This window comes from Snodgrassella sp. B3800 (assembly GCF_026535865.1).
GTDB lineage: Bacteria > Pseudomonadota > Gammaproteobacteria > Burkholderiales > Neisseriaceae > Snodgrassella > Snodgrassella alvi_E.
The window spans coordinates 57,672-173,014 of sequence record NZ_JAFNPH010000001.1 but is presented as its reverse complement, the minus strand read 5'-3'; the positions used below and the strand labels follow the sequence as shown (position 1 = coordinate 173,014).

106 protein-coding genes and 1 tRNA gene are annotated in these 115,343 nt (G+C 42.7%); 40 read left to right on the top strand and 67 right to left on the bottom strand.

The window, feature by feature from the left end; all coding sequences use genetic code 11:
• Positions 1–179: 179 nt before the first annotated feature.
• The 4 genes from J3U64_RS00775 to J3U64_RS00760 form a co-directional block, all read right to left on the bottom strand.
• A complete protein-coding gene (locus tag J3U64_RS00775) occupies positions 180–599 on the bottom strand; it encodes a type VI secretion system amidase immunity protein Tai4 (RefSeq protein WP_267407976.1) in 420 nt (139 codons plus the stop codon).
• Positions 596–1,114: a type VI secretion system amidase effector protein Tae4 gene (locus J3U64_RS00770; RefSeq protein WP_267407975.1), complete on the bottom strand. Its 519-nt coding sequence runs from the start codon at positions 1,112–1,114 to the stop codon at positions 596–598. Before J3U64_RS00770 ends, J3U64_RS00775 begins: the two co-directional genes overlap by 4 nt.
• A 104-nt stretch (positions 1,115–1,218) precedes the next feature.
• On the bottom strand, positions 1,219–1,749 hold the full coding sequence (locus J3U64_RS00765) for an inorganic diphosphatase (RefSeq protein ID WP_100156981.1): 531 nt from the start codon (positions 1,747–1,749) through the stop codon (positions 1,219–1,221).
• 165 nt (positions 1,750–1,914) lie between these two features.
• On the bottom strand, positions 1,915–2,901 hold the full coding sequence (locus tag J3U64_RS00760; protein WP_267407974.1) for an SHOCT domain-containing protein: 987 nt from the start codon (positions 2,899–2,901) through the stop codon (positions 1,915–1,917).
• A 153-nt stretch (positions 2,902–3,054) separates the two neighbouring features.
• Between J3U64_RS00760 and J3U64_RS00755 the strand changes: the two genes are divergently transcribed.
• The 4 genes from J3U64_RS00755 to J3U64_RS00740 all read left to right on the top strand — a co-directional run bounded on the left by J3U64_RS00755 (position 3,055) and on the right by J3U64_RS00740 (position 4,736).
• Entirely contained in the window at positions 3,055–3,291 is a 237-nt protein-coding gene (locus J3U64_RS00755; RefSeq protein ID WP_267407973.1) for a hypothetical protein, read from the top strand.
• Positions 3,284–3,451, top strand: a complete 168-nt coding sequence (locus J3U64_RS00750; RefSeq protein ID WP_267407972.1) for a hypothetical protein — start codon at positions 3,284–3,286, stop codon at positions 3,449–3,451. The genes J3U64_RS00755 and J3U64_RS00750 overlap by 8 nt, the downstream gene beginning before the upstream one ends.
• A 482-nt stretch (positions 3,452–3,933) precedes the next feature.
• A complete protein-coding gene (gene mobC / locus J3U64_RS00745; RefSeq protein ID WP_267407971.1) occupies positions 3,934–4,203 on the top strand; it encodes a plasmid mobilization relaxosome protein MobC in 270 nt (89 codons plus the stop codon).
• Entirely contained in the window at positions 4,200–4,736 is a 537-nt protein-coding gene (locus J3U64_RS00740) for a hypothetical protein (RefSeq protein ID WP_267407970.1), read from the top strand. Before mobC ends, J3U64_RS00740 begins: the two co-directional genes overlap by 4 nt.
• Before the next feature lie 417 nt (positions 4,737–5,153).
• Here J3U64_RS00740 and J3U64_RS00735 read toward each other — a convergent pair whose 3' ends face one another.
• Both J3U64_RS00735 and J3U64_RS00730 read right to left on the bottom strand, forming a co-directional pair.
• Positions 5,154–5,555: a hypothetical protein gene (locus tag J3U64_RS00735; protein WP_267407969.1), complete on the bottom strand. Its 402-nt coding sequence runs from the start codon at positions 5,553–5,555 to the stop codon at positions 5,154–5,156.
• 50 nt (positions 5,556–5,605) lie between these two features.
• Positions 5,606–6,643, bottom strand: coding sequence for a DNA cytosine methyltransferase (locus J3U64_RS00730; protein WP_267407968.1), 1,038 nt, complete (start codon positions 6,641–6,643; stop codon positions 5,606–5,608).
• 561 nt (positions 6,644–7,204) lie between these two features.
• On the opposite strand from J3U64_RS00730, the gene J3U64_RS00725 reads away from it, so the two are divergent.
• Positions 7,205–7,609 (top strand): type II toxin-antitoxin system HicB family antitoxin, encoded by a 405-nt coding sequence (locus J3U64_RS00725; protein ID WP_267407967.1) that lies wholly within the window; start codon positions 7,205–7,207, stop codon positions 7,607–7,609.
• Between the two features lie 714 nt (positions 7,610–8,323).
• Complete coding sequence (locus J3U64_RS09970) at positions 8,324–8,665, top strand: tyrosine-type recombinase/integrase (RefSeq protein WP_416384976.1); 342 nt, start codon at positions 8,324–8,326, stop codon at positions 8,663–8,665.
• Here J3U64_RS09970 and J3U64_RS00720 read toward each other — a convergent pair.
• The 14 genes from J3U64_RS00720 to gatC all read right to left on the bottom strand — a co-directional run bounded on the left by J3U64_RS00720 (position 8,624) and on the right by gatC (position 21,286).
• Positions 8,624–8,699: transfer RNA gene (locus tag J3U64_RS00720), tRNA-Lys, on the bottom strand. The two genes, J3U64_RS09970 and J3U64_RS00720, sit on opposite strands and share 42 nt — an antisense overlap.
• Before the next feature lie 104 nt (positions 8,700–8,803).
• Positions 8,804–10,111, bottom strand: coding sequence for a serine--tRNA ligase (serS, locus tag J3U64_RS00715; protein WP_267407966.1), 1,308 nt, complete (start codon positions 10,109–10,111; stop codon positions 8,804–8,806).
• 91 nt (positions 10,112–10,202) lie between these two features.
• Positions 10,203–11,246, bottom strand: coding sequence for an anthranilate phosphoribosyltransferase (gene trpD, locus J3U64_RS00710; RefSeq protein ID WP_100152601.1), 1,044 nt, complete (start codon positions 11,244–11,246; stop codon positions 10,203–10,205).
• A 46-nt stretch (positions 11,247–11,292) separates the two neighbouring features.
• Complete coding sequence (locus J3U64_RS00705) at positions 11,293–11,862, bottom strand: aminodeoxychorismate/anthranilate synthase component II (RefSeq protein WP_267407965.1); 570 nt, start codon at positions 11,860–11,862, stop codon at positions 11,293–11,295.
• A 57-nt stretch (positions 11,863–11,919) separates the two neighbouring features.
• The gene (locus J3U64_RS00700; RefSeq protein WP_267407964.1) at positions 11,920–13,563 is read right to left on the bottom strand and encodes a phospholipase D family protein; all 1,644 of its coding nucleotides are present in this window, start codon (positions 13,561–13,563) and stop codon (positions 11,920–11,922) included.
• 61 nt (positions 13,564–13,624) lie between these two features.
• Positions 13,625–15,103 (bottom strand): 4-hydroxy-3-polyprenylbenzoate decarboxylase, encoded by a 1,479-nt coding sequence (ubiD, locus tag J3U64_RS00695; RefSeq protein ID WP_267407963.1) that lies wholly within the window; start codon positions 15,101–15,103, stop codon positions 13,625–13,627.
• Between the two features lie 18 nt (positions 15,104–15,121).
• On the bottom strand, positions 15,122–15,697 hold the full coding sequence (gene pth, locus J3U64_RS00690; protein ID WP_267407962.1) for an aminoacyl-tRNA hydrolase: 576 nt from the start codon (positions 15,695–15,697) through the stop codon (positions 15,122–15,124).
• A gap of 55 nt (positions 15,698–15,752) precedes the next feature.
• Entirely contained in the window at positions 15,753–16,037 is a 285-nt protein-coding gene (locus J3U64_RS00685; RefSeq protein ID WP_267390352.1) for an RnfH family protein, read from the bottom strand.
• A complete protein-coding gene (locus tag J3U64_RS00680) occupies positions 16,027–16,461 on the bottom strand; it encodes a type II toxin-antitoxin system RatA family toxin (RefSeq protein WP_100140631.1) in 435 nt (144 codons plus the stop codon). The genes J3U64_RS00685 and J3U64_RS00680 overlap by 11 nt, the downstream gene beginning before the upstream one ends.
• Before the next feature lie 49 nt (positions 16,462–16,510).
• A complete protein-coding gene (holA, locus tag J3U64_RS00675; RefSeq protein ID WP_267407961.1) occupies positions 16,511–17,494 on the bottom strand; it encodes a DNA polymerase III subunit delta in 984 nt (327 codons plus the stop codon).
• On the bottom strand, positions 17,491–17,976 hold the full coding sequence (gene lptE, locus J3U64_RS00670; protein WP_100157000.1) for an LPS assembly lipoprotein LptE: 486 nt from the start codon (positions 17,974–17,976) through the stop codon (positions 17,491–17,493). The genes holA and lptE overlap by 4 nt, the downstream gene beginning before the upstream one ends.
• Before the next feature lie 16 nt (positions 17,977–17,992).
• On the bottom strand, positions 17,993–19,435 hold the full coding sequence (gene gatB / locus J3U64_RS00665; RefSeq protein ID WP_267407960.1) for an Asp-tRNA(Asn)/Glu-tRNA(Gln) amidotransferase subunit GatB: 1,443 nt from the start codon (positions 19,433–19,435) through the stop codon (positions 17,993–17,995).
• Between the two features lie 15 nt (positions 19,436–19,450).
• Positions 19,451–20,908: an Asp-tRNA(Asn)/Glu-tRNA(Gln) amidotransferase subunit GatA gene (gene gatA / locus J3U64_RS00660; protein ID WP_267407959.1), complete on the bottom strand. Its 1,458-nt coding sequence runs from the start codon at positions 20,906–20,908 to the stop codon at positions 19,451–19,453.
• A gap of 90 nt (positions 20,909–20,998) precedes the next feature.
• A complete protein-coding gene (gene gatC, locus J3U64_RS00655; RefSeq protein ID WP_267407958.1) occupies positions 20,999–21,286 on the bottom strand; it encodes an Asp-tRNA(Asn)/Glu-tRNA(Gln) amidotransferase subunit GatC in 288 nt (95 codons plus the stop codon).
• 190 nt (positions 21,287–21,476) lie between these two features.
• On the opposite strand from gatC, the gene J3U64_RS00650 reads away from it, so the two are divergent.
• From J3U64_RS00650 to rodA, 5 genes are read left to right on the top strand one after another with little or no spacing between them, the layout of a single operon-like run.
• The gene (locus J3U64_RS00650) at positions 21,477–22,514 is read left to right on the top strand and encodes a rod shape-determining protein (RefSeq protein WP_037405504.1); all 1,038 of its coding nucleotides are present in this window, start codon (positions 21,477–21,479) and stop codon (positions 22,512–22,514) included.
• A 31-nt stretch (positions 22,515–22,545) separates the two neighbouring features.
• Positions 22,546–23,436: a rod shape-determining protein MreC gene (gene mreC, locus J3U64_RS00645; protein ID WP_100152611.1), complete on the top strand. Its 891-nt coding sequence runs from the start codon at positions 22,546–22,548 to the stop codon at positions 23,434–23,436.
• Positions 23,429–23,926, top strand: a complete 498-nt coding sequence (mreD, locus tag J3U64_RS00640) for a rod shape-determining protein MreD (protein WP_100140624.1) — start codon at positions 23,429–23,431, stop codon at positions 23,924–23,926. Before mreC ends, mreD begins: the two co-directional genes overlap by 8 nt.
• Entirely contained in the window at positions 23,923–25,962 is a 2,040-nt protein-coding gene (gene mrdA / locus J3U64_RS00635; RefSeq protein WP_267407957.1) for a penicillin-binding protein 2, read from the top strand. The genes mreD and mrdA overlap by 4 nt, the downstream gene beginning before the upstream one ends.
• A gap of 11 nt (positions 25,963–25,973) precedes the next feature.
• Positions 25,974–27,080 carry a rod shape-determining protein RodA gene (gene rodA / locus J3U64_RS00630; protein WP_100140622.1) on the top strand — a complete coding sequence of 369 codons (1,107 nt, stop codon included), beginning with the start codon at positions 25,974–25,976 and terminating at the stop codon, positions 27,078–27,080.
• Between the two features lie 122 nt (positions 27,081–27,202).
• Here the strand turns inward: rodA and clpP are convergent, their stop codons facing one another.
• From clpP to J3U64_RS00610, 4 genes are all read right to left on the bottom strand, one after another.
• On the bottom strand, positions 27,203–27,814 hold the full coding sequence (gene clpP, locus J3U64_RS00625; protein WP_267407956.1) for an ATP-dependent Clp endopeptidase proteolytic subunit ClpP: 612 nt from the start codon (positions 27,812–27,814) through the stop codon (positions 27,203–27,205).
• 87 nt (positions 27,815–27,901) lie between these two features.
• Positions 27,902–29,221 carry a trigger factor gene (tig, locus tag J3U64_RS00620; protein ID WP_267407955.1) on the bottom strand — a complete coding sequence of 440 codons (1,320 nt, stop codon included), beginning with the start codon at positions 29,219–29,221 and terminating at the stop codon, positions 27,902–27,904.
• A gap of 162 nt (positions 29,222–29,383) precedes the next feature.
• A complete protein-coding gene (locus J3U64_RS00615) occupies positions 29,384–30,256 on the bottom strand; it encodes a DUF1853 family protein (RefSeq protein ID WP_267407954.1) in 873 nt (290 codons plus the stop codon).
• A gap of 40 nt (positions 30,257–30,296) precedes the next feature.
• Entirely contained in the window at positions 30,297–31,109 is an 813-nt protein-coding gene (locus J3U64_RS00610; RefSeq protein WP_267407953.1) for an RNA methyltransferase, read from the bottom strand.
• Positions 31,110–31,353: 244 nt separating this feature from the next.
• On the opposite strand from J3U64_RS00610, the gene J3U64_RS00605 reads away from it, so the two are divergent.
• The 7 genes from J3U64_RS00605 (at position 31,354) to J3U64_RS00575 (ending at position 39,390) form a co-directional block, all read left to right on the top strand.
• On the top strand, positions 31,354–32,145 hold the full coding sequence (locus J3U64_RS00605; protein WP_267390364.1) for an inositol monophosphatase family protein: 792 nt from the start codon (positions 31,354–31,356) through the stop codon (positions 32,143–32,145).
• Positions 32,146–32,229: 84 nt separating this feature from the next.
• Entirely contained in the window at positions 32,230–32,703 is a 474-nt protein-coding gene (locus J3U64_RS00600; protein WP_267407952.1) for a copper chaperone PCu(A)C, read from the top strand.
• 221 nt (positions 32,704–32,924) lie between these two features.
• Entirely contained in the window at positions 32,925–35,087 is a 2,163-nt protein-coding gene (locus J3U64_RS00595) for an AsmA family protein (protein ID WP_267407951.1), read from the top strand.
• Positions 35,084–36,649 carry an FAD-dependent 5-carboxymethylaminomethyl-2-thiouridine(34) oxidoreductase MnmC gene (mnmC, locus tag J3U64_RS00590; RefSeq protein ID WP_267407950.1) on the top strand — a complete coding sequence of 522 codons (1,566 nt, stop codon included), beginning with the start codon at positions 35,084–35,086 and terminating at the stop codon, positions 36,647–36,649. The genes J3U64_RS00595 and mnmC overlap by 4 nt, the downstream gene beginning before the upstream one ends.
• Before the next feature lie 202 nt (positions 36,650–36,851).
• Positions 36,852–37,580: a metal ABC transporter ATP-binding protein gene (locus J3U64_RS00585; RefSeq protein ID WP_100140614.1), complete on the top strand. Its 729-nt coding sequence runs from the start codon at positions 36,852–36,854 to the stop codon at positions 37,578–37,580.
• Between the two features lie 4 nt (positions 37,581–37,584).
• A complete protein-coding gene (locus J3U64_RS00580) occupies positions 37,585–38,460 on the top strand; it encodes a metal ABC transporter permease (RefSeq protein ID WP_267407949.1) in 876 nt (291 codons plus the stop codon).
• Positions 38,461–38,502: 42 nt separating this feature from the next.
• Positions 38,503–39,390 (top strand): metal ABC transporter substrate-binding protein, encoded by an 888-nt coding sequence (locus J3U64_RS00575; protein ID WP_416384969.1) that lies wholly within the window; start codon positions 38,503–38,505, stop codon positions 39,388–39,390.
• Positions 39,391–39,445: 55 nt separating this feature from the next.
• On the opposite strand, the gene J3U64_RS00570 is transcribed toward J3U64_RS00575, so the two are convergent.
• Positions 39,446–40,303, bottom strand: coding sequence for a ferritin-like domain-containing protein (locus J3U64_RS00570; protein WP_267407948.1), 858 nt, complete (start codon positions 40,301–40,303; stop codon positions 39,446–39,448).
• 148 nt (positions 40,304–40,451) lie between these two features.
• Here J3U64_RS00570 and J3U64_RS00565 point away from each other — a divergent pair, with 148 nt between their 5' ends.
• Both J3U64_RS00565 and lolA read left to right on the top strand, forming a co-directional pair.
• Complete coding sequence (locus tag J3U64_RS00565) at positions 40,452–40,865, top strand: DUF1090 domain-containing protein (protein WP_267407947.1); 414 nt, start codon at positions 40,452–40,454, stop codon at positions 40,863–40,865.
• 188 nt (positions 40,866–41,053) lie between these two features.
• Positions 41,054–41,668 (top strand): outer membrane lipoprotein chaperone LolA, encoded by a 615-nt coding sequence (gene lolA, locus J3U64_RS00560; RefSeq protein ID WP_267390371.1) that lies wholly within the window; start codon positions 41,054–41,056, stop codon positions 41,666–41,668.
• A 53-nt stretch (positions 41,669–41,721) separates the two neighbouring features.
• Here lolA and J3U64_RS00555 read toward each other — a convergent pair whose 3' ends face one another.
• The gene (locus J3U64_RS00555) at positions 41,722–42,150 is read right to left on the bottom strand and encodes a hypothetical protein (protein WP_267407946.1); all 429 of its coding nucleotides are present in this window, start codon (positions 42,148–42,150) and stop codon (positions 41,722–41,724) included.
• A 78-nt stretch (positions 42,151–42,228) separates the two neighbouring features.
• The gene (locus J3U64_RS00550; protein ID WP_267407945.1) at positions 42,229–44,481 is read right to left on the bottom strand and encodes a DNA internalization-related competence protein ComEC/Rec2; all 2,253 of its coding nucleotides are present in this window, start codon (positions 44,479–44,481) and stop codon (positions 42,229–42,231) included.
• A gap of 511 nt (positions 44,482–44,992) precedes the next feature.
• Here J3U64_RS00550 and J3U64_RS00545 point away from each other — a divergent pair.
• Positions 44,993–45,709 (top strand): DUF502 domain-containing protein, encoded by a 717-nt coding sequence (locus J3U64_RS00545; protein WP_267390374.1) that lies wholly within the window; start codon positions 44,993–44,995, stop codon positions 45,707–45,709.
• Positions 45,710–45,779: 70 nt separating this feature from the next.
• Positions 45,780–47,588, top strand: coding sequence for an aspartate--tRNA ligase (aspS, locus tag J3U64_RS00540; protein ID WP_267407944.1), 1,809 nt, complete (start codon positions 45,780–45,782; stop codon positions 47,586–47,588).
• 95 nt (positions 47,589–47,683) lie between these two features.
• Here the strand turns inward: aspS and trmA are convergent, their stop codons facing one another.
• Both trmA and J3U64_RS00530 read right to left on the bottom strand, forming a co-directional pair.
• Positions 47,684–48,775, bottom strand: a complete 1,092-nt coding sequence (gene trmA / locus J3U64_RS00535; protein ID WP_267407943.1) for a tRNA (uridine(54)-C5)-methyltransferase TrmA — start codon at positions 48,773–48,775, stop codon at positions 47,684–47,686.
• 50 nt (positions 48,776–48,825) lie between these two features.
• On the bottom strand, positions 48,826–49,542 hold the full coding sequence (locus J3U64_RS00530; RefSeq protein WP_267390376.1) for an SDR family NAD(P)-dependent oxidoreductase: 717 nt from the start codon (positions 49,540–49,542) through the stop codon (positions 48,826–48,828).
• Positions 49,543–50,012: 470 nt separating this feature from the next.
• Here J3U64_RS00530 and bioB point away from each other — a divergent pair, with 470 nt between their 5' ends.
• Positions 50,013–51,062: a biotin synthase BioB gene (bioB, locus tag J3U64_RS00525; RefSeq protein WP_267407942.1), complete on the top strand. Its 1,050-nt coding sequence runs from the start codon at positions 50,013–50,015 to the stop codon at positions 51,060–51,062.
• Between the two features lie 208 nt (positions 51,063–51,270).
• The gene (gene tadA, locus J3U64_RS00520; RefSeq protein WP_267407941.1) at positions 51,271–52,026 is read left to right on the top strand and encodes a tRNA adenosine(34) deaminase TadA; all 756 of its coding nucleotides are present in this window, start codon (positions 51,271–51,273) and stop codon (positions 52,024–52,026) included.
• A 72-nt stretch (positions 52,027–52,098) separates the two neighbouring features.
• Here tadA and J3U64_RS00515 read toward each other — a convergent pair whose 3' ends face one another.
• From J3U64_RS00515 to lpxK, 6 genes are all read right to left on the bottom strand, one after another.
• Positions 52,099–52,872, bottom strand: coding sequence for a sulfite exporter TauE/SafE family protein (locus tag J3U64_RS00515; protein ID WP_267390379.1), 774 nt, complete (start codon positions 52,870–52,872; stop codon positions 52,099–52,101).
• Between the two features lie 12 nt (positions 52,873–52,884).
• Positions 52,885–53,415, bottom strand: a complete 531-nt coding sequence (locus J3U64_RS00510; RefSeq protein WP_267390380.1) for a CNP1-like family protein — start codon at positions 53,413–53,415, stop codon at positions 52,885–52,887.
• Between the two features lie 122 nt (positions 53,416–53,537).
• Entirely contained in the window at positions 53,538–54,185 is a 648-nt protein-coding gene (gene adk / locus J3U64_RS00505; protein WP_100140600.1) for an adenylate kinase, read from the bottom strand.
• Positions 54,186–54,244: 59 nt separating this feature from the next.
• Positions 54,245–55,003 (bottom strand): 3-deoxy-manno-octulosonate cytidylyltransferase, encoded by a 759-nt coding sequence (gene kdsB, locus J3U64_RS00500; RefSeq protein ID WP_267407940.1) that lies wholly within the window; start codon positions 55,001–55,003, stop codon positions 54,245–54,247.
• Positions 55,000–55,188, bottom strand: a complete 189-nt coding sequence (locus tag J3U64_RS00495; RefSeq protein WP_100140598.1) for a Trm112 family protein — start codon at positions 55,186–55,188, stop codon at positions 55,000–55,002. The genes kdsB and J3U64_RS00495 overlap by 4 nt, the downstream gene beginning before the upstream one ends.
• Before the next feature lie 294 nt (positions 55,189–55,482).
• Complete coding sequence (gene lpxK / locus J3U64_RS00490) at positions 55,483–56,523, bottom strand: tetraacyldisaccharide 4'-kinase (protein ID WP_267407939.1); 1,041 nt, start codon at positions 56,521–56,523, stop codon at positions 55,483–55,485.
• Between the two features lie 120 nt (positions 56,524–56,643).
• Between lpxK and xseA the strand changes: the two genes are divergently transcribed.
• Positions 56,644–57,996 (top strand): exodeoxyribonuclease VII large subunit, encoded by a 1,353-nt coding sequence (gene xseA / locus J3U64_RS00485; protein ID WP_267407938.1) that lies wholly within the window; start codon positions 56,644–56,646, stop codon positions 57,994–57,996.
• A 236-nt stretch (positions 57,997–58,232) separates the two neighbouring features.
• On the opposite strand, the gene J3U64_RS00480 is transcribed toward xseA, so the two are convergent.
• From J3U64_RS00480 to lepA, 6 genes are all read right to left on the bottom strand, one after another.
• Positions 58,233–59,096, bottom strand: coding sequence for an ATP-binding protein (locus J3U64_RS00480; RefSeq protein ID WP_267407937.1), 864 nt, complete (start codon positions 59,094–59,096; stop codon positions 58,233–58,235).
• A gap of 31 nt (positions 59,097–59,127) precedes the next feature.
• Positions 59,128–59,688, bottom strand: a complete 561-nt coding sequence (locus J3U64_RS00475; protein WP_267407936.1) for a class I SAM-dependent methyltransferase — start codon at positions 59,686–59,688, stop codon at positions 59,128–59,130.
• Between the two features lie 155 nt (positions 59,689–59,843).
• On the bottom strand, positions 59,844–60,767 hold the full coding sequence (gene era / locus J3U64_RS00470) for a GTPase Era (protein WP_267407935.1): 924 nt from the start codon (positions 60,765–60,767) through the stop codon (positions 59,844–59,846).
• Positions 60,768–61,263: 496 nt separating this feature from the next.
• Positions 61,264–61,989: a ribonuclease III gene (gene rnc, locus J3U64_RS00465; RefSeq protein WP_267407934.1), complete on the bottom strand. Its 726-nt coding sequence runs from the start codon at positions 61,987–61,989 to the stop codon at positions 61,264–61,266.
• Positions 61,990–62,113: 124 nt separating this feature from the next.
• Positions 62,114–63,100, bottom strand: a complete 987-nt coding sequence (lepB, locus tag J3U64_RS00460) for a signal peptidase I (protein WP_267407933.1) — start codon at positions 63,098–63,100, stop codon at positions 62,114–62,116.
• Between the two features lie 3 nt (positions 63,101–63,103).
• On the bottom strand, positions 63,104–64,894 hold the full coding sequence (gene lepA / locus J3U64_RS00455; protein ID WP_267403485.1) for a translation elongation factor 4: 1,791 nt from the start codon (positions 64,892–64,894) through the stop codon (positions 63,104–63,106).
• A gap of 398 nt (positions 64,895–65,292) precedes the next feature.
• Here lepA and J3U64_RS00450 point away from each other — a divergent pair, with 398 nt between their 5' ends.
• The 5 genes from J3U64_RS00450 to J3U64_RS09965 all read left to right on the top strand — a co-directional run bounded on the left by J3U64_RS00450 (position 65,293) and on the right by J3U64_RS09965 (position 71,052).
• On the top strand, positions 65,293–66,423 hold the full coding sequence (locus J3U64_RS00450) for a M14 family metallopeptidase (protein WP_267407932.1): 1,131 nt from the start codon (positions 65,293–65,295) through the stop codon (positions 66,421–66,423).
• A gap of 157 nt (positions 66,424–66,580) precedes the next feature.
• Complete coding sequence (locus J3U64_RS00445; RefSeq protein WP_267407931.1) at positions 66,581–67,648, top strand: lysozyme inhibitor LprI family protein; 1,068 nt, start codon at positions 66,581–66,583, stop codon at positions 67,646–67,648.
• A gap of 440 nt (positions 67,649–68,088) precedes the next feature.
• Positions 68,089–69,159: a DNA polymerase IV gene (gene dinB / locus J3U64_RS00440; protein WP_267407930.1), complete on the top strand. Its 1,071-nt coding sequence runs from the start codon at positions 68,089–68,091 to the stop codon at positions 69,157–69,159.
• Positions 69,160–69,336: 177 nt separating this feature from the next.
• Positions 69,337–70,575: an NADP-dependent isocitrate dehydrogenase gene (icd, locus tag J3U64_RS00435; protein WP_267407929.1), complete on the top strand. Its 1,239-nt coding sequence runs from the start codon at positions 69,337–69,339 to the stop codon at positions 70,573–70,575.
• Positions 70,576–70,755: 180 nt separating this feature from the next.
• Complete coding sequence (locus J3U64_RS09965; RefSeq protein ID WP_367423161.1) at positions 70,756–71,052, top strand: CHY zinc finger protein; 297 nt, start codon at positions 70,756–70,758, stop codon at positions 71,050–71,052.
• 16 nt (positions 71,053–71,068) lie between these two features.
• Here the strand turns inward: J3U64_RS09965 and J3U64_RS00425 are convergent, their stop codons facing one another.
• The 6 genes from J3U64_RS00425 to ettA all read right to left on the bottom strand — a co-directional run bounded on the left by J3U64_RS00425 (position 71,069) and on the right by ettA (position 79,865).
• Positions 71,069–71,833: a toxin-antitoxin system YwqK family antitoxin gene (locus tag J3U64_RS00425; RefSeq protein ID WP_267407927.1), complete on the bottom strand. Its 765-nt coding sequence runs from the start codon at positions 71,831–71,833 to the stop codon at positions 71,069–71,071.
• A gap of 109 nt (positions 71,834–71,942) precedes the next feature.
• Positions 71,943–73,289 carry an aldehyde dehydrogenase family protein gene (locus J3U64_RS00420; RefSeq protein ID WP_267408360.1) on the bottom strand — a complete coding sequence of 449 codons (1,347 nt, stop codon included), beginning with the start codon at positions 73,287–73,289 and terminating at the stop codon, positions 71,943–71,945.
• A gap of 110 nt (positions 73,290–73,399) precedes the next feature.
• Positions 73,400–74,935: a peptidylprolyl isomerase gene (locus J3U64_RS00415; RefSeq protein ID WP_267407926.1), complete on the bottom strand. Its 1,536-nt coding sequence runs from the start codon at positions 74,933–74,935 to the stop codon at positions 73,400–73,402.
• A gap of 153 nt (positions 74,936–75,088) precedes the next feature.
• Positions 75,089–75,358: an HU family DNA-binding protein gene (locus J3U64_RS00410; RefSeq protein ID WP_100140679.1), complete on the bottom strand. Its 270-nt coding sequence runs from the start codon at positions 75,356–75,358 to the stop codon at positions 75,089–75,091.
• A 193-nt stretch (positions 75,359–75,551) separates the two neighbouring features.
• On the bottom strand, positions 75,552–77,957 hold the full coding sequence (gene lon, locus J3U64_RS00405; protein WP_267408359.1) for an endopeptidase La: 2,406 nt from the start codon (positions 77,955–77,957) through the stop codon (positions 75,552–75,554).
• Between the two features lie 240 nt (positions 77,958–78,197).
• Positions 78,198–79,865 (bottom strand): energy-dependent translational throttle protein EttA, encoded by a 1,668-nt coding sequence (gene ettA / locus J3U64_RS00400; protein ID WP_267407925.1) that lies wholly within the window; start codon positions 79,863–79,865, stop codon positions 78,198–78,200.
• A 148-nt stretch (positions 79,866–80,013) separates the two neighbouring features.
• Here ettA and J3U64_RS00395 point away from each other — a divergent pair, with 148 nt between their 5' ends.
• Together J3U64_RS00395 and mutL are read left to right on the top strand one after the other, a co-directional pair.
• Positions 80,014–80,658 carry a DedA family protein gene (locus J3U64_RS00395; RefSeq protein ID WP_267408358.1) on the top strand — a complete coding sequence of 215 codons (645 nt, stop codon included), beginning with the start codon at positions 80,014–80,016 and terminating at the stop codon, positions 80,656–80,658.
• A gap of 39 nt (positions 80,659–80,697) precedes the next feature.
• Positions 80,698–82,629 carry a DNA mismatch repair endonuclease MutL gene (gene mutL / locus J3U64_RS00390; protein ID WP_267407924.1) on the top strand — a complete coding sequence of 644 codons (1,932 nt, stop codon included), beginning with the start codon at positions 80,698–80,700 and terminating at the stop codon, positions 82,627–82,629.
• A gap of 118 nt (positions 82,630–82,747) precedes the next feature.
• On the opposite strand, the gene J3U64_RS00385 is transcribed toward mutL, so the two are convergent.
• The 12 genes from J3U64_RS00385 to ubiA form a co-directional block, all read right to left on the bottom strand.
• The gene (locus J3U64_RS00385) at positions 82,748–84,331 is read right to left on the bottom strand and encodes a YdgA family protein (protein ID WP_100140581.1); all 1,584 of its coding nucleotides are present in this window, start codon (positions 84,329–84,331) and stop codon (positions 82,748–82,750) included.
• A gap of 144 nt (positions 84,332–84,475) precedes the next feature.
• The gene (locus J3U64_RS00380; protein ID WP_267407923.1) at positions 84,476–85,279 is read right to left on the bottom strand and encodes a TrmH family RNA methyltransferase; all 804 of its coding nucleotides are present in this window, start codon (positions 85,277–85,279) and stop codon (positions 84,476–84,478) included.
• A complete protein-coding gene (locus J3U64_RS00375) occupies positions 85,276–86,298 on the bottom strand; it encodes a tRNA dihydrouridine synthase (protein ID WP_267407922.1) in 1,023 nt (340 codons plus the stop codon). Before J3U64_RS00375 ends, J3U64_RS00380 begins: the two co-directional genes overlap by 4 nt.
• Before the next feature lie 79 nt (positions 86,299–86,377).
• Positions 86,378–87,127 (bottom strand): PhnD/SsuA/transferrin family substrate-binding protein, encoded by a 750-nt coding sequence (locus tag J3U64_RS00370; RefSeq protein ID WP_267407921.1) that lies wholly within the window; start codon positions 87,125–87,127, stop codon positions 86,378–86,380.
• Positions 87,124–87,615, bottom strand: a complete 492-nt coding sequence (locus tag J3U64_RS00365) for a PAS domain-containing protein (protein WP_257378004.1) — start codon at positions 87,613–87,615, stop codon at positions 87,124–87,126. The genes J3U64_RS00370 and J3U64_RS00365 overlap by 4 nt, the downstream gene beginning before the upstream one ends.
• A 239-nt stretch (positions 87,616–87,854) precedes the next feature.
• Positions 87,855–88,895, bottom strand: coding sequence for a pseudouridine synthase (locus tag J3U64_RS00360; protein ID WP_267407920.1), 1,041 nt, complete (start codon positions 88,893–88,895; stop codon positions 87,855–87,857).
• Entirely contained in the window at positions 88,892–89,497 is a 606-nt protein-coding gene (gene scpB, locus J3U64_RS00355; RefSeq protein ID WP_267407919.1) for an SMC-Scp complex subunit ScpB, read from the bottom strand. Before scpB ends, J3U64_RS00360 begins: the two co-directional genes overlap by 4 nt.
• A 53-nt stretch (positions 89,498–89,550) precedes the next feature.
• Complete coding sequence (ylqF, locus tag J3U64_RS00350; protein ID WP_267407918.1) at positions 89,551–90,474, bottom strand: ribosome biogenesis GTPase YlqF; 924 nt, start codon at positions 90,472–90,474, stop codon at positions 89,551–89,553.
• Between the two features lie 85 nt (positions 90,475–90,559).
• The gene (rapZ, locus tag J3U64_RS00345) at positions 90,560–91,420 is read right to left on the bottom strand and encodes an RNase adapter RapZ (protein WP_267407917.1); all 861 of its coding nucleotides are present in this window, start codon (positions 91,418–91,420) and stop codon (positions 90,560–90,562) included.
• Entirely contained in the window at positions 91,401–92,363 is a 963-nt protein-coding gene (gene hprK, locus J3U64_RS00340; protein ID WP_267390412.1) for an HPr(Ser) kinase/phosphatase, read from the bottom strand. Before hprK ends, rapZ begins: the two co-directional genes overlap by 20 nt.
• A 12-nt stretch (positions 92,364–92,375) precedes the next feature.
• Positions 92,376–92,831: a PTS IIA-like nitrogen regulatory protein PtsN gene (gene ptsN / locus J3U64_RS00335; protein WP_267390489.1), complete on the bottom strand. Its 456-nt coding sequence runs from the start codon at positions 92,829–92,831 to the stop codon at positions 92,376–92,378.
• Between the two features lie 136 nt (positions 92,832–92,967).
• Positions 92,968–93,807, bottom strand: a complete 840-nt coding sequence (ubiA, locus tag J3U64_RS00330; protein ID WP_267408357.1) for a 4-hydroxybenzoate octaprenyltransferase — start codon at positions 93,805–93,807, stop codon at positions 92,968–92,970.
• 249 nt (positions 93,808–94,056) lie between these two features.
• On the opposite strand from ubiA, the gene J3U64_RS00325 reads away from it, so the two are divergent.
• Both J3U64_RS00325 and J3U64_RS00320 read left to right on the top strand, forming a co-directional pair.
• A complete protein-coding gene (locus tag J3U64_RS00325; RefSeq protein WP_267407916.1) occupies positions 94,057–94,521 on the top strand; it encodes a SixA phosphatase family protein in 465 nt (154 codons plus the stop codon).
• Positions 94,522–94,547: 26 nt separating this feature from the next.
• Complete coding sequence (locus J3U64_RS00320; RefSeq protein ID WP_267403469.1) at positions 94,548–94,910, top strand: YkvA family protein; 363 nt, start codon at positions 94,548–94,550, stop codon at positions 94,908–94,910.
• 26 nt (positions 94,911–94,936) lie between these two features.
• Here J3U64_RS00320 and J3U64_RS00315 read toward each other — a convergent pair whose 3' ends face one another.
• The 8 genes from J3U64_RS00315 to J3U64_RS00280 all read right to left on the bottom strand — a co-directional run bounded on the left by J3U64_RS00315 (position 94,937) and on the right by J3U64_RS00280 (position 108,207).
• Positions 94,937–95,662 (bottom strand): glutamine amidotransferase-related protein, encoded by a 726-nt coding sequence (locus J3U64_RS00315; protein WP_267407915.1) that lies wholly within the window; start codon positions 95,660–95,662, stop codon positions 94,937–94,939.
• A 156-nt stretch (positions 95,663–95,818) separates the two neighbouring features.
• Positions 95,819–97,411 (bottom strand): bifunctional aspartate transaminase/aspartate 4-decarboxylase, encoded by a 1,593-nt coding sequence (locus J3U64_RS00310; RefSeq protein ID WP_100140570.1) that lies wholly within the window; start codon positions 97,409–97,411, stop codon positions 95,819–95,821.
• A gap of 31 nt (positions 97,412–97,442) precedes the next feature.
• On the bottom strand, positions 97,443–99,143 hold the full coding sequence (gene aspT / locus J3U64_RS00305) for an aspartate-alanine antiporter (RefSeq protein ID WP_100140569.1): 1,701 nt from the start codon (positions 99,141–99,143) through the stop codon (positions 97,443–97,445).
• Positions 99,144–100,058: 915 nt separating this feature from the next.
• The gene (locus J3U64_RS00300; protein WP_267407914.1) at positions 100,059–101,633 is read right to left on the bottom strand and encodes a patatin-like phospholipase family protein; all 1,575 of its coding nucleotides are present in this window, start codon (positions 101,631–101,633) and stop codon (positions 100,059–100,061) included.
• Between the two features lie 140 nt (positions 101,634–101,773).
• Complete coding sequence (locus tag J3U64_RS00295) at positions 101,774–103,252, bottom strand: efflux transporter outer membrane subunit (protein WP_267407913.1); 1,479 nt, start codon at positions 103,250–103,252, stop codon at positions 101,774–101,776.
• Positions 103,253–103,283: 31 nt separating this feature from the next.
• Positions 103,284–104,411 carry an ABC transporter permease gene (locus tag J3U64_RS00290; protein ID WP_100152656.1) on the bottom strand — a complete coding sequence of 376 codons (1,128 nt, stop codon included), beginning with the start codon at positions 104,409–104,411 and terminating at the stop codon, positions 103,284–103,286.
• Complete coding sequence (gene rbbA / locus J3U64_RS00285; RefSeq protein WP_267407912.1) at positions 104,412–107,207, bottom strand: ribosome-associated ATPase/putative transporter RbbA; 2,796 nt, start codon at positions 107,205–107,207, stop codon at positions 104,412–104,414.
• A gap of 1 nt (position 107,208) precedes the next feature.
• Positions 107,209–108,207 (bottom strand): HlyD family secretion protein, encoded by a 999-nt coding sequence (locus J3U64_RS00280; RefSeq protein ID WP_267407911.1) that lies wholly within the window; start codon positions 108,205–108,207, stop codon positions 107,209–107,211.
• A gap of 254 nt (positions 108,208–108,461) precedes the next feature.
• Between J3U64_RS00280 and J3U64_RS00275 the strand changes: the two genes are divergently transcribed.
• The 6 genes from J3U64_RS00275 (at position 108,462) to smpB (ending at position 115,082) form a co-directional block, all read left to right on the top strand.
• On the top strand, positions 108,462–109,319 hold the full coding sequence (locus J3U64_RS00275; protein WP_267407910.1) for a chorismate mutase: 858 nt from the start codon (positions 108,462–108,464) through the stop codon (positions 109,317–109,319).
• Positions 109,320–109,710: 391 nt separating this feature from the next.
• Entirely contained in the window at positions 109,711–111,483 is a 1,773-nt protein-coding gene (gene ilvB, locus J3U64_RS00270) for a biosynthetic-type acetolactate synthase large subunit (protein WP_100152660.1), read from the top strand.
• Positions 111,480–111,971: an acetolactate synthase small subunit gene (gene ilvN, locus J3U64_RS00265; RefSeq protein ID WP_100140561.1), complete on the top strand. Its 492-nt coding sequence runs from the start codon at positions 111,480–111,482 to the stop codon at positions 111,969–111,971. Before ilvB ends, ilvN begins: the two co-directional genes overlap by 4 nt.
• 82 nt (positions 111,972–112,053) lie before the next feature.
• Positions 112,054–113,070 carry a ketol-acid reductoisomerase gene (ilvC, locus tag J3U64_RS00260; protein ID WP_100140560.1) on the top strand — a complete coding sequence of 339 codons (1,017 nt, stop codon included), beginning with the start codon at positions 112,054–112,056 and terminating at the stop codon, positions 113,068–113,070.
• A gap of 93 nt (positions 113,071–113,163) precedes the next feature.
• Positions 113,164–114,504 carry an MFS transporter gene (locus J3U64_RS00255; protein WP_267407909.1) on the top strand — a complete coding sequence of 447 codons (1,341 nt, stop codon included), beginning with the start codon at positions 113,164–113,166 and terminating at the stop codon, positions 114,502–114,504.
• A gap of 131 nt (positions 114,505–114,635) precedes the next feature.
• Entirely contained in the window at positions 114,636–115,082 is a 447-nt protein-coding gene (gene smpB / locus J3U64_RS00250; RefSeq protein ID WP_267407908.1) for an SsrA-binding protein SmpB, read from the top strand.
• Positions 115,083–115,343 lie beyond the last annotated feature (261 nt).

Sequence of the window (115,343 nt, the reverse complement as noted above, 5' to 3'; positions counted from 1 at the left end):
AATTTAAACAATTGGCTTACTGGGTAAAGTATGTTTGCGTAGTTATGAATTCGCAGATATGTAAGTGCTACATGCGATAAATAATAATATTTTATATTGATTTATAATTTGTATATTTCGCATAATATATATTATGTTAAATTTTAGTATTGATTCTGTTTGTGTCTATCTTCTGCTTTTCAATCTTTAGTCACCTTTTCATTCGGATTTGAAATTACTTTTCTGGCAAGTGTCTCTAGGTCTTTGCTATGGTAAAGATCCAAACATTTTAGAAAATCAAATTTTATTCCTTTAACTTCCTGCTCAGCCAGTGGATTAAAATAATTACGGGATAAATAAGAATTAATTAGTACAATTTCTTTATCTATACTTTTATCAATGTCGTAATCAATCCAGTCTTTTAGTGCACTTACACTGCTGCCTGTATCTTTTTCTACATCTTTGTTTCCTTTGTATGCTTTGGTGATACAAGATGCAAAAACCATATCCTTATAATTCTCTATAAAGGTACGGTTCACTGCCTCGGGAGTTGATGCTTGGCTAATCAATGGCAATAATATGGAGCAGCTGGATATTATTTGCAATTTAAATTTTTTCATTTCAGTTCCCAAAAATTGGCTTGAAGTGTTACATATCCCTTTTCAGGCTCATTTTCACTAAAATAACAGTGATCATAACATGAGTTACCATCAAATAGTGTGGCGTGGCCATTTGCATTAGACCATCCTGAAACTTGAAATAATATAATGCCTTTTCTTCCTATTACTGCTGGATATTTAATAGATTCGGGTTTACCCCATTCTGATATAAGAAAGCTAATTAAATTAGTTACTCGATAGTAATACCAGTTTTTATCACTTCCTGAAACTGTAAGCTTGCCGTTAGGTTTTATTTTTAATCCAGAATAATTCAAAATATAACTCATCCGAACTGCACAAGTATTCACCCATTTAGTGGATGAATCTGGATTATTAATATTATCTGCTACACGACCGCCTATGACATTAGCTACTCTGTTTAAACGCTCGGTTTCTGAATCATTTTTATTAAAAATTTTTTGTGACGCAGCCCATGCATTGGCAAAAAGCGGTTTTATTCCATGTGTAACTCTCATATAAAACCCTTTTATATATTTAAACTTATTTAATATAGTTGCTGCAAAATTTTTATAAATATAAAATTTTGCAGCAGATCTTTTGATAGGATTTATTTTTCTGATTATTGATTCTGCCAGCGCTCTTGCGATTCGCGTATGACTGATTTAGCTTCGTCGATGTCACCCCAGTGTGTTACCTGTGTGGTACCTGCCTTTTTCAAATCTTTATAATGGTTGAAATGAAATTCAATCTGTTTGATTAATTGTGCTGGCAAGTCTGCTAATGTTTGAACATTGTTGCCATTATTACGGTCATCAGCCGGAACTACGACAATTTTGTCATCAACTTCTCCATCATCTACGAATTTCATAACACCAATAATTCTTGCTTCCAGATAAATTCCCGTACTCAAAGGCTGATCAGTGATAATTAAGGCATCCAACTCATCACCATCTTCATCGAGAGTTTGCGGAATAAAACCATAATTGGTGGGTTTGGCGAATATCACGGGTTCCACCCGATCAAGTTTCATAGCACCAAGTTTGCGGTCCCACTCTATTTTATGATTTGAACCTGCTGGAATTTCTACAACTACGTTGATAATACCGCCGTCTACATTACCGGCATCGAGAATTTTATTGAAATCTGCCATGATATAAATGTCCTGCAATAGTTTTGAGTGGCGGTATTGTAAACAATGGATTTTTGTTTGCCCATATTTTATTGGATAAAATGTTAGTTTTCATTGATATTTTGTTTTATTTCAGATTAAAGTAAGAAAGCCAGTATTTCTCAAATCTGACTTTCTGTATCATTACTAAATCTTGTAACCATTTAATTCTTTGATTTTATTTTCAGATTTATTGATAATACAATTATCATAATTTATCTGAGTTTCAATGAGGTTTTTAGCTGTCGGTCTGGAAATGCAATATTTATTGATTTCATCTGACCACTGTTCATATGTCTGATTGAGGTTCTGCTGAATATCGTCAGGTATGGTTGACCAAGTAATATTTACTCTTTTAAGTGCATCGGATGCTTTTGCATCCATTTGAGCTGCTTTTTCTTGTTTTATATCTGTCAGATTTGATGCCTGCTCATCCAGCAACTCTTTAGCACGATTATTCAGCATGACGGATTCACAATATTGGTTGGCAACCTGTTGAGCCAGTATTGTATGATAGCCGGTTAGCGAGCACGAAGTGGTTAATGCTGTGTTATCCCAGTCTTTTTGTTCTTGTTGTATAGTCGCTTTAAAATCCGGATCAAGATTCGACCATATATTGCGTAGATTAGCTAATGCTTTTGCACGATCCTGCTGGAATTTATTCAAAAGCTGATTTAATTCTTCCGGCGTCTTGGTATTCAGATTTAGGCCAGTACTATCGGAGTCGTCTTCCAGATTTTTATCCGCAGTATTACTCGTTTGCTGCGCATTTACGGTAATGCTTTCACTTGCTGCGCTTGCAGACAATGTTCCGGAACCATTGTTGGGTTGCAGGTCTTTTTTGTTACCAGCAAAAATGAAATACATAGCTACTATAATAATAAGTCCGATAATGATGATTAAAATTATTTTTACACTATTACTGTGTGCTGGTTCGTTTTGTTTTTGATATGGTTCCTCTATAAATATCGGAACAGATTCCTGATTCTCATCTGCTTCTTCGGAAGGCGAAGTTTTGGCTTTAGATGATAGAAGTATGGCTTTCTGAGCTTCATACTCTTCTTTTGTTATCGCGCCTTTTTCAAATAGTTTAAATAATGCTTCTAGTTCCTCTGTAAGAGAAGATTTATCCATACCCTACCCCTGTAAAAAATTTATGTGATTGTTAATAACATAAAGTAAAGATATATTTGTTGCAAGCTTTTATACTCGTTTTCAGCAAATAAATTTAGCTTAGAGGTTGTTGTTATATTGGATGAAAATACACAATTTTCATTTTGGTAATTTTTGGGTAATACTATTACGTTACTCTGGAAAAATGGCCGAGAACGCACCGTATGGGGCACTGGCCTGGCAGAATCTATCAATCAGGCAGGAGCAAAAATTGGTGACAGCATCAAACTGGAAAGGCAGCGACAGCAAGCGGTTACAATCCAGATTCCTGAACGTGACCAGAATGGCCAGATAATTGGCCAAACTGAAAAACAGGTAAACCGTAAAACGCCATGCAACTTACGTGAATAACTGGGTAAGTGTTCTGGAAAAAGACCCTACAGAAATTCTTCATGCCTGCCGCGATGCTCAGAAAATACAGAAATATGTCCTCAGCTTTCAGCAACAGCAGCAGATCACTCCTGAAACGGTACAAAATAAATTAACGCCGGAAGAAGAACTACTAAACTAAGCCAAAGAAATCTATCTGAGCCAAAACTCCCTACTGTCCAAAACTGAGCATCACCACCGCCAGATACGGTTGTATGCGGTCGAAAAAGTGCTGAAAAAGTTACCAGACAACCTGAAAGCAGAAGCCTTAACTAATTTCTATAAACAGTAAATCAAAGCAGCAGGCATCAATGTCGAATACCCACAGGACAAAGGTATTTTGAAAGAATATGAACGCTAGGAGAACTGACCATGAGCCAGCCTAGAATCTGAGGCTTAACCGAAGATGTAAAGAAAAAACTGAAGGACGTTGCACTGGCTAAACTGGGTAAGCCCAGTATATCCGGACTGGTCAAGCACCTTTTACTGAAAGAACTGGATAACCCATCACCTGTTATCCGTAAGAGCGATGATACCGGCAAACAATGCTAAAAGTACCGGCTGGAATTGCAACTCAACCATCACCAGAACACATATTTACGCACCTCAGCTGAGCAACAATTGATGACAGCCAACGCTTTGGCCGTGGACATCATCAACTATCACATCACAGGCCAACCTGCCCTGTCTAACAGCGAAGTCCAGGCTCTGTATCAGTCCAATTACCAGCTGCTGCGAATTGGCCGAAACCTTAATCAGATTGCCCGCCATCTGAATGCTGGCGAATCAGGTGGTATTATCACAGAGGAAATCCGCCAGCTGCGCACCATTATTGACAAACATACAAAAGTAGTACAGGAAGTGATGCAGGCCAGCAACATGAGGTTTGAATGAACAAGTCAATTGTTGATTGGTTGTTAGCCTATAAAACACGAGCTGACAGAACAAAAGATTCTGGCGGTTTTTTGCTTGTCCGCAAGAAATCCCCACCACTTAGACCAAGCTACGGTTTGGCCAATTTACGCACAGCTGCTCTGAAACAGCCTGAAGTGATAGTAAAGATAACACGACGCAAAAGTAATGCCAGTAACGGCCTGAAAGGCATACGCAATCATCTTGATTACATCAGCCGTAACGGTGAGGTAGAGGTTGAAAATCAGGACGGCGAAAAGCTGAATGGCAAGAAAGCATTGCGTAACCAAACAAAAGACTGGCAAAAACTTGGCATACCAGAAAATGAGAAAAGCTGCGAAGCATTTAATATTGTGCTTTCAATGCCCGCAGGAATGCCGCCACAGGTCGTAAAGAATGCATCAAGTGAGAGGCCGCCGAACAGTTTTAGGGTCACCAGTACGTGTTTGCGTTGCATACAGACAGTGAACGCCCTGATGAATCGACTCACCCACATGTACACCTGTGCGTACTGATACGTGATGAGTTTGGCCAAAGGCTTAATTCCTGTAAAAATGATCTGTTCGAATGGCGGCTGCGATTTGCTGAAAAGATGCGCGAACTAGGCTACCATGCGCAGCTACTCGAAGACAGCATCGTGGTGTAACCAGAAAAGGAGAAAATTTTGTACTGCGTTCCATATAAAAACGTGGTTATGCAGGCAAAGTTCACAAAGAGCAGGCTAAAGCATTAATTGAAGCATTATCTAAAAACAAACGGCCAAAGCATCTTTTTTGAAAGAAGCCATGCAAACCAGAGGGATTATTGTTAAAGAATATGGTCTCATTGCTAAAGAGTTAATAACTGATATTGAACGCTGATCAATTAAAGTGAACACATTGTGTATGTGTTCACCAATCTCTCTTAATTATGTAATCTTATTGTAATACTCTTTATTCTAATTCTTGGTAATTTATATCAGGCTGTCCCTGTCTTGCATAATAAGATGAAAATCTACAAATTATATCTTTCAAAAAAGGGCTAGAAACTTGAATCACAGGCTTCTGAAATTGGGCATCTAACTCCTCTTCAGTATATGTATGAAGCCATTTAAAGTTTACCACCGCTCCATAAGTATAATATTTAGTTTTAGGTAACCAGTGATAGCAATTCTTTTTGTTTCTTCGAATGTTATCCAAATTATTCTTATCTTTTTTTAAAAGTTTATTTTCACAATCAAAGTCAATATTCTGAAATCCTTCAACTTCTTCGATCTTTTGGATCGCAGCTAATAGAACCCTATCAGTGTTACATTTTCCATTTTCTCGTTCTACTAGATCACATTCAGGATTCATTACTATATATAATTTATTTGTGGACTTCTCCGTTAAAATACATCCAGTATTTATATTTTGAAGTATTGGCGAATGCAGATATAGATACATTTCCTCTGGATAACAAAAATTATCAACATGATACAGATAATGGATAGAGAATCTGGCAAACTATTGTATTCCAATCGCTGTTGTTGATTTTCCCATAGATTAGCCGCTATTTTGTAAATTTTAGCATCTAAACTATTTATTGGCCGTGCTATATGCCAAGTTACAGGTATTTCGTCATTTTTAATACCAGATTCGTACAACCACGTTCCTAAATAATTTTGCATTTGGCACATATTGACACTACCTTCACCGGCTTTGATGGTAGGTAAATCTTTAAATATTTCATTGACGAAAACTTTTGCACAATGCCGTTCTAGTTCTGGATAAAAACCAGTTTTATTACCTTTTCTACCAACTAAAATTATACGTTTTCTAGCCTGTAGTGCGCCATAATCGCTCGCATTTAATACACGATATTCAGTTTCATACCCGCAACTTTTAAATAATTTTTGCATCTCATTTAAGTAATATTTTCCTTCTTTATCTTTTGCAGAAAGAAGTCCTGTTACATTTTCAAACACAAAATATTTCGGTTTATAACGTTTTAAAAATTCTGCATAGAATATGTATAGATAATTTCGTTTATCTCCAAGCATTTTATTGGTATCACAAGACCTACCCACCAATGAGTATGCTTGGCAAGGAGGTCCTCCGATAATGAGATCTAAAGTAGTATCTCCCAACAAATAATCAATGTTTGAAAATATATCATTCAAGGATATATCCGAAATTTCTTGGTTAATTATCGATTCTTTAATGTTATTCGGTATTTTTTCATAAAAACTGCAACGATCTATTTTTCCAGTTAGATAATCTATATATAAATCTAGATTTAAACAGCTTTTTAACCAATGATATGCCATTCTTGTCAAAAGAGTGAAACATGCGGCTTTATCAGATTCAACATGAGCCACAGGTTTAAAACCCGCTTGAATAAACCCTTCTGATAACCCTCCCGCTCCTGCAAACAGATCAAGAAAATTTAATTCTTTTACCATTTTATACCTTTGAACTATAAAATACCATAACATATTGATTCATATAAAACAAAGCAATAGATTGATGATGTTGTACATTATACTAGGTATCGATGCAAAAATATGGATAAATATAATCAGCTAAATAAAACATTTAATGATTTATTTCAATTTTAGAATAATTCAATAATGTACTATTTTGTGATTTGAAGTGATATCAATTTAACTACTATGATACTAGTCGGTCCGTTTTCTTAGTATTCTCTCCCATAAATTTTCTCATATCACTAACTGTATTTGAGCAACTTTCAAACCTACTATAAATCACCCTATATGTTACAACATCGTTTACTTTTTATATTTGATGTTTAAAAATACACACACCAAAGAAAGGAAATATGCTTAGCTCAAAACTTATTAAATGCTTAAAGAAAACGGGTAGTATGAAGTTGCAGTTAAAGGTAGCCACTACCAATCAAGCATTTAACAAAAAAAAAGATTTACCGTTTGGGACCGTAAAGAATATTCTGAAACAAGCTGGTCTTTAATAAGGCTAATCTCAAAATCAACTGAAAGGATCAAATGTTTCTATATATCGCAATCCAGAAAGATGGTAACACTAGTTATGGTGTAACCGTGCCAGCCCTACCTGGTTGCTTCTCATATGGTGACACCCTTGAAGCAGCGATTACCAATACTAAAGAAGCCATCGAATTCCATCTTGAAAGTATTTTTGAAGATGGTGAAGAGCCTGTAATTGAGCAGATACCTTTGGATAACCTTATTAATAACTCGGATTATGCCGGAGCACAATGGTTTGGTGTTGAGGTGAATATTGATCATTTAACCCTTAAACCAGAACGCTTTATTGTAAGCTGGCCAAAATATATTCTGGATAAGGTTGAACGATATGTATTATTAACCCATGACAACCGTTCCAATTTTCTAGCCAAAGCGGCACTGGATAGAATTAACCATCTTTTTTAATCATAGTACTGCGATTTTAGTTAGCTTAGTACCACGTTCAAACAGGTATTTCCTGATAATAAGAAGCCAGCAATCAAGCTGGCTTTTTTATTTAGCCGTAGGCGTTTCAGCGTAAGCTGAATCTGGCAAACCGCCCCGCTTTACCGGTGATTGCCTATCCCGCGCCTTTAGTTTAAAAACCGTTTCTTTATTGAAAAACTTTTTGATTTTCAGGGTGGGGCCATATGCTGAAAATAACATTATTGAAATGATATAGAAAATTTATCGAATATTTATAGAATAAATATTTAAAATTTCTTTAGCTTCTCAAGGCTGGAGGATGATTTGAATTACTTGCTTTACAAGGAGAAATTACACGTTTTGATAAAATACAGGAACTTAAACACCGAGTGAAATGGTTGTGGCCAAAGGATGCCAGAAAGTTATTGAGTTGTTTAATACCTTAATATGGCAGACATGGCAGAGTGTGATCTGGAAACTGGTCTTAGGCAGGCAAATGTCTTCGATTTAAGATGACAACAGATAGATTTCCAGAAGCGCACATGTGAATATTATCCTGAGAATATGAAGTCAGGTAAGCCATTGGTGATACCATTAAATGATACAGTTATCAATGTTCTGGCCAGACAACTGGGAAAGTATGAGAAATATGTTTTTTTGCATTCGCGCTATCAACCGATTAAGTCTTTAAATTGCAAGCTATAGAAAGAAGCTCTGGATAAAGCCGGAATTGAGAAAGACTCTCATTGGCATGATTTACGCGATACCTGGGCTAGCTGGTTAGTACAGAATGGAGTATCACTGTATGCTTTAAAAGAAATGGGAGGCTGGCAATCTTTGGAGATGGTACAAAAGTATGCGCATTTGGCTCCAGAGCATTTAGTTAAACATGCAATGAAGATTGACAACATTATGACAAGTGATTACCAAAAATTTGTCACAGCAAATAAATCAGAGGAGGAAGTTGTTACAGTAGAGATGATGCGTAAGATGTTGAAAGAAATGGAAGATAAATGGTGGGTCGTCAGGGGATCGAACCCTGGACAAATGGATTAAGAGTCCACTGCTCTACCAACTGAGCTAACGACCCAACAACGAGGTAATTATACTCGTCTTTACATTAAAGGACAATATATACAGTGGATCAGTTATATTGTCCTTTAAATTTTGATAGAATTATTCAAATTCAATGATTTATAAAGTATCTGTTTGTGCTTTTAATATGCTTTGTCCCCCTAGATACGGTTGTAAAGCGACTGGAATGTTGATACTACCATCTTCATTCTGATGATTTTCTAACACAGCTACTAATGTGCGGCCGACTGCTAAACCGGAACCGTTTAATGTATGCACTAGCTGGTTTTTACCCTCGCTATCTTTGAAGCGCGCTTGCATACGTCGTGCCTGAAAATCTTCACAGTTTGAACAACTGGAAATCTCACGATAGGTATTCTGTGCAGGTACCCACACTTCTAGATCGTATGTTTTGGCTGCACTGAAGCCCATGTCTCCTGTACATAATACGATTACTCGATAGGGTAATTCCAGAAGCTGAAGTATTTTTTCTGCATGACCAACCATTTCTTCAAGTGCGGCATAGGAATTTTCAGGATGCTGAATCTGTACCATTTCTACTTTATCAAACTGGTGCTGTCGTATCAGTCCGCGTGTGTCTTTACCGTATGACCCGGCTTCGGAGCGGAAGCACGGTGAATGTGCGGTTAATTTCTTCGGTAATTCTTCCTTACTCAGAATGCGTTCACGTACGGTATTGGTAAGGGTGATTTCCGCGGTAGAAATCAGATATTGTTCCTGATTGTTTTCTTCTCCGCCGCAAGAAACTTTATACATGTCTTCAGCAAATTTAGGGAGCTGTCCTGTACCTACGAGTATTTCGGGATTAACTATATAAGGGGTGTAATGCTCAACATATCCATGCTTTTGTGTATGAGTATCAAGCATAAATTGTGCTAATGCTCTGTGTAGTCGTGCTATCGGACCTCGCATTAATGCAAAACGGGCACCAGAAAGTTCTGAAGCTGTTTTAAAGTCTAAGCCTAGTGGTTCGCCGAGATCGACATGGTCTTTGATCTGAAAATCGAATTGCCGTGGTGTACCAACACGTCTGATTTCTACGTTTTCGGTTTCGTTTTTTCCTATTGGTACATCGTCATGAGGAAGGTTGGGTATGGTTAGGATTAAATTATCTATCTGGCTTTGTATATTTTGATAATTCTGATCAGTCTGTTCGAGCTCTGTTTTAATTTTGCCTACTTCGGCCATCACTTCGTTGGCTTCATCATGTTTACCCTGGCTTTTCAAGGCGCCAATCTGTTTGGACAGGCTATTGCGTTTAGCTTGCAGTTCTTCAGTACGAATCTGCAATTGTTTGCGTTGCTGTTCTAGTTGGGTGAATGCTGCAATATCCAGCTGGAAACCACGGGTTTGTAATTTTCGGGCAACTGTGTCTATGTCTTGTCGGAGTATTTGAATGTCTAACATGATATTAATGTGTTTGTTGACGGTTTGTAGCGTTTATTGTAAACGATTAATTGCAGTGACGCAGGTTGAACATCTGCAAGCTTACTGCATGTTAAGTTTTCTGTATGGCAGCTAATTGTTGTGTTTTCTGAATAAATTCGGTCTGTTTGGTTTTGGCTTTGCCAGAATCAATGGCAGTAATTGCTAAATCCACTGCTTCTTCCAATGATGTAGTGATATCGGATGCATAAATGGCGGCAGCCGCATTCAAAACGACGATATCACGACAAGGTCCTTTTTCTCCGTTTAATACAGCGTTCATGATATGCAATGATTCTTCGCTGTTGGCTACTTTAAGGGGTTTCAGGTCTTCGATAACCGGCATGTCGAATTGTGCTGGATGAATATCATATTCCATGATAGTACCGTTTTTCAATTCGGCTACGCGGGTTGTACCAGTGAGCGTAATTTCATCTAGGCCATCGCTGCCATGAACCACAAGCACATGTTTGCTGCCTAGCTGTTTCAGTACACGTGATAATATACCCACTAAATCTATGTGGAATACACCTAAAACCTGATTTGATGCTTCTGCCGGATTGGTTAATGGCCCTAAGATGTTAAATACGGTACGTACGCCAAGCGCTCGGCGTACCGGAGCAACATAACGCATGCTGTTGTGGTGATTGGGAGCATACATAAATCCGACACCTAGCTGATCAATACATTCGCCTACATGTTCGGGCGTTAGTTCGAGAGCCGCACCCATGGCTTCGATAATATCGGCAGAACCACTTGAAGAGGATACTGAACGCCCACCATGCTTGGCAACTTTGGCACCTGCAGCGGCTACGACGAACATACTGGTAGTTGAAATATTGAAAGTATGAGCATTGTCGCCTCCGGTACCTACGATATCTACCAAATGATCCCGATGTTGTACGGGTACTTTAGTGGAAAATTCACGCATGACTGTTGCTGCGGCGGCAATTTCAGATACGCTTTCTACTTTGATACGTAAACCAATTAGTATGGCAGCTATGATTTCTGGCGCCACTTCCCCATTCATAATCTGGCGCATTAAGTCGGTCATTTCATCGTAAAATAATTCGTTATTGTCCAGTAGACGGTTTAGAGCCTGTTGCGGCGTAATCATATTTATTCTTTCTGAAGTAGATTTCGTTTTGCAGATGTGATTATGGTTATGAATGTTGCTCTAAAAAATTTTGTAACATCTGATGGCCATATTCTGTGAGTAAGCCTTCAGGATGAAACTGTACCCCTTCTATTCTAAGGGAGCGGTGTCTGATACCCATAATTTCGTTATCATCTGTCCATGCGGTGATTTCAAGACTGTCTGGTAAAGTGTCTTTTTCTATAACCAGACTATGGTAACGGGTGCAATTTACTGGATTAGGCAGGCCAGTGAACAATGAATTGTTGTGATGATAAACAGGAGAAATTTTACCATGCATTACTTTTTTGGCACGGACTATATTGCCTCCATAAGCAAAGCCAATGGCCTGATGCCCAAGACAAATACCCAGAATAGGGATTTTGCCGCCAAAATGCTGGATAGTGGCTACTGATATTCCTGCCTCTTTGGGTGTACAGGGACCTGGGCCAATGACAATTTTATTTGGAGCTAAGGATTCTATATCTTTCAGAGTTATTTCATCATTGTTTTTAACGGTTATTGTTTCGCCTAGCTGACCAAGGTATTGCACGATGTTGTAGGTGAAACTATCGTAATTGTCGATAAATAGCAGCATTAGCTCTACCTTGTATTGTTGGGTGTTGGTCGATATTAGATAATTTTAGTTAAGGTTTTAAAGCAAGCTTTCTAATGGTAGCCATGATAGTATTTTTACCCAAGCTCGCTTCCACACACTGGTATCTGGGTCATGATGATAAACCCTGATTTGATTTTTGTCGTTATTTTTCAACCATTCTAGTTTTCCCTCAGGTGAGAGTTTTACTTGATAAGTCACGTCTGGTAATGCCTCATTGATGGCCTGATTCATATATTGTGCCATTTCGGGTGATTGAATAACAACACCCATTTCGGTGTTGAGTCTGGCGGAACGTGGGTCAAAGTTCAGGGAACCGATATAAAGCTGTTGTCCATCTATAGTAAATGTTTTGGCATGAAGACTGGATTCAGAATTACCTGTAAATGCCCTGTCTCGGTGACCTTTGATAAAACCCTGATTTTTCAGTTCGTATATTTCAACACCTTCTTTTAATAAAGGAATACGGTAGCGGGAATAGCCGGAATGAACTACTGGTACATCTGTTGCAGCCAGTGAGTTGGTAAGAATTCTGATTTTTACCCCTTCTTTTCTGAGCTTTTGCAGATATTCTAGACCTGTTTGAGTTGGTACAAAATAAGGAGTTATAACCAGTAAATCTTTTTGTGGTTCAACAACTGATGCGGCAAGTGCATTCAGAGTTAAACTGGCTTTTTCATATTTTATGACAGGTTGATGATTGGTATCTTTTGTATCTGAAGCAATTACAAGACCTGTCTCGATATTTTGCTTAGCTGTTTCCTGTTTACTTTTAGGTAATGCTTTTTCTGGATTGTCACTTACTAAAATTAAATGTGCCCACTGGTAATCAAGTGAGCCATCTAGTAAGCGATTGACAAAATTGTCACGATTATAGGCATTGTCGTAGCTATCTGCACGCAAACGGTTGAAACTACGCCGCTTAAATACTGTCATACTAGGTTGAAGTTTGTTGCGTCTGTGAACTATGCTGCTAAAATCATATGCAGATGCACTGTTCCAATAGCGATCGAAATTATTAGATACCTGATTGACGATAGGACCTATGGCGAGAATATCCAAGTCAACAAACAACGTACCTTTTCCCATATCGAAATACTCATCACCGATATTACGCCCACCAAGAATGGTAGCCTGATTATCTGCAGTGATGGATTTGTTGTGCATGCGTCGGTTTAATCGCGCAAAGTCGGTAATGTAACTTAACGCGCGCCAGTGCCGATGGATAAAGGGGTTAAATAACCGGATTTCGATATTAGGCTCGTGATTAAGAGCCGTGAGAACTTTATCCAGCCCTACAGTGTTATTGTCGTCCAACAGTAGACGGACATGTACCCCTCGCTGAGCAGCTAAGACAAGTTCATGGAATAATAGCTGCCCAGATGTGTCATTGCGCCATATGTAATACTGAACATCCAAACTTTTCTCAGCTGCACGTATCAAGGCAACACGTGCTGCAAAGGCTTCATGGCCATCATCAAGTGGGTATATACCCGAAAATCCCGGATGCTGGCTAACAAGAGAAGCATTTGCATAAGCTAATGAAGTTGGGATATCGGCTGCAACATGAGTTTCTGTTGTTCGTCCCTGAAGTGACGGTAATGTCTGACAGGCAGTTAATATAAAAAGTGTGCACAGTTTGAAACAGATAGTACAGATTTGATTAAATATCTTACTATTCATGTGCATACCATATGTTGATTATGCTGCTAAATTTTTTAAACTGCATGGAGCCAATAGCAATTTATAAACCTAAATCTTGCCATATGGAATCGATTTTGGCTATGGTTGTTGCATCTTTACGTATTACTTTGCCCCACTCACGGTTGGTTTCTCCTTGCCATTTATTGGTGGCATCCAATCCCATCTTACCTCCTAGGCCACTGATGGGGCTGGCAAAATCGAGATAATCAATTGGTGTATGATCGATTAGTGTTGTGTCCCGTACGGGATCCATGCGAGTGGTAATAGCCCAAATGACTTCTTTCCAGTCACGTATGTTGATATCATCATCCACAACAATTATGTATTTGGTATACATAAATTGCCGCAAATAGCTCCAACATCCCATCATGACCCTTTTGGCATGTCCAGCATATTGTTTTTTCATGCTGACAATAGCCATACGATAAGAGCATCCTTCGGGAGGAAGATAAAAATCAATTATTTCAGGAAACTGCTTTTGTAATAGAGGAATAAATACTTCATTTAAGGCAACGCCTAAAACAGCTGGCTCATCTGGCGGTTTGCCAGTGTAGGTGCTGTGGTAGATTGCATTTTCACGCATAGTGATGCGTTCTACGGTGAAAACTGGAAAATAATCCTGTTCATTGTAATAACCCGTGTGATCTCCATATGGGCCTTCCAGCGCTATTTCATCTGGCTGTATCACGCCTTCAAGCACAATTTCTGCTCTGGCTGGTACATGTAAATCGTTACCAATACATTTTACTAGTTCGGTACGTGAACCTCTTAATAATCCGGCAAACTGATATTCGCTCAAGCTGTCTGGTACGGGAGTAACTGCTCCCAGTATGGTGGCCGGATCACAGCCAAGTACAACTGATACAGGATAAGGCTTATGAGGATATTTTTGTTTAAATGCCTGAAAATCAAGTGCTCCACCACGGTGTGCTAGCCAGCGCATAATGAGTTTGTTTCTTCCCATTAATTGCTGTCGGTAAATACCAAGATTCTGACGTTTCTTGTCCGGTCCGCGGGTGACGGTTAATCCCCATGTTATGAGTGGCGCTGCATCTTCTGGCCAGCATTTCTGAATAGGAAGCTGCGTTAAATCGACGGCATCTCCTTCAAAAATGATTTCCTGACAGAGTGCTTTTTTTGTGATATGTGGCGCCATACTCCATAAATCTTTGAGTAAAGGAAGTTTGGCAAAGGCATCTTTGATACCTTTGGGCGGTTCAGGCTCTTTCAAATAAGCTAGAGTTTTGCCTATCTCTCTTAATTGAGCAGTACTTTCTGCGCCCATACCCATGGCCACTCGCTCTGCTGTGCCAAACAAATTGGCTAAAACCGGAAAATTATATGGTTTTCCTGACTGACTGAATGTTTTTTCAAACAGCAAAGCCGGACCTTGTTTGTGTAATACCCGATCTGCTATTTCGGTTATTTCCAAGTAGGGTGATACAGGGATCTGAACCCGTTTTAATAGCTGCTGCTGCTCGAGCATGGCAATGAATTCTCGTAAATCACGGTATTTCATTACTTTAACTTTCAAAATTCATTTACTGTGTAATCGTTGTTGTACGCTACTGTATTCGCCTTCAAGTAGTAAAGGCATAGCTGTCAGTGACTTTTGAATTGCTTCATTGATTAAGTTTTGTTCTTGGGCTTGTGGTTTATGCAATACATAGCTGACAACGAGGTTACGGTCGCCGGGATGGCCGATGCCAAGGCGTAAGCGATAAAAATCTGGGCTGCCAAGCCACGCCTGAATATCTTTTAAGCCGTTGTGACCACCATTGCTACCACCTTGTTTGAATCTTACCCGTCCGCAAGGTATGTCAAGCTCATCATGAACTACTAAAATTTCTGCAGGTGTAATTTTATAAAATTTTGCCAGCGCCAGAACAGAAGTGCCTGATTTATTCATGTATGTAAATGGCTTTAATAGCCAGATTTCTCTATTAGCCTGATTAACTCGTGCGATTTGTCCAAAAAATTTTTTTTCTTCTCTGAAACTGGTTTTCCATAATCTGGCCAGTTCATCGACAAAATCAAAACCGATGTTGTGACGTGTATGTTCATACTCTGTGCCCGGATTGCCCAGACCTACTATGAGCCGTATTTGGGACATAGATTTTCCTTAGAATGTTTTGCAAGTAAGATAATTAAATACAAGAAAATACGGATTACTTTTTTTGTTGTGCTTTACGACGTCTATTTTCTTTTGGGTCGATAAGTAATGGCTGGTAAACTTCTATGCGATCCCAGTTGCACAGGATGTAATCATCTTTAATTTTTTTGCCAAATACACCTATAGGGGCTGTACGAAAATCAATTTGTGGAAATTGTTGTGGCAGATCTGATTCCAATAATGCCTGACGTGCTGTGGTTCCCGCTGCGACTTTACCTTGCCATAGATGCTGACATTCAGATGTTGCGTACACGGCTTCAACCATAATATCAGTCATCATAGCGTCTGTCGGCTTCCTGAATAAATGCATCTACTAGTGTAGTAGCTATATGGTTGAAAACAGGTCCAATTAGTGCTGAAAGTACGGCACTAGAAAATTCATATTCCAAGCGAAAATCAATCTTACAGCCTAAATTATCGATAGGGGTAAACTGCCAGAAACCTTCTAGCCGGCGAAACGGGCCGTTAAGCAAACTCATTTGTATTTTGTGAGGTCTGTGATTGATATTCCGGGTAGCAAAGGATTGGCGTATTTTCATGTAATCCATATGCAACACTGCTTCAAGTGAATGTTCATCTCTTTTTAAAATTTCTGTTCGATTACACCATGGCAAAAACTGAGGATAATCTTCAACGTTATTGACTAGATCAAATATGTGCTCAGCACTATGAAGTACTAAAACGCTTTTTTCAACTGTTTTCATTTTTTGTCACATTTATTGCGATATGGAAGAAAATTAGTTTGCATGGTAATCAAGCTGTCAAAGTTAGAAACAGGTGCTTAACTTCAGACCATGCATCACCCTCTTCCACACCTTTGATTTGTCTGTCGATGTGCGCACATGTCTGCAAAGCGCCTAGTAAACGTTTTACACCAATGCGTTTGGCTGCCACCGGAGCCAGAGTCTGTTTTTCTCCCCATAAGCGCAGGCTTTGGCGTAATTCGCTGAGGGGTTTTCTTTGTTTTTGTGCTGCCAGTAAGCGTAATAAGGTACGGATGTCTTCACTGATTACCCATAAAAGTAATACTGGTTCATTGCTCTCTGCTGCCAGTCCATCAAGCAGTCGTACCATCCTTTCGGAATTGCCACTCATCCATGCAGCTGATAGCTGAAATACATCAAATCGCGCCACGTTTGCCACTGCGGCTTGTGCTTCAGCCAGTGTAACAATATGACCAGCAGGATGGATGAGTGCAATTTTGTCAATTTCCTGTTTTGCAGCTAGAAGATTACCTTCCACTTTTTCGGCAAATAGTGCTAAAGCATCGTTGTCGATGCTAAGCTTTTCTTCAGCTAGGCGTTTTTTTATCCATTGAGGTAAAGCTGTCTGGCTAACTGCTTTGGCTTCAAAGACTTGAGCGACTTTAGCCCAGCTCGTAAACCATTTACTCTGTATTTGTGTACGTTCCAGTTTAGGCAATATCAGCATCAGACAAGTGCTTTCCGGTAGATGCTCAGCAAGTTGCTGTAGTATTGCCGCACCTTCTTTGCCAGGTTTGCCAGATGGCAAATGTATTTCCAATAGTTTTTTATCAGCAAATAAACCTACAGATTGTACTGAAGCCAATAGAGATGACCAATCAAAGCCGGATTCAATTATGACGACTTCACGCTCAGAATATTGCTGCTCACGTGCGCCGGTTCTAATCTTGTCTATAGCCTCTAGCCGCAATAAATCTTCTTCACCATGAATCAGATATGCTGCGGCCAGAGGATGGATAGATATTTCACTCATTCTGTGGTATTGACGGGAAGAAAAGCCAAACGCCGCACTATTTGTTCTGCTGCATCGGTACGCATGTCATGCCAAATCATGTTTTGCTCGTTTTCTTTTGCCAGCACTTCATGATCAGAATAATCCATATAACGATTTACAGTTACTTGAATCGGATCTCCTAATGGCTGGTCGTGGCGATAAGCTTGTACCGTAACGTTCAGTGATAACAAATATTCACTGGCTCCACCGGACAAGTCTACAGAAGATGTAGTTGAATCCTGAGTAGCAGCAATTACTTTTACGACCACATCTGGCTGTTCGGTATCAACAACAACATCTGGCTGACGCCGTAATACTACTTCTAATGCCCGTTGCATACTACCACCATCTATTTTCCAGCTGTGATAGGGCAAAGGTGTATCAAATGCGGATGTGCCTTTCAGATGAAAGCCACAGCCGGACAATGCAAATAAGATAGTCAGTACCAGCCATTTTTTCATATCTAATCCTTTACGCTTAAGCCAGTTTGCTGCGTAATAAAGTTTGCACCTGCTGCGGGTTGGCTTTGCCGCGTGAAGCTTTCATTACTTGACCTACTAAAGCGTTGAATGCTTTTTCTTTACCTGATTTAAATTCTTCAACAGATTTCTGATTCTTAGCAAGCACTTCATCGATGATTTGTTCTATAGCGCCGATATCTGTCATTTGTTTCAGGCCATCACGCTCAATAATGGCATCAGCAGACAGATTACTGTCCCACATGGTTTCAAAAACCTGCTTAGCTAATTTGTTACTTAAGGTATTATCTGCAATCCGGTTAGTCAGTCCAGCTAGACGCTCGGCACTGATAGGGCTGGCTGAGATGTCAATTCCGGCTTTATTAAGTGCAGCCGCAAGTTCTCCAAGCATCCAGTTGGCTACAAGTTTGCCATGCCCTCCTATTTTTGCAGCCTGTTCAAACCAGCTGGCCTGAATATGGTTGCTGGTTAATAAGCGTGCATCATAGTCAGAAATGCCATATTGCTCTATGAAGCGTGCAGCCATTTCTTTTGGTAGCTCAGGCATAGAGGCTTTGGCCGCTTCCAGCATTGTATCTGTAATTACAACCGGCAATAAGTCTGGATCTGGAAAGTAACGGTAATCATGAGCATCTTCTTTGCTGCGCATTGCACGTGTTTCCCCCTTATTGGGGTCAAACAGGCGAGTCTGCTGTATAACTTTGCCTCCGTCTTCAATCAATTCGATTTGCCGTTCAACTTCGTAATTGATGGCCTGCTCCAGAAAGCGAAAAGAATTCAGATTTTTAATTTCACAACGTGTTCCGAATTCAGCCTGTCCTTTAGGGCGTACTGATACATTGGCATCAATACGAAATGAACCTTCTGCCATATTGCCATCACAAATATCTAGCCATGTAACTAAGCTATGCATTGCTCTAGCATAGGCAACGGCATCGGCAGCGGAACGCATTTCAGGTTCGGAAACTACCTCTAGCAAAGGTGTACCGGCACGATTTAAATCAATGCCGGTATAGTGTTCGAATTCATCATGTACAGATTTGCCAGCATCTTCTTCCATATGCGCTCTGGTTACGTTGATGGTTTTAACTTCATCACCTACTACGATTTCCAGCTGCCCATGCTCTACTATTGGTAAATCTAACTGACTGATCTGATAACCTTTTGGTAAATCAGGGTAAAAATAGTTTTTCCGGTCAAATACATTTTTCCTGTTGATCGTGGCATTCAATGCCAAACCAAGCTTGATGGCTTTATTTACTACTTCGCGATTCATTACTGGTAAGGCGCCGGGCAAGGCACAATCTACTACATTTGCCTGAACATTCGGCGCTGCACCAAAAGCAGTAGAAGAACCACTAAAAATTTTGGATTGTGTATTTAGCTGAACATGGATTTCCAGACCGATTACAGTTTCCCAATTCATTCTGTTTTCTTTCAATTCGTATACTGGCTGTTATTGTGCAAATGGTGTTCTGGTATGCCAGTCACTATGTTGCTGTATTTGATGTGCAATTCCAAGCAGGCGGCTTTCGGCGAAATAGTTACCGATGAGCTGTACTCCCACAGGCAGTCCACTGGTGGTTTGACCGGCGGGCAAGGCGATGCCCGGCAATCCAGCTAAGTTAAGTGAGACAGTGTATATATCAGAAAGATACATTTGCACTGGATCGTTACTGTGGCTGCTTAGTTTCGGTGCAGCAGTAGGTGCTACCGGAGCCAAGATAATATCGCATTGATTAAGTACAGCTTGAAAGTCGTTGGCAACCATACGACGTAGTTTTTGTGCTTTAAGATAATAGGCATCATAGTAACCATGCGATAATACATAGGTACCAATCATGATGCGCCGTTTTACTTCATCACCAAAGCCTTCAGCACGGCTTTTACTGTACATTTCATCTAAATTGCTGAATTCTTTTGCTCGGTATCCGTAACGAACACCATCATACCGAGATAAATTGGTACTGGCCTCTGCTGATGCCAAAACGTAATAAGCCGGAATGGATAATTCAGTATGCGGCAAAGAGACATCAATAATTTCTGCCCCTTGTTTTTTCAGTATATTTAAAACTTCCTCAATGGATGAATGTACTTGTGAATCAAGCCCCTCTCCAAAAAATTCTCGTGGCAGCCCTATTTTTAAACCCTGAAGCGGACGGTTTAAATCTCGAGTGTAGTCTTCCTTATCACGCTCTATACTGGTGGAATCCCGTTCATCAAAACCGGCCATGCTGTTTAGTAGCAAAGCGCAGTCTTCAGCGGTTTGTGCCATTGGGCCGGCCTGATCAAAACTGGAAGCATAAGCCACCATGCCAAAGCGGCTGATGACACCATAAGTAGGTTTCAGACCAGTGATGCCGCAATGAGCTGCCGGTTGACGGATAGAACCACCAGTATCTGAACCTAATGCTGCTGGTGCCAGTCGCGCCGCAACAGCAGCGGCAGAACCACCGGAGGAACCACCAGGAACATGATCATGCTGCCAAGGGTTTTTGGTAATGCCATAATGTGAGGTCTCAGTAGTTGAACCCATGGCAAACTCATCCATATTGGTTCGACCCAGTGTGACCATACCTGCATCCAGCAAATTCTGTACTACAGTGGCGGTATAGGGGGCGGTAAAATTATCCAGCATTTTGCTGGCACACGCGCTGCGCCAGCCTTGCTGGCAAAAAATATCTTTGTAGGCTATGGGTACACCTGTCAATACACTGGCTGAACCTTGTGCCAAACGGTCATCGGCAACTTTGGCCTCTGTAAGAGTACGTTCTTTATCCAGCGTAATATAGGCATTCAGGCTGGGATTATCCGCTGCAATGGCTGCTAGGTATTCCTGTGCCAACTCGCTTGCTGAAGCCTGTTTGCTTTGCAGTAAATCACTGCATTGTTTCAATGTGTAGTTTTTGGGCATGGTGGTCAGATAATGTTCAAACAGTGTGATAAGAAGCTGTCTGTGATAATTTCAAAAATTAAAGATATGGCTTAATTGTCAAATCTGAACTTATTCGATTACTTTAGGTACAAGGTACATATCTTTGCCAACCAAAGGTGCACAAGATTGTATAGCCTGATGCTGATCAGTTTCAGTCACGATGTCATTGCGTAAACGTAATGCGAGTTCATGAGGATGTGCCATCGGTTCAACTTCGTTTGTATCGACTTCCTGCATTTTTTCGACCAGTTCGAATACATGATTAAGTTCTGCCAGCATATTATTTCGCTCAGTTTCTGAAAGACTCAAGCGAGAGAGGCGTGCGAGCTTATCTACATCACTTAGTGTTAAAGCCATCAAAAATCCTTAAATTTGATTTAGCAAAACGAGCAAACTGAGGTATCATTGCGCGTTCTGATTCGGTTTTTACATAGTCAGGAATTATAACCGAAATCCCTATTCTATGGCGCATTGATTTGCTTTGGTTAATGTGTCAAACAACTGCTTTTGCCATACTGATAATTTTAAAGTTCATTAGGACAGCCCCATGTTTCGCTTTTTTACCAAATATTTATCCAATGATCTGGCTATTGATCTTGGTACAGCTAACACTCTGATTTTTATTAAAAATAAAGGCATAGTATTGAACGAGCCATCTGTGGTGGCGGTACAGAACGATACGATAAATGCCAAAAACGGCATGCTGGCTGTGGGAACGGCGGCGAAAAAAATGCTGGGCCGCACACCGGGTAGCATTCAAGCAATCAGACCGATGAAAGATGGTGTGATTGCTGACTTTAATGTTACTGAAAAGATGCTGAAGCAGTTTATAAAAAAAGTGAACAATAGCCGCTTTACTGCTCCGCGTATCGTAATCTGTGTACCTTGCGGTTCTACTCAGGTTGAGCGCAAGGCTATTCGTGATTCTGCTCTGGCAGCGGGTGCATCTATCGTAAACCTGATTGAAGAACCGATGGCTGCAGCGATTGGTGCCGGTTTGCCGATCGAAGAACCAACAGGGTCCATGGTGGTGGATATTGGCGGTGGCACTACTGAAGTGGGGGTAATTTCGTTATCCGGCGTGGTGTATTCCCACTCTATCCGTGTGGGTGGTGATGCGTTTGATGATGCCATTATCAATTATGTGCGCCGCAATTATGGCATGTTGATTGGTGAATCAACTGCTGAGGAAATTAAGAAAAATATCGGTTCTGCTTTCCCCGGGATGGAAGTTAAAGAAATTGAAGTTAAAGGACGCAATCTTGCTGAAGGTATTCCGCGCGCCTTTACAATTAGTTCTAATGAAGTGCTAGAAGCGCTGACAGAACCTTTAAATCAAATTGTGCAGGCTGTTAAAAATGCTCTGGAACAGACACCTCCAGAATTAGGTGCAGATATTGCAGATCGTGGTCTGGTATTAACTGGCGGCGGTGCTTTGTTGAAAGGGCTTGACCGTTTGCTATCAGAAGAAACCGGTCTGCCAGTTATGATTGCAGAGGATCCTCTTACCTGTGTTGCCCGTGGTTCTGGCCATGCGCTAGATATGATTGGTAAGATGAATTCTGTATTTGTATCTAATCCTTAAATGCCGTAATTTTTGTTCAATGTAATTGATAATGGCAGAGCCTTCACTAAATTTTGTTCACAATGGTCTGCGCAGTACCAGTAAACTGGTTGTTCTGTCACTGGTTTCGGTAGTGTTGCTTTTGCTTGATAACCGATATGATGTGGTTAAAATAAGCCGCAATTATATTGCTACGGCTTTGTACCCGTTTCAGTGGCTAGCGATGCAGCCGGTTAACGCTGTTTCCAATGGTATGGTTTTTCTTGAGAAGCAGCAAAATCTGAGCAATGAAAACAGATTATTGAAGGCTCAGAATGCACAATTAAAATTGCAGCTCAGTCAGCACGCAGTAGAGTTAAAGTCTGTGCTTAATCTGAATCAGCTGAATCAGGTGCAAAAAGCAGCTTTGCCACAGGCGCAGGTAGCGCAGATTGTATCAAATGACAGTAATCCGCTTGCTGATAGGTTTATTATTAATAAAGGTAGCCATCATCAGATTCGCATGGGAGATGCAGTAAGTGATGAGCATGGCCTAATCGGACAGATTACTGCAGTTCAGCCTTTAAGCTCGGAGGTTATGCTGATAACCAGTACTAATGCAGTGATTCCGACTATGGTTATGCGCACTGGAGTTCGTACATTGGTTTATGGTCGCTCTGGTAGTTTGGACTTGCGTTATTTTCCGGCTAATGCCAGTTTATTACCCAATGATTTGCTGGTAACGTCTGGAATGGATAGTGTTTATCCAGCAGGCATACCAGTTGCTACCGTCACAAAAGCGCAAAGTGGTAATGGTTCGCCCTATTATCGTGCTCAGATTGAGCCGGTGGCACAAATGCGTAGCAGCACATTTGTGCTGGTTATTCCCCAAAAGCATGGGCAGACAGCTCATTATTCTGCTGATGTAGCAGTGACTAACCCAACATCCGCCAATCATGACTGAAGTAGACAGCCTGCACCGCCATACCCGAAAACGGCTTATTGTTTTGAGTCTTGTGGCTGCATTATTTCTAGATTTAATTCCTATTCCCCAGCCACTAGCCGGTTGGCTGCCAGCCTGTACGGCAATGATGACTTTGTACTGGAGCTTACACCGGCCGCAGAATGTTGGTATTGGCATGGCTTTTATACTTGGTCTGATTGTGGATGTTGGTCAGGGTACACCATTTGGTCAGCATGCACTTGCTTTGATTGCTGCGGTGTATGTAATTGAGCAAAACCGGCACCAGATGCTTGGTTACTCATATGGGTTTCAGGCACTAACCATTTTTGGTAGCTTGATGCTGATGACACTAATTTTGGTAATTGTTCATTTTTTTTCTACGCATCAGTTTACAGGCTGGAATCTTTTTGTTTCACCCTTTATCAGTGCTTTGCTCTGGCCTCTGTTATCTAAATTCATGCTTTATCTCGCCTACTCTAGACGTCTATGAAAGCACTGCAATTTCGAACCAAAAAAAAACGTCCGTCCAAACCGGCTCAGTATGGTGATCTGGGATTACGGATTGCAGTAGCATTTATGTTAATTATTATTTGTTTTTGCCTGTTAATTGCACGCTTTGTTTATTTACAGGTTATCAAATATGATGATTATGTTATTGCGGCTACCAATAATCGTATTTCTCTGATTCCTACGCCACCGGTACGCGGTGAAATTGTAGATGTTAATGGTGTAGTGCTAGCCCATAATTATCCCGCATATTCGCTGGAGATTATCCCTAATCAGGTGCCGGGAAAAATTGATGATACTATTAATGCTTTACGCGCTTATGTAGACATCACACCCAGTGATTTGAAACGTTTTGCTAAATTTCGCGCTGATTACCGGTCTTACGATAAAGTCCCTCTAAAACTGAAGCTCACCATGGAAGAAGCCAGCCGCCTTGCAGCTGAACTATATCGGTTTTCGGGTGTGGAAATAAATGCCCGGACTTTTCGGGATTACCCGTATGGTGAGTTACTGGCACATATTGTTGGTTATATCGGCCGTATTAGTGACCGTGATATGGCGGCGCTGGATAAGGCTAATCTTACTAACCTCTACCGTGGCAGCACACATATCGGCAAAATGGGGCTGGAAGAATATTATGAGCGCCAGCTGCACGGTGTGCCTGGATATCGTGAAGTTGAAAAAGATGCTCAGGGTCATATTGTTCGGACAATAAAAACCGTACCAGCCATTCCAGGGCAAACGTTGAGGCTAGGACTGGATATCCGTGTACAGCAGGAAGCCGACCGGCTGATGAGCAATAAACGAGGTGCGTTGGTGGCGATAAATCCGCAGACCGGAGCCATTCTAGCAATGGTATCCAAACCAAGCTACAACCCTAATTTGTTTATTGATGGAATAGACACGGAAACCTGGAAAAGTTTGAATGAAGATTGGCGCCATCCATTATTGAACCGAGCTACACAAGGGATGTATCCACCCGGTTCTACTTTCAAACCCTTTTTGGCTATGGCTGCACTTGAAAGTGGCAAACTAAATCAGAACACCGTCTTGCCTGCTCCAGGTGTATGGAGTATTCCTGGCTCTACGCATCAGTTTCGAGATGCGGCACGAGGTGGACATGGTTCTGCTAATCTGAGTAAGGCTATTCAGGTATCATCGGATACATTCTTTTACCGGCTGGGCTACGAAATGGGTGTTGACCGTATGTCGCCCTATCTGGCCGAATTTAATCTTGGTAAACAGACCGGTATTGATATTAATCATGAATATGCAGGTGTGTTGCCAACTCGTGCATGGAAAGAGAAAAGATTTGCTCGTTATAAGCCACAGGCACGGGTGTGGCAACCGGCCGATAGTGTCAGTATGGCCATTGGACAGGGTTACAATGCGTATACACCATTACAAATGGCTTTTGCTACTGCTATTTTGAGTAATGATGGCATTGTTTATCGTCCTCATCTGGTTCAGGCTTTACTCGACCATAATTCCCAAAAAATGACATTGATTGATCCTCAGCCTGTCAGAACTGTGCCATTTAAACGCAGCAATTTTGAATATGTGAAGGACGCAATGCAAAAAGTATTGAAGCCGGGTGGGACTGCTGCTGCAATCGGCTCTGGTCTGGGTTATACCATGGGAGGTAAAACGGGGACGGCACAAGTGGTACAGATTAAACAAGGTGCTCGTTATAACGCTGCAGCACTAAAAATGCAGTTACGTGACCATGCTTGGTTTATTGCTTTTGCACCGGCTGACAAACCTCAGATAGCTATAGCTGTAATTCTTGAAAATAATGGCTGGGGAGCTACGGCTGCACCATTGGCTCGACAGCTGGCCGATTTTTATCTGTTGAAACTCAAAAATCTTCCTAGCGCAGGTGTGGCCAGCAATGCTTCTGATTTGCCGGTAAATGATTTATCCAATAATGCCATGATGGATGCGCAACAGCATGATGAGCATAATCAGGCTGCTTTGCCACCATTACTGCGTGCCTATCGTCCACAGTCAGGCTTGTGAGATGAATAAATATGATTAATGAGAAGCAATGGTTGAAACGTATCTGGTATAAGCTCTGGGCACCGATGGATGTGTGGCTGTTTTATGCTATGTTGATAATCTATGTCATGAGTTTATTTCTACTTTACTCGGCAGATGGACAAGATTTTGGCCAGCTGGAAAATAAAACCCTGCATACTATTCTTAGTTTTATTTTATTATGGCTGATTGCACGAACTCCACCGCAGATATTAAGTAATTTTGCGTTACCCCTTTATGGTTTAGGTATATTACTTTTGGTGGGTGTGCATTTTGCTGGTATCACAGTAAATGGTTCTACTCGCTGGCTAAATATTGGGATAGGACGAATCCAGCCCTCAGAAATCATGAAAATTGCTGTACCAATGCTGATTGCATGGTATTTCCAGAAAAATGAAAGTAATATTCGCTGGTATCACTATATTATTGCCTTTGTGCTGATATTTATCCCTGTAGCACTGATTTTGAAACAGCCTGATTTAGGTACTGCCACTTTGATTATGGCCTCCGGCTTGTTTGTTATATTTTTTGCTGGTTTACCGTGGAAAGTTATTATTACTGCGATTATCGGGTTTGTGGCTATGCTGCCTATAATTTGGAATTATGGGATGCATGATTATCAGCGTATGAGGGTTCTGACTTTGCTTGACCCTACTAAAGATCGTCTTGGTGCTGGTTATCATATCCTGCAATCGATGACGGCTATTGGATCAGGAGGAATCTGGGGAAAAGGTTGGCTCGAAGGAACTCAGACACATCTTGATTATATTCCTGAATCCACTACTGACTTTATTTTTGCAGTTTTTGGAGAAGAGTTTGGTCTGATTGGCAATATTCTGCTAGTGAGTGTATATACATTTATTTTGGTGCGCGGTTTATATATTACGCTTAAAGCACCTACTTTGTATTGCCGTACTTTAGCTGGTGCACTGACTATGACATTATTTTGCTATGCATTCGTTAATATGGGCATGGTTAGTGGTATTCTGCCAGTGGTGGGAGTGCCTTTGCCATTGGTAAGCTATGGTGGTACTGCTACTTTATCAGTAATGGTGATACTGGCGATGCTAATGGGTATTAGTAATCAACGTAAAAGCTGACTTCAGCTCGAATAATTTATACTGATAGGTATTGTGAAAAAATATAAAATCGAAACCAATTTTTGGTTTCGATTTTATATTGATTTAAAGCTTGCTCTTAGTTAATTAAGCATCAGGAATGTTTATTTGGGGCGATGAACCAGTACTTCATCAATTAATCCGTATTTCTGTGCTTCTTCTGCTGACATAAAATTATCACGGTCAGTATCTTTTTCAATTTGTGCCAGTTTTTGGCCAGTATGATGAGCCAAATGTTCGTTTAACTGTTTTTTCAGTTTGAGTAATTCACGCGCATGAATTTCGATATCAGATGCTTGTCCACCTAAGCCGCCGCTGATGAGAGGTTGGTGAATCATTACACGGCTGTTTGGCAATGCGAAGCGTTTACCTTTAGCTCCGGCAGATAAAAGGAATGCCCCCATACTTGCAGCCTGACCCAGGCATAATGTAGCTACATCTGGTTTAATAAAATTCATGGTATCAAAAATAGACATGCCGGCAGTGACAGACCCACCCGGTGAATTAATATAGAGAGAAATATCTTTATCGGGATTTTCGCTTTCCAAAAATAATAACTGCGCTACAATCAGATTGGCAGTTTCGTCTGTAACAGGCCCTACCATGAATACAATCCGCTCTTTAAGTAAACGTGAGTAGATATCGTATGCACGTTCACCACGGCCGCTTTGTTCGACCACCATGGGTACGAGACCAAGATTCTGTATATGTGACATGTTTTTTTCCTCAATAGAAATAAAAGCACCCAAGCAGCTTCTCAACTACTTTGGTGCTTTTGGTCATTTATTCAATGTTTGCTATGTTTAGGCCTTTGCCTGCTGTCCCATTACTTCATCAAAAGTAAGCACTTTATCGCTGACTTTGACTTTACTGAGGACATAGTCTACAACATTTTGTTCGATAGCCAGAGAAGTTGGCACTTGCAGATTTTTTTTGTCGCTATAGTACCAATCAATAACTTCCTGTGGATCTTCATAGCTGTCGGCGAACTCATTGATAACTTTACGTACCTGTTCTTCGCTTGGCTCCAGTTTTTCTTCGCGTATCAATTCGCCCATAATCAGGCTAATGGCTACTCGGCGACTAGCTTGTTCATTAAACATGTCAAGCGGCAAGTCCAAATCTTTTTGATCCATACCCTGCGCGGCAAAATTTTCTTTCATGCGTGCTGCCATGCTTTTAGCTTCTTCGGTAATCATAGAAGTAGGTACTTCAATAGGTGTAGAGGCCAGCAAAGCGTTAATAGCACTATCTTTTGTCATTTCACTGACGCGACGGTTTACTTCTCGGCTGACATTTTTTTTGATTTCAGCACGCATTTTTTCTACGTCGCCGTCTTCAATGCCCAGTGATTTGGCAAATTCTTCATTTACTTCCGGCAGAACAGCTTCAGAAACATTTTTTAGAGTAATGGTAAAAATAGCTGTTTTACCAGCGAGCTCTTTGCTCTGGTAATCTTCTGGAAAGGTAACTGATACTTCTTTTACATCACCTTCTTTCATACCGGCAATACCTGTTTCGAAGTCAGGCAGCATCTGGCCTTTCCCTAGTAAGAACGGATAGTTTTCAGCAGATCCTCCAGCAAAAGCCTCTCCATCAATTTTGCCGGCAAAATCAATGATTACCCGGTCTCCAATTTGTGCTTCCCGTTCTACGTGATTAAAACGGGTACGCTGCTGGCGCAAGATGTCAATTGTTTTATCGATTTCTGTATCACCGATTTCAGTACTGAATTTGGTGACTTCCTGAGAAGTTAAATCGCCGATTTTGATTTCTGGAAATTCTTCATACACTACAGCAATTTTGTAAAATTTTTCATCGTCCTGATCTTCATCTTCCAAAGCGGTGAGGCTTTTCAGGCCTGCTACTTTGAGTTTTTCAGCTACAATGAGGTCTTCGAAAGCTTTATGGGTCATTTCGTTCAGCACTTCATCGCGAATGCCATAGCCATACATGGAATCAATGATTCGCAGTGGTGCTTTACCAGGGCGAAAGCCATCAACGCGAGCACGTTTCTGTGCCACTTTCATTCGTGCATTAACTTTTGCCCGGATGTCTTCCCAGTTCAGAGCCAAAATAATTTTACGCTCTAAATTATCTAATTTTTCTACTGTTACGCTCATCGTTAACCCTTAGATGTCAGTTAATCTGATTTGTTTGATTTGTCTTCAGGCACTGCCTGGGCTGTCAGTACCCAGCATTTTTTCATGCAGACAAAATTAAATCGCAAGTTTACCATAAGCCTTTATAAAAGCCTATGTAATGTCCGAGACACTTGCAGTAATTTATGGTTGCACAGGATTTTTGTCTTTTTTCATGATTCTTTCTGTTTCGTGCCAGTAACCATCTTCATGCTTTTGTACTATTGCTATGATACCCTGCTTTATTTGTTTAATCTGATCAAAATTCACGATTGCATTGCTGCTAAGGCGTGCTGGTGATAGTAAAGATAAATGATCGAGAAGATGAAAGCGAGAGTCTTCCGGAGCTTCCAAAACAGACCAGTCTTCGATGTATCGCCCCTGCCAGCATAAAGGATTTATTGGTGTTTGAAAATGTGTGTTGCCCGTAGGGGTAAAGAGCATGCCTCGGATTATACTGGCTTGCCGGAGCTCTTCTGGTTGCACAGATAACTTTGCCAGCGATTTTTTGGCTTCTAGACTTGTGCTCAATGCTAGCTGCTGTATGATTTTATCCCTTTTGTTTTTCAGCAGATCTGACTGATTCAGGCCAATAAAGCTTTCCAGTTCATTTGAATAACTACCATAATATTTACACGCCAATTCCAGATGATATTTCTGATTATTCAGCTGTACGATGAAATCCATGGCTCCCGCTGTACGCTGCTTATCCATCACTGTCAGATTATGGGCAATGAGCTGGCTATGAGGGGCATTTAAAAACCAGTATTGCAATAATTTTTCTGCGTATATACCCAGATGGGATTGGTAACCACTGTGTCTTTTCAGGAATAAATATAAATCCTCAGGATGTTTATCAAGAGCGAGTAAAAACCGAAAGCCATCATCCCCAAGTAATTGGGAAATAGGCAATTCTACGGTAGAAATCCATGGTGAGGGAGCGGTTAGTAAACTAGCCAAATCGCGTACAATGGTTTTTTTTAACCGCCACCAGATGGGATCAGAAGCATAATTCATGAGTAGTGCTTTCTCCTTTATAAACATGATTTATTGAAAGTTAATCTTGCTTTTTCTGAATTTGCTGGTTAATGGTGTTATAAAAGCCACGTAAGATGTCAATATCTTCGGTACTGAGTTGCGCTCGGTCAAACATGGCAGCCATACGGCGCATTAACCTTGTTTCATTACGCCGGTTAAAGAATCCGGCTTTATCCATTACCTGACGTAGATGTGCCACCATATCATGTGTTTGTTGATGTGTGGCCAGATTTTTTGGCTGTATCAAATGGGCCATACTGCTGTTTACATGGCTGAATAATTCATAACAGATTACCTGTACGGCTTGAGCTAGATTTAATGAAAAATATTCAGGATTACCGTTGATGGTAATTAGGCGATTGCAGCTTTGTACTTCTTCAATACTTAGTCCATAAGTTTCATTACCGAATACTAATGCAATTTTCTGCCCAGCTCTGGCTGTATCCAGTAATGAAGGCATGATTTCGCGTGGTGTGTACAAAGGAGCTGTCAGCTCACGCCGCCGGCTGGTAAGGGCACAAGATAATGTGGTATCAGCCAGAGCTTCATTAAGTGTGGCTACTACGTGTGCGCGTTCCAGCACATCTTTTGCTCCAGATGCAAGAATAAAGCTTTCTTCCGGTAAAGCAAATGTGTCTGGATTGGTACTGTCGAATACTGGGGGCTGCGTTGTCATGGGGGTTTGCATCAGATTTGGTGCGACCAGTGTCAGGTTGGTGAGACCCATGGTTTTCATGGCACGTGCTGCGGAACCAATATTTGCCGGATGGCTGGTACGTGTGAGTACTACAAGTATGTTACTTAAAAAATCGGGAAGTACGGGTTTGTTCATGTTTAATATTAAATCTGGGGAAGAGCTCAGAAATAGCAGAATGCTGATATATTCAGCATATTATAGCAAAATGAGTTTATATATTCTGTATATGAAAGTAACCGGTTTTGGAAAAAGCAATTTTGCCGTATAATTAATTTCTCTATTCCATTGCCGCTATGTTGTTTTAATGCGGCATTTGTTCTTTAAAACACGTCTTTTCTATCTGTTTGAAGCTTTTATCAGCCATATCACGAGAATGAGCATGAATCCTATTTTGACTACTGCCTGGAAAGCAGCGCGTAAAGCCGGCCAGATGATGCATCGCGCCAGCAGCAATTTAAATAATATTAAAATTGACAATAAAGCTGCTAACGATTTTGTTTCTGATGTTGATCGTGAGGCGGAACGAATTATTGTTAGTACTATTCAGGAAGTATATCCCCAGCATGCTATTCTGAGTGAAGAAGCCGGCCAGCTGGGAAATATTCATGCTGAGTATCAGTGGATTATTGATCCTCTGGATGGAACTACGAATTATTTGCATGGACATAAGCAATATGCTATTTCCATGGCGCTATTGCACAAGGGAACATTGGCCGAAGCACTGGTTTATGCTCCAGAGCACAATGATCTATATGTTGCCAGCCGTGGGCAAGGTGCGCTACTAAATGACAAACGTATTAGAGTAAGTGGTCGTATTGACTTGCTGCGCAGTCTGATTGCTACCGGATTTCCGGTGGTTGATCAAAGTATGATGAATACTTACCTAGCCATTTTAAAAGATGTGCTGGCTAAAACAGCCGGTGCACGTCGTGAAGGTTCGGCCGCATTGGATTTATGTAATGTAGCCTGTGGCCGTGTGGATGGTTTTTTTGAATTTAATCTTAAACCTTGGGATGTTGCCGGCGGTGCTCTGATTGTTCAGGAAGCTGGTGGGATTGTTACCGATATGCAAGGTGAGCAGGCATGGCTGGACAGTGGTGATATTGTAGCTGCCAATCCGAAAATTCTGGCTCAATTATTGCAGATTTTTGCACCTCATTTAGCGGTATAATGTAAGTAAGTTGTGATGGTTTAGGCTAATTCTGGTTAAATCATCACAAACAAAATTACTGTGAAATTTGCTGAAGGCGATAACATGAAAAAACTACTGTTTACTGCATTATTAGCTTCTTATGCTAGCCTGCTGATGGCTAAGGGCATTGAAGCAAATAATGCTTGGGTTCGTTTTAGTGTGCCCGGCATGTCGTCCAGTGGTGTATTTATGGATCTGGATAATCAATCCGGCAGGGATGATATATTGCTTAGCGCTTCGACACCGGTGGCGATGTCTGCTGAAGTGCATGAAACGGTAGAAACTGACGGTGTGATGAAAATGCGTTCTTTGCCCAAAGGTTTGCCTTTACCTGCCGGTAAAGTGACTCATTTGCAGCCAGGAAAAATGCATATTATGCTTATGGGTTTAAAAAAACCATTGGCTAAAGATACTACTATTCCATTGCGATTGACTTTCCGTCATGCACGCCCCCTTGTTCTAAATGTGCCTGTTGCTATAGGTCCCGCTTCTGCTGATATAAGCCAAACTGAAAATTCTCATCATATGCATCATTAAAATAATCTGTGTCTTAAATTAAATGACGGGCAAGTAAATTTTAAACAGAATTAATTTATTAACTCTGTTTTCAGATGCGGACTGATATAAGTATTTTTATATGGACTTAATCCACGCTTTTGTAAGGCTTGGATTGTTTTCTATTGTAACGGTTATTTCAGAATGGATTTGTTTTGAAGCCGACAAATCCATATTCTGAAACAATTTTAAATTAATTTTTTATGATTTCATTATTGCATTCAGGCAAATTTTGGTTGAAATTGCTGGTTTTTGGCTGCCTGAGCATATTTTTGCTATTGGCCATTGATATGGCTGTGTTGCATTATTTGTTTAATGCTAAAGAAATTAATAAACGTGCTAATGAGTTTGTGGCCGATAGTGGCAGACAAGTTTTTTTTGATGCAGATATCAGTCGTTCTATGTTTCCGCGCCCTACTGTGACATTACATCAGGTGCAGGTTAAAAATGTTGCCACTAAAAAAAATGACATTAATGTAGGCGAGATGAAAATCGGCTTGGGCTGGCAAAGTTTCTTTGGCCGCATGACAATTGAAAAGTTGCAGCTTAACGATGCAAGTATCAATCTGGTACGCGGTAGTAACGGCCAGTGGAATCTGGCTGATTTATGGCAGAAAGCATATTCGGGTAAACGTTTACATATAAACCGGCTGATACTGGAAAACGCTAAATTTAATATTCAAGACGATCAGAACTTACAGTATATTAAGCAGATGAATCTTCAATGGCGTAATCTTGGCAGCTCCAGTGCACTGCAACTGGAGGGAATTTTAGGAGGCCAAGATATGCAAACTCTGCATTGCAAGCTCAATGCTGTTTATCATCCTGATGCTGTGATGCAGTGGAAAGATGTTAATCTGGAAATAGATACGAAAGTCTCTGTTTTGGGTGAGAGTAACGGCCAGTGGCATTTTGATGCACGCTGGTTGCCACAGCAGCAGTTATTGCAGACAGCTGCTGTTCAATGGCAGTGGCATAGTCAGCGTAATCAGTTGCATGTGACCGGCAATGGGCAAAACTGGCAGGTAGGCTGGGCTAAACTGTTTTTACCACAATTAAATGGTGTTGCTACAGCTCAGATTGGTGATAATGCGATTAATGCCACGGTGTCTTCCACCAATACCAGCTGGTTGCAGAATCACTGGTTTTTACCTCAGTTTCAGATAGACAGCGGTTGGCAAAGCCATTTATTTCAGACCGCGCTTACTGTCAGCGGTCAGCTATCATGGTTGGATATGCGCCACTGGAAAATTGACAATTTTTCGGTGAATAGCCATCAGGATACTGTCAATGCCCTACCCAACTCCCGTTTCATCAGTGATTTATCTGGCAGTGTTCAGGGCGATGATGCCGGCAACGGTCAGCTTAATCTGCAAGGCCAGTTTGATAATCAGCCTGTCAGCATTTCTCTTGACTATCAACATGATAAACAGCAAGCAAAAATAAACGGAAGCATTCATCTGGCACAGTTAAATTTACGCCCTTATGCAGATAACAGTACTAGTTTGCTCCCGCCAGACTGGCAACAGTTATGGTATCGCTGGTTTAGGAAACGGTCGCTTACGGCACAACTATCCATTGATTCTCTGCTCACACCAACGGTAGTTGTGAATCAGTTTAAAACTCAGTTGTCTCTAAATGCACGTACATTGAATTTGGACCCTATCAGTTTAAATATGTATGGTGGCAATACTGATGGATTGTTGCAGGTGACTAATTCTAATCCTTTAAGCTGGAAAGCACGGCAACATGCACGTGGTGTGCAAATGAAATCATTTTTACAAGATACATTTGGTTTGCATAATCTTGATGGTGAAGGCGATGCAGACTTTGATTTCCATGGAACAGGTGTCAACCGTCAGCAATGGCTTTCCAGTCTTTCGGGTCAGGCGGATATCCATATTCGTCAAGGTGTGTGGAACGGTATTGATATTAATAATATTCTGCAAAATAGTGACAGTCAGACAACTGTAGCTTACAACGAAACTAGCCAAACGCCTTTTCGCTATATTCGCTTGCAGATTCCATTGAGTAATGGAAATACCAGAAGTAGCCGTATGGAACTACATGCTGATAATTTTGATATCAAGGGTACTGGTGATGTGAAGTGGTTACAACAACAGATGGATTATAATGTTCTGATTGCCACTCGACGAGCACAACAACAGACTTTACTGCCGTTACGGATTAACGGTACGTTTACTAGACCCTCATTCTCCATAGATTATCAAAAACTTACTGCTGGTTTACATACTTCTCAGCAAAAGCAGAATAGTCTGCGGCAGACGTTGCAACAGCAATGGCTCTGGCTAAATCAGGGTAGCGGTGCATCAGCTGAGCATCATGAAACTGTACGGCTGCCATGAGTGTTTATGTCTTCCATAATTGGCCACAGCCAGATGAGCTGGCTCAGCAGTTGGGAAATGATGAGCAGGCTGAGGTTGTGGTTGTAGCCGAAAGCTGGCCGAAGACATTATTGGCTACCTCAGCCGCTGGGCAAGCGATAGTGAGGTTTTGGACTCAGGCAAGATTATTCTGGCAACACCAACCGATATTCAGCTACCCATTTCGAGCGGCAGGTAAATTCCTTCTGATTCGGCCTCAAGAATATAAGCACTGGGTGCAGTTTTACTCGGGTTTTTCACACGATAAGGCTGATATTGGAGTTAGTGGTTTTAAACCTTGGCTAACATTGCCTCCCACTCTAGCAGTTAAATCTGTAGTGGTAATCGGTGCTGGTATTTCTGGAGCTGCCACTGCTTCTGCTCTTGCCAAACGGGGGATTGCGGTTACAGTAATTGAACAACATACCATCGCCAGTGCTGCCTCTGGCAACCATCTCGGGCTGTTGTATGCCAAAATTTCTCCCAATTATACTGTGCAGACAGAGCTGTTGCTGGCAGGCTATGGATTTAGCCGTAGCCTGCTTCAAAATAGTTTGCCAGTGGGTCAAGGCTGGCTAGACTGTGGTGTACTCCATTTGAATTACAATGATGCCGAAAAGAATCGCAATGGATTATTAGCTTCGCAAAATCCTGATAATGCTTTGTTTCGACCTGTCACGCAGACTCAGGCTGGTGATATTGCCGGAATGGAATTACCTTCAGGGGGATTATGGTGGCCATTTGGTGCAGCCATCAATCCTTATAGCTGGGTTGATGCTTTGCTTAGACAACCTATAATTGAGGTGTTGACTGCAACTAAAGTTACAAGTGTTGTGTATCAGAATGATGGCTGGCAAATTGTTTGTCAGAATATGAATCGATCATTCACTTTAGAAGCATCCCATGTCGTTATCTGTGCCGGAGCGGACAGTGATACGCTCTTTCCAGTTGCTGGCTGGCCATTGCACAAAATCAGAGGACAAACTACCACAGCTTGTTTTAGAACTGATGTTATAAAGCCAAGCTGTGCACTAAGCGGAAATAGCTATATTACCCCCGCATGGCAGGATAAACTTTGTTTTGGTGCCACTTTTCATCCGAACAATACCGATAACAGCCTAAATGAAGAGGATGAAAATGTTAACTGGCAGCAATTGCGCCGCTGGCTACCACATCTCGCAGCAAATCTGAATCCGAATGCAAAACCGCAGGGACATGCGGCTATACGCTGTGATGCATTTGATCATTTACCTTTGGCTGGGCCTGTGGGCAATGCAGAGGCGATGCTGCAACAGTATGCCCGCTTGCGTTTGGACAAAAATTATCGGCTTAATCAACCTTGTCCATGGCAGCCAGGTATGTTTATTAATACGGCTCATGGCAGCCGAGGTTTGCTGACAGCGCCTTTGTGTGCCGAAGCAATTGCTGCTGCCATACTGGGTTTGCCCTCTCCTTTATCTGTGCGGCTGCAACAAGCTTTGCATCCCAACCGCTTGCCCATTAGAGCGCTAACACATCATTTATCATTTCCTTTGACTGCTTAAAATTTCTCATTTTGCTAAAACTTTATATTATAGGTATGATGAATGTAATGTTATACTATAACATTAAATTGTCATTGGGCTGATCCGGTAGAGGCATCACAATGTTTTCACTTTTGCTATGCGGTGTGGGTAAACGGTTGATGGGTGTGGGCGTTATTTTGGCTTTGATGTGGTTGATGTATGCATGGGCAGTGAGTGCATCATGAGTATTCAGGTAGACAATGTCACGGTCAGTTATCGCCAGCGACCAGCTATCCATCATCTCAGCATTGATTTTAAACCAAATGAAATGTGGGCAATATTCGGCCCTAATGGAGCGGGTAAATCCACGTTGCTCAAAGCCATTATGGGGCTAGTACGACCCGATAGTGGTGAAATTTGCTGGCAGCATTTACAGCGCTCTGATATAGCTTATCTGCCTCAGCAGTCGGATATTGACCGCAGCCAGCCTATGAGTGTGTTTGAACTAGTTGCTATGGGGTTATGGTATGAAACTGGTTTCTTTGCGGGTATCAGTAAATCTATGCATCAGCGGATTATTGCAGTATTAACTCAAGTTGGTATGCTGCAATATCAGGCACGCAGTATCGCGCAGTTGTCAAACGGCCAGTTTCAACGAGTATTACTGGCACGCATGTTGATTCAGAATGCTCGTGTTTTGTTGCTTGATGAACCATTTAACGCAGTTGATGCTGCTACAACTTTTGCTTTGTTGGATATTTTGAAAGCATACCAGCAGCAGAAGCAATGTACGGTGATTACGGTTTTGCATGATTATGAGCAGGTGCAGGCGTATTTCCCCTACACTTTGTTAATTGCTCGGGAAAAAATTGCAGCGGGTAAAACGGATCATGTATTGACTGAACAATATCTGCAACAGGCGGCCGCAGCAATGCAGCAATACGAACAGGACCAGTGGTGTAACAGGTAAATTAATGAATATGGCCTATTTACTCTTTCAGCCTTTTGCTGATTACGATTTTATGCGTTATGCATTATGTTCAATTGTATTTCTGGCTTTAGGTACTGCGCCGGTTGGGGTTTTTTTGATGATGCGGCGTATGAGTCTGGTTGGGGATGCGCTTGGGCATGCTATTTTACCGGGTGCAGCAGCCGGCTATATGCTAGCTGGCTTAAGTTTACCAGCAATGAGTTTAGGCGGGTTTATTGCTGGCCTGTTGATGGCATTGCTGGCCGGTTTGGCCAGCCGATTTGCCAATGTGCGCGAGGATGCCAGCTTTGCCGCTTTTTTTCTTACCTGTTTGGCCTTAGGTGTGGTGTTGGTGAGCCGTGGCGGAAACAGTGTTGATTTATTGAACTTACTCTTTGGTTCGATTTTATCAGTCGATAAGTCAGCGCTGACGCTGGTGGCGATAGTGAGCAGTATTTCAATGCTGGTATTGGCCGTGATATATCGCCCGCTAATGCTGGAAAGCATAGATCCACTTTTTCTACGTGCTGTGAACGGTAAAGGCACGCTTTGGCACATTATTTTTTTAATACTGGTTGTGATGAATCTAGTTGCTGGATTTCAGGCTTTAGGAACACTGATGTCTGTAGGTTTAATGATGTTGCCCGCTATCAGTGCTCGTTTGTGGCAGAAATCTATGGGCGGTATTCTGATGATAGCAGCTATTATTGCTGTGTTGTGTGGCTATATAGGTCTGCTATTGTCTTTCTATATTGATTTACCATCTGGGCCGGCTATTATTCTGTGCTGTGGTCTGGTTTATATACTGTCATTATTTGTTGGCAGTGAAAGCGGTATTCTATGGCGAGTCTATAAACGTCAGCGACACCATGTTGCTTAGAGATAATTTTTGCATCATAAACCACTGAAGGATATATAAAAAATGAAACGAGGCTTTTTTATTTGCCTGCTTAGTATGTTTCTGTGTAGTTTAGCCAGCCTGCTTCAGGCGGCACCGCTGCCGGTTATCACCAGTTTCAGTATTCTGGGCGATGTTACACGGCAAATTGGCGGTGAACGTGTACAGGTCAGAAGCTTGATTGGTTATGATCAGGATGCGCATATGTATCAGCTGGTCAGTAAGGATTTACGCGACATGCGCTCAGCCAGACTGATTCTTCTTAATGGCTTAGGCCTAGAACCATTGTCTTTGCAACGAGCTGCTCTACAAAGCCGTGTACCTTTGGCTACTGTTACTCAGGGCATTCAGCCTTTGATGATGGCGGACGACGGTCACGACCATCATCAGCACGCAGACCCACATATATGGAATGACCCCGTTCTGATGCAGACCTATGCGCGTAATGTTGCCGGAGCACTGATTAAAGTTGATCCGCAAGGCAAAGCCTATTACCAGCAGCGACTGGCTGCTTACCAGCGCCAGCTGGCAGAGCTCAATAACTGGGCAACTAAAATATTTAATGCTATACCGGCAGACAAACGTAAGGTATTGACTGGTCATGATGCTTTTGCCTATATGGCCAAGCGTTACAGTATTCAGTTTATTGCTCCGCAAGGTGTAAGCACTGAAGCCGAGCCATCAGCGCGTCAGGTGGCAGCAATTATTAGCCAGATACGGCGTGAGCATATCAAAGCCATTTTTATAGAAAACATTAAAAATCCGAAAATGGTGCAGCGAATTGCCAGCGAAACTCAGACAAAAATCAGTGGTCGTTTGTACTCAGATGCCTTGAGCAACGGTGCGCCAGCAGCAACCTATATTGATATGTTCCGTTTTAATGTTAATGTACTCGCTGCGGCTATGAAATAGATTGAGAATACAGTTTCAGAATTCTTTGGGCGTTATTACCTAACAGAATACATATTTAGTTTTGCAATGCCAGCCGCCAGTTGTGTACATCAGACTGGCGGCTTTGTTCGAAATTTTCCAGCATTTCCAGTTCAAAACGGGAAAAACCTGCTTGTTCTCGTGCTTCGATATTTACATAACCTCGGAAAATAAATAAATCATAACGGCTGAGTAAACGCCGAAATAAAGCCTGTGGTTCTAGCCCTCGTTGTGCGCATAAATACTGATACCAATAATTTCCCACTTGAACATGGCCGACTTCTTCGCGGTAGATAATATCTAATACTGCACAGGTATGCTCATCTCCTTTTTGTGCAATTTTAGAGCGCATTCCTGGGGTAACATCCAGCCCACGTGCTTCCAAAACGCGTGGTACCAAAGCCATCCGCAGCAGTGGGTCGAATGCGGTTTTATAGGCCATGTCCCATAAATGATTGTGCGCAGCAAAGTCACCATAATCATAGCCGAAAGCTTGCAGACGTTGCCGCATAAGCTGAAAATGATGTGCTTCTTCAGCTGCAATACGTACCCAGTCGCGGGTAAATTCTTCTGGCATGAGACGAAAGCGGTAGGCTGCGTCTAGCGCCAGATTGATTGCATTAAATTCAATATGACAAACGGCATGTAATAAAGCCGCATATCCTTCCTCGGTTGAAAATTTACGGCTTTTCACTTTAGAAGGCGGTACCAGCTTAGGTCTTGCGGGATGGCCGGCAAAACGAAAATCACGTATAACAGCCGTTACCTCCCTCTTCAGAGCATTGGCTGGTGTTTTAATACATAATTTATGAGCAGTATGGCTCAAAGAACATTTTTCATCAGGCAAAGTACTTAACAAAGCTGATTCCAATAAGGCAGCAATGGACATTTTCACAGAAAGGGGTAAAAAACTGAGTATTCAGTATACATGTGCTGCAGTAACAAAATAAACTTTGATTTAAACTGAATTTACATTTTAGATAGTGTTTATCGCTGCTTAGTTTTACAATACACAGAATTAATTTTCTCTAGAGGTTAAATTTATGAAAACAACACGTATACTTAAAGTGGCTCTACTTTGTCTGTCATTGTCTGCCGCCCTACCAGCTTTGGCCGATCATCAATGGCAAACCTGTGCTGAAAAACAGCAACAGATTGATAATCAAATGAAATATGCCCGCGCCAATAATAATCAAAGACAGATTAACCGTCTTAATGCACAAAAAGCCGATATTGCGCAAAATTGTAACAACAATGATTTGCGTCAGAAATATCAGCAGAAAATCGCTAAGCTAAATAATAAAATTGATGAAACACAGCGTAAGCTAACAAAAGCTCAGGCAAAAGGCGACAACGATAAAGTAGCAGAGCTGCAAAACAAAATGAATGAAAATACAGCCAAACTTCAACAGGCAAAACAGAATTATGCCCGTTTTGAACAGGCTGCCAAACAGTAAAATAGGCTAATATCCACACCAATGAAAAAGCTGATTTATCCGCTTTTTTATTGGTATTTTTATGCCAAGTGCAGACGTGTCTAGGTCTTAGTCCAGAATGGCATGACCTATCAAACATTGATTTTCTGTTCCAACTTTATCTGTAAACAGCTAAAATATTCAATAATTGTTAAGCAAAGGAGTATTTAATGCGGATTTTGTCTCAGGCTGTACTCAGCGGCATTTTGGCTTTCAGTACTGCATGGGTTAATGCAGGCGGACTGGAAACTTTGCAAAAATTCAATGCTGATACAGATGGTATTTCCGGACAGTTTAGTCAGTCAGTGAAAAGTAAAAAGCGAACTCAGACAACTGCGGGTATTTTTGCTATTCAGCGGCCGGGGCTGTTTCGCTGGGAATATACCCAGCCCTATAAACAGATAATAGTAGGTGATGGAAACACTGTCTGGCTTTATGATCAGGATCTGGCTCAAGTCACAAAACGTGCTCAAAATCAGACAATTGGCGATTCTCCAGCAGCCATTCTATCTAATAAAACAGCCTTAAATGCCAACTATTCATTATCTGATGATGGTAGCAGCAACGGTATTGACTATGTCCGTGCCTTACCTAAACGTAGTAATACAGGCTATCAGAATATTCGTATCGGTTTTAAAGGTGAGAATCTGGCTAATATGCAGCTAAAGGATAGCTTTGGTAATTTGACTACGATTACATTCAGTAAAATCAATACGCATCCACAATTAAACCGGGCACAGTTCAAGTTTACACCTCCCAAAGGTGTAGACGTTCTAACTCAGTAAGTAAACTTATAATAAGGCAAACAGACAGGTTAAACCTGTCTGTTTTTTTTGCATTAGCAGCGATGAACAAATGTCCGTCCATTGTGACTACTTCGACACCAACGCGGCCGGAACATCATCCAGTCCATATCATCGTCCCATCTACGTTGCATGGCCCAGCTACGCGCCTGATCTAGCTTCACCTGATTGATATAATTATTCCATGCTAGCTTGTAGCAGCTTTGAAAAATAGGCAAGTTTACTTTCTGCATGTACTCTTGAGCTATTTTGGCATTAGCAGGGTCGGAAAAAAAAGCTGGATTCTGCATCTGAGCCTGCATCAGCTCAGCGGTGCGAGGGTCGCACTGAGCAGCTAGATCAAGTTGTAATTTTTGCTGTGCAGCTTTCTCTGCTGCAGCCCGTGCTGCTTTTTGCTCTGGGGTAGCACATGCAGCCAGTATGAAAGCTGTTAGGATATATATAGATAGTTTACGCCAGTGCATGTTGAATCCTTTAAATCAGCCGTTTATTTATTTTATCCATTATACGCCAGTATATTATGGCGTTCAGTTGCTAGTAAACTAAAGCAAAGCTGGTTTACGCTGCCAATAAGGCCGGTAGTTTTGTAATAACTTCCAATGTAGTGGGTGTGGAGATAGAGTTGTCTGTAATCCTCCCTGCCGGTCGGTGCGTAATAGAGTAACACCTTCTTGTGTCAGTAACTGTTGAACCTCTGCGTGAGGATGGCTATAAGAATTGGCAAAGCCGGCACTGGCTACTGCATAGATAGGAGCCACAGTACGAAGAAAGTTTTTTTCACTGGAATGTTTACTACCATGATGGCCTAATACAAGAATCTGACTAAATAAATCATCACCATAAGCCTCTACTAAAGCTAGTTCTCCTTGTTTTCCCAGATCGCCAGTTATTAGCAGTGCCTTATCAGCGCTGATCACTCGCAAAACACAACTGTAATCATTTTTTTTATTATTCTGTGTTACTGGTAGATTCAAAAACTCAAACCATACTCCATCCCATTTCCAGTTTTCACCACCTAGGCAGGGTTGCACCGGAAAGTTATAGGCTTTGCTCTGTCCAGCAATAATTTTCAGTGGATGCAGCTGTTGCCTAATTAACGAAGCACCACCATCATGATCATTATCATGGTGTGACAATATCAGCGTATCCAAACGATTGATACCAGCCGCACGCAGGTTGGGCATAAGCACAGACTGTGCCGCGTAAGCTGTACCGGTATCAAATAGCAATTCATGTCTGGCGGTAGTAATGCTGATGGCTAGTCCCTGCCCTACATCCCATATTTTGATATTAGTTTCGCCAAAAGCCGGTTTAGGAGGCCGGTAACACAGCAATAAAAGCAAAATAAGCAAACACAAAGGCCGCAAATACCAGCCTTTAGGCAAAAGTAACAACATAACTGCAACAGCAGCAATCAACCACAAGGCTAACGGTGCCTGTGCCGGATAGTATTCTGGAGCGTAATCAGCAATCCAATGCAGCATACGCATGGTTCGCTCAGCCAGATAAGCCGCCATCGTGCGTAAGATATCTAATGGCAATATCAACGAAAGCAAAGCCAGTGGTACCAGTACCAAGGTAAACCAGGGAATGGCAACAGCGTTAACCAGTGGCGAGATAATGGCTACCGAACCGAAACAATAAGCCACCAGCACCACGGAAGCCATACCGGCAGCCCATTGACCATGTACCATCTGCCGCCATTTAGCATGCTGACTATTACCGTCACCTGCCCACATCAGTACTGCTACCAACAGAAAAGAAAGCCAGAAACCCACGCTTAATGACGCTAGCGGGTCAAACAGCAGCACTAATGCTATGGTCAGCCACCACACTTGAAAAGCGCGTAAATAACCGCGACGCCACGTAAGTGCCAGTATAATAATCATCAGCATACTCCGCTGTGTAGGTACAGCAAAGCCGGCCAGTGCGCTGTAAACAATGGCAGTTATAACTGCTGTAGAGCGCGTATATATCCACGGCTGATGGATTCGCAGTGGCAGATATTGTAAGCACTTGCTGCATAACCATCCTGCCAGCATGGCCAACATCCCCACATGCAATCCGGAAATACTGACTAAATGATTTAGTCCCAACGGGCGGAATATCTGCCATGCACTTGCTGGTAATGCAGATTGTTCACCCACAGCAAGCGCTTTCAGCAGGGCTACACCTTGCGGATATTTTTGCTCCTGATTATGCCAACGTGCACTGCACCACATGCGCCACTGAGCAAGTTTTATTTTCCAATCTGAAGTAGCTGATAATGCTTTACGCTGTCCCTTAACGACATTAGCCATAGCTCCGATACCATTACTGAGCGCCCACGCTTCACGATTGAACCCAATCATATTGTTTTCCCCGATAACAGCGCGAACTTTGGCCTTAATCTCCCATCGGCTCCCCACTGGCCATTCTTGCCTGCTGTAATCAGTAATCAACCATTGTTGCTGCCGGCCATCGGGTAGGTTTACTTGAGCAACAAAGCGGCTGCGTTGTGTATCCTGCTGCGGTATATCTTTAACCTGAATAGTCACAATCTGTAGTTGAGCCTTATCGGTTATTGGCCACTGCTGTTGTAAGACTGTATCGGTGCGCCATAACCCAAAAATTACACCTGCACATAGTGCTGCAACACAACGACACCACAGCCAACCAGAACACACAAACAGTATCAACAATACGAAAAAAACACCAATCCATGGCCAGATATAAGCCTGAGGCAGTAAAAAAGAACCGCAAACACCTGTTACCCACCATGGCAGCCACGCACAGAAAAAACGGAAACTGGCCATACAGAAAGCTATAACTTCCTAAAACGTTATAAGAATATTGATCAAGGTACAGATTATACCAAATAGATTAACATAAAAATTTATTTGTAATTATTAATTATTCATTAGTTATAAATTGCAAATAAGAAATTAAATCGATTTTGCTGATATGGTAATGTGAATCTTCAAAAATTCGGTAAACCAATGCTTGCAGAATCTAAAATAAAAGGTTCTCTATTATTTTAATTTAATATCAAAAATTTAAAATCAAACAAATTAATTGTATACGAAAATATAAATACATACATTTGATCAATTCAGCATACCGATGCTGACGATACAAATCAAACACATATAACAGTTAATAAAGATGTATCTCAGACATCATCAAACCAATTCTGAATCTTTGTTTGCCCCTTAAAATAAAATTTAATCAACATCAGTAATAGCCACTGTGAAAACAACCAAATATGGGTATAATATAAAGTTTGATATTTGTAATCAGAACAGATTAAAAGGACTTTCTCAAAATATGGCACCACAGCCTGCCGAGGGCGGAAAACTAAAAAAATCTCTGAAAAAGTACATGCTCACCGGCGTGCTGGTCTGGCTGCCCATTATTGTTACCATTTGGGTAATCAGCTATATCATCGGCATGGCTGATGAGCTGGTGAATATTTTACCGGCACGCTGGCAGCCACAGGCACTTTTCGGTTTTAAAATTCATGGTCTGGGTCTTGTAGCAGCTATAATCGTGGTTTTCTTCACTGGCCTATTGGCTGCAAATATGCTCGGACGTAAAATATTTGCCGCATGGGACGCCTTGTGGGGACGCATTCCGGTAGTGAAAAGTATCTATTCTGGCGTAAAAAAAGTTTCTGAATCTCTTTTGTCAGATTCGCGCCAGTCATTTAAAACACCGGTTCTCATTCCGTTTCCGCAGCCCAATATCTGGACAATCGGATTTGTATCTGGACATATACCGGATAATATTGCGTCGGCATTGCCAAAGCAGTCTGATGCTACCCAGTCCAATGAATATATTTCGGTTTACGTGCCCACTACTCCCAATCCCACTGGTGGCTACTATATTATGGTCAACAGTAAAGATGTACGTGAAATTGATATGAGTGTGGACGATGCACTGAAATATGTTATTTCATTGGGAATGGTGCAGCCGGATGAACCACCGCACAACCAATCTTTACAGGCAATATTTTCTTTACATAAGCCTGCCAGACCAAATTAGCATACAACTGGCCGGAATGGATATTCCTGATAACACAATTAACCGTAATCACAGTAACAAAGGCATCAAAATGCGAACCAACTATTGTGGCTTAATCAACGAACAATACCTAGACCAAACCGTCACCGTGAAGGGTTGGGTTCATCGCCGCCGAGACCATGGCGGAGTGATATTCATAGATCTGCGTGACCGAGAAGGCATTGTACAGGTTGTAATTGATCCGGATACACCGGAAGCATTCAGCTTGGCTGATTCCGCACGTAATGAATACGTATTAAGCATTACCGGCCGCGTGCGCGCACGTCCGGAAGGTACTAAAAATGACAAAATGATTTCTGGTGGCATTGAATTGCTTGCCAAAGAAATTGAGATTCTCAATACTGCAGCTACGCCCCCCTTCCTGATTGACGATGAGGGCATCAGCGAGAATGTTCGTCTGACCAACCGCGTTATCGATTTACGCCGTCCAGTAATGCAAAATAATTTGCGTTTGCGCTATCGTGTTGTTATGGCCGTGCGCAGCTATTTAGATAGCCAAGGTTTTATCGATATTGAAACACCGATGCTTACCCGCTCCACTCCAGAAGGTGCGCGTGATTATCTGGTGCCCAGCCGTGTATTCCCAGGTGAATTCTTCGCTTTACCGCAATCACCGCAATTATTCAAACAATTACTGATGGTGGCCGGTTTTGACCGCTATTATCAGATTGTTAAATGTTTCCGTGATGAGGATTTACGTGCTGACCGTCAGCCGGAATTTACCCAGATCGACCTTGAAACATCGTTTCTGAACGAAAACGAAATCATGGACATCACTGAAAACATGGTAAAACTGGTATTTCAGAAAGCCTTGTCCGTTGAATTGCCTACATTTCCTCGCATGAGCTGGCATGATGCTATGTTCCTTTATGGTTCAGACAAACCGGATTTACGTGTTAGCCTGCAATTTACCGAACTCACCGACGTAATGAAAACGGAAGAATTCAAAGTATTCCGTGCGGCTGCCGACATGAAAAATGGCCGTGTTGTAGCTTTGCGTGTACCGAACGGTGCCTCTTTGAGCCGTAAAGAGATTGATACCTATACTGAATTTGTGGGTATTTATGGAGCCAAAGGTCTGGCTTATATCAAAGTTAATGATATTAGCAAAGTAAATAACAGCGAAGACAGTGGTTTACAGTCACCAATTGTGAAATTCCTATCAGACACCGCGTTGCAATCAATTATTAACAAAACCGGTGCTCAAAATGGCGATATTATCTTCTTTGGTGCCGATAAAGCCAAAGTGGTAAACGAAGCTATTGGTGCTTTGCGAATCAAAATTGGCCACGAACATGGTGCTGCCAATGGTTACTTTACTGATGAATGGCACCCGTTATGGGTAGTTGATTTCCCCATGTTTGAATATGATGAGGAAGAACAACGCTGGTCTGCTATGCACCATCCGTTCACCGCTCCGAAGGCTGGCCACGAAGACCTGCTCGCAAGCGCTCCGGAAGAATGTATTGCCCGTGCTTACGATATGGTATTAAACGGCTGGGAAATCGGCGGTGGTTCTATCCGTATCCATCGCGCAGATATTCAGGAAAAAGTATTTGCTGCGCTAAAAATCACGCCTGAAGAGCAGCAGAATAAATTTGGCTTTTTACTGAATAATCTGAAATTCGGTGCTCCACCCCATGGTGGTCTGGCTTTCGGTTTAGATCGTTTGGTAACCTTAATGGCGGGTGCCGATTCCATTCGAGACGTGATTGCGTTCCCGAAAACCCAACGCTCACAAGACTTGCTGGTAGATGCACCAAACAACGTTGATGAAAAGCAACTGCGTGAACTAGGCTTGCGCCTGCGCCAGAAAGTACAAACTGAAGAACAGAATTAAAATGTTTTTCTGCAAAAAACTGCCTGACAATTATCAGGCAGTTTTTTTATTGATATAAAATATAATAAATAGAAAAACATGCTATGAATTAGATATTAACATCTCTGTAACCAGACACCTGATTCAATATGCGGCGTGAACGGAAACTGGTCAAACATCGCAGCCTGCCTTACCTGATGTGTTGTTAACAAGGTTTGTAGATTATCATGTAGGGTAACTGGGTTACAGGATACATAAATTATATTGTCGAATTTCTGTAATAGTTGCAGCGTGTCTGCATCAATACCAGCTCGTGGTGGATCCACAAATACCGTACTGAATTCATAATCAGCCAAATTAATCTGTTCGCTGACAAGACGCTTAAAATCTCTTACACCGGTATAGGCTTCAGTAAATTCTTCAGCCGAAAGCCGTGCAATAGCTATATTGTGAATCTGGTTGATATCTATATTCCAGCGGGCAGCCTGTACTGAGGTTTTTGATACTTCGGTAGCCAGTACGCGACGGAAATGACGTGCCAATGGCAAGGTAAAATTTCCATTACCGCAATAAAGCTCCAGTAAATCTCCCATTGGAATAGCTTTAGCAACATTTGTTGCCCAGCTAAGCATCGACTCACACACCACTGCATTAGGCTGGGTAAAACCGCCTTCCAATTGTTTGTACTGAAACACTTCATTATCTACGCTTAATCGTTCGATAACGTAATCGCGCTCAAGTACCACTTTTTGTCCACGGCTGCGTCCTATAATCTGAATACCCAGTTCAGAGGCTAAGGCTTTAGCTGCCTGCATCCAGTCGTTATTCAGTTTTTTGTGATATATCAGGCTAACTAGCGTATCTCCAGCCAGTGTAGTTAAAAATTCTACCTGAAATAATCGTGATTTAAATAATTCATTAGTCTGTATGCAATCAAGCATTACTGGCATCAGTGAATCGATATTTTTATGAGCGACAGCAAAGTGCCGCAATTTTTTCACATTACTATTACCGGCCTTTTCTCCTGGAGCAAACATGGCATAGCTGCATGTTTCCCCATCATGCCAGATGCGAAATTCAGCACGCATGCGATAATGTGATGCAGGTGAAGTAAAAACCTGCATCTCAGGAAATGCACAGTCGGCAAATAATTTATTCAGATAAAGTTGTTTTTCAGTAAGCTGTTGCTGGTAGGCGGCAGAGGTCATGAAGTTTTGTCAGGCAAAGCAAAAAGGGAGCCATTATAACAAACCCTTGTCTACTCCCGCACATCCCGCAGTGTTTGCTGACCATAATCGTCGGCAGCAATCATGGCCGCAATCTTCTGTGCGGTTTCGGCTGCACTCTGCAACTGGCTATTTGTTTTCATGTTAATAAAATTGTTTACCATGGGAAATTTGGCGGCATCAGCTGCACGGATGCATTGCTGCATATTGGTATCCACTACACCAGGTGCAATACTGGCAATACGCACGCGTGGATGCTGCTCCGCAGCAATGACAGCCGCATGCTGATCCAAAGCTGCCTTAGTGGCACCATATACACTCCAGCCGGCAATGGGATGGCGACCGGCACCGCTGCTGATATGGGCAATGCGTATAGAAGCTTTGGTGGCAGCTGCAATTACTGCATTAGTGAGCAGCATAGGCGCAGTGATGTTTACAGCTATGGCTTTGGAAATGGCATCACAGCCTTGCTGACCCGCCAGAGCATTTGGCTCCACTATTCCGGCATTATTTATCAGCGTGACCTCATTTTTATTTTCCAGTCCGTTTTGCCAACTGGCCGATTGCACCAGTGTGGATATAGCTTCAGTATTGGCAAAATCAATAGCATATTGTAATAGCCTTTCCGGCGGATTATCCCAGCCATGGCGCGATAATCCGATCACCTTAACCTCTTGATTCAGATAATATTCAGCCAGTGCGCGCCCCAATCCTCGGCTATGTCCAGTGATTATGACACAATTTTGCATATTGATTTCCCTTTCCAGTATTTTGCTCATTCCATGCAGAAAAGAATATCTACTGAGCTAATCAAATTATATTTATTCTAAAACAGCCCCAGATAAATTTTCCAGCTAAAAGATAGCAAAAATAAACTAATTTTTAACACTTACTGATATTTAATTTGTAAACATCGTTGATTCAACAATTTAATTAAATTTTGAATTAATATCTACACATAATATCGCTGAAATAAATAAAATTTCTAACCCTTTGATTGGCTCGATTCTAATTAATTTTCTCATATAAAGCAGTAAGTACATTATTGCTTTTACCTGATAAAAAAATTTAATTTATAAATGAAAAATAATCTAATTCAAAGAGATGTGAGTCAAAATTTATTTTTTTAATATAATAATATATTCAAAACGGTTGACAACAAATTTTTACATATTAAGATGCACTGTATTTATCAGATTGACACCAAAAGGAAATTTATATGTCATTAGGTGCTATTCGCCATAATTGGGCATTGCCGGAAGTTATGGAATTATTAAAATTGCCGTTTAATGATTTAATTTTTATGGCTCAAACTGTGCACAGACAGAATTTTCCTGCCAATCAAATACAAATATCTACACTTTTATCCATCAAAACAGGTGCCTGTCCAGAAGATTGCAAGTATTGTCCCCAATCAGGCCATTATAATACCGGGCTGAATAAAGAAAAATTGCTTGAAGTACAGAAAGTAATTGATAAAGCGAAAGCTGCTAAAGAAGCAGGTTCCACTCGTTTCTGCATGGGTGCAGCATGGAAGCATCCTACCATTAAAGATATGCACTATGTTTTGGAAATGGTAAAAGGAGTAAAAGCATTGGGAATGGAAACCTGTATGACATTGGGTAGTTTGACGCAAGAACAGGCAACCGCCCTTGCCGATGCAGGATTGGACTACTATAACCATAACCTTGATACTTCACCTGAATTTTATGGTCATATAATTACTACTCGTACTTATAGCGAAAGATTACAAACACTAGCTTATATCAGAGCAGCCGGTGTGAAAATTTGCTGTGGCGGCATTCTTGGCATGGGTGAGTCAATTAAAGATCGAGCAAATCTGTTAATTCAATTAGCCAATTTATCAGAACATCCAGAAAGTGTACCTATTAATAATTTAGTTAAGGTTAAAGGTACTCCTCTGGAAAATGAAAAAGATATTGATCCTTTCGATTTTATTAGAGTCCTAGCTGTAGCCCGTATTATGATGCCAAAATCCCATGTTCGCTTATCCGCTGGACGGGAAAAGATGAATGAACAAACTCAAGCTCTTGCATTTTTAGCCGGCGCTAATTCATTATTTTATGGCGATAGATTATTAACAACTGCAAATCCTCAGGTAGAAAAGGATCAGGCTCTTTTCCATAAGCTCGGGATTATTCCAGAAAAACATGAGGATCACAGCGATGAAATTCATCTAGCAGCCATCGCTCAGGCCGTTAATGAACAAAGACAGATTAATAACTCAAACAAAACTTCAGTTTCCTAACTAGAAATCAAAACCTAAAAGTTTTTAACTGAAATTAAAAACATCTTTTTTCAATATCCTGCCGTTAAATATAAGGATGAATATTTAATGTGATATCGTTCGATTTTTATTTAAAAATAATACTAATTTAAAATAATGAGACATAATTTATTCACTTGAATCAAATTGAATTATAGTAAGATAAAGTGCATTAATTTTGTTTTGACATATGAATACCTTAATGACCACGCCCCCATTACCACATAAAACGATTACTTTCTTAAAACAACTTAATATACATAATGTAGAAGATTTGCGGCGCCGTGGCCCGATTACAACTTTTTTACAACTGCGAAATATTAGTACAGGTACTACTGAAAGAGTATTATGGCAATTGATTGCACTGGCTGAAAACTGTAATGTTCAAAGCATAGGCACAGAAGAGAAAGAAAATTGGCGACAACAACTCAAACAACATCCGCCAGTAGCAATATTTCCAGCAAAAGAAAACATGGAATTTTGGATGCGTCATGCATTAATGGCAGCGCATCAGGCACAGTTATTGGATGAAGTACCTGTTGGCGCGGTAGTTGTTTATAAAAATAATATTATTGGTCTAGGCTACAATCGTTGCATCACTGATCATAATGTGAGTCATCACGCGGAAATTCAGGCACTGACAGAAGCAAGCCAAAAACAAAAGAACTATCGTTTACAGGAATGTGACGTTTACGTGACTCTTGAGCCTTGTGCCATGTGTGCCAGTGCTTTGATTCAGGCTCGAGTACATAGAGTTATTTATGGCGCTGCAGAACCCAAAACTGGTGCAGCCGGCAGTGTGATAGATTTATTTGCCGATCGCCGGCTTAATCAGCACACTGCCATTCTAGGCGGAATAATGGAATCAGAATCGCGACAAATATTACAACAGTTTTTCTGTAAAAGGCGTTCATCTTCTCTTTCCACAGAAGACAATTCAATCTGAACTATAGATAGATATTTGAATAATTACTGCCGCGTTTGCATCTTAAATATGCATCATTTATTCTATTATCAATCACATCAAATCGTAGCCAAATTTACCAATCATAATACATAGTAGAACAATAAATCCTTTGCGTAGTAATTTAGTACCGCCACGCATGGCCAGTCTGGCTCCAATTAGCCCGCCCGTTAAATTAGCTATGGCCAGAGGAATTGCCCAATGCCATATTACATAGTGATGAGGAATAAAAAAGCACAAAGCCGCAAAATTTGTGGTCAGGTTGATAACTTTGGATGAAGCCGTAGCAGTAATAAAATCAAAGGCGAAAAACCGCACAAACACAAAAGCCAGTAAACTGCCGGTGCCTGGGCCAAAAACGCCATCGTATAAGCCGATAAGAGCACCGATTATCAAACCATGTATGTATTCGCGCTTTGTAAGCACACTTTGGCGCTCAACTTGTCCAAGGTCTTTTTTCAGAAACGTATATGCCGCCATCACGATTAAAATAACCAGAATAGACGGCTTCATCCATGACGTTGGCAAGTATACAACAATATGAGAGCCCAGATACGAAAAACCAAATGCAAGTACAGCTGCAGGTATCAGCATAGCCCAGGGTACAGATATGCGGCGAGTATATTGAGCAGTGGCCACTAGTGTGCCACTGGCTGAAGCGAATTTATTCACCCCCAAAACAACTGGAGCGGGAGTTTGTGCTGGCAGTACACCAAAGAGGCCAGGTATCTGCAACAGCCCACCCCCACCCACTGCAGCATCCATCAGACCAGCACTAAATCCTAGAATTAACAGCCACCAAATATGGGCATCATTTAACCAATCCACATATCTTCCTGTCTAGCGCATAGCGCGAGTTGTGATGCGCTGCATTAATTCATTGTGGTTCCGCGGCAAGCCGTCTTCACAGAAGGTCTGATACAGTACAGAGCGCACTCTATCCAGTTCATTCAGTGAAGTACCGATTACCTTCCATTGGCCATTGCGTGGCTGGATCCAGCGTTTGTTAACATCATCACCAAAGCCGAATACTTTCATGCGTCGTGTAGGACAATGAATCGCTTCTGCTGAAAGATTGTTAATGCCCTGCGCAGATTGCTGATTCAGAATATAGTGCACAGTTCGATCGGGATTGATGGAAATGCTGTTGAGCAAAAGCTTGGGGTGGCCGCTGTAAGTCTGGTTGATATATACATCTACCCACTGCTGGTTACCTGCAGGATAGGCGGGTAATGGTACAGCCTGCTCTTCCCATGCCTGATTTTCGTCTGGACCTATATAGTGTTCGTTATATAAGGTTTCCTTTCGTGCCAGTGCTAGAGCACATATACCAAGTAATAGGGTTGCAAGCACGGTTTTGGCAATATTCATACCAAATTCTCCGGAACAGAATATCTATTCAGTATTCTTGATTATGAAATCGTTCGGTACATAGCAGCTAATTTTCAGGCTGTCTACCCTTTCGAACAGACAGCCTGATGATTTTACTGATATTATAGTTTTAATGCTGCCAACACTTGAGTTTTCACTGCCTCTACTGGCTGTGTACCGTCTACACGGATATAATCTGGCGCATTGTCACCATCCTGTTTGCCATAAAAATCAATCAGCACTTCTGTCTGCTCATGGTAAACCTGCAAACGCTTTTTGATGGTTTCTTCCTGATCATCGTCCCGTTGAATCAGCGGTTCGCCGGTTTCATCGTCTACGCCGTTGACTCTGGGTGGATTGTAAATCAGATGATAGGTACGCCCTGACGGTTGATGAACTCTGCGGCCGGATAGGCGTTCGATAATAACTTCATCTGGTACAGCGATTTCTACCACTGCATCCAAATGCACACCTGCTTTTTCCATTGCCTGAGCCTGAGCCAGCGTGCGCGGGAAGCCATCAAATAAGAAACCATTGGCACAATCTGGCTGTGCAATCCGTTCTTTAACCAAGCCAATAATAATATCGTCCCGTACTAATCCGCCGGCATCCATAATTTTTTTGGCCTCAACACCCAGAGGTGTGCCGGCTTTAACAGCCGCACGAAGCATATCTCCGGTAGAAATCTGAGGAATATTGAAAGCAGCAGTAATGTATTGTGCCTGAGTGCCTTTTCCGGCTCCTGGCGCGCCTAACAATAGAATTTTCATTGCAACTCCTGAAAAACACTTAAGTTAAATAAAAGATAAACTGTTCAGATTTGATGTTGTCAGTTTGTCCAGCTGGCACGTACGCGTTCAAGATCAGCTGCTGTATCCACGCCAGCCGCCGGTGCGTGAGAGGTAATTTGTACTGCGATACTAAAACCATGCCATAACACCCGTAGCTGCTCCAGTGACTCAATTTGTTCCAATGGTGATGGAGTTAGCTCAGTATATTGGTGCAGAAACTGTACCCGATAGCCATATATACCGATATGCCGGTACACGGAGATATCCGTAGGCATTACTTCAGCGCCGCTACGCATTAGTTCCCGCGGCCATGGTATCGGGGCACGGCTGAAATAAAGGGCATTATTTTGATTGTTTAGCACAACCTTAACGCAATTCGCATCGGTAAAATCAGCGTAATCAGTTAATTTGTGTGCAGCGGTAGCCATGGGAGCCTTGCTTTGCGCCAACTGCATAGCCACAGCATTTATTAGCTCTGGTTCAATCAGTGGCTCATCCCCTTGCACATTGATAACACAATCCTGATCAGCCAAATTCAAAATCCTTGCAGCTTCAGCCAGCCGAGTGGTACCACTTTCATGCTCGGTGGCTGTTAGCACTGCTTCAATTCCATGCGCCTGACAGACAGCCTGAATATCTGCGTGGTCTGTAGCTACAACAATTCTGTCTGCATTACTTAGTTGCGCACGCTCGGCTACGCGTACCACCATTGGTTTACCATGGATATCTGCTAAAGCCTTATTAGGCAGACGGCTGGAAGACAAACGAGCCGGAATTAATACGATAAAATTACTCATGCGCTAGCCGCACATTCTTCATCTGATAGCTGACGCGCCTCATTAATCAGCATATAGGGAATACCATCTTTAATCGGAAAAGCCAGACGAGATGCCCGACACCACAGTTCCTGTTGCTGTGCATGCCATTGTAGTTTCCCTTTACATTCGGGGCATACCAGAATATCCAAGTATTTTTGATCCATTTTTAGTCCTTCATACCACTGTGGTGGCAAGCTATATCTTTATTGATTCGGATTGTATTTGAATCAGGCACAGACGCTTAATTAATTTTCAATCACAATCATCAATGACTTTACCATATAACGGAATAGTGAGACAGTACACATTTTTCTATCCGATATGTACTCATCCTGCTTTATGCTGATTACGCTCTCGTGCAAATGAGGCAATTGATATCAGCCAAGATGCTATCCCAGAACAAATTTTACCAGCAGCCAGTGCTGATGGCATCTGTTTAATCAAATAACTATTGGAATTTATGGGCGCTGTTGTAGTTGTAATTCAGTCTGAATAAACTGCGCTAAATCAGGACATATCTGTGCAGAGAGCGGTAAAACCCAGATGTTGTTTGGCATAGGGGTGGTAAGTTTAACTGCGTCCTTTTCGGTGATAAATACCACGTCTGCCTCTGGCCAGTCTGCCGATTCAATGCTGACATGATCATTTAGTGCTACGGTTTGTATAAGCTCAATCCCCAAATTTTGCAATGCCAGAAAAAAACGCTGCGGACGCCCTATGGCTGCTATGGCAGCACAATGTTTGCCGCTAAATTCTTGAGCCTGTGCTGTACGATGCGGCTCATTTAAAGAATAAAAAGCGCCATAATTGATTGAGCTATAACCTTTCCATTGGTTATTTATGATTAGCCCCGCTTGTTTGGCCTGTTGTATAGATTGCTGTTTACCCTGACTAAAAATAATACCATTTACGTATTGCAGCCGGCGTAAAGGTTCACGTAAAGGACCATTTGGCAGTACATCCATTTTTCTGCCGATATCAGCAGATGGAAAAACCACGATTTCCATATCTCGTTTCAAAGCATAATGCTGTAGGCCGTCATCACTAATCAGGAGCTGTATGTCTGGGTAGGCAGCTAGCAGTGCTTGGCCGGCAGCTTCACGTGTGGTGGCCACTGCAATTGGTGCCTGTGTTTGCTGAAACAGCATTAGCGGTTCATCTCCGGCCTCACTGACAACAGCGCCATTCTCAACAATAACAGTCGTCTTACTGCTGCGCCCGTATCCCCGGCTGATAATGCCTACTTTTATTTGTCGCGCTTGCAGTGCCTTTACCAAAGCTGCTACAAGCGGTGTCTTCCCTACTCCACCAACATGTATATTGCCAATCACCACTACTGGGCAAGGCAATTTGGTGCTAGATAATATACCTGTCCGATAAAATAATCGACGCAGCCAGGCAATGGTCTGAAAGATTCTGGCCAGCGGCCACAATGCGATACTCAAAGCCATTTGAGGATGCTGCCAGTGACGCTGTATTAAACCGGCTAACCAGTCCATGTTGTGGCTCTCAACGATAAAATAATACTATACCATGGTGCGCAGACGGAACTGAAACTCAACATAAAAGTCCGTATAATATTCAGCTAATAAATTTGCAAAAAAATAATGGTGTCTTCTATGTCTGAATTCTTTGCGCCTGCGGCGCTGAGTGTTTCTGAGCTAAACGCATGTGCGCGGCAGTTGCTCGAAGAGAATCTGATTGGTCTGTGGGTAGGCGGAGAAGTTTCCAATCTTACCCGTGCAGCCAGTGGACATTATTATTTTTCTCTAAAAGATGCGCGCGCGCAGGTTCGCTGTGTATTGTTTAAAGGTGTAGCACAGCAAATGAGCCAGCCATTGCAAGAGGGTGATCATCTGGAAGTTTCCGGCAAAATCAGTATTTATGAAGCCCGTGGAGAATTTCAGATTACCGTTAATGCCGTACGCCATAAAGGCTTGGGACAGTTATACGAAGCTTACGAACGACTCAAGCAACAATTAACAGTAGAAGGCCTGTTTGCAGCCGAACGTAAACGCCCTATACCTGCTCATCCGAAGGTAGTCGGCGTGGTAACAAGTCTGGCGGCAGCAGCCTTACGCGATGTGGTGACAACTTTACGCCGGCGCCATAGTGGTATTCGTGTGATTGTTTACCCTACAGCGGTACAGGGAGCCGGCAGTGAAATGCAGATTGCAGCGGCTATTGCCAGTGCCAATCAGCATGCTCAAGCAGATGTACTGATTGTCTGCCGTGGTGGTGGCAGTATTGAGGATCTGTGGTCTTACAATGAGGAAATGGTTGTTCGTGCTGTAGCCGATAGTATTATTCCGACCGTGAGTGGTGTGGGTCATGAAACTGATTTCACCCTGACAGATTTCGCCGCCGATGTGCGCGCGCCTACGCCCACTGCTGCTGCAGAACTGGTTAGCCCAGATATGGCACAATTGCGGCGCAATGTCGGTTTATTGCAGACCCGTATCTATCAAATACTGCAGCAACGCTATTATGATGCTTCACAACGGCTTGACAGGCTGGCACGTCAATTAAGACACCCACAGCAAAATTGGCAGCAACAACAGCAGCAATTATCTGATATACAGCGCGTATTGCAGCTCAGCATGCAGCGGCAATTCAGGCAGCACCAGCAAAATCTTTTACAGCAACAGCACCTTTTAATCAATCTGCGGCCTCAAACCGACCATGCGCACCAGAGGCTTGTTTTTCAACATCAGCAATTGCAGCAGTTATGGCAACACATTCTGCTACAGGCACAGCAAAGATTACAACAGCAGAATTCGTTACTTGAGGCTGTATCACCTTTGCAGATTTTGGCCAGAGGTTATAGTGTGGTAACCAATCAGCGTGGACATATCGTTAGTGATGGTAACAAACTGAAAACCGGTCAGTTTCTCAATATACGTTTTGCCAGCGGCGAGCGCAGCGTACAGGTCGCTCCGCCCAAAATTCAATCGGATTTATTTGATAACTGAATTGGAATTTTAAGATAGCATTTCTGACGCAAAAGGATGAGAATAAAAGCTTTTTAGCATTTATTCATACTGCTGTCCGTTAGCTGATCAAGGTTTAAAACTGATTCCTCGCAATTCTTAGTTTCAGAATCTCAAGCCACTACTCATTGAAAAAACTTTTGATAAAAATATACCTTATCAAAAGTCTTATGTTTGTTTAGAGACACCAATATATCAACGATTAAAGCTGTAAATACTTAAAGAGTGCGCTCTTCTGGTTTTCGTCCAGCCCAATCGCACACAAATTGCCATGCCACCCTGCCCGAACGGCTGCCGCGGCTCTGGCTCCAGTTTAGTGCTGCTCGTCGGGCAGTATCATCCAGTTGTAAACCTGCCTCAGCCAGCCAGCTTTCTACGGCCTGCAAGTAAGCATTCTGGTCAAATGGGTAAAAACTTAGCCATAATCCGAAACGATCAGACAAAGACACTTTTTCTTCAACCGCTTCCTGTGGATGGACTTCCCCGCCTTGGCTTGTCTGAGCCATATTGTCAGCCATATATTCCGGCATCAAGTGACGTCGATTGGAAGTTGCATAGACTAATACATTATCACAGCGTTGTGATAAACCGCCATCCAGTGTGGTTTTCAAAGCCTTATAAGCTTCATCGCCATCTTCAAACGACAAATCATCACAAAACAAAATAAATTTTTCCGGCCTTTGTTTTAGTATATTTAGCAACGCAGGCAAAGTAAGTAAATCATTTTTGTCTACTTCCACCAGTCGCAGACCCTTGCTGGCATACTGATGCAATAAAGCTTTTACCAGTGAGGATTTGCCTGTACCACGTGCACCGGTCATCAATACATTATTTGCAGAACGGCCAGCTAGAAACTGTTCAGTATTGCGTACTAGTTGCTTGCGTTGCTCATCAACAGCGGCTAGACAGTTAAGATCAAATGTATGCGGATGCGGCAGGCTTTCCAGAACACCTTTATTACCCAGCCTATGCCAGCGGTAGGCAATAGCTGTCCAGTCTGGTTCCTGAGCCAAAGGCGGTAGTATGGCATCAAGCCGCTGCAATACTGTAGCAGCAAGCTGTATGAGTTCCTTGCGTTTCATGTGTTTTCCTCATGATTATTTTCGTAGTTTTTTAATTGCGCTTTTGTAATAATAAAGCAAAGGGTGCATTGTGAACACGATTGATAAAAGCATATTGCAGCACGGATATCTGTTGTTGCGGCAATTCTTCTGCCCAGCTTAGCACGGCCTCTGCCTCAATTTTACCCTGCTCGTGACCAGGATAAATTACCACTGCCAGTATGCCATCAGGTACTAGATGTGCTAATCCAGCCTGTATGGCTTTAAGAGTAGTGATTGCTGTAGTGGTACAATTTTTGTCCGCACCTGGTAAATAGCCCAAATTAAACATAATGGCACGAACTTCGCTTTTGATATATTCATTCATATGTTCATGGCCTGTCTGTATCAGATCTACCCAATCACTCATACCAGCACTTTCAAGTTTGGCACGTGTAGATGCAATAGCCGCAGGTTGAATATCAAAGGCCACTACTTTACCAGTAGAACCTACACAGGATGCTAAAAACAACGTATCGTACCCGTTACCTGCCGTAGCATCTATTACAGTATCTCCAGCCTGTACAACCTGACGAATTGTGGTGTGAACAAAATCTAGAATATTTAATAGCATAGTGTAGACATCTGATTTTCCAAACACTGTAACATTGCAGTTATCTGTTCTGCATCATGTTAAGGATATCAGAATATTTTGATATTAACAAAATCGTTTTCCATGACTGAATGATTTCTATCGGCTGCCCCAATAGCACAAAAATCTAATTTTTTTTACATACCCAGTTCACGCAGGAAACGAATATCATCCGCCCAGCCCGATTTCACTTTTACCCAAACTTTTAAAAATACTTTGGTTTCAAACAATTTTTCCATATCTAGCCGTGCTTCAGTAGATATTTTTTTTAGCTTTTCACCACCCTTACCAATCAGAATGCCCTTCTGGCTGTCTTTATCCACCAGTACAGCAATATATATGCGATAGAGCCCTTCTTCTTCTGCAAACTGCTCTACTTCTACATTCATCGCATAGGGCAGTTCTTCGCCCAGATAACGAAACAGTTTTTCGCGCACAATTTCCATGGCCAGAAAACGTGCCGATTTATCGGTAACCATATCTTCCGGATAAAGCGGGGTACCTTGTGGTAGCATTGGCTTAAGCGCGCGTACAAGCTGAGAAACACCCAGACCATGCTTGGCACTGACCAAGGTAACGCTGGCAAAAGTAAATTCTTGCTGCACTTCCTCAATAAATGCTTGCATCACGCTCTGGTCTTTTGCTTTCGCCTTATCCACTTTATTAATCACTAATACCACTGGAATACGTTTAGGTAATTGCTGCAACACTTCACGATCCGCGTCTGAAAAGCGCAAAGCTTCAGCAACAAATACAATCACATCCACACCGGCAACAGCTTCGGTGACATTCTGATTTAAACGGTCATTTAATGCATTGCGATGGTATGTTTGAAAACCGGGTGTATCCACAAATACCAGCTGAGCTTCGTTATCGGTATAGATACCATTCACTTTATGGCGTGTAGTTTGAGCTTTTTTACTGGTAATACTGATTTTTTGGCCTATCAGATGATTCATCAATGTGGATTTACCCACATTCGGGCGGCCTACGATGGCCACAAAGCCGCAACGGAAATTATCGGATGAGGAGGGATACTGGTAATCGGGCTTTACAGACATACATTCTTTCAAAAAATACAGACAGCCTTGCCGAGGCTAAAACTAATACAAAACGTGCAAAAGCAAGTGCATAAAATTTATTCATTCCTACTTAGCCATCAGAATAAATGATTACTTATCATTTAGACAAATCATTTGCGCCAAAACTAAACTCAAAGTTTTTTTTCTTATTCAATCAATGTTCTGAAGAGGTGCTTTTCAGTAAGAGGATAAATCAAAGATATCATAATCCATCAATAAAAAATAACTTAGCTTTTTTTAAGATGAACCGGTAGTCCAGATAATAAAGCTTTTTTGCTATTTTGCTATCTAACAATACCAAATAATGCATTAACCGTCCGGAAATGGATACAAAATTACCTGTCGCTTTTCTTAACGCAAAGCTTTGAATTGACGGAAGTTATCTGCTTGTTTGTAGAATATTCGTCCAAACTTGATAGGCTTTTAGAGCAAGCCGCTAATTGAGAAATCTCATTTATAGTTAAGCCATGAATTTCTATTTTTTTCTGGTTTTAGCCAGTGGAAAATGCTTTTCCATCCAATCCAAAGCAGTTTGTGCGGTTTGCTGTTCTGCCTCGCGGCGGCTATGCCCTGCAGCTTCAGTCTGAAAGCCGGTTTCACCTAGATCACATTCCACCACAAATTGCTGATCCTGACCTTCCCCAATCTGGTCTACAATTCGGTATTTTGGCAAGGGCATGTGCCGTGCCTGCAAACCTTCCTGCAAGCGGGTTTTAGCGTCTTTGCCGCTATCTTGAGGATTAATATGCCGGATACGCTCCGCATACAAACGCCTTACCACGGCTTCAGCAGTATTAAAATCTGCATCAAAACTCACCGCGGCAAACAGGGCTTCCATGGCATCGGCCAATATTGAAGGCCGGCGAAATCCGCCGCTTTTCAGTTCGCCGCTACCCAGCAATAATGCATCGCCTATTTTCAATTCAGCCGCAATCTGAGCCAGAGTGTCCTGATTCACCAGATTGGCACGCATTCTGGAAAGCTCCCCTTCTGTCAGGCGTGGAAAGGCTTCAAACAACATTTTAGCTACCGAATAATTTAAAATTGAGTCGCCAATAAACTCAAACCGCTCATTGTGTAACGCACTGTAACTGCGATGCGTCAATGCCTGTTGTAGAAAATCAGTGCGTTTGAAGCGGTAGCCAAGCATTTTCTGTACATTAATCAAAGCATTTTCATGGCGTACATCATTTTTTTTCATTTATTATTTATAAATCCTGTATCTAATTTCTTTACCGACAAACATTTCCTACATTCGCATACAAACTGCAGGTGCACTACAAAAGATAAAGCGCAAGACAGATTCTTGCGCTTAAAATCAGACATTACTGAATTTTAGTGCCGATTCGTTTCATATCACCCAAATTCAGCCATATCAAAAACGCTTTACCCACTACCAGCTTATCATCCACAAAACCCCAGTAACGACTGTCTTCACTGTTGTCACGATTATCACCCATCATAAAGTACTGGCCTGCTGGTACAGTACAGCTAAAGCCACTACTGTCAGGATAATATGAGCACATTTCTCTATTCGGAAAATCAGAATGAACACCTTCTAAGATAACTGCTGGTTGCTGCGGCATTTTCAATACTTCGATTGCCTTGTTACCTAGATGTTCAGTTTGCTGTTGTGCCTGAATCATAATTTTGCCCAGATTAGGTACCTGTTCTTGGTAGCTATATATTTTCTGCTCATCAATATCATTAACTACCTTACCATTTATGGTCAGTGTTCTGTCCTTATAAGTAATCACATCTCCCGGCAAGCCGATTACACGTTTGATATAGTTTACTCGAGTGTCACGAGGGTAATTAAATACCATTACATCACCCCGCTCTACCTTGTGTACCGGAATCAGTACATTGTTTAGAATAGGCAAGCGAATACCATAGGCGAATTTATTTACTAAAATAAAATCACCCGGAATCAGCCCCGGCCGCATTGAGCTAGAGGGAATCTGAAAAGGTTCGGCGACAAAAGTACGCAGAATGAAAACCACCAGAATGATGGGAAAAAAACCGCTCATGTAATCAGTAAAGTGATTATCATCGGGCTGAGCAGAATTTTTCCTTTTCCGGCGATGACTAAACCAGGCTATGCCTGTAAACAGCACAAACAACAGTAGTACTGCAGTAAAACTCATCAGCACTGATAACAGACCAAACGCACCTACCAACATCAGCAGGTAGCCCCATTGCAGCGAACCGCTCCATTCACCGTTTTCTTCACGCTTTTTTGTGCTTTTCAGAAACAGCAAAATACCCAGTACCAGCAATACTGCAGCACCGATAATCATTGTCTTGGACATGTATTAATCTCCCACCTGTAAAATCGCCAGAAAGGCTGTCTGCGGAATTTCTACATTGCCTACCTGCTTCATGCGTTTTTTACCGGCTTTCTGTTTTTCCAGTAGTTTTTTCTTACGCGTAATATCACCGCCATAGCATTTGGCCAGCACATTTTTACGCAATGCCTTAACATTTTCACGCGCGATAATCTTACCGCCGATGGCAGCTTGTACCGCAATATCAAACATCTGCCGTGGAATCAGTTCGCGCATCTTGGCAACTAGCTCTCGTCCACGATGGACTGAATTGCTACGGTGTACAATCAGGCTCAGTGCATCGACCTTTTCACTGTTGACCAGAATATCCAATTTCACCAAATCGGCTGCTCTGAATTCCAAAAATTCATAATCCAGTGAAGCATAACCACGCGATGTTGATTTGAGTTTGTCAAAGAAATCCATTACCACTTCATTCATTGGCATTTCATAAGTCAGCATCACCTGCCGTCCCATGTACTGCATGTTTTTCTGTACACCGCGTTTCTGGTTGCACAATGTCATCACAGCACCAACATATTCTTGTGGCAATAAAATGGTTGCGGTAATGATTGGCTCATAAATGGCTTCGAGTGTGCCGATATCTGGTAATTTAGATGGATTTTCAATTTCAATGCGCTCGCCACTTTTTAGCAACACTTCATAAACCACTGTTGGCGCAGTGGTAATCAAATCCATGTCAAATTCGCGTTCCAGTCGCTCTTGTACAATTTCTAGATGCAGGAGACCCAGAAAGCCACAACGGAATCCGAAGCCCAGTGCTTGAGAAACTTCTGGCTCAAATTTAAGCGCCGCATCATTCAGTTGCAATTTTTCCAGCGCTTCACGCAAAGCATCATAATCGTGGCTTTCTACCGGATATAGCCCAGCAAATACCTGTGGCTGTACTTCTTTAAATCCGGGTAAAGGTTCACTGGCGGGTTCTCGAGCCAGTGTAATGGTATCGCCTACCTTGGCCGAACCGAGTTCTTTCACTCCCGTAATCAAAAAACCCACATCACCAGCATTTAATTGTTGTTTCTGCACCGATTTGGGCGTAAATATACCAAGTTGTTCTACCTGTGTTTCCGCACCAGTAGCCATGAAACGCACTTTATCTTTCAAACGGACACAGCCGTCCACCATGCGAATCAGCATTACCACACCTACATAATTATCAAACCATGAGTCAATAATTAGAGCTTTTAATGGAGCATCTGCTTTACCTGAGGGTGCGGGTACCTTTTTGACAATTTCTTCGAGTACATCCTCAATACCGACACCACTTTTAGCTGAACAGCGCACTGCATCCATGGCTTCGATACCGATAATATCTTCTATTTCTTCAATCACTCGCTCAGGCTCAGCTGCCGGTAAATCAATTTTATTCAGCACCGGCAGGACTTCTACGCCCAAATCAATTGCGGTATAGCAATTGGCTACTGTCTGCGCTTCCACCCCCTGCGAGGCGTCTACTACCAGCAAGGCTCCCTCACAGGCAGACAGCGAGCGGGATACTTCATAGGAAAAATCCACATGTCCTGGAGTATCAATCAGATTCAGCTGATACACTTGCCCGTCTTGCGCTTTGTATTGCAAAGCTGCTGTCTGCGCCTTGATAGTGATGCCGCGTTCTTTTTCAATGTCCATCGAATCGAGCACCTGAGCACTCATTTCCCGGTTTTCCAGACCGCCACAATACTGAATAAAGCGATCCGCCAAGGTCGACTTCCCATGGTCAATATGGGCGATGATAGAAAAATTGCGTATATTGTTCATGTAAGCCATTAATTTAAATTAATTCTGATAGGAGTATTCTGGCCATTGCAAAGCCAAAAACCAGAAAATAACTGCTTATTTTAGCGGAATGCGCTGCTGTGCGCCGAAGAATTTATCATAATCCTAAAAAGATTTTAAAATTCAAACAATAGTAATCTAAAAGTTTCATAGCCGTACCTAGACTGGTATCACTTCTGCTGCCAGTGATTCTGATTGCATTGAACGTCCAGAAAAAAGCATTCCATTGGCGGAATCGTTAAATCCTTTATCAATCGCAATTTATCGCTCAATATAAAATGATTATCAAATTGACATAAATTTTTCTGGCAGACGTGGTAAGTCGAATACAGAAAGATTACAATAAGAATTAAGACCGTTGTTTAAATGAAAGTGGTTGCATGCTTAAAATCAGCACACAGTTTGATGGTGGTAAGGTTGAAATTGTTGAAGCCAATGATCCATCTAATATCCTGCTCAAACTTCCCAAAGACAATGCTGCCGAATTTCGTCAGTGGTTTTATTTTCGCGTGCAGGGCGTAGCCTACCAAAATCTTCGTCTGAATTTTATCAACACAGCCGAATCAGCTTATCCAGCCGGCTGGGAAGAATATCAGGCCATGTGCTCTTATGACAGAATAAACTGGTTTCGTGTCCCTACAACTTTGGAAAATGGCATCTTAACCATTTGTCATACGCCATTATCCAACAGTGTGTACTACGCCTATTTCGAACCATATACCTATGAACAGCATCTGAATTTACTGGGTGACAGTCAAAGTAGTGGATTGTGTCAGATAGAAGATTTAGGCAGCACTATCCAAGGACGTGATATCAATTTACTCACTATCGGCAATCAAGTTGCCAGTGATTTAAAAATTTGGATTATTGCGCGCCAGCATCCGGGTGAAACCATGGCTGAATGGTTTATCGAAGGTGTGCTTGGACGCTTACTGGACCATCAAGACCCGACAGCAAGAGCCTTGCTGGATCGAGCTACTTTTTATATTGTTCCTAACATGAATCCTGATGGTTCGGTACTGGGCAACTTGCGCACCAATGCCGCCGGAGCCAATTTGAATCGTGAGTGGCTGCATCCGAGTATGCATAACAGCCCCGAAGTGTATCTGGTACGCGAAAGAATGCATGAGACCGGCGTGGATTTGTTTTTGGATATACACGGTGACGAATCTATTCCTTACGTATTCCTTTCTGGTAATGAAGGTATTCCTTCTTTTGATGAGCGTTTGCATCAATTACAGGAGCAGTTCAAACAGGCTTTTTTGGTGGCCAGTCCCGATTTTCAAGATAAATATGGCTATGAAAAAGATGCAGCTGGTCAGGCCAATCTGAATATTGCTACTTCCTATATCGGTGAAACATTTAAATGTCTGGCATACACCTTGGAAATGCCATTTAAAGATAATAATCAGTGGCCAGATGATGATTTCGGATGGAATGGTCAGCGCTCTCTGCGTCTTGGGGAAGCAATTCTAAGCCCAATTTATTCTATTCTTGATAGTTTGCGTTAATTTTCACCTCGATTATCCAAAGCCTGAACAATGTTCAGGCTTTTTTGTATTTTTTAGTAAAATCAAATGATTAATGGTTACATACGCAGCATAATGAACTTGGGTTATATGTAATTGAGTTGTCTGTATTTTATCCATGTTTGTTTAGGAAATAATCATGAAAAAAAGCGTACTCGTATATAGCATTATCAGCATTCTTTCACTGGCTGCCTGTTCTCGCGATGATTCATCAGAAAAACTGAGCTGTAACACCGAACAAATCCGCAACCAGATCCAAGATACTCTGCACACTGGTATTGATAACAATGCCCGTCAATTTGCTCAGACTGATAGGCGTCAGTATGTTGATGCCGATAAAGTAATCAGTGCCGGCGGCGAATTAAATATTGCTTTGTCTGAAGGTAAATTAGATAAAGATGGAAATGGTAATCCGGTTTGCAGCAGTGAACTTAAAGTAACTGTCCCTACCAATATCTGGCAGCAGATTAAAACCAATGCTCCACTGCTTTTTGGTAAAACAGATTTTATTGCTCGCCTGAATAAGCAATTGCAAGGCAATGACGTGGTTTTGCATGACAATGAGTTTACTAAACCCATTCAATATTCACCTGTAACCATTAATGGCAATGCTGCATCTAATGCAGCGTCTGCGACCAGTGCGGCTACTAACTTCGATTTGGCTGGCATACAGACTTTAGGTACTGTGTTGGGCAACGCGTTATTGCCCTACGGTATCAAGGATATAGTAGTGATTAATGGCCATACCTATAAACGAGCTGACGCCATTGAGTTAATTAATAATCCTAATGCCAAAGTCACACCGGTTGACCAACAAAGCCAGTCTGCACAGATGGCCAGTGCCATTCTGAACGGCCACGCAGCAGCTGTAATTAACGACAATCAGGCTAATGATAATGCAATGAGTCGGAATTCTGAAAATGCTGCCAGACAGGGCGAGATAAATGCTAGTCAGCTACAGCTGGCACGTGACAACAACCGTAACGCTAACAATGTAATCAACACATTATGGCGTAATCTGGACGACACCGTGCGCAAAACCTTACAGCACGAAGAACAAAAATGGATAGCTAATAAAACCAGTCAGTGTCAGGCACGTGGAGCTAAAGCAAGCTCAGCAACTTATGCAGAATTTCTGCGGCTGGAATGCGATACTCAATTGACTAATGAACGCATCAAATACCTCAACGGCTACACTTTGCGCTAATTGATTTTCCAAACGGGCACCAATAATTCTGCTGAATATTGGTGTCTGTTTAATTTGAGTGGAAAAAATATCTTAAATCACATTGGCCAGAATACCTTAAACTGAATACTTTTATATTTCATTCAGGTTTCCAAAGTTTATAATCTGTGTAAAAACAATCTCAATCTTTTACAGAAAAATACTGTCTATTCTGCTTTGTACACATTTGCATTGGTACTAGCGGCTATTATCCTTACAGCAATGAATGGTTATATATCAGCACTTTTATTCTGATAAACTGATTTTTGGTAAAAATTGTAGACTATTCTCAAATACGGGTTTAGATTCCTGCTTACAATAAGATGGTAAGTATTTGCGGTGATAAAAGATAAGCCTACGAGGAATAGCCTAAACAAATCTGAAAAAATTGTAAATCATCCTTTTGTATTTATTGACTTAATATGACGGAACGAAAAATAATCCATATAGATATGGATGCTTTCTATGCTTCAGTTGAATTACGCGACCGTCCTGAACTAAAAGACCAACCTGTTGTGGTGGCCTGGGATGGCCCCAGATCGGTTATCTGTGCTGCATCCTATCCGGCACGTCAATACGGTTTACATTCAGCCATGTCGGTAACAACAGCCAAAAGATTGTGCCCGCAGGCAATTTATATCCCACCAGATTTTACTAAATATCGGGCTGTATCCAGTCAGATTCACAATATATTTAGGCGCTATACTGAACAAATCGAACCCTTATCTTTAGACGAAGCCTATCTGGATGTTACCGATTACAAAGGTCATTTGCCTTATGCTCGAGATATTGCACGGGAAATCCGTACGTCTATACTGAAAGAAACGGGTCTTACAGCTTCTGCCGGTATCGCCCCTAATAAATTTCTTGCCAAAATTGCTTCCGACTGGCGTAAACCCAATGGCCAGTTTGTGATTGCGCCAGTACAAGTATTAGACTTTCTACACAATCTACCTTTAGGCAAGATTCCCGGTGTCGGCAAAGTAACTGAGCAGAAAATGAATGCCTTAGGCTGGAAAACTGTTGGAGATTTAAGCAAAGTAAGCATGTCGGTTCTGGTACACCATTTCGGCCGCTGGGGTTATCGCCTCTTTGATTTGGCACAAGGCCGTGACGACCGTGTAGTTACACCAGAACGCAACCGACAGCAGATTTCTACTGAAATTACGCTAGATAATAATGAAAGCCTGCAAGAAATTGCTCGCCATCTGCCCGATCTGGCTGAGGTTTTAGTACAAAATATGCAGCGAAAGGGTCTTCAGGGTAATTGCATTACTTTGAAATTAAAAAATACTCAGTTTCAGATTTATACCCGTTCTCAAACCTATTCATCACCACTGCCGGATGCAGCTGCCTTGGTAGCAGCTGGGATGGATCTGATGCAACGGATGCCTGATGATGAGGCATTGTTTCGTTTGATTGGTCTTGGGATCAGCGATTTTTATCAGCATGAGTATCAGGCTGATTTATGGAGTCCAGGACACAGCTGCTAATACTTCACATACAGATCTATACCTGCTATATGTCTGAATGGCTTTAGACATATTTCTGACTACATTGCACTACATTTTGCTGGCTTAAGTTAACAAAATAAAGGATAATCATTGTGACGGACTACAAACTGAAATATGTAGTCATCTATCAGAAAAAGTAACAGTACAGGAGTTACCATGATTCACATTAAAGTGCCTACTGAAGGTCACAAAATCGTTTCCGGCCAACCCATTCCGAATGATCCAATTATTCCGTTTATTGAGGGGGATGGCATTGGTGTTGACATTACGCCGGTAATGAAAGACGTGATTGATGCAGCAGTAGCCAAAGCCTATAACGGCTCAAGAAAAATTGTGTGGATGGAAGTTTATGCCGGTGAAAAAGCCACGAAAGTGTATGGTGAAAATACTTGGCTGCCGGAAGAAACATTAGAAGCGATTAAAGAATATAAAGTAGCCATAAAAGGGCCGATGACTACACCCGTAGGAGGTGGTATCCGCTCACTGAACGTAGCCATCCGTCAGCAGCTTGATTTATATCAATGTGTCCGTCCAGTGCAGTATTTCACCGGTGTCCCCTCACCTTTGAAAGACCCGAGCAAAGTAAACATGGTTATTTTCCGCGAAAATACTGAAGATATCTATGCAGGGATTGAGTGGATGGCTGAAACAGCTGATGCCAAAAAAATTATCAATTTCCTGCAAGGTGAAATGGGTGTAACCAAAATCCGTTTCCCGCAAACTTCCAGCATCGGTATCAAACCTGTATCCAAAGAAGGTTCTCAGCGTTTAACCCGTGCGGCCATTCGCTATGCTATTGATAACGACCGCGACAGCGTTACCTTTGTTCATAAAGGTAATATCATGAAATTTACCGAAGGCGGTTTCCGAGACTGGTCTTATGAAGTAGCAAAAAATGAATTTGGCGCTACATTGATTGGTGAAGGACCTTGGTGCGAATTTAAAAATCCGAAAACTGGTAAAAATATTGTAATTAAAGATTGCATTGCGGATGCTTTCCTCCAGCAGATTCTACTACGTCCGGCAGAGTATGATGTCATCGCGACACTGAATCTCAATGGCGATTATATTTCTGATGCGCTGGCTGCACAGGTAGGGGGTATCGGTATTGCCCCAGGTGCCAATATTTCTGATGAATATGCCGTATTCGAAGCTACTCATGGTACTGCACCTAAATATGCTGGTCAGGATAAAGTTAACCCAGGATCCATTATTCTTTCTGCTGAAATGATGTTGCGTCATCTGGGCTGGAAAGAGGCTGCTGAATTGGTTAATGCCTCAATCGAAAAAGCCATTGCTGATAAAATTGTTACCTACGATTTTGCTCGTATGATGGAAGGCGCTAAAGAAGTTTCATGCTCTGCTTTTGGTAAAGCCTTGATTGAGCGCATGTAAAGCGTAATGTGATAATGTCCTAAAAAAACCGAATCTTAAGATTCGGTTTTTTATATTCAGACTTCACGTTGCCAAATCAGTTTTTTATATGCTGTCTTAATTACTGCCCAAAGGTTGCCTCTATTCTGATAAAATAAAATTAATCTAAATTGCTGAGCTAGTGTGCTGATAAATATATCTATGATTCTTGGAATTGATACCGATTCATGTGGTCGCTGCACTCATTATCATACAGAGTTTGACATTGCCGCGCTGCAATGTGCAGAATGCAGACTGTATTACGCCTGCTTCAAATGTCACGACCAGTTGTGCAATCATAAGTTTGTTGCCATGCCGGTGCAAAATAGCAAACCCGTGATGTGTGGGAAATGTAGACATCTTCTGACCTATGCACAATATCAGCAACACCGTTGCCCATTTTGTCAGTCAGCATTCAATCCGCGCTGTGGACTTCATAAAGATATTTATTTTAAATAAATTTTATAAATTAGAATTAGTTGTCATTCAGGTCAACAACCAAACCATCCTCATCCCACTCGGTTTTACGCATTAGTTCGTTTTTCTCAAAAACCGATTCGCTTTTTTTAGCCCCTGAGTCATACCAGCTCAAAACCACACCACTGACTTTATTTTCGTGGATGGCAACATCGGCTAGCAAATGACCTTTATCATCCCATGTTGTCATGGTTTGTACGATACCATGATGCACATACATATCCTGTTTCAACTGACCGTTCGGATACCAGCGCTGCCAGCGCCCTTCAGCTTTGCCATTAATAAAATTCAGCTCGCCACGCTTTTGTCCGTTTTCATACCAGCTCATAGTACGGCCACTAGGCTGCCCTTTCTGCCAGCTCATTTCAATCGCCATCTGGCCGTTTGGATACCAGGTATGCCATTGTCCAACAGGTTTACCGTTTTTGTAATTACCTTGAATTTTTTTTTGGCCGTCCGGATACCAGAGTTGCAATTTACCCTCTTTCATTGCCGGTATAAATTGTTGCAGCTTATCTAACGGTAAAGCATAGCTGTCACTATATTTGCTCTTGTCTGGATAGTAAAAATCCTGAACTTCAATTTTTTTACCATCATCATGAAACTGACGTACATATTGAGCTTCGGATTGTTTGTTTACAATCTGACCATTTGCATCAAAATACACAGTTTTGTGAGTGTGAGAAAATATCAGCCACACTAACACAATCAGAATGAGTATTACGGCGAGTACGTACCAGTAAATACGTCTGGCTACATACATGACTTATATCCCTTTTCACTAAGCAGAATCATTATTTTATGCAATAAAAATTATTACTATCATTATTACATTATTTTTCAAACAGATTCATTACTATTTGAATAAATGCCTATTTTTGCCAATAGCTTTTAACATTGACAAATTCATATATACCAAATTCCGACAACTCTCGTCCGAAACCAGAGTCTTTAACGCCACCGAAAGGCAAACGCAGATCGCTGCTGGTATGACGGTTAATAAAGACACTGCCAGCGTTGAGGCGTTCAGCATACTGCCATGCATGATTTGTATCATTGCTGTAAATGCTGGCTCCAAGCCCGAAAGGATTATCGTTGGCCAGCATTATGGCATGTTCGCTGTCTTCAGCTCTCAGAATGAGCGCTACAGGTCCAAATACTTCCTCATTGTATACACGGCAGTGCCGATTAACTTTATCTAAAATCGTAGCGGGATAAAACCAGCCCTGCAGATTTTCTGGTATTTCTCCTCCCAGCAAACATTCTGCGCCATGTGCCAGTGCATCCATCACTTGTGCGTGTACACTGTCGCGCAAATCCTGTCGATGTAAAGGAGCAAGTGTGGTTGCAGACAACCATGGAGCCCCCATCTGTAATTTCTGACAATGGCGTTTAAAAACTGCGATAAATTCTTCAGCTATATCAGCATGAACAATAATGCGTTTGGCTGCATTACATGATTGGCCAGCGTCCCGAAAGCGTGAATAGCATGCTTCAGCAGCTGCCTGCTCAATATCTGCGTCATTTAACACGATAAATGCATTACTACCACCGAGCTCCATAACACATTTACGCAGATGTTTTCCTGCTAGTGCCGCCAGATGCCGACCAGTATGGGTAGAACCTGTGAAAGCCAGCGCCTGTGTTTGAGATATGGCATATTCAGTATCTTCCTCCTCCAACCAGACTAGTTGGAAAGGTAAATCCTCACCCACCAATTCAAACAGCATCTGGCTGATTTTGCCAACAGAAGGTGCGGGCTTAACCATGCAGGCATTGCCAGCACATAAGGCTGGGATAGCAAAGCGTAAAATTTGCCATACTGGATAATTCCAGGGCATCACTGCCAGTACCGTACCCAACGGTTCAAAGCGTACCTGACTCAAACTCGCCTGTGTAGCAATTGTTTTATGCGCCAACAGCTCTGGAGCCAGATGAGCGTAGTATCGGATAAGGGCTATCGATTTTGTGATTTCAGCTTCACACTCACGCAGACACCGCCCTACCTCTATACAAATTTGATAGGCCAGCTCGTCTCGCGCCTCTTCAAGCCGGGATGCAAAGCTCAGTAAATACTGTGTACGAGTTTGAACATTTTTACTGGCAAAATCATATTGACGCTGGCTGAGCTGCTGACTTTGCACATCAAATTTAGTTTTTGTCAGACATGTATGGCTAAATAGGAGTTCACCCGATACAGCATGATAACTGTTATACAACACAACAATCCTTTATCTGCATGAAGTGTTTCAGACTGCATGCAGTACAGAAAAATTCAGTGTCCCAAATAATATTGACCTTATAAAATTTATAAGGTCAATGGTATAAATTACTGCTCGTCAGCTGTATCCAGCTTTTGTGCCCCTTGTTTTAGTTTATAACGACTCTTTAACCAGGCCAAATTACTGGTGGCTAGATTCTGTGCCAAATTCTGACTGATTACCTGTTTTGCCTGCGGCAGAACATTCGCCATATCCTGTGGTTGTTTTATGGCGTTAACTTTTACCAGTACTGGATTTTGCTGATCACTCAAAAGAATGTAGGCAGGTTTCCCATTAACAGGTTTGGCTTTAATCCAGCTCTGAAAATCAGTTTTAGACATCATGGCTACAGCCTGCTGCGGTGTTAAATCAGCTGTTTGCGACCAGCTCAAACTGGCATTGACGTTTGTACTAACGTTGTTTAAAGCTTGTTTTGCTGCTGCTAAAGCCAATTTTTTACTTTCTGCGGCCACATAATCTTGTTGAACTTGTGCTTTGATTTCCGTAAAGGATGCCTGATGTTCTTTACGCACATCGATAGCACGAACTACCCAGTAGTTGCCATTGCCTATATCAATTGGTTCAGAGTTGTAGCGTTTAACCAGAACATCGTTGCCAAATAATGCATCCTGTAACGCCTTGGGCATGCCACTATTATTAGCCATGTCTCGAGTGAGCCACACCTGATCTATTTTATGAATCGTTAAACCTAGCTTATCTTTTATCGGTTGCAAGGTTTTCGGATTATTAAAAGCCAAGTCACTAACATTTTCTTTTAATTTAGCTACCACAGCCGCACCCTTACGGGCTTGAATTTCCTGTGTCAGCTGCGTACGGACGTTCTCTAGTGCCGGTTTGGGTGCTGAGGCCGTAGTCGGAATTTGATTATAGGCTTCCTGTATCTCTGCTTCACTCACGCTTTCTTTAGCACCAAGTTCCATGGCAGACAACTGGACATATTCATATTTGACAGCCTGCGGCAAATAATATTTTTTCTTATTCGCTTCGTAATAAGCTTTCAGTTTGCTGTCGTCTACTACTACCTGATGAGTGAAATCAGCGGCAGGAAATGTCAATGTCTGTACTTCACGAGCAGCCTGTAACAGATTTACCATTTGTTTGGCCTGAGCATCGCTGACCACATTTCCCGCTTTCATCAAATTAAGCATGGATTGCATGGCATATTGTTTACGCATACCGTCAATAAGCGCATCTTCAGACATACCTGCTTGTTGCAGGAAAGCGCGATATTTGGCTTCTACAAATTTTCCGTTTTCCTGAAAACTGGGATCAGATGCAATAACCTGCTTTATCTGATCTATAGGTACAGTGATATTCATATCATTTGCACCCTGCTGCACATATGCCTGATCGACCAGTGAATCATATACCAGCTTTTTGCTTACCGGATTCCCAGAAGCGTTTTGTATTCGTCGCTGAAAATCATTAACATCATTCACTTTGATTTTAATGTCGCCAACTTTGCTGATGTAATCTGTACCGGGAACAGCGAGTGTGTAACCACCGGCAAATACAAAACTCAAGCAAATCACACCGAGAATAATCTGAGCCGGTGTTCTATATTTTTCTACAATGTGGAACATGAGATTCAGTTAACTTTTCTAAAGCAGATAAAAGAAGCCTATTGTATCGTTTTTTGTGAGGCTCAACCATGCTGTTTGTACAGCTAATGCACAAAAACGACAGACAAAAGAAAAGGCGGGATATCCCGCCTTGATTTAAAACATAAAACTGTATTACAGAGCATCTTTCAGTGCTTTACCGGCACGGAACTTAGGCGTTTTAGCTGCTTTGATTTCTAACGGTTCACCTGTTTTAGGATTACGTCCAGCACGGGCTGCACGCTCACCAACATAAAAAGTACCGAAACCTACCAGCGTAACTGTGTCGCCACTTTTCAAAGTGCGGGTAACAGCACTGATCATACCGTCCAGAGCCTTGGCGGCAGAAGCTTTAGATAAATCAGCCTCTTGGGCAATGGCTTCAATCAATTCAGACTTATTCACAATAAAGTCCCTTTCTGTTGTTATGTTCATTTGATTTTCAGGAACCATATGTGCAGTGGAACCTGAACAATACATTACGATTACTTTATAACAAGCCCAAATTCTTTATGTCAAGCATCGTCACCGCTGCATAAGGTTAAATCATGCCAAAAACAAAGCCATTCACCAATTAGTGTTGGTGAATGGCTGCATATCAATGTTTTACGGTTTTAGTAGTTGACTTGGCCGCAGATTTAGCTATTACTCCCTCTTCAGGCACGCTTGTCCATGGAGTAGGCGGATAAGCCAGACCGAGATTGAGCACTTCATCAATCCACTGTACCGGGTGAATAGTGAGTTTTTCGCAGATGTTGGCAGGAATTTCTTCCAAATCTTTGACATTGTCTTTTGGAATCAACACATGTTTGATACCACCTCGTAATGCAGCCAACAGCTTTTCTTTAAGACCGCCAATAGGCAATATTTCGCCGCGCAAAGTGATTTCACCAGTCATTGCCACATCTGCACGTACCGGAATACCGGTAAACGCAGAAACCAAAGCCAGTGTGATGGCGCTGCCAGCACTGGGTCCATCTTTAGGTGTCGCTCCTTCGGGTACATGAACATGAATATCATTTTTCTCATAAAAATCAGGTTCAATGCCTAAGCTTTCAGCCCGGGAACGTACCACGCTCCATGCAGCACTAGCAGATTCTTGCATAACATCACCAAGCTTACCGGTGCGCAAAATATTGCCTTTACCACGAAATTTGCTTGCCTCAATGGTTAAAAGCTCACCACCGACTTCAGTCCAAGCTAGCCCGGTGACCTGACCAACACGGTTTTCATTTTCTGCAACGCCATAATCAAAGCGGCGAACACCCAGATAATCATGCAAATTATCAGCATTGATTACGATTGCTTCAGGCTTGGTTTTGGTTTTTTTAGCTTTACCGGCACTAAGTTTTTCTTCTGCAACAGCCTGTTTCATCACTACTTTACGGCAAATTTTGGCTATTTCTCGATCTAAAGAGCGAACACCGGCTTCACGAGTGTAATAGCGGATAATATCGCGTACTGCAGATTCTTCGATACTGATTTCGCCTTCTCGTACACCGTTTTGTTTGATTTGCTTAGCCACTAAATATTTCATGGCAATATTGATTTTTTCGTCTTCGGTATAGCCAGAAAGACGAATAATTTCCATGCGATCAAGCAAAGGAGAAGGGATGTTAAGACTGTTGGATGTGGCAATAAACATTACATCCGACAAATCAAATTCTACTTCTGCATAGTGGTCAGAAAATGAATGGTTTTGTTCAGGATCCAGCACTTCCAGTAAAGCACTGGCTGGATCACCACGAAAATCATTACCTAATTTATCAATTTCATCCAACAAAAACAGTGGGTTTTTCACTCCGGCTTTGGCCATGTTTTGCAGAATTTTACCAGGCATGGAACCAATATAAGTGCGCCGGTGGCCACGGATTTCACTTTCATCGTGCACACCGCCTAATGCCATGCGTACATATTTTCGTCCTGTAGCCTTAGCTATGGATTCGCCCAGTGAGGTTTTACCTACACCCGGTGGTCCTACGAGACACAAAATAGGACCTTTAAGCTGATTCATGCGTTTCTGTACGGCAAGGTATTCCAGAATACGCTCTTTGACCTTTTCTAATCCGTAGTGATCTGCATTCAGAATTAGGTCTGCTTTGGCAATGTCCTTGCTTACTTTAGATTTTTTCTTCCACGGAAGCTCTAGCAGAGTGTCAATGTAGTTGCGAACTACGGTAGACTCTGCTGACATTGGTGGCATCATGCGTAATTTTTTGAATTCAGAAAGACATTTTTCTTCAGCTTCTTTGCTCATGCCAGCGTCACGAATTTGAGTTTCCAGATTAACCAGATCATCATCTTCTTCACCCAGCTCTTTCTGAATGGCTTTTACCTGTTCATTCAAATAGTATTCCCGCTGAGATTTTTCCATCTGCCGCTTGACGCGGCCTCGAATACGTTTTTCTACCTGAAGGATGTCCAGTTCTGATTCAAGCAAATGCAATAAATGTTCCAGTCTTGCTGTAACATTTATCATAGACAATATTTGCTGACGCTGATCTAGTTTAAGTTGCAAATGGGCGGCAATAGTATCAGCAAGTCTACTTAAGTCTTCAATCCCATGAATGGTAGTCACTACCTCAGCAGGAATTTTTTTGTTTAACTTTGCCAGTTGGTCAAACTGGGAAAGCAATGTACGGCGTAATGCTTCATCATCATGAGAATCGGTATTAATGTCGGCACATTTTTCTATGTGCGCTTCGGCGTAAGGGCCGCTTTCATCAATATACTGTACTTGTGCACGATACAGACCTTCTACCAGCACTTTAACTGTGCCATCTGGTAGTTTGAGTACTTGCAGAATGTTGGCTACAGTACCCATTGCATACATATCTTCTGCATGTGGTTCATCTGTATCGGCATTTTTCTGTGCCAGTAAGAATACGGGCTCGTCATGCTCCACAGCTGCATCCAGCGCTGCTATGGATTTTTCGCGCCCGACAAAAAGGGGCAGTACCATGTGCGGGTAAACAACAACGTCGCGTAGGGGCAACATTGCCATAGTTGTTGGCTGCACCGGAGAAGAATCATAAACTTCAGCCATGTAATGCCTCAATCTTTCCTGTAAATATGCTATAAAATTGGATGAGAAAATGGTGCTGAACCAGCGTTTTTCAAGTGCTTTTGTGCTGATTAATCATTGATGTGATTTTGGGTAAAGGCATAAATGGATTTAATATGCCTATAAACTAAAGGCCGGCCAGGATAGATTTATTGCGATCGCTGAACCGGCCAAAGCTAATTAGCGGGTAACCGGTTTATAACGGATACGTTTGGGTTTGGCCCCCTCCTCACCCAGACGGCGTTTTTTATCTGCTTCATATTCTTGATAATTACCATCGAAGAAGACCCATTTCGAATCGCCTTCTGCCGCTAATATATGGGTGGCAATACGGTCGAGGAACCAACGATCGTGGGATACCACTAGTACACAGCCAGCAAATTCTAATAAAGCATCTTCGAGCGCGCGCAGGGTTTCTACATCCAAATCATTGGAGGGTTCATCCAGCAAAAGCACATTGCCGCCAGAAATTAGAGTTTTGGCCAGATGCAGCCGTCCGCGCTCACCGCCGGAGAGTTTGCCGACGATTTTGCTCTGGTCACTCCCTTTAAAGTTAAACCTTCCTAGATAGGCTCGTGCCGGTATTTCAAACTGTCCTACCTGTAAAATATCCCTGCCTTCGGCAATTTCGTCAAAAACGGTTTTATCTTCATGCAGGCCATGCCGGCTCTGATCTACAACAGAAAGTTTAACAGTCTGACCAATCTTCACTTGTCCCTGATCTGGTTGTTCCTGTCCGGTAATCATTTTGAATAAAGTGGACTTACCAGCTCCATTCGGTCCAATGATGCCGACAATGGCTCCCGGCGGGATTTTAAAACTCAAATCATCAATTAGTAATTTGTCGCCAAAACTTTTGCTGACGTGTTCGAATTCGATAACTTCATTTCCCAGACGCTCTGCTACAGGAATAAAGATTTCCTGCGTTTCATTGCGTTTTTGATATTCGTAGTTACTCATTTCTTCGAAACGTGCCAATCGAGCTTTGGACTTGGCCTGACGCCCACGGGCGTTTTGTCGCACCCATTCAAGCTCATGTTTCATAGCTTTTATTCGCGCTGCTTCGGCTTTGGCTTCGTGTTCCAGTCTGGCTTCTTTTTGTTCCAGCCATGAGCTGTAGTTACCTTTCCATGGAATGCCGTGACCGCGGTCTAATTCCAGAATCCATTCAGCAGCATTGTCCAAAAAATAACGGTCGTGCGTTACAGCTACTACAGTACCAGGAAAACGAACCAGAAATTGTTCCAGCCATTCTACCGATTCGGCGTCCAGATGGTTGGTAGGTTCGTCCAGTAAAAGCATGTCTGGTTTGCTCAATAGTAGTTTGCACAAAGCCACACGGCGTTTTTCACCGCCAGAGAGATTGCCGATAAGGGCATCCCATTCCGGCAGCCGTAAGGCGTCTGCAGCAATTTCCAGCTGATGCTCTATATTGTCTCCGGCTCCTGCTGAAATGATGGCCTCCAAACGAGCCTGTTCCTCAGCCAGCGCATCAAAATCTGCATCCGGTTCGGCGTAGGCAGCATAAACTTCTTCCAGTTTCTTTTGCGCGGTAGCCACATCGCCCAATCCGGATTCAACTTCTTCCCTCACTGTTTTATTAACGTCCAGTTGGGGTTCTTGTGGTAAATAGCCGATTTTAATGCCACTCATTGGAATGGCTTCGCCTTCAAATTCGGTATCTACACCGGCCATGATTTTCAGTACAGTGGATTTACCTGCACCGTTCAGACCCAGCAGGCCAATTTTGGCGCTCGGAAAAAACGACAAGGAAATGTCTTTGATAATTTGTTTCTGTGGCGGCACGGTTTTACTTACGCGCAGCATGGAGTACACATATTGGCTCATAGTTTATTCTGTAGATTAAATTAATGTGTATCAGCCTCAATTTAGAGGCTGGTTGTCATGATTTTGATTTTAACATGCATATTCCTGCTTTCGCGGAAAGCTTTGCGTTAAAATACTCCCTTTTATTTTGCCGCCTTAGCATATGCATATTATCTCTGCTCTGATTGATTTTATTTTACATATTGACCAGCACCTGCAATTTATTGTCTCTCAATATGGTGTCTGGATTTATGTGATTCTGTTTGCGTTGATATTTTGTGAGACGGGGTTGGTGGTTACCCCTTTTCTACCTGGTGATTCATTGTTGTTTGCTGCTGGTGGTATTGCTGCCGTCGGGGAAATGAATATTCATTGTATGGTAGTGTTATTACTGCTGGCAGCTATTATTGGCGACGCAGTTAATTTTTATGTGGGTCAGAAATTCGGTGCACATCTGTTTGCCAATCCACAGTCGCGGATATTTAAGCAGATTTATTTGCACAAAACTCAGGAGTTTTATGCAAAACATGGTGGAAAGACCATAATTATTGCTCGTTTTGTCCCGATTGTGCGCACTTTTGCCCCCTTTGTCGCCGGTATGGGGCACATGCATTACGGTCATTTTTTTCGCTATAACTGTATTGGTGCTATTCTCTGGGTGGTGCTCTTTTCATATGCAGGCTATTTTTTTGGCAATCTGCCGTTCATCAAAGAGAATCTATCTTTGGCCCTGATAATCATTATTGCTATCTCACTGCTACCGGCAATCATTGAAATCATGCGCCATAAGCTGGGCAAAGGCACAAACAGATAATTCTTCATCTGCTGCTGAATAACTATTTACAGGAAAAATATGAGCCAGATACATCTGTTATCAGATCATTTAATCAACCAGATAGCTGCCGGTGAGGTAATTGAACGTCCGGCCAATGCGCTAAAAGAGATTATTGAAAACAGTCTCGATGCTGGTGCTAGCCATATTGATATAAAACTGGAAGCTGGTGGTATCAAACGTTTGTGTGTGACAGATGATGGACAAGGCATGAGTGAATCCGATATACCGCTTGCTCTGCATCGCCATGCCACGAGTAAAATCGGCAGTTTGGAAGATTTGGAAAAAGTTATGAGCATGGGTTTTCGCGGTGAAGGTCTGGCCAGCATCGCTTCTGTAAGCCGTCTGACCTTAACCAGTCGCACTGCTGATGCCAACCATGCCACGCAGATATACGCAGAAGATGGCCGGCTCAGCCCTATCAAAGCTGCTGCTCATGCGGCTGGTACTACAGTAGAAGCAGTGGAGCTCTTTTTCAATACTCCGGCCAGACGACAATTTCTCAAATCTGCAGGTACCGAATTTGCCCATTGCCGCACTATGGTTGAGCGTCTGGCGATGGCACATCCTGATGTGGCTTTTGATTTGCAGCATAATGGCAAAGATGTTATTAATCTGCCAGCTCAATCGCTGTTTGAGCGCTGTACCGCTATTATGGGTACAGATTTTGCGGCTGCCAGTCTAAATGTGGACGAAAGCATGAATACCATGCGTGTGTATGGGCTGATTGGCAAACCGACCTTTATGCAGGGAAAATCCAGTCAGCAATATATATTTGTTAATCAGCGCTTTGTACGTGACAAAATCATCTTACATGCTGTAAAACAAGCTTATAACGATGTTTTGCATCAGGCGCTCACACCGGCATTCGTGCTTTTTTTAACTCTGCCACCAACAGAGGTAGATGCCAACGTGCACCCTACTAAATCGGAAGTACGCTTCCGGCAGAGTCAGGCAGTACATCAGCTTATTTTCCATGCTCTGAATAAATGTCTGGCAGCAACAAATGCCGCTCAAACCGAATCAGTTTCGCAACCAGCCACCGTACTGGCTGACATCATGCAAAAGCAACCGGCTGATGTACAGCAGCTATTTGCTACTTCTGAAAATAAAAGCAATTTACAGAAGACTCCGGCTCCTTATCAGCGCAGCCATACGCCACTGCAGCGTAACTTGAGTCTAAAAGAATCGCAAGCTGCTCTGAACACTTATGCGCAGCTATATAAACAGGAACCGTCTACGACAGACAATTCTAAAGCAGCCAATTTTGAGTCGGAAGCAGATAGTGAACTCGTAATGTGGGAACAGGCTCGAGGTGTAGCAACAGCTTCAACAACGCAGCAGACAGTGATAAATGATACGGATATTCCACCTTTGGGCTATGCTATTGCTCAGTTACTGGATATTTATATTCTGGCTCAAGCAGAAGAAGCTCTCATTTTGGTAGACATGCATGCTACTGCTGAGCGGGTGAATTATGAAAAGATGAAACAACAACGCGATGCTACAGGTAAAGTGAGTAGTCAGACCCTACTCATTCCAGTACGCTTTCAAGCGAGCAATGAAGAAGTGGCTACAGCAGAGGACTATTCTCTTACGCTGCGGGAATATGGTTTAGACATTCAGATTGAGAATAACCAGCAGCTGGTGGTGCATTCCGTTCCGGCCATGTTGATAAAAAGTGATATTCAGCAACTCGTTCAGCAAGTATTGGCTGATATGATAACTATTGGCAGCAGTGATGTAGTAAAAGAACGTGAAAATCGAATTCTTTCTACTCTTGCTTGCCATGGTTCAGTTCGTGCTGGACGTAGATTAACTTTACCAGAAATGAATGCATTACTGCGGGATATGGAAAAGACTGAACGTGCTAATCAGTGCAATCATGGCCGTCCGACATGGGTAAAATTGCGCTTGCAAGATTTAGATGCTTTATTTTTACGTGGACAGTAAAACAGTGCAATATTCAGAAGCATTACAAATATCAGTACTTTTATAAATAATCTTAATTCAAAACCCTCTTTATCTAAAAAGATAAAGAGGGTTTGTTGATTATGACTAAAGTAACAGTCTAATGGCTTGTACTAGCGGCTACTGCAGATGCAGCTGGCAGTTCAGCATAATCAGGTTCGGTTTCTGGCTCCGGCTCTATATTCCACATTTTGCCGTTTAGGTAAACTTTGCCATTGATTAATTTCAGATGGGTTTTCACAATACCGTTGCTCACCTGAATGTAGCCTTTTGCCTGCATGGATTTAATTGCACTATCAATCATCAGACGTATGGTCTGGTCAATATCCTCTAGCGCTTCTGCACCGCCAGCACTGGCATCAACAGTAAACAAAGCTCTAGCCTGACTTATGGCAAAATTTTCCATTATTGCCTGCGGTATGGCGAAATCCATTTCGGATTCAGTTTTATTCAGCATGGTGCTCAGTTGCTGCATATCAGAGGCAAGCAGATTTTTAAAACCAAGATTACCATGAATATCAATCAATCCCTGTGGCATTTGCAGTTTAAACGTATTGAGTTTGATTAAAGGATCATGCGTAAACAAACCCAATCCTTCGTTTCGTACGGCAGAAACAATGGCTGCGCGTAGCTGATCATTATTCAGGTTCTGGGTAGATAGCTGAGTAATTTTGTTATTGATGGCTACCAGACTGGCTGCATCCAAATGTTCTGCGGCTGCATCAATATCCAGAGGGCCATAGACATCATTGCCGTACTGCATTCTTTCAAAGCCGAATTTACCCTGACTATTAATCCATTGATCCTGCTCTTTGGTGGATGTAGAAAGTTTCAAATTCTGAATATTGATTTTGGTGGGCATATTATTGCCGGCCGGACTGATAAAGGCACCTATTTGCAGATTAGTAACCAGATTAACCAGCTGATCCAGACGGATGTTGTTGTCAGCGGTATCATTCCAAATAAAAGTAATATCTTTTATGCTAAGGTCACTGTTTCCAAGAGCCAAGGATGTCTTTCCATGCTCAGTATGACTGGTAAACTGCAAATCCTGATAAGAAGCACGGCCTTTGGTCGACAGAATCATGTCCAGACCAGGGCTGACTGTATGGCTGTCATAACTATTGAAATCTTCAGCGTAATCAATAGTAGAATCCAAGCCCTGCCAATTTATTTTAATACCAGATAATTCTTCATAATTAAATTTAGGTATCACTACATGCATCTGCCCGCTGCCGCTCAAATTGATGGTGTTTTCAAGTTTAACCGGAGCTTCCTGCCCGAAAAAACGAGCCAGAATCTGCTGTGCCTGCGGGGTAAAGCGCAATTCTGTTTCCACATGTGCTCGTACCGGCCGGATGCTGCCGGCAAATAAACCATGCCGTACATGATTAACCACAGTAATAGGCTGTTGTAACACGGTACGTACATTATCAGGAAGCTGTTGCTGAATACCAGCAAAAAAGCTTGGTTTAAAGCGAATCTGCATGGTTTCAGTAGAGGTAAACCATCCACGCTGATAGCTTTGTTTATCAATAATCAAAAAAGAGCTTTTAGCCAGTAAATCGCGTTGTTCATCCATGCTTTGCTGCGTTTTTACCCCTAAATAGCAAGGTAGAGCGAGTACAACAAGCAATATGACAGCCACGATGGCGGCAATAATGGTTAAAATCCGTTTATTCATGCTCGAAATGTCTTATATATCCACGTTCTGGAAGAGTTGCAGGATAACATCAAACTGGCTGTTTGTCCGCGGTGTTTATCGGTGTAAACAGACTTATTCAAATGTGAACAATTTTGATTTGCATGTACCCGACACATAATTTGGTTAATTTAGTGTACCGCCAGCCGTCAGTCGCTGACGCTGTTGTTCAAATAAACAGACAGTTGCAGCCATAGCAACATTAAGTGATTCTGTTTGTCCGATCATTGGTATTATTACATGCTCGGTAGCGCTGTGTAGCATTTTTGCACTTAAACCACTGCCTTCATTACCAAATAGCCAGCCAACAGGATGAGTCAGATTCAGTGTGTACAAGTTTCTGGCTGCAGTGCTTAATGCGGTAGCGTATAAGGGATGAGCGTAATCTGCACGCCAAATATCCAAATCAGCAACCGTCTGTATAGAAAGATAAGCATGTGCACCCATGGCGGCCCGTAAGACTTTTGGAGACCAAACGTCAGTACTGTCTTTACTAAGCACAATATGCTTAACACCGGCCGCAAGAGCGCTGCGTAAAATCGTACCAACATTTCCTGGATCTTGTACCCGTTCTAACACAACTACATCGTTATCTATAGATGCCTCAATCTGCGTAGGCAGGGATAAGATGGCAATTGGTTCTTTTGAGTGAGTTAAATCGCTGATTTTCTCTAACAAATGGTCGGCAACTAGTACAATTTGCTGTGCCGGCAGCTCTCTCATTAAGGCAACTATTTCAGGATCATTTGCACGAAGTTGCGGTACATACATTGTGTGGATGGAGTGACCTGCCTGCATAAATGTCTGAATCAGGTGTATTCCCTCCACCACAGCAAGCCGGTGCTGACGTCGATAATGTGATTGTGCAATTAACCGCGACAGATGCTTGAGTTCGGTATTACTGGCTGACTGGATAATTTTGTAGTTCATACCGAAATTCCATTTTCTGCTGTGTGTAGATTTAATTCTTTTTGAATGTCGACAATGGTCGTTATTTTACGTAATTGTATGAATAACTCTCCGGCTTCTGCATAGTGCAGTCTGAGCATGCCAAGCCATTGTTTTAAACGCGCCACCGGATAATTGGCATGGCTATTTCGTAGCTGACAACAGCCATTAAAAAAATCCTCAATCCATGGCAAAATTTCGGTCCATGTTAAAGCAGGAAGATTGATCCCCCGATTGGTGGCGGCAATCTGTCTGGCTAAGTCAGGACATTGAACAGCACCGCGTCCGAGCATGACATCTGTACAACCACTGATTTCGCGAATCTGATGATAATCGGCTAAAGTAAACACATCGCCATTGGCAATAACTGGAATGCTTAAAGCTTCGCGAATGCGTCCTATCCATTCCCAGTGTGCGGGTGGTCGATAACCTTCTGTTTTTGTACGTGCATGCACGGTGACTTCACCAGCACCACCCTGTTCGATTGCGTAAGCGCATTCTAGTGCCAGATTTTTATGTTCATAGCCCAGTCGCATTTTTGCACTCAGTTTGATTTCTGCTGGTAAACTTTGACGTACGGTAGCAACAATTTGTTCGATTTTTTCTGGATACTGCAAAAGTACGGCTCCACCCTGATGTTGATTGACGGTAGGAGCCGGACAACCAAAATTCAAATCTATATGGTTGGCACCTAATTTAACTACCTTCAATGCATTTAAAGCCATATTTTCCGCATGGCTGCCCAGTAACTGAACGGCCACAGCTGTGCCGGCTTGAGTCTGATTATTCTGTGCCAACTCTGGCATGTATTTCAGCCACATAGACTTACCGTGTATGGTATGGGTAATCCGTACAAATTCAGTGACACAAATATCAAAGCCACCTATACGAGTTAATAAATCGCGCATAGGGGCATCTATGAGTCCCTGCATAGGGGCAAGTAATATTCTGGGAAAAGATATTTTCGTCTGTATATCAGGACTGCTCACGCGTATAACCATTGCTCTTACAAAAAACAACGCAACCTGTTGTCTGACAAGTTGCGTATTTAATTATAAAATAAAAATGGTTGTAGCAGGTTTAATCGCGTAATGTTTCAATTAGGTCGATCAATAATTCTACTTCTTCTGTCTTCAAAACAGCAAACCCATCATTCAGACCCAGATCTTCCAGCAGCATTTCTCCTGCCGGTGTTTCATGCATGGATGTAAATGCATTCTGTAAAGTATCCAGCATCTCTGCATGCCGCGGATGTAGCAAAATCATATGATATAAATCATTGATTTTACTTTCAATCAATAAATTTAGGCGGCTGAGTGTAATTGAAGTCAGCTTGTGATAGGCAGAAGACATAAATAAGCCTATATCACCTTCGTGCTGAATCAAACCGCGAGCCACTGCTGAAAATGATTCACTTTTTACCCAAGTAAGGTCTTTTTCTTCAATATCTACTGCTTCTAGTAGACGTAAAGCAATCAATTTGACATCATAATTTTCGGTACATAAAATCTTCATACCTGGTTTGACATCTTGAAGTGATTTTATTTCACTGTCAGCCGCACTGGCAATCACCATTTCATCGAAACGATTAACAGGACGAACGACCGGCAAATAACCCAGCTCTCTAATCAGCTTAGAAGCATTAAATGGATTTGCATAGATAATATCAACATTGTCTTTGTCAATTTCCTGCTGCTCTTCTTCAGCATTGCTGGCCATAAACAGGTGCACTGGAGCATCAATTAGGCGTTGCAGACGGGTATTAAGAAAATGCCAGCCAGCATAGAATTCAGGGGGAAAATCTGGTGCAATCAGAAAATTAATGGTCATGAATTACCCCGTTCTTCTTTCATTAGTCCTTCATACAGACTTTGCATTTCCAGCACCTTGCTGCGAGATGGTTTTCGCCGCACTGAGGTATATCCCTGAATCACACCATCCCTTATATTAGGCACAATTGTTGCATATACCCAGTAAAATCCACCATCTTTACGCAGATTTTTAACATAGCCGTGCCATTTCTTACCCTCTTGCACGGTATCCCATAAATCTTTATAAGCCACTTTCGGCATGTCGGGATGACGAAGGATATAATGTTCAGCACCCATCAGCTCTTCGCGCGACCAGCCGCTCATATGCACGAATACTTCATTGGCATGTGTAATTATTCCCTTTAAATCTGTAGTAGAAGTAATCAGACACCCATCAGGAAATTCTGTTTCTACATCAGTACAATATACGGTGCGTGTTACCCCATCGTAATGTGTCAATTCAAATGTACGGTGCTCAATTTCAGGCACCTGCATCGGTGAAATCATTCTGACTCCATTTTCTTGAATGTGGACAACCAGACGAATAATGCAAAAGCTTATATACCTTATATATTGCGCCGATTAGCAAAATAATACAAAGCATTTGATTAATTTGTATAAAAAATCACACAATTTCTTGATAAAAATCAAACAATGCAGGAAATTATGTAAATAATTTCCTGCATGGGTAAATCAGATATAACATAAAATAGGATGCTTATAAGCTCAGAATTTATGCCAAGAATCTATTTTTTTCTTGCATAATCAGATTGATACAATCCTGCCCATTTCATGATACCGGCAACTTCAAATTCATTAAATTCATAATACTGCCCGCGTTTTAAACGTTTAGGTAAGGAGATTGGACCAAAGCGTACGCGTACTAATCGACTTACCGTTAATCCCTGACTTTCAAACAAGCGCCGTACTTCACGGTTACGCCCTTCTTTGATGATGATGTTATACCATCGATTGGCTCCTTCGCCACCCTGTTCCCACAGATGTTGAGCCTTTGCTATACCATCTTCAAGTTCTACACCATTTAGCAGGTTTTGTTTTTGCTCGTCACTGAGCTCACCCAATACTCGTACTGCATATTCACGCTCAACTTCAAAACTCGGATGAGCAAAGCGATTCACTAATTCACCGGAAGTTGTCAGTATCAGTAAGCCGCAGGTGTTGATATCCAGACGACCAATTGCCACCCAGCGGCTGCTGGCCGCTTGCGGCAGGCGATCAAAAATACTAATTCGCCCCTGCGGGTCGTCACGGCTGACAATCTCGCCTTCCTGCTTGTAATACACCATGATGCGCGGCAGGCGATCTGGCCATTTAATATTAATCGCAGAACCTCTTACGCTGACTTCATCTTCTGGCGTGATCCTGTCACCTAACTGCGCTACTTTGCCATTTACTCGCACCTGTCCTTGACTGATCCACTGCTCCATTTCACGCCGTGAACCGACTCCAGAAGCAGCCAGGGCTTTTTGCAAGCGCACTGGTTCCATTTTTTCCAAGTTAACACGCTGTTCTTTCAGTATACGGGAACGTTGCAATATATCTTGATTGGGTGTGCGCTGCACCAGCTTTCTGGCACGCTGGATACGTGCTTTGTTATCCACTTTCTGTTCAAAAGCGGTGTTTTTTCTGGTGGTTGCATTTTTATGTTCTAATGCAACCTTTTTAATCTCATTATTTTGCCGGCCTTTACTGCTGACTTTATTACTCTTTGAGGCCACACCATCGCGTATCTGGCGCTTGGTTAATTTTTTGTTGGCTTGACTCATGTTTTAACTCCCGATCCGTCATCCGACGGTTCTTCTGCGGTTGTTGAAACTTCCGCAGGTTCACTTAATTCAGGTAAAACCAGTTCACCCAATTCGGTTAAAGGTGGCAGCTGATTTAAATCTTCCAGCTGTAAATCACTTAAAAATGTAGCAGTTGTGGCCCATAAGTTGGGTCGCCCTACGCTGTCGCGTTGTCCGATAATCTCTATCCAGCCACGATCCTGCAGTGTTTGTAACACATTACTGGAAACAGCCACGCCACGTATTGCTTCTATATCACCACGTGTAACCGGCTGCTGATAGGCAATTATTGCTAGTGTTTCCAATACTGCACGTGAATAGCGCGGTGTGCGTTGCACATCCAGACTGGCCAGCAACGGATAAGCTACCGGTGTGACCTGAAACCGCCAACCTTCGGCACTATGCACCAAATTCAATGCGCGTTCATGCCAATACTCCTGCAAATGAGACAATACACTAGTCAGTTCATCTGCAGATAATGGCGGCTCCCTGAGTGAGCACAATTGCTTCTCGCTCAGTGCCTCACTTTGGGTGAGTAAAGCAGCTTCAATCAAAGCTTCGATAGAGACTGTATGATTCATAGCCATGAGTTCCTACGCTGTCAGTGCAGGCATGATAAGATCTAGAAAAGAAATCAACTTTTCCGTGCAGCTTTTTTGGCTGCGCGCTCGGCTTTTAGCTGAGCTTCCTGCATTTGTCCTTTTTTCAGCCACACTGCCCATTGGTTTGGGGTTTCCAATGTAATTCGGCCTATCAGTCCATCGCGAAAATCGGTGAGCACACGCTCAGCTGCTTTCTGGTAATCAATGCGGCCACCGCTTAATAAGGCCCCGCGTTTTTTACCAATCCATTCTAGCCAATTATCATCACGCCAGTGCGGGCTTTCACTCAAATCTGCCTGATATCTCAGTTGCAGTAAAGAAAGGTAATGGCGGCGCAGATAATCCAGTAATTCAAGTGCCACTGTTTCCTCATCTAGTGCGTTGCGTCCCACTGCTCCACTAGCGGCCAAATTATAACCGGCTTCTTCGACAATGATTTTAGGCCACAGCATACCGGGGGTATCATACAACCAGAAATCATCTGCCAATATTAGCCGCTGCTCTGCCTTGGTGATACCTGGTTCATTGCCGGTTTTGGCACTGCGCTTACCCAGCATGCCATTAATCAATGTGGATTTGCCTACGTTAGGAATACCACAAATAAGCACTCTTAACGGACGGTCTAACCCATGGCGATTGGGTACTAGCGATCGGCACGCTGCAATGATTTTACTTGCTGCCTGTTTTTCTGATGCATCCAGTGCCAGTACATTGGTATGAGGCTGGGCGCGATAGTCGGTCAGCCATAGCTCAGTACGCTCTGGATCGGCTAAATCTTGTTTATTAAGTATTTTCAGTTTGGGTTTATCGGCAGCTAGCTTGGCCAGCAATGGATTGGCACTTGAAGCCGGTAAACGTGCATCCAGTACCTCAATGACCATATCCACACTTTTAATACGCTCGGCAATGGCTTTTTTGGCTTTATTCATGTGCCCGGGATACCATTGAATCGCCATAAACTGTCCTTGTCTGCTAAAAATCCATCACAGAAAACACACAGGCAGCCTGATTTCAGGCTGCCTGAATAATTCACTGTACTTATTATACCGTTTTTTCAGAATTTTTTCTCAATTCCAGCTGCCGATGCCGAACGATTACCGAATATGCATTAAGCTGCTGTGCGAGTGCCTGAACAATATATACAGAGCGATGCTGCCCACCGGTACAACCAATGCCGATATTAACATAGCTGCGGCTTTCCTTTTCCATTTCGGGCAACCAGCGGCATAAAAAACCGGATAAATCTGCAATCATTTCTGCCATGACCGGCTGGCGAGCAAAAAAATCCTTTACTGGTTCATCCAGTCCGGTGAAAGGACGCAAATCAAAATCGTAATAAGGATTGGGAAGAAACCGTACATCAAAGACAAAGTCCAGTCCTGCTGGTACTCCATATTTATAGCCAAAAGATTCTAGTACCACTCGCAGGGGAGCCACCGGCAGATTCAACCATTGCTGTATTTGACGGCGCAACTGGGGTACGTTGAGCAAAGAAGTATCAATTACATAAGCGAAACTTTGTAATGTAGACATATATTGCTGTTCGGCAGCGACACTTTCATTCAGTGTCTGGTGCTCTTTCGCCAGAGGATGGCTGCGGCGCGTTTCTGAAAAACGACGCAGCAAAACAGGTACCGATGAAGTTAAAAACAGCAGATCTACCTGATGCCCTAGCTGCCGCAATCTTTTTACTAGCTCTAACACTTCTGCTGGATTAAAGCGTGAGCGAATATCTACGCTTACACCCAATTGAGCTGTTTGGCTAGCGGCATAATGCTCAATCAGACCGGGTAATAGCTTAACTGGTAGATTATCCACACAGACAAAGCCAACATCTTCCAGCAAACGCAAAGCAATAGATTTTCCAGAACCGGATAATCCACTAATCAATATTATCCTCATGATTCACCGCATCCTCTTTCAGCATTGAATTATGACGATCCAAAAATTCCTTGGTACTGTCTTTACCTCTCATTTGTAAAATAAAATTACTTACTGCAGCTTCCACCAAAACGGCTAGATTGCGCCCTACGGCCACCGGTAGGGTTACACTACGTATAGAGACATTCAAAATGCTTTCAGTTTCACTTTTGATACTCAGACGGTCCATTCGTTGCATGTGGCTATCATCGGCAAGTGCAAGATTGATGATGAGCTGTAGCTGTTTTTTCGGGCGCACGGCGGTTTCACCGAAAATGGCACGGATATTGAGCACGCCTAGCCCACGCACTTCCAAAAAATCCTTCAGCATGGCAGGACAACGCCCTTCCAGTGTTTCCGGCCCAATGCGGTACAGCTCTACGGCATCATCTGCGACCAGACCATGGCCACGGGATATCAACTCCAGTGCCAGCTCGCTTTTTCCTAGTCCAGACTGGCCGGTAATAAGTACGCCGATTTCAAATACATCTAAAAAAACACCGTATTTAACAGTTGAGGCAGCCAGTACCCGTTGCAGATAGATGCGCAGCACATCCATCAGGAAGGGACTTTCTGTTTTCGATGTTAACAGTGGCACATTATGCGTATGACAATAATCACGCAACATATAAGGCACTGGTAAATCATTAGCCACAATGATCAAAGACATGGTAAGGTCGAATAATTCATTGAGGGTAGTTTTGATTTCTCCGGCCTCAATCTTATTCAAATACTCAACTTCGGCAATACCGATTACCTGTATCTGATTGGGATGGATAAAGTTCAAATGGCCGACAAGAGCCAATACCGGTTTATCAGCATCGATACTGATGCGGTTATCAGCGCCAGCGGTGCCGGCAGACCACGCCAATTTAAGCTTAGTCTGGTTATCATGATACAAACGCCGTACCGATATACTGGGCATAAAAGTCTGTCCTTATAGCTCTTCGGCAACAAGTATATCGCGCACACTTTCAGCACTGGTAGCAGACAAAAGTGCATTGCGAACTGATTTCTGGGAAAATTTTCCTGCCAGCTCTGATAATACATTCAGATGTTTAGTGGAAGCATTTTCCGGCACTAATAGCACAAACACCATGTTTACAGGTTGCTCATCCGGTGCATCAAAGGCAATGGGGGTTTGCAGCCGGAAAAACGCGCCTACAGTATCTTTTACGGTACCAGTTCGACCATGGGGAATAGCAACGCCTTTGCCTAAAGCTGTAGAACCCAGTTTTTCACGTGCAAACAGGCAGTTAAATACATCTTCTTGTGAAAGACCGGCCTGCTCGGATAATAGTTTTCCGGCTTCCTCAAACAATCTTTTTTTACTGCTAACATTTAAATCGAGAACCACGTGTGAAACCGGTAATATATCCCCAATTAAACTCATGCTCATTTTCTATTCCTATCAAATTGCTCATTGCAGCGGGTCTTAAACCCTTGAGCTACAGGATATGCAATTTCTTCCATTACTATTAATCAATTACCCAATTATATTATCTTCTAATCGCATAGACGGTTATGTATTAAGGATGGCCTAGCCAATAATGCAGCAATAGCCCTACAAACCAGATAAGTCCGATACGGTTGTTACGTAAAAACATAGCAAAGCATATTTTGCGGTCTCGTGTGCGAATATTCCGCCACTGTATATACTGTAAAACCAGCACCAGCGGCAAAGCAAGCCAGTACCATATACTGGCCTGAATCATCCCGCCAGTAATAATCATGAATATATCAAAGCCAAGATGGCACAACATCACTGCAGTGATATCATGCTGCCCGAAAGTGATAGCAGAAGTACGGATGCCAATTTTCAGGTCGTCCTCCTTATCTGCCATCGCGTAAATGGTATCGTAGGCCAGAGTCCATAATGTATTGGCTGCGAGTAATACCCATGCAATCATGGGTACCTGATTGCTCACTGCTGCAAAAGCCATTGGAATACCGAAAGAAAATGCGAGGCCAAGATATAGTTGAGGCAGCGGAAAAAAGCGCTTGGTAAAGGGATAAGTCATGGCCAAAAACAAAGCCGGTATACTCATCAACCAAGTAAGCCGATTAAGTGGCAACAGACACAGTGCAGCCAAAATACACAGCACCAGCGTAAGCAAAAGCGCTTCTTTTTTGCTCACTTTTTTCAAAGCAAACGGGCGTTGATTGGTACGGTCTACCGCACCATCAAAGTCGCGGTCGGCATAATCGTTGATCACACATCCTGCACTGCGCATTAAAAAAGTACCAATAGTAAATACCAATACCGTTAGCCAGTCTGGATGGCCATCACCTGCAATCCACAGTGCCCACCACGTGGGCCAGAGCAGCAATAATGTGCCGATAGGACGGTCTATACGCATTAACTGCATATAAACTTGCAGACGGTCCGCCAGCCGCCAGCATTGATTCTGCCGCAGTTTACCTTCTACAGAAAATCGATTCACGCCAGTTTAGTCTTCCAATGTTAATGCTTGATTAAAAAATACAAAGATAGCCCGAGTGACATTGCCAGACCATCTGGTTAGCTCTACTATCAAACTGAGAATGGAAACCAAACAATTGTAACATAAGCATAACAGTACACTGCACTCTGACACCATAATCCAAAGGAGTAAGAAATGGACTTAATTTTATGGCGCCATGCCGAAGCTGAGGATAACTGGGAGGATATGGCACGCAAACTCACTATTAAAGGCCAACTGCAAGCAAAGCTGAGCGCGCAATGGCTGCGTCAGCATCTGCCGGATAATCGTCAAATTTACTGTTCAGAAGCTGTCAGGTCTCAGCAAACTGCTCGTTATATGAAGCAGCCGTTTACAGTAAACAGATTATTCAATCCGGACTGCCACCCGCTTGATCTAGCCACGTTTCTGCAACAGCAGCCCCCTGCATCCACTCAGATATGGGTAGGGCATCAGCCATGGATTGGCCAGTTTTGTGCTTATCTTCTTAATGGCGTCTGGCTGCCACAACAATTCTGGTCGGTAAAAAAATCGGCTTTTTGGTGGTTTGATGTCCGTTTTTACCAGCAACGCCATCAAGCACGAGTAAAAGTGGTTTTGTCACCGTCAAATTTAAAATAAATCGTTTATTTAGAAAACACATTGCTATGAAGTTTTTTTCCAAAAGTGTGGTCAATCTGCATGGATGGGTTAATGAGCAGAGCTTTTTTGCCAAACTGTCCAGAAATGCTTTGCGTTTGGGCAAACCGGTGGTTATACAGCTGTACTCTTTATTTCTGCTACTTAAATCTCCACATACGCCTTTACGCAGTAAAATGTTGATTCTTGGTGCCTTACTTTACTTTCTGAGTCCAATAGACCTCATACCAGACTTTCTAGGGCCACTTGGTTTCACCGACGATATTGCCGTTATTGCTATGGTATGCAAACAACTACAAACTGCTCTCACACCAGCTTTGAAAGAACAGGCTCAAAACGCAATCAACCGTTTTTTTACCAACAAGGCTTAGAGCTGGTTTAAGCATTTTGCTGTGTATTAATGCTTTTGTGTCTGATATCTATGCAATAATTTATCCAGAAAAACATACAGTTTCTGATTCATGGGTACGTAATCATAGTCCAAAATTTCAGATGCAGGCTGTATATACGGATACTGTCCGGCATGCTGCAAATCAGCCTTTGAATGGGGAATTAATGATTCAATTGCTGCGCGGTTGAATTCAAGATGACACTGAAATCCGTATGCTATTGGCGCAAACCGGATAATCTGGCGTGGACAACCAGTACTATAAGCTAAAATCTGTGCCTGTGGGGGTAGTCCAGGCATATCTCCATGCCAGTGGCCCACAGTCAATTCCTGACCAAAATGTTCTATCATCTCATCGGCTAGACCTGCCGCTGTAAGCTGAATCGGAAAGTTACCGATTTCCTTATTTGGGCTGCTTTCTACCATACCGCCCAGCGCCTGTCCGATTAATTGTGCTCCCAAACAAATTCCCAGTACTGCTTTACCATTATCAATGGCTTGGCGGATAAGGTGCTGCTCAGCAGCACTGTCAAAATAGGCACAATCCTGTATTGTAGTTAGTGGTGACTGAGGGCCACCCATGATAATGAGCATATCAATGCCATCGGCAGATGTTGGCACTTTATCTCCCTGATAAATAGCAGATAACGAAATTGTATGCCCCCTACTTTGCGCCCATTCGAGGCATACTGCCGGTTGCTCAAAATTTTCGTGCACAATAATATGTATTCGCATTCTGTTCTCCTCCATATAAAATATAAATCAGCTAAATAATTATACTAAACTATACTAATATACTAGCTAAAACAAAAGCTGTGCATGATAAAGGCGAACATAATAGCGCCGTACTTTCTAAAGTACGGCGCTGATTTAAAGCTCAAACAAAATTAATTATTTGCTGGCTTTAAATTCTTCGTAATACTCGCAAGCCAGTTTATGCAGTGAAGCACCGATGGCTTTGTACTGGTATTCGTTCAGGTTGGCCAGAGATACACGACCAGACGGGTGACGTACCGCAAAGCCTTTACCAGGTAACAATACTACGCCGGATTCATCTGCAATTCTGAACAGCAGTTCATTTGGGTTTTTGGTTTTAACTACCCATTCAGCAAACTCGTTACCATACAACTGACGGGCAGTATCTTCCATATCCACCAGAGTATAGTAATCTACGCTGTTTTCGTTGAACTCGTGTTTGATACCCAGCTGTTTGTACATAGCGGCGCTGCGATTGCGAATCAGAGCCATCAATGCGTCTTTATACTGTTTCTTGGTATCCATCATTTCGGCCAGAGAGAACAGTACCATCTGTACCTGCTGCGGAGTAGACAGACCAGCAGTGTGGTTCAGCGCTACAGCACGGCTATCAGCTACCATACGGTCAATCAGTTTCAGTTTTTCTGGTTCCGGTGTAATAGACAAGTAACGTTCATGCAGAATTTTGCGTTCTTCTTCCGGCAGTTCTGCAATTTTCTTATCTAGTACATTTTCTTTGGCCATAGCAATTACGCCCAGACGCCAACCGGTTGCACCAAAGTATTTGGAGAAAGAGTAAACCAGAATGGTGTTGTACGGACACATGGTAAACAGAGACTCAAAGTTCTCAGCAAAAGTACCGTAAACGTCATCAGTCAAGATAATCAAATCAGGACGTTTTTTCACGATGTCCGCGATAATCTGGAGACTGCGGTCATCCATTTTCACTGAAGGTGGGTTGGACGGATTAACCAGATAGAATGCTTTGATAGAAGGATCTTCTAGTTTACGCAGTTCGCTTTCAGGATACTGCCAGTCCAGTTTCGGATCAGCATTGATTAATACTTCTTCCAGTTCGTAATCATTCAGTTCTGGAATTTCCAGATAAGGCGTGAAAATTGGGGCACCCAGAGCAATTTTGTCACCTTTACGAATCAGACCATTCTGTTTCAGCGAGCTGAAAATATAGGCCATAGCGGCGGTACCACCTTCAGTGGCAAATAAGTCGATATCATCGTTAGCCAGTGTTTTGGCACCCATTTCTTCAAGAACGTAGGTTTTAACGATTTCTTCAGACAAACGCAGCATGCGGTCTGGTACGGGATAGTTGCAGCCCAGAATGCCTTCAGTCATTTCCAGCAAGAACTGATGCTGATTGTAGCCAAGCTGGTCACGCACGTAAGACATGGCTTTACTCAGGAAGTCCACACCAGGTTTGTGGCGGTTGCGACGAATAAAATCGTCGAAGCGAGCCATCAAATCGTCTTTAAATGGCATTCCGCCGATATTCTGGTCTAAGAAAGAGAAAGAGATTTCAGACTCTTCAGTAGCAAACAGACCTAATTCAAAAAATGCATTACGAGGCAAAGTAGCCAGAAAGTTGGGGTTACCACGGCCAGCATTCAGCATCATGCGGTCGTTGCGGCTCTGTGCCAAATCAATCAAATGATTTTTCAATTCAAATGGGCTTAAATTAGCATATTTTTCAAAATCATGTTTTGAAGTCATAACATTTTCCTCAAGAAGTTAAAAGCACATATCAAACAAGAGCCACAATCAATGGACCTAACAGTGTCAGGAACACATTGGCTAATGCATATGTAACGGCAAATGGAGTAGTCGGAATGGCATTACCTGCTTTATCCAATACTTCACCAAATGCAGGATTGGCACTACGTGAACCAGCCAGCGCACCGGCAAAGATTGCAGCGTTGTCATAACGCAGCACATAGCGACCAAAGAAAATTGCAAGAATCATCGGAACTAGTGTTACCACAACACCAATCAAAAACAGGGTCAGGCCATGTTCTTTAATTGTGGTAATTGCCTGTAAACCAGACTGCAAACCTACTACAGACACAAATCCAGCCAGACCGAAATCTTTCATGAACTGGGAAGCAGCTACCGGCATATTGCCAAACGTCTGCTTGCGAGCACGTAACCAGCCGAAAAACAGACCAGACAACAGCGCACCGCCACCTGCACCAAGCGTAATCGGGATATTGCCTACACGTACAACTACCCAGCCAATAATGAGGCCAAGTACCACACCCAGACCGTGATAAGCCCAGTCAGTTTTACTGTTCACTGTAATTGGCGCACCAATAATATGAACAACACGATTAATATCACTGGTAGAACCATAGATGGTCATCACATCACCGAGTTTGAATTCGGTATCCGGTGTTACATCCAATTTTTCACCGTTGCGATGTAGGGCAATAAGATATATACCATGCTGAATTTCAAAATCGTGGTCACTGGAATGCACTTTGGAACGGATTTCAGCCATGGTTTTGTTGGCATAATCAGGGTTGCGGAAGACCACGTCTTTGGTATCCACAATCACTTCCAGACCCTGTTCAGAATCCAGCTCACGTCCAAACAACGTGCTAACAGCAGCCACTGCTTCACGGCGGCCTACAATCAGAATAATGTCGTCTTTTTTCAGCACTGTAGACGGTGTGCAATCAATTAAGTTACCGTGACGTTTGATGCGCTCAATGGTAATACCCAGATTGTCCAGCTCAATATCTTTAATGGATTTCTGAATGTCATTTTCCACTACATAGATACGACCTACCATCTGCGTAATCGCCATACCCTGATTACCTTCCAGTGCCATTGCACCTTTCAGCTGTTCAGCTTCAGCAGCTACCGCATCATCGCGAATATCACGACCCATGATTTTCGGCAGCAAGTTCATACAGATAATGATCGCGCCTAATGAACCAAAGATATAAGTCACCGCATAGCCAATGGCCACATTAGCCTGTAATTGCTGCAACTGATCAGCAGGCAGTCCCATATGTGTCAAGGCATCGGCAGCAGTACCCAAAATCGCTGACTGGGTTAAACCACCGGCAGCAAGGCCAGCAGCCAGACCTTTATCCAGGTGGAACAGGCGTGCCATAATCATCACTGTGATAAAACCAGTAATGGCAATGAACAAAGCCAAAAAGATTTCACGCAGGGTTTTTACACCTAGTGAACGGAAAAACTGGGGACCACTTTCATAACCCACAGCATAAATAAATAAAGTAAACAGCAATGCCTTAAGACCAGAATCAATGTGTACATTGAGCAAGCTTAAAACCACTGCCACCAGCAGAGAGCCAGCGACTCCGCCAAGCTGGAACTTACCAAAACGAATACTGCCCAGTAAGTAGCCCAGACTTAATGACAGAAACAGCAGAATAACCGGCGATTCCTGAATATTAGTCAAAACCCAATTCAACATATGTCTACCTTCTCCTGAAAGAACGAAGGCTAGTGTGCGCTTGTGTCCTTTTAATTTTTGTCTTAATTTCAATAGGTATGAAAATAATTGATAACTTTAGTATTTTGTTAATTTTTATTGCATAAAATTAAATCAAATAATCACATTTAACTACTATGTAATAGCAATTTCACACTTTCCAAAAAGCGAAATTAAAAGTGCACAACCACTGATTTATAAGCAAAAAGTTAAGAGATTGTTCAGATAAATTCATTCATAAATAAATATTATTATATTTTAATTATGCTTATTGAGTTTTAAATTAGAAATATTCAATAAATATGTATTACTACTCGCATTAAAATATTTCATTTCTTACTAAATATATTTAGCTAAAAAGCATAATAATTTATTAAGATATATAAATGTCATCTCAAATACAATTGATAATCTCTAACATATTGAAATGATAATAGGAATCTTAATTAACAACTCCTTTATTTTTGATTGATTCTGTAGCCAATTCACCACAAAAAAAGATTTTAAACTAAAAAAAATGCCATTAAAATTAACAAAAATTGCATATTAAAAAAATTTGGCTTAATAAATAGAAATTCATTTCAATTATATTCATAAATTTAACCAAAACCCCTTATTCGTTTTTCATACCTTCGTTTTGCCGATTTTTCTTATCAAAATCTGCTTTAATCAATGCATAAAATACAAATAAACAATTAAGAAATAACATTATTTTTATAAAGCCAGATCATTCATTGTTCTTTTTCAGTGGTTGCACATCAGCAAGTGCATTTATTTTTGGTGTATGGTGGCAAGATAAAACAAAAGCCTGAGAAAAATCTCAGGCTTTAATCAATAAAAATCAAATCCAGCATTTATTACATCTGCCGAACCTTATCTTTCTAAGCAAATACCTTGTTAGCGCAATATAGGTACAGCTTCAGTATTAATAAAATTGACCACACCACTTACTTGATTCTGCACATTATCAACTGCATCGGTACCGGTTGCATCTGTAGCAGACTCTTCATCTGTGTCTGACTGAGTAGCAGCAACATCATCTCCATATAAAGTAAATGGTTCAGGTGTCGAAGTATCAGGTTCTACCCCAATATCCTTAATCAGACGCTGATATTCTGAAGATTGAGCCAGTAATAGTTTGGCCGCCTTACGCAGATTATTGACTTCACTATGTGCTAGATAAAACGTTGTCGGTATATGAATAACTTTATCCCTCAGCGGTGATGGCGGCATATCCAACAAATTCACACTCACATAATATACCTGTGGTGTACCCTCACTGCGGCTCTCGTTCCACCAATCCACATATTTTTGAAACTGATGCTGCGTATCTTCTGAATATTTTTCAATCGGTATACTTGTAAGTGCACGCACAACTTCAGCTGTACCTGGAACACTAGCACTACTATCTATGGAATTTTTGCGCTGAGTTTGTGCATTGACATTAATAATAATGATTTTATGAATCTTCGCCGACTCAAGCCGGTCATATAAAGTTTTATTACTATAAAGCTCCGTGGCATCCAGCAGACTGCGCAAACCCAGATTATCGGTCAGCCCACCATCCAATAAGTGAATATATGGCCGCTTCTGGCTATCTTGATACTGCTTCAAATTGGCACGGTATACGGCTCTAGTCTGCGCTCGGAATGAAGTCGTCCCAGTAGCATCAACATTATTACTATCAACTAAGTTATCCGGTAAATGATAGTGGCAGTTGCCACCATTATTATTTAAAGTTACCGGAGCAAAGACGAGCGGTACTGCACTGGATGCAGCCACCGCGCGCGCAATCGGCAAATCGGTCAGGTCCAAACAAAGTAAATCAAAATATTCTTGGGTAAAATCCAGACGGCTGCCCAGACTCATATCAGTAGCACTAATCACTACAAACGGCCCTTGCCGCTTATTATTTAAATCAGCATAAGTTGCCCCGTGATATAAGTGTAAATCCAGCTGCTCCTGCAATAAATCTCCACGGCCAAATTCTGGTGAACCCAGCCTTGACCAGTTTGCCATCGAGAATAACTGTCCAATAAGCATTTTCTGTAAATTCAAATTGAGAAAATTCTGCTCGAATTTTGGAATGGTTTCCGATCCATGCAGCCCGAAATAAGTAGCCAGGATAGAACCACCGGAAATCCCATACACCACATCTACCGTATCCAAGAGGCTTTTAGGCCGGCCATCTATTTTGACCTGTTGTTTTTTCAGCGATTCAAGCACGCCATAGCCGAAAGCAGCCGCACGAGTCCCCCCACCGGACAGCATGACAATTCCGATTACATCATCTTTCTTATCCGCTTTATTATTAAGTAGAGCGCGTTGCAAACGATAGCCGTCTGGATTCTTACTAACATCATCTATTACAGCTACAGGCTGATAACGCAGAGTAGAACAAGCTGCCAGCCCGAATAATGCCATCAACATCAGCACTTGTCGCATCAGTGATCGATTAAAACATAGCTGCATGCATGGCTCCCGAAGCAGAAAATATAGATATTAAACAAGATTCTTACAGAAATCATACGTCGCATTAGCGAGTAAACTAATAGTGCGACATCTTCAACACTTAATTTCGAATATACAGCATTTGCATTTCAGCACAATGCTCATTCCTCCTCACTGCTTTGCCAGCCTCCTCCCAGTGCCTTATATAAATTCACTAGATTACGTGCCTCTTCCAGCCTTACCTGCACTTGCTTGTCAGCAATATTCTCGGCATTCAGGCGTGCACGCAAACTGCGATCGAGCGTCATATCGCCAAAGCGAAACAACTTTTCAGCGGCGCCAGCCTGACTGGTTGCCTGAGTTTGTGCCTGATGTATCAACTTCGTCTGCTGATACAGACTAAACTGCATCTGATAGGCATTATCCACTTCAGCTAAAGCTTGAAGAATTAGATGATCATATTCAGCAATTGCAGCCTGTAGCTGAGCGTCTGCTCTTTCGATATTGTGTTTAATCCGTCCGGCAGTAAATACCGGAATCGTCATACTGGCGTCTAATAACCCGCCTGTATTTTTTAAATATGAAGTATTACTATTTAAATGTATTTGTCCTGTCTGCCATAAAAAATTCAGGCTGAAGCGTGGCAACCTATCAGCTTTAGCACTGGCTAGACCAGCACTCATTGCTTTCACCATATTTTCCTGAGTGCGAATATCTGGTCGACGTGTAATCACGTCTAGAGGCAGTTGTCCGGCCGGCGCAGCGGGAAGTTGCTGCAAAATATCCACTGGTGCAGCTGCAATGACAAAACCTTGCGGTTCCTGACCTGTTAAAACCGCTATATTGCGCTGATACACTTCAGTCTGAGCCTGATAAGTAGCAATCTGCGCCTGCATCGAAGACAACTTGGCGGCCACTTCTCTCACATCATAAGCCGTCGCCTGCCCAGCACGGAAACGACCTTGTGTATAGCGCTGCAACTGTTTCAGCGTCGCCACACTGTGTTCGCCTATTTTTGCCCGCTGCTGCATGGCTCGCATTTTCAGATAATTCTCTGCAATCTCACTGCTAAGCATCATTTGCGCACCATGCCAACGCTCAGTCGCGCTTAGGCTTAGATATCGCATTTCATCAGCGTCACTGCGTTTCTGTCCAAACACGTCAGGTTCCCAACTGGTGGTGAAACCTGCCTGCACACTATTGCCATGCAAACGAGAGCGATTGGCACCCAGAGGCGATCCTGCAGCCTGCAAATAATCACGAGTATTGCCAATCAAAGGCAAATTCAGATCTTTCAGAGTATTGTCACCATTATATCGATGCAGGCCGCCACTACTTTCTACTCCAGCTTGTGGGCGCAAATCCGCTTCAGCCATGGCTGCACTGGCTCGCGCTGCAAGCATATTGTCTTTCATGCTAGCCAGATTACGATTGTCTTTCAAACCGATTTCTATCAGGTCGTTTAATACCGGATCAGGCCAGCTCTGCCACCAGCGGCTGATATCTGCTGTTCCCCGTGCTGCAGCATTCTGCTCAAACTGTTGCGGAATACCCACTGTAGACCTCACCTTTATATCGGTACGGCTACAGCCTGCCAGTAAACCCAAAGCGAGTACTACTGCCAACCACGTTTTATTCATTTCCATTTGTCCTGAATCTACGACATCTACATTAAGAATGCTGCGCCAGCATGCCGCGAAAACGTGACAGTGCCAAGGCCAGAAACAGCACGCCCATAATGGACATCATCATAATTTTCGGCCATACGGTCATCAGCCCAGCATTGCGAAACAACACATCCTGACTAAACTGAGTAAATTGTGTTTCAGGCGACAACCACGTTATATACTGAAAAAAAGCCGGCATACTTTCCAAAGGTGATTCCGAACCAGAAAGCAACCGCATCACCACATATATCGGCAAACACAGCAAGCCAAATTGCGGCATCGTCGGCGCCAGCGTGGCAAACCAAATACCCAGTGAAGCCACCGAAAATAGATAAATAAACATACCCAGACTAAACAACGACACCGAGCCGTTAATCGGAATATGCAGCCATCCTTCAATCACCAGCCACAGCGACAACAGCGAAGCCACCGAAATCACAGCACCATTAGCAAAAATCTTCGCCATAACAATTTCACTAGGACGTACCGGCATCACCAATAACTGCTCAATCGTGCCGTGTTCGCGCTCACGAATAACCGCTGCCCCTACCAGAATAATTGCCAACAAAGTTAAGTTCGATACCACATTCATTGTTGCAATAAACCACGCCGATTCGCCATTGGGATTAAATTGGACATTCATCACTGGTGTGACCGGTGAAAAAGTAGCGGCCGACTGTTGCCGTAAAAAAGAACGCGTTTGCGCATCAATAATCTGACTTAAATAATTAAAGCCAATACCAGCCTGAGTTACCGACGTTGCATCAGCCAGAACCTGAATAGTAGGCGATCTGCCAGCCACCACATCACGCTCAAAATTAGCCGGAATATCGAGAACAAAAACATAGTCGCCTTTATCCATTGCCGCATCAATATCTTCGCGTCTTACTTCTACCGGCGGCTTAAAATAAGGTTCCAGCAGCGCATCCCGAATCCGGTACGATAACACACTGTGATCTGCATCCATCACCGCTACAGAAGCATGGCGCACCTCAGTAGAAATACTGGTAGCAACTGTATAAATAGCCACGGACAGCACCACCACCATCAACGCAATCAGCACCACATCGCTTAGCAGACTTTTCAGCTCCTTGACACTCAGTACCCAGACATTTTTAAACCATTGCAGCATCTACACCTCCTGCTTTTTCAACAAGCAGCCGGCCAGAAACACATACGCCAGACAAAATGCCAGCAAAACAAGATAGTAGTTAATGAAATCCAGAAAACCCAATCCTTTAGTAAAACCACCAAGACTAATTAGCTGATACCATGCCGTGGGGAAACTCCAGCCCAGCCAGTAATTAATACCGGTGAGCGTAGACAACGGATAGAGCAAGCCAGAGAAATTAAGCGCCGGAATCAACGACAGAATGGCCGAACCAAAAATTGCCGCCACCTGAGACTTCACAAAGCTAGAAATAAGCAAACCAAAAGCTGTGGCTGCACAAATCAGCGCCAGCGCTCCCACACTCATGGCTAAAAAACTGCCACGTACTGGTACACCAAGCACCACCACCGCCAGCCACACTAGAATCAAATAGCTAATAAAAGAAACCACTACATAGGGAATCTGCTTGCCAATCAGAAACTGCCGTACCGAAGCCGGCGAAGTGTATAAATTGGTAATCGAACCAATTTCTCGCTCCCGCACCACACCCAGCGCCGTCATCATCACCGGTATTAGCATCATCGCCATCATAATCATACCGGGTGTAATTGCAAAAATGCTTTTAAAATCCTGATTATAAACATAACGAGGCGCAACCTGTGCTGCCGGTTTAAGCGAAATAGGTAAACCCGTCTGTGCCCATTCCGCCGCTGCATAGCGTTCCAGGATCATGAGAATAAAGCTTTTAATGTTTTCTGCCATAAACGGCATCGTGCCATCAACATAAAAACCAACTTCCGGCTTATCTCCGCGCAGTAAGTCACGGCCAAAATGTGGCGGTATATCAATAACCAGACGTGCCTTAGATACCTTCAATGTTTCATCAATTTCATTTGCACTGTGCAGCGTGCCGGTAAAAGTAAAATAACGCGAACCACGGAAATATTCGACTAAAGCACGGCTTTCCACCGTCTGGTCACGGTCCATTACCGCAAATTTCACATGTTCCACATCAAAGGATACAGACCATGCTGCCATCATCATCAGCACCACCGGTCCAAACAAGGCAAAAAATAGACGAATTTTGTCTCGCATCAGCTCTTTGCCTTCACGTACTGCAAACGTCCATACCGTCCGAAACCAGTAAGAAACACTGTCCGCATTCATAGCCTTCCCAGCCACAGCTGGCGCCATTGCAGTTTGCTGCTGTTCCTTCTTTTCTGCATCTACCTTAGGAACGCTATTCTTTGTTTTGTCTACCGCTTCCTGTAAATAATCAATAAAAGCAGTTTCCAGATCATCTGTTTGTTTATTGGCACACAACTCATGTGGCGTACCAATTGCCAGCACCCGCCCCTGATGCATAAACGATATGCGGTCACAGCGTTGCGCTTCATTCATAAAGTGGGTAGATACAAAAATTGTGGTGCGATTCTGGCGTGATAAATCCAGTAGATGATGCCAGAACATATCTCTGGCCACAGGATCCACACCAGATGTAGGCTCATCCAGTATCAGAACTTGTGGATGATGCAAACAGGCAGCAGCCAGTTGCAAACGTTGACGAATGCCTAAAGGCAATTCACTCGGTTGCGTATCAGCAAATTCCTGTAAATCAAACTGCTGCAACGATTCCTGTATTGCCGATTCAATTTGATTTGTATCCATTTCATACAGCTTGGCAGAGAGCACAAGATTTTGCCGCACCGTCAATTCTTCATACAAAGAAAACGACTGCGACATGTAACCAATCTTCATGCGCGTCGTCATATCATTAGCATCAACAGTTTTACCCAGCAGCTTAGCACTACCAGAACTGGCATCCAGCAAGCCGGTAAGCATTTTCATCGTAGTTGATTTGCCGCAGCCATTAGAGCCTAAAAAACCGAAAATTTCGCCCCGTTCAATAGTAAAACTTACATTATTAACTGCTACAAAATCGCCAAATCGCTTAGTTAATTCCTTAGCCTCAATTGCCGGAGGTGAATTTTTGTCTGGTACAAACGGCGTCAGCTCCAAACTGCCACCTTTATTTTGCTTTGCCTCAGGCAACATTTTCACATACGCCTGTTCCAGCGTATCCGTATGCGTATCCTCCAGCACCTGCTGTGTAGGAGCATTAACAATCAGACGACCATCGTCCATAGCCAGCAGATATTCAAAGCGTTTGGCCTCGTCAAAATAGGCGGTAGCGACAATTACAGTCATATCCGGGTTTTCTACCCGTAATTCATCAATTAGTTGCCAAAACTGCCGCCGCGACAACGGGTCCACACCAGTAGTCGGCTCATCCAGAATCAGCAGTTCCGGATTATGTACCAACGCACAACACAGACTCAGCTTTTGCTTCATCCCGCCGGAAAGCTTACCAGCTGGTCGTTCGGCAAACGGAGCCAATCTGGTTGCCTGTAACAAACGAGCAATCCGCTGCTTGCGCTCCTCACCACGCAAACCAAATAGCCGCGCATGAAAATCCACATTTTCATTCACTGATAAAGTTGGATACAGATTTTGTCCCAGACCCTGTGGCATAAAGGCAATCCGGTGACTTAGCAATTGGCGGCTGTGTTTCAACGCCATACTTTCACCAAAAACCAGCACATCACCTTGCTGGATAATCTTTACACCAGCTATCAAAGACAGCAAAGTAGATTTACCTACCCCGTCTGGTCCAATCAGCCCCACCGTTGCGCAGCGGCGGATTTGCAAAGATACATCGCGCAATGCCACCGTCTGCCGATACTGATGTGACACATGGCGTAAATCAACTGCCCAATCTTCCTCTGTATCAGCCTGCTCTCTGGCAGTTTTCTCCATTTCAGGCACCCTTGGCTGCTGGTTTTAAATTAGGTAATTTAACCTGCCACTGCTGCGGCCAAGCTTTATTGTTATCAAAACGGATATAGCCATTACCCGTTAATCCACCCTTGAGCAAACCGCTGTACCGCAACGCCACCTGTGCCGGAATTTTCAGTTTTACCTTATACATCAGCTTCTGCCGCTCATTCAGCGTTTCCACAAATTTCGGCGTAAACTGCGCATTAGAATCAATAAAATCCACTTTAGCTGGCCATACTGCATCCATTCCATCCAGCACAATCCTTGCCTCATCACCGAGTTTCAGCTTACCAATCGTATCGGTAGGCAAATATACCGACAAAGTTACATCAGTCGGGTCAAGCAAAGAAACAACCTTATTCCCCTCACCCAGCACATTGCCCGCTTCAGCAATCCGGTACTCCACTCGACCTGCTTTCGGTGCCCGAATCAGCATATCGTTATTAGCAGAAAATGTCGCATCAATCTGTGCCTGTGCCTGATTCACTGCCGCAAGCGCCTCAGCACGTGCTGCCTGCGCCGATTTTACCTTGGCAATTGCCGCATCTCGTTCCGCCAGACGTCGGCGTAATTCAGGTGCAGACACCAATTCATCCGATTTAAGCTGGCGCGCATTGTCCAGATCCATCTGCGCCACTTTATGAGCTTGTTGCTGGGCAGCAATTTCCGCCTCAGCCTTAGATACATTTTCCAGCGCACGTTGTTTATCTGCGCGCGCGGCCGCCAGCTTACTACTAGTCTGATCAGAAGACAGTTCAGCCAAAACCTGATTTTTGGCTACCACATCCCCCTCATCCACCTTCATTTCAATTACTCGTCCAGAATAAAGTGTCGCCACATCCAGCCGTTTTAACTCCATGCGTCCGTTTCCGCCTGCAAAACCATCCGGTAAAGACACATGACTGCGAATATTTATCCAAACCGCCACACCTACCAGAACCAATACCACCAACACAAACAACAGCCTTCTTGTTTTCATTTATCTGTCCCTGAATGAACTGTTTTTTATTGGCCTCACATCATGAAACCCACCAGAATTTCATCACGCAAGTTAACATATAAAATATACACACTTTTCATTAATAACAATAGTTTACTATCACTGTTGTAGTGTTACCATAACCTGTTTCTGGCACAGAATCGTCCACATAGACAGTGTTCGCACCAGCCAGCTACTTGCCAGCCTGCTTTTTTTTACTGACAATCAAAGCACCCTTCATAAGGACAACCAACATGATTATAGTAATGCAGCGTCAGGCTACCGAAACACAGATTAACAGCGTCATCAGCTACATCCGTGAGCGCGGATTGCACGAGCATATTTCGCGCGGAGAAGAGCGCACTATTATTGGCGCAGTTGGCGACGAAAGAGTGTTTGAACCACGCGAACTGGAAGCACTAGCCGGAGTAGAAAAAGCCATGCGCGTACTTCAGGATTGGCGCATCATCAGCCGCGAGACCAAAGCCGAAGACACCGTCATTACCGTACGCGGACAGCAGCTTGGCGGCAACCATCATCAATTGGTAGCCAGCGTAACCAACACACAATTGCCCGAAAACATCAACATATTCATCGATCCCTTTTTTCAAGCGGCCTCACCCTATACCCCACCATCTCAACCGCGAACCAATATGCAGCAACAGATAGCCATTGCCCATCAAGCAGGTAAATCAGTATGGCTACGCATCAGAGACGTGCGCCAGCTCGAACCAGCCTTACAAGCAGAGGCCGACATCATTTACCTGGGCGGCGAACTTATGTCTAACCGTACCCTACTCAACGAAGTGGGATGCCTAAATATCCCTGTCGTATTGTGTAAAGACAAACATCATCAAGTCGATGACTGGCTTATAGCTGCTGAGCACATCGCCTTAAAAGGTAACCACCACCTTATGCTTGGAGAAGCAGGCACCCTCAGCCTTGAGCGCAATGCCCCTTACCGCCTTGACGTAGAAGCCATTGTTAAAGCCAGAAAAATTACCCATCTACCCATCGTTGCCAACATTTCACATCTCGCCCATGCCTACATGGACTCCACCACACTTATGCAGATAGCACAGGCGGCAGGAGCTCACATCATCATTTATTAACTGGACAATAAGTCTAAAATTGAAAATTTTACAAAAACAAATTATTTCTTTAAATTTGGACAAATTAATTCAGAAAATTCATAAAATTTGTCCAAATAAAGCATAAAAATGCACAAAACTAAAAAATTAAAGCATAAAATAAAATTTTAACCTTAAAATAGGAGTAAATTTCACAAAAATAGCACTTGCTTAACATCAATACCTGCTTTATCGTAAACACTCATTTAGCTAACCCAAACCTGCTCATCCGACTACCGGACGCAGAACCAACAGTTCATCACAATAAGTGCGTTCGCGTACCCCAAATCGCTGTTCGCATTTATTAAATCTTACCGGATTGCAGATGCATTGGTTACGTGTCAGTCGGACAGCCAGAACATAAGAGGTTGATATGCAACTTTCAGGTGCACAAATACTCGTGCAGAGTCTCAAAGCCGAGAATGTAGAATATGTTTTCGGATATCCCGGCGGAGCAGTTCTCGAAATATACGACGCCATCTTTCAATTAAAAAAATTTCGCCATATCCTTGTCAGACACGAACAGGCTGCCGTACATGCAGCTGATGCCTACTCACGTGCCAGCAACGGTGAAAAAATAGGCGTCGCACTGGTTACTTCCGGCCCGGGAGCCACCAATGCCATCACCGGTATCGCCACCGCCAATTCCGACTCTGTTCCACTCGTGGTCATTTCCGGTCAGGTAGGCACACCTGCCATTGGTTCCGATGCTTTTCAGGAAGTAGACACCATCGGCATCTCCCGCCCCTGTGTCAAACATAACTTTTTAGTTACCCATATTGGCGAACTAGCTGAAACCATTAAAAAAGCCTTTCAGATTGCCCGCACAGGCCGCCCAGGCGTAGTCGTGATTGATGTGCCCAAAGATGTAACACAGGCAATGGCCAAATTCAGCTATCCACAAGAAGACATCAACATCCGCTCCTATCAGCCCGTAACCCATGGGCACACCGGCCAGATTAAAAAAGCTGCACAAGTACTGGCCGCAGCCAAACGCCCAATAGTACTGTTCGGCGGTGGCGTGGTTTTAGGCAATGCCAGCAACGTACTCACTGATTTCATTCAGTCTACCGGTACCCCCTGTGTTGCCACCTTGATGGGGCTGGGTGCATTTCCCAGTACCAACCGCCAGTTTCTCGGTATGGTAGGTATGCATGGCAGCTATGAAGGCAATTTAGCATTACAAAACGCCGATGTTGTACTAGCCGTTGGGGCACGCTTTGACGATCGCGTTATCTCCGTACCGGACAAATTCACCGATGATGGCAAAAAAATTATCCACATCGATATCGACCCCTCCAGCATCGCCAAACGCGTAAAAGTAGATGTACCGATTGTTGGCGATGTTAAAAACGTATTAGCAGATTTGCTTGCCCTGTGGCAGAAACAAAATCTGGCATTCAGCAACAACGCTCTGGAAAAATGGTGGAAATCCATTGAAAACTGGCGCAGTCACAACAGCCTGTGGTTTGAAAGCGCAGATGAATACATCAAACCACAGCAAGTCATCCAGACACTAGCCAAAATCACAGGTAACAACGCCCTCATCACCTCCGACGTTGGCCAGCATCAGATGTTTACTGCACAGTACTATCCGTTTCAACGTCCCCGTCAATGGCTCAATTCAGGCGGACTAGGTACCATGGGTGTAGGACTGCCTTATGCCATGGGTGCCAAACTGGCGCGGCCGGAAGAAGATGTATTCTGCATCACTGGTGAAGGTTCCATACAAATGAATATTCAAGAACTTTCCACCTGCTACCAATACCGTCTGCCCATTAAGGTCATCAACCTCAACAATGGCTTTCTCGGCATGGTGCGCCAGTGGCAGGAGCTCTACTACGAAAACCGTTACTCCGAAACCTACATGGATTCACTGCCAGATTTTGTCAAACTAGCGGAAGCGTACGGACACGTCGGAATTCGGGTTGAAAAACCTGCGGATATAGAAGGTGCACTGAAAGAAGCTATTGCTCTGAAAGACCGTCTAGTATTTATGGACTTCATTACTGACCGCACCCAAAATGTCTACCCAATGGTGGGTAACGGCAAAGGTCTGGATGAGATGGTGCTGCCACCACATATGGATAAAATCAAAGCTACAGCTGCCAACGAGCGCGAGCAGAATAGCCGGAGCGCATCATGAGACACATCTTATCTATTCTGATGGAAAATCAATCTGGTGCGATGAGCCGTATAGTCGGCCTATTTTCAGCCCGTGCCTACAACATCGATTCCTTATCTGTTTCCCCAACAGAAGATAGAACCTTATCTCGCATGACCATCGTTACCAGTGGCAGCGACAACGTCATGGAGCAAATAACCAAACAGCTCAACAAACTGATTGAGGTTATCAAAGTAATCGATTTAAACGACAGCCAATATGTAGAACGTGAACTCATGCTGGTCAAACTACGTGCCACCGGCAAAGACCGCGATGAAATCCTGCGCCTAGCTGATATTTTCCGCGGCCACATCATCGACGTGACCGACAAAACCTATACAGTAGAAATCACCGGTACCAGCAACAAGCTCGATGCCTTTCTAGACACTGTAGGCAAAACACTGATTCTAGAAACTGTCCGTACCGGAGCTGCCGGCATTGGCCGCGGTGAACGCATGCTACGCATTTAAGCACAAACTTTAACACCTTCGGCCGCATCAGGCCGAAACATGAACATAACCAAGACACAAAGTTTTAACAAAAGGAATAACAATGCAAGTTTATTACGATAAAGACGCCGATCTTTCATTAATCAAAGGCAAAACCGTAGCCATTATCGGCTATGGCTCACAAGGACATGCACACGCAGCCAACCTAAAAGATTCAGGCGTTAATGTAATTGTCGGCTTACGCAAAAACGGCAACTCTTGGCACAAAGCAGTTAATGCCGGCCATGATGTACGCGAAGTAGCCGAAGCCACCAAAGCCGCTGATGTAGTAATGATACTTACCCCTGATGAATTTCAGCCTGCCGTATACATCAACGAAATTGCCCCCAACCTCAAAGACAACGCTACCGTAGCCTTTGCCCACGGTTTCAACATTCATTACAACCAAATCATTCCAGCTAAAAATTTGGATGTGGTGATGATTGCTCCTAAAGGCCCAGGCCATACCGTACGCAGCGAATTCCTCAAAGGCGGCGGTGTACCTAGCTTGATTGCCGTACATCAGGATGCCACTGGCCGTGCCCGTGACATTGCATTGTCTTATGCTGCTGCCAACGGCGGCACCAAAGGCGGCGTAATTCAAACCACATTCAAAGAAGAAACCGAAACTGACCTTTTTGGCGAACAAGCCGTATTGTGCGGCGGTTTGGTTGAATTAATCAAAACCGGTTTTGAAACGCTGGTAGAAGCCGGCTATGCTCCAGAAATGGCCTACTTCGAATGTCTGCATGAAATGAAACTGATTGTAGACCTTATCTACGAAGGCGGAATTGCCAATATGAATTATTCCATTTCCAACAACGCAGAATACGGCGAATACTTTACCGGCCCACAAGTAGTTAATCAGCACTCCCGTCAGGCAATGCGTGAAGCATTAAAACGCATTCAGAATGGCGACTATGCTAAATCATTCATCGTCGAAGGTGCTACCAACTATCCGTCCATGACAGCCCGCCGCCGCCAAAATGCCGAGCACCCGATTGAAATTATTGGTAACCAATTACGCAGCATGATGCCATGGATTGCCAAAAACAAACTGGTTGATCAGGACAAAAACTAATCAGCCGCAGCAGTCTGCTTGATTTAAAGCAAAAGCTTGTGTATGCATTTTCCATATACAAGCTTTTTTTAACCCTTTCAACCAAAAATAAATATGACCAATACCCCCGCATCGCAGTCAGCTACTGCAACCGCAAAAACACAAAACTCGCCTACCAAAGTTGCTATCGCCAGCCTTGTAGGCACCGCCGTTGAGTTTTACGACTTCTATATCTATGGTCTGGCCGCCGCCTTGGTACTGGGTGACCTGTTTTTTCCAATTCAAGACAAAGCCCTCACAACTATGGCGTCCTTTCTGACTTTCGGCATCGCCTTTATCGCCCGCCCGATTGGTGCCGCATTATTTGGCCATTTTGGCGACAAAGTCGGACGTAAAACCACCCTTATCGCATCCTTACTTATCATGGGTATCAGTACCACCCTAATTGGTATTCTCCCCACATACCAGCAAGCTGGCTTTATCGCCCCATTATGCTTATGCGTCCTGCGCTTCTGTCAGGGCATCGGACTTGGCGGTGAATGGGGCGGTGCCGCCTTATTAGCTACAGAAAATGCGCCTAAAGGCAAACGCGCCTTATTTGCCATGTTCCCGCAAATAGGGCCTCCTATCGGCTTCATTACAGCCAGCTTGATATTCATACTACTGTCCAAGCATCTAACCAACGATCAAATGATGGCATGGGGCTGGCGCATTCCGTTTCTGCTAAGCATCGTATTGGTTGGTCTCGGCATGTATGTCCGCATGTCTATTATTGAAAGCCAAGCATTCCGCAACATGGTTGCCAAGCAAAATCACGTCAAAGTGCCGCTGAATGATACCGTTCGCAAACATTACAAACAGCTCATTCTTGGTTCTCTGGCTGCTATGTCTTGCTTCACCCTATTCTTCCTGACCACCGTATTTTCACTGCAATACGCCACCACCGCTCACCCATGGCAAAGTACGTCTTTATTTAACAAAATCGAATACCTATCCATCCTCATGGGGGCAATCGTATTCATGGCCATAGGGTCACCCATCTCTGCATGGCTGTCAGACAGAATCGGCCGTCGTCCTGTATTTCTGATAGGAGGCATCATCACCATCATAATCGGCCTCTTCTATGGCGATTTAATCAACAACAACAGCACCATAGTAGCAGCTGTATTCTTGTCTTTTTCCCTCTTTATCATGGGAATATTATGGACACCTCTGGCTGCGTTTCTGCCAGAAATTTTTCCAACCAACGTACGTTATACCGGAGCGGCCATCTCCTTTAGCTTCGGCGGCATACTGGGTGGGTCACTCACTCCTTTTCTCGCCGCATCACTTGTTAAAGAATACGGTTTACAAGGTAGCGTCTACATTGGCTGGTTTCTCATAGCCGCCTGCCTACTTAGCATCATTGCCGTACTATTACTGCCTGAAACCCATCGGCAAGAAATAGAAAACTGATACAAATAAAAAACCGATTGATTCAATCGGTTTTTTAATGCCACATTCACACTGCCCCTGCGTCAATCAGTCTTCAAAAGTATCACTTTCTGCTAAAATACCCACGAAAACACAGCATAGCAGAAATCATCATGAGCATAATCAATAACAAAAAAGCCTTTCACGATTACTTTATAGAAGAGCAAATAGAAGCCGGTATCGTCCTCGAAGGCTGGGAAGTCAAAGCCATCCGTGCCGGCCGCGTGCAAATCAAAGAAAGCTATATTCAATGGAAAAAAGGTGCATTCTATCTGGTCGGCAGCCACATCACCGCATTACCCACAGCGTCCAATCACGTTAAACCTGATCCAGTACGACAGCGTAAACTACTGCTGAAACAATCAGAAATCAATAAATTGATTGGTAAAGTAGAACGCAGCGGCTATACCCTTGTTCCCGTAAACATGCATTACAGCCATGGCTATGTCAAAATCGATATGGGTTTAGCCAAAGGTAAAAAACTGCACGACAAACGCCAGAGTAGCAAAGAAAAAGACTGGAACCGCGAAAAACAGCGGCTCATGAAACAGGCTCGCTGATTTATGTATAAAATAAAATCTTTACAAGGGAAATTGAATCAACACAATTTCCCTTTTTCATAAATTAAGCATAAAAAAGCCAAAATAAATCTCTTTTAATTGATTTGAATTTCGTAATAATTCTCAGCGATCTAACATAACCAAATTTATAAAATATCTTTCTCATAAGATACTGTTAACCCATGTTAAAATAAAAAATATATTGGAAAATCAAAATACCTCAATCCAATCTATTTAATATATATTTTAAGCGATGAAGCG

Coding starts and splice junctions, on each gene's coding strand:
- J3U64_RS00575 (WP_416384969.1), top strand. CDS start 38,503: ATGAAACGAGGCTTTTTTATTTGCCTGCTTAGTATGTTTCTGTGTAGT.
- holA (WP_267407961.1), bottom strand. CDS start 17,494: ATGAGTGAAATATCTATCCATCCTCTGGCCGCAGCATATCTGATTCAT.
- J3U64_RS00415 (WP_267407926.1), bottom strand. CDS start 74,935: ATGTTCCACATTGTAGAAAAATATAGAACACCGGCTCAGATTATTCTC.
- mreD (WP_100140624.1), top strand. CDS start 23,429: ATGACTGAAGTAGACAGCCTGCACCGCCATACCCGAAAACGGCTTATT.
- J3U64_RS00770 (WP_267407975.1), bottom strand. CDS start 1,114: ATGAGAGTTACACATGGAATAAAACCGCTTTTTGCCAATGCATGGGCT.
- J3U64_RS00290 (WP_100152656.1), bottom strand. CDS start 104,411: ATGCTGCAATGGTTTAAAAATGTCTGGGTACTGAGTGTCAAGGAGCTG.
- J3U64_RS00730 (WP_267407968.1), bottom strand. CDS start 6,643: ATGGTAAAAGAATTAAATTTTCTTGATCTGTTTGCAGGAGCGGGAGGG.
- tadA (WP_267407941.1), top strand. CDS start 51,271: ATGAATACCTTAATGACCACGCCCCCATTACCACATAAAACGATTACT.
- ubiD (WP_267407963.1), bottom strand. CDS start 15,103: ATGAAATACCGTGATTTACGAGAATTCATTGCCATGCTCGAGCAGCAG.
- scpB (WP_267407919.1), bottom strand. CDS start 89,497: ATGAATCATACAGTCTCTATCGAAGCTTTGATTGAAGCTGCTTTACTC.
- gatC (WP_267407958.1), bottom strand. CDS start 21,286: ATGGCTTTAACACTAAGTGATGTAGATAAGCTCGCACGCCTCTCTCGC.
- serS (WP_267407966.1), bottom strand. CDS start 10,111: ATGTTAGACATTCAAATACTCCGACAAGACATAGACACAGTTGCCCGA.
- J3U64_RS00555 (WP_267407946.1), bottom strand. CDS start 42,150: ATGCACTGGCGTAAACTATCTATATATATCCTAACAGCTTTCATACTG.
- J3U64_RS00550 (WP_267407945.1), bottom strand. CDS start 44,481: ATGGCCAGTTTCCGTTTTTTCTGTGCGTGGCTGCCATGGTGGGTAACA.
- J3U64_RS00320 (WP_267403469.1), top strand. CDS start 94,548: ATGAAGTTTTTTTCCAAAAGTGTGGTCAATCTGCATGGATGGGTTAAT.
- J3U64_RS00705 (WP_267407965.1), bottom strand. CDS start 11,862: ATGCTGCTATTTATCGACAATTACGATAGTTTCACCTACAACATCGTG.
- J3U64_RS00735 (WP_267407969.1), bottom strand. CDS start 5,555: ATGAATCCTGAATGTGATCTAGTAGAACGAGAAAATGGAAAATGTAAC.
- lptE (WP_100157000.1), bottom strand. CDS start 17,976: ATGAAAAAATGGCTGGTACTGACTATCTTATTTGCATTGTCCGGCTGT.
- J3U64_RS00480 (WP_267407937.1), bottom strand. CDS start 59,096: ATGAAACGCAAGGAACTCATACAGCTTGCTGCTACAGTATTGCAGCGG.
- ilvB (WP_100152660.1), top strand. CDS start 109,711: ATGCAACTTTCAGGTGCACAAATACTCGTGCAGAGTCTCAAAGCCGAG.
- ubiA (WP_267408357.1), bottom strand. CDS start 93,807: ATGCAGTTAATGCGTATAGACCGTCCTATCGGCACATTATTGCTGCTC.
- J3U64_RS00315 (WP_267407915.1), bottom strand. CDS start 95,662: ATGCGAATACATATTATTGTGCACGAAAATTTTGAGCAACCGGCAGTA.
- lpxK (WP_267407939.1), bottom strand. CDS start 56,523: ATGGACTGGTTAGCCGGTTTAATACAGCGTCACTGGCAGCATCCTCAA.
- J3U64_RS00680 (WP_100140631.1), bottom strand. CDS start 16,461: ATGAAAACAGTTGAAAAAAGCGTTTTAGTACTTCATAGTGCTGAGCAC.
- J3U64_RS00280 (WP_267407911.1), bottom strand. CDS start 108,207: ATGAAAACAAGAAGGCTGTTGTTTGTGTTGGTGGTATTGGTTCTGGTA.
- J3U64_RS00740 (WP_267407970.1), top strand. CDS start 4,200: ATGAACAAGTCAATTGTTGATTGGTTGTTAGCCTATAAAACACGAGCT.
- aspT (WP_100140569.1), bottom strand. CDS start 99,143: ATGTTGAATTGGGTTTTGACTAATATTCAGGAATCGCCGGTTATTCTG.
- J3U64_RS00445 (WP_267407931.1), top strand. CDS start 66,581: ATGAAAAAAAGCGTACTCGTATATAGCATTATCAGCATTCTTTCACTG.
- mutL (WP_267407924.1), top strand. CDS start 80,698: ATGAGCCAGATACATCTGTTATCAGATCATTTAATCAACCAGATAGCT.
- bioB (WP_267407942.1), top strand. CDS start 50,013: ATGTCATTAGGTGCTATTCGCCATAATTGGGCATTGCCGGAAGTTATG.
- J3U64_RS00615 (WP_267407954.1), bottom strand. CDS start 30,256: ATGAATTATGCTTCTGATCCCATCTGGTGGCGGTTAAAAAAAACCATT.
- J3U64_RS00580 (WP_267407949.1), top strand. CDS start 37,585: ATGAATATGGCCTATTTACTCTTTCAGCCTTTTGCTGATTACGATTTT.
- J3U64_RS00610 (WP_267407953.1), bottom strand. CDS start 31,109: ATGAACAAACCCGTACTTCCCGATTTTTTAAGTAACATACTTGTAGTA.
- rbbA (WP_267407912.1), bottom strand. CDS start 107,207: ATGGAGAAAACTGCCAGAGAGCAGGCTGATACAGAGGAAGATTGGGCA.
- J3U64_RS00295 (WP_267407913.1), bottom strand. CDS start 103,252: ATGAATAAAACGTGGTTGGCAGTAGTACTCGCTTTGGGTTTACTGGCA.
- smpB (WP_267407908.1), top strand. CDS start 114,636: ATGAGCATAATCAATAACAAAAAAGCCTTTCACGATTACTTTATAGAA.
- J3U64_RS00760 (WP_267407974.1), bottom strand. CDS start 2,901: ATGGATAAATCTTCTCTTACAGAGGAACTAGAAGCATTATTTAAACTA.
- ilvC (WP_100140560.1), top strand. CDS start 112,054: ATGCAAGTTTATTACGATAAAGACGCCGATCTTTCATTAATCAAAGGC.
- trpD (WP_100152601.1), bottom strand. CDS start 11,246: ATGATTACGCCGCAACAGGCTCTAAACCGTCTACTGGACAATAACGAA.
- J3U64_RS00775 (WP_267407976.1), bottom strand. CDS start 599: ATGAAAAAATTTAAATTGCAAATAATATCCAGCTGCTCCATATTATTG.
- J3U64_RS00310 (WP_100140570.1), bottom strand. CDS start 97,411: ATGACTTCAAAACATGATTTTGAAAAATATGCTAATTTAAGCCCATTT.
- lon (WP_267408359.1), bottom strand. CDS start 77,957: ATGGCAATGTTGCCCCTACGCGACGTTGTTGTTTACCCGCACATGGTA.
- J3U64_RS00595 (WP_267407951.1), top strand. CDS start 32,925: ATGATTTCATTATTGCATTCAGGCAAATTTTGGTTGAAATTGCTGGTT.
- ilvN (WP_100140561.1), top strand. CDS start 111,480: ATGAGACACATCTTATCTATTCTGATGGAAAATCAATCTGGTGCGATG.
- J3U64_RS00600 (WP_267407952.1), top strand. CDS start 32,230: ATGAAAAAACTACTGTTTACTGCATTATTAGCTTCTTATGCTAGCCTG.
- J3U64_RS00565 (WP_267407947.1), top strand. CDS start 40,452: ATGAAAACAACACGTATACTTAAAGTGGCTCTACTTTGTCTGTCATTG.
- J3U64_RS00365 (WP_257378004.1), bottom strand. CDS start 87,615: ATGATTTCACCGATGCAGGTGCCTGAAATTGAGCACCGTACATTTGAA.
- gatA (WP_267407959.1), bottom strand. CDS start 20,908: ATGCCCAAAAACTACACATTGAAACAATGCAGTGATTTACTGCAAAGC.
- mobC (WP_267407971.1), top strand. CDS start 3,934: ATGACAGCCAACGCTTTGGCCGTGGACATCATCAACTATCACATCACA.
- era (WP_267407935.1), bottom strand. CDS start 60,767: ATGTCTGTAAAGCCCGATTACCAGTATCCCTCCTCATCCGATAATTTC.
- aspS (WP_267407944.1), top strand. CDS start 45,780: ATGCGAACCAACTATTGTGGCTTAATCAACGAACAATACCTAGACCAA.
- J3U64_RS00530 (WP_267390376.1), bottom strand. CDS start 49,542: ATGCAAAATTGTGTCATAATCACTGGACATAGCCGAGGATTGGGGCGC.
- J3U64_RS00375 (WP_267407922.1), bottom strand. CDS start 86,298: ATGGTTATACGCGTGAGCAGTCCTGATATACAGACGAAAATATCTTTT.
- ylqF (WP_267407918.1), bottom strand. CDS start 90,474: ATGGCGATTCAATGGTATCCCGGGCACATGAATAAAGCCAAAAAAGCC.
- J3U64_RS00685 (WP_267390352.1), bottom strand. CDS start 16,037: ATGATGACTGATATTATGGTTGAAGCCGTGTACGCAACATCTGAATGT.
- J3U64_RS00545 (WP_267390374.1), top strand. CDS start 44,993: ATGGCACCACAGCCTGCCGAGGGCGGAAAACTAAAAAAATCTCTGAAA.
- J3U64_RS00325 (WP_267407916.1), top strand. CDS start 94,057: ATGGACTTAATTTTATGGCGCCATGCCGAAGCTGAGGATAACTGGGAG.
- J3U64_RS00300 (WP_267407914.1), bottom strand. CDS start 101,633: ATGCAGCTATGTTTTAATCGATCACTGATGCGACAAGTGCTGATGTTG.
- J3U64_RS00385 (WP_100140581.1), bottom strand. CDS start 84,331: ATGAATAAACGGATTTTAACCATTATTGCCGCCATCGTGGCTGTCATA.
- mrdA (WP_267407957.1), top strand. CDS start 23,923: ATGAAAGCACTGCAATTTCGAACCAAAAAAAAACGTCCGTCCAAACCG.
- icd (WP_267407929.1), top strand. CDS start 69,337: ATGATTCACATTAAAGTGCCTACTGAAGGTCACAAAATCGTTTCCGGC.
- mnmC (WP_267407950.1), top strand. CDS start 35,084: ATGAGTGTTTATGTCTTCCATAATTGGCCACAGCCAGATGAGCTGGCT.
- dinB (WP_267407930.1), top strand. CDS start 68,089: ATGACGGAACGAAAAATAATCCATATAGATATGGATGCTTTCTATGCT.
- J3U64_RS00510 (WP_267390380.1), bottom strand. CDS start 53,415: ATGAATATTGCCAAAACCGTGCTTGCAACCCTATTACTTGGTATATGT.
- J3U64_RS00370 (WP_267407921.1), bottom strand. CDS start 87,127: ATGACCATTAATTTTCTGATTGCACCAGATTTTCCCCCTGAATTCTAT.
- trmA (WP_267407943.1), bottom strand. CDS start 48,775: ATGACCTCTGCCGCCTACCAGCAACAGCTTACTGAAAAACAACTTTAT.
- xseA (WP_267407938.1), top strand. CDS start 56,644: ATGTCTGAATTCTTTGCGCCTGCGGCGCTGAGTGTTTCTGAGCTAAAC.
- ptsN (WP_267390489.1), bottom strand. CDS start 92,831: ATGAGTTTAATTGGGGATATATTACCGGTTTCACACGTGGTTCTCGAT.
- J3U64_RS00380 (WP_267407923.1), bottom strand. CDS start 85,279: ATGAACTACAAAATTATCCAGTCAGCCAGTAATACCGAACTCAAGCAT.
- rnc (WP_267407934.1), bottom strand. CDS start 61,989: ATGAAAAAAAATGATGTACGCCATGAAAATGCTTTGATTAATGTACAG.
- rodA (WP_100140622.1), top strand. CDS start 25,974: ATGATTAATGAGAAGCAATGGTTGAAACGTATCTGGTATAAGCTCTGG.
- lepB (WP_267407933.1), bottom strand. CDS start 63,100: ATGTCCAAGACAATGATTATCGGTGCTGCAGTATTGCTGGTACTGGGT.
- clpP (WP_267407956.1), bottom strand. CDS start 27,814: ATGTCACATATACAGAATCTTGGTCTCGTACCCATGGTGGTCGAACAA.
- J3U64_RS00450 (WP_267407932.1), top strand. CDS start 65,293: ATGCTTAAAATCAGCACACAGTTTGATGGTGGTAAGGTTGAAATTGTT.
- hprK (WP_267390412.1), bottom strand. CDS start 92,363: ATGCCCAGTATATCGGTACGGCGTTTGTATCATGATAACCAGACTAAG.
- J3U64_RS00255 (WP_267407909.1), top strand. CDS start 113,164: ATGACCAATACCCCCGCATCGCAGTCAGCTACTGCAACCGCAAAAACA.
- J3U64_RS00765 (WP_100156981.1), bottom strand. CDS start 1,749: ATGGCAGATTTCAATAAAATTCTCGATGCCGGTAATGTAGACGGCGGT.
- mreC (WP_100152611.1), top strand. CDS start 22,546: ATGGCAGAGCCTTCACTAAATTTTGTTCACAATGGTCTGCGCAGTACC.
- ettA (WP_267407925.1), bottom strand. CDS start 79,865: ATGAGCCAATATGTGTACTCCATGCTGCGCGTAAGTAAAACCGTGCCG.
- J3U64_RS00605 (WP_267390364.1), top strand. CDS start 31,354: ATGAATCCTATTTTGACTACTGCCTGGAAAGCAGCGCGTAAAGCCGGC.
- pth (WP_267407962.1), bottom strand. CDS start 15,697: ATGTCCCAAATACGGCTCATAGTAGGTCTGGGCAATCCGGGCACAGAG.
- J3U64_RS00650 (WP_037405504.1), top strand. CDS start 21,477: ATGTTTCGCTTTTTTACCAAATATTTATCCAATGATCTGGCTATTGAT.
- J3U64_RS00275 (WP_267407910.1), top strand. CDS start 108,462: ATGATTATAGTAATGCAGCGTCAGGCTACCGAAACACAGATTAACAGC.
- lolA (WP_267390371.1), top strand. CDS start 41,054: ATGCGGATTTTGTCTCAGGCTGTACTCAGCGGCATTTTGGCTTTCAGT.
- J3U64_RS00475 (WP_267407936.1), bottom strand. CDS start 59,688: ATGCTATTAAATATTCTAGATTTTGTTCACACCACAATTCGTCAGGTT.
- J3U64_RS09965 (WP_367423161.1), top strand. CDS start 70,756: ATGATTCTTGGAATTGATACCGATTCATGTGGTCGCTGCACTCATTAT.
- tig (WP_267407955.1), bottom strand. CDS start 29,221: ATGAGCGTAACAGTAGAAAAATTAGATAATTTAGAGCGTAAAATTATT.
- J3U64_RS00700 (WP_267407964.1), bottom strand. CDS start 13,563: ATGAATAGTAAGATATTTAATCAAATCTGTACTATCTGTTTCAAACTG.
- J3U64_RS00360 (WP_267407920.1), bottom strand. CDS start 88,895: ATGAGTCAAGCCAACAAAAAATTAACCAAGCGCCAGATACGCGATGGT.
- adk (WP_100140600.1), bottom strand. CDS start 54,185: ATGAAAATTCTATTGTTAGGCGCGCCAGGAGCCGGAAAAGGCACTCAG.
- rapZ (WP_267407917.1), bottom strand. CDS start 91,420: ATGAGGATAATATTGATTAGTGGATTATCCGGTTCTGGAAAATCTATT.
- J3U64_RS00585 (WP_100140614.1), top strand. CDS start 36,852: ATGAGTATTCAGGTAGACAATGTCACGGTCAGTTATCGCCAGCGACCA.
- J3U64_RS00425 (WP_267407927.1), bottom strand. CDS start 71,833: ATGTATGTAGCCAGACGTATTTACTGGTACGTACTCGCCGTAATACTC.
- J3U64_RS00725 (WP_267407967.1), top strand. CDS start 7,205: ATGTTTCTATATATCGCAATCCAGAAAGATGGTAACACTAGTTATGGT.
- kdsB (WP_267407940.1), bottom strand. CDS start 55,003: ATGAGTAATTTTATCGTATTAATTCCGGCTCGTTTGTCTTCCAGCCGT.
- J3U64_RS00495 (WP_100140598.1), bottom strand. CDS start 55,188: ATGGATCAAAAATACTTGGATATTCTGGTATGCCCCGAATGTAAAGGG.
- lepA (WP_267403485.1), bottom strand. CDS start 64,894: ATGAACAATATACGCAATTTTTCTATCATCGCCCATATTGACCATGGG.